The organism is Pseudomonas sp. LFM046 (assembly GCF_000949385.2).
Taxonomy (GTDB): domain Bacteria; phylum Pseudomonadota; class Gammaproteobacteria; order Pseudomonadales; family Pseudomonadaceae; genus Metapseudomonas.
On sequence record NZ_JYKO02000001.1, the window covers coordinates 54796 to 164427 of the forward strand.

Annotated in this window: 111 protein-coding genes (2 of these 111 cut by a window edge); 63 read left to right on the forward strand and 48 right to left on the reverse strand. The window is 65.8% G+C overall.

Annotation, left to right across the window (positions count from 1 at the left end; translation table 11 throughout):
• The 9 genes from TQ98_RS00270 to TQ98_RS00310 form a co-directional block, all read left to right on the forward strand.
• On the forward strand, positions 1-831 hold the 3' portion of the coding sequence (locus TQ98_RS00270) for a PLP-dependent aspartate aminotransferase family protein (RefSeq protein WP_103102825.1). 360 nt of this gene lie to the left of the window's left edge; the window shows 831 of its 1191 coding nt (coding positions 361-1191); its start codon lies off the left edge, out of view; its stop codon occupies positions 829-831.
• Between the two features lie 263 nt (positions 832-1094).
• On the forward strand, positions 1095-1844 hold the full coding sequence (locus TQ98_RS00275) for a GntR family transcriptional regulator (RefSeq protein ID WP_044870950.1): 750 nt from the start codon (positions 1095-1097) through the stop codon (positions 1842-1844).
• Positions 1841-3568 carry a fumarate reductase/succinate dehydrogenase flavoprotein subunit gene (locus TQ98_RS00280; RefSeq protein ID WP_044870951.1) on the forward strand — a complete coding sequence of 576 codons (1728 nt, stop codon included), beginning with the start codon at positions 1841-1843 and terminating at the stop codon, positions 3566-3568. Before TQ98_RS00275 ends, TQ98_RS00280 begins: the two co-directional genes overlap by 4 nt.
• Before the next feature lie 108 nt (positions 3569-3676).
• Entirely contained in the window at positions 3677-3922 is a 246-nt protein-coding gene (locus tag TQ98_RS00285) for a ferredoxin family protein (protein WP_044870952.1), read from the forward strand.
• 143 nt (positions 3923-4065) lie between these two features.
• Positions 4066-5472: an ABC transporter substrate-binding protein gene (locus tag TQ98_RS00290; protein WP_044870953.1), complete on the forward strand. Its 1407-nt coding sequence runs from the start codon at positions 4066-4068 to the stop codon at positions 5470-5472.
• A 51-nt stretch (positions 5473-5523) separates the two neighbouring features.
• Positions 5524-6303: an ABC transporter permease gene (locus TQ98_RS00295; RefSeq protein WP_044870954.1), complete on the forward strand. Its 780-nt coding sequence runs from the start codon at positions 5524-5526 to the stop codon at positions 6301-6303.
• Positions 6303-7157 (forward strand): ABC transporter ATP-binding protein, encoded by an 855-nt coding sequence (locus tag TQ98_RS00300; RefSeq protein ID WP_044870955.1) that lies wholly within the window; start codon positions 6303-6305, stop codon positions 7155-7157. The genes TQ98_RS00295 and TQ98_RS00300 overlap by 1 nt, the downstream gene beginning before the upstream one ends.
• Positions 7154-8119 (forward strand): HEAT repeat domain-containing protein, encoded by a 966-nt coding sequence (locus TQ98_RS00305; protein ID WP_044870956.1) that lies wholly within the window; start codon positions 7154-7156, stop codon positions 8117-8119. The genes TQ98_RS00300 and TQ98_RS00305 overlap by 4 nt, the downstream gene beginning before the upstream one ends.
• A complete protein-coding gene (locus TQ98_RS00310) occupies positions 8119-8415 on the forward strand; it encodes a gamma-butyrobetaine hydroxylase-like domain-containing protein (RefSeq protein WP_044870957.1) in 297 nt (98 codons plus the stop codon). Before TQ98_RS00305 ends, TQ98_RS00310 begins: the two co-directional genes overlap by 1 nt.
• 94 nt (positions 8416-8509) lie before the next feature.
• On the opposite strand, the gene tauD is transcribed toward TQ98_RS00310, so the two are convergent.
• Genes tauD through tauA form a run of 4 tightly spaced genes read right to left on the reverse strand, consistent with a single transcriptional unit; the run spans position 8510 to position 12018 of the window.
• Positions 8510-9343, reverse strand: coding sequence for a taurine dioxygenase (gene tauD / locus TQ98_RS00315; RefSeq protein WP_044870958.1), 834 nt, complete (start codon positions 9341-9343; stop codon positions 8510-8512).
• A gap of 30 nt (positions 9344-9373) precedes the next feature.
• A complete protein-coding gene (gene tauC, locus TQ98_RS00320; protein WP_103102826.1) occupies positions 9374-10207 on the reverse strand; it encodes a taurine ABC transporter permease TauC in 834 nt (277 codons plus the stop codon).
• On the reverse strand, positions 10204-10986 hold the full coding sequence (gene tauB, locus TQ98_RS00325; RefSeq protein WP_044870960.1) for a taurine ABC transporter ATP-binding subunit: 783 nt from the start codon (positions 10984-10986) through the stop codon (positions 10204-10206). The genes tauC and tauB overlap by 4 nt, the downstream gene beginning before the upstream one ends.
• Before the next feature lie 54 nt (positions 10987-11040).
• Positions 11041-12018 (reverse strand): taurine ABC transporter substrate-binding protein, encoded by a 978-nt coding sequence (tauA, locus tag TQ98_RS00330; protein ID WP_103103119.1) that lies wholly within the window; start codon positions 12016-12018, stop codon positions 11041-11043.
• Positions 12019-12415: 397 nt separating this feature from the next.
• Between tauA and TQ98_RS00335 the strand changes: the two genes are divergently transcribed.
• The 7 genes from TQ98_RS00335 to TQ98_RS00365 all read left to right on the forward strand — a co-directional run bounded on the left by TQ98_RS00335 (position 12416) and on the right by TQ98_RS00365 (position 18853).
• A complete protein-coding gene (locus tag TQ98_RS00335; protein WP_044870962.1) occupies positions 12416-13756 on the forward strand; it encodes an OprD family porin in 1341 nt (446 codons plus the stop codon).
• 275 nt (positions 13757-14031) lie between these two features.
• On the forward strand, positions 14032-14670 hold the full coding sequence (locus TQ98_RS00340) for a peroxiredoxin (protein WP_103102827.1): 639 nt from the start codon (positions 14032-14034) through the stop codon (positions 14668-14670).
• Positions 14671-14769: 99 nt separating this feature from the next.
• Positions 14770-15732 (forward strand): sulfonate ABC transporter substrate-binding protein, encoded by a 963-nt coding sequence (locus TQ98_RS00345; RefSeq protein WP_044870965.1) that lies wholly within the window; start codon positions 14770-14772, stop codon positions 15730-15732.
• Positions 15733-15832: 100 nt separating this feature from the next.
• Positions 15833-16996, forward strand: a complete 1164-nt coding sequence (ssuD, locus tag TQ98_RS00350; protein ID WP_044870966.1) for an FMNH2-dependent alkanesulfonate monooxygenase — start codon at positions 15833-15835, stop codon at positions 16994-16996.
• A 10-nt stretch (positions 16997-17006) separates the two neighbouring features.
• Positions 17007-17792: an aliphatic sulfonate ABC transporter permease SsuC gene (gene ssuC, locus TQ98_RS00355; RefSeq protein WP_044870967.1), complete on the forward strand. Its 786-nt coding sequence runs from the start codon at positions 17007-17009 to the stop codon at positions 17790-17792.
• Positions 17789-18601, forward strand: coding sequence for an aliphatic sulfonates ABC transporter ATP-binding protein (gene ssuB / locus TQ98_RS00360; protein ID WP_044870968.1), 813 nt, complete (start codon positions 17789-17791; stop codon positions 18599-18601). The genes ssuC and ssuB overlap by 4 nt, the downstream gene beginning before the upstream one ends.
• A 36-nt stretch (positions 18602-18637) precedes the next feature.
• Positions 18638-18853, forward strand: coding sequence for a TOBE domain-containing protein (locus TQ98_RS00365; RefSeq protein WP_016490167.1), 216 nt, complete (start codon positions 18638-18640; stop codon positions 18851-18853).
• Between the two features lie 93 nt (positions 18854-18946).
• Here the strand turns inward: TQ98_RS00365 and aguA are convergent, their stop codons facing one another.
• The 5 genes from aguA to TQ98_RS00390 all read right to left on the reverse strand — a co-directional run bounded on the left by aguA (position 18947) and on the right by TQ98_RS00390 (position 24589).
• The gene (gene aguA, locus TQ98_RS00370; protein ID WP_044870969.1) at positions 18947-20053 is read right to left on the reverse strand and encodes an agmatine deiminase; all 1107 of its coding nucleotides are present in this window, start codon (positions 20051-20053) and stop codon (positions 18947-18949) included.
• Between the two features lie 84 nt (positions 20054-20137).
• Positions 20138-21016, reverse strand: a complete 879-nt coding sequence (gene aguB, locus TQ98_RS00375) for an N-carbamoylputrescine amidase (protein ID WP_044870970.1) — start codon at positions 21014-21016, stop codon at positions 20138-20140.
• A gap of 198 nt (positions 21017-21214) precedes the next feature.
• Positions 21215-21859 carry a TetR/AcrR family transcriptional regulator gene (locus TQ98_RS00380; RefSeq protein WP_044870971.1) on the reverse strand — a complete coding sequence of 215 codons (645 nt, stop codon included), beginning with the start codon at positions 21857-21859 and terminating at the stop codon, positions 21215-21217.
• A gap of 135 nt (positions 21860-21994) precedes the next feature.
• Complete coding sequence (locus tag TQ98_RS00385) at positions 21995-23053, reverse strand: polyamine ABC transporter substrate-binding protein (RefSeq protein ID WP_044870972.1); 1059 nt, start codon at positions 23051-23053, stop codon at positions 21995-21997.
• Between the two features lie 150 nt (positions 23054-23203).
• Positions 23204-24589 (reverse strand): glutamine synthetase family protein, encoded by a 1386-nt coding sequence (locus TQ98_RS00390; RefSeq protein WP_044870973.1) that lies wholly within the window; start codon positions 24587-24589, stop codon positions 23204-23206.
• A 278-nt stretch (positions 24590-24867) separates the two neighbouring features.
• On the opposite strand from TQ98_RS00390, the gene TQ98_RS00395 reads away from it, so the two are divergent.
• The 8 genes from TQ98_RS00395 to TQ98_RS00430 all read left to right on the forward strand — a co-directional run bounded on the left by TQ98_RS00395 (position 24868) and on the right by TQ98_RS00430 (position 34128).
• Positions 24868-25620, forward strand: coding sequence for a gamma-glutamyl-gamma-aminobutyrate hydrolase family protein (locus tag TQ98_RS00395; protein ID WP_044870974.1), 753 nt, complete (start codon positions 24868-24870; stop codon positions 25618-25620).
• A gap of 144 nt (positions 25621-25764) precedes the next feature.
• Entirely contained in the window at positions 25765-27123 is a 1359-nt protein-coding gene (locus tag TQ98_RS00400; RefSeq protein ID WP_044870975.1) for a glutamine synthetase family protein, read from the forward strand.
• A gap of 62 nt (positions 27124-27185) precedes the next feature.
• Positions 27186-28553 carry an aspartate aminotransferase family protein gene (locus TQ98_RS00405; RefSeq protein ID WP_103102828.1) on the forward strand — a complete coding sequence of 456 codons (1368 nt, stop codon included), beginning with the start codon at positions 27186-27188 and terminating at the stop codon, positions 28551-28553.
• A 157-nt stretch (positions 28554-28710) separates the two neighbouring features.
• On the forward strand, positions 28711-29811 hold the full coding sequence (locus TQ98_RS00410; RefSeq protein ID WP_044870976.1) for a polyamine ABC transporter substrate-binding protein: 1101 nt from the start codon (positions 28711-28713) through the stop codon (positions 29809-29811).
• A gap of 160 nt (positions 29812-29971) precedes the next feature.
• Positions 29972-31045: a polyamine ABC transporter substrate-binding protein gene (locus TQ98_RS00415; protein WP_044871304.1), complete on the forward strand. Its 1074-nt coding sequence runs from the start codon at positions 29972-29974 to the stop codon at positions 31043-31045.
• Positions 31046-31184: 139 nt separating this feature from the next.
• Positions 31185-32327 carry a polyamine ABC transporter ATP-binding protein gene (potA, locus tag TQ98_RS00420; RefSeq protein WP_044870977.1) on the forward strand — a complete coding sequence of 381 codons (1143 nt, stop codon included), beginning with the start codon at positions 31185-31187 and terminating at the stop codon, positions 32325-32327.
• Positions 32328-32350: 23 nt separating this feature from the next.
• On the forward strand, positions 32351-33232 hold the full coding sequence (locus TQ98_RS00425) for an ABC transporter permease subunit (RefSeq protein ID WP_177410200.1): 882 nt from the start codon (positions 32351-32353) through the stop codon (positions 33230-33232).
• Positions 33229-34128 (forward strand): ABC transporter permease subunit, encoded by a 900-nt coding sequence (locus TQ98_RS00430; RefSeq protein ID WP_044870979.1) that lies wholly within the window; start codon positions 33229-33231, stop codon positions 34126-34128. Before TQ98_RS00425 ends, TQ98_RS00430 begins: the two co-directional genes overlap by 4 nt.
• Before the next feature lie 188 nt (positions 34129-34316).
• Here TQ98_RS00430 and TQ98_RS00435 read toward each other — a convergent pair whose 3' ends face one another.
• The gene (locus TQ98_RS00435; RefSeq protein ID WP_044870980.1) at positions 34317-35069 is read right to left on the reverse strand and encodes an NRDE family protein; all 753 of its coding nucleotides are present in this window, start codon (positions 35067-35069) and stop codon (positions 34317-34319) included.
• Between the two features lie 169 nt (positions 35070-35238).
• On the opposite strand from TQ98_RS00435, the gene TQ98_RS00440 reads away from it, so the two are divergent.
• Genes TQ98_RS00440 through TQ98_RS00455 form a run of 4 tightly spaced genes read left to right on the forward strand, consistent with a single transcriptional unit; the run spans position 35239 to position 38671 of the window.
• Positions 35239-36021: a sulfite exporter TauE/SafE family protein gene (locus TQ98_RS00440; RefSeq protein ID WP_044871305.1), complete on the forward strand. Its 783-nt coding sequence runs from the start codon at positions 35239-35241 to the stop codon at positions 36019-36021.
• Between the two features lie 9 nt (positions 36022-36030).
• Positions 36031-36831, forward strand: a complete 801-nt coding sequence (lgt, locus tag TQ98_RS00445; RefSeq protein ID WP_044870981.1) for a prolipoprotein diacylglyceryl transferase — start codon at positions 36031-36033, stop codon at positions 36829-36831.
• Positions 36831-37625, forward strand: coding sequence for a thymidylate synthase (locus TQ98_RS00450; protein ID WP_044870982.1), 795 nt, complete (start codon positions 36831-36833; stop codon positions 37623-37625). Before lgt ends, TQ98_RS00450 begins: the two co-directional genes overlap by 1 nt.
• A gap of 50 nt (positions 37626-37675) precedes the next feature.
• Positions 37676-38671 carry a ribonuclease T(2) gene (locus TQ98_RS00455; RefSeq protein ID WP_044870983.1) on the forward strand — a complete coding sequence of 332 codons (996 nt, stop codon included), beginning with the start codon at positions 37676-37678 and terminating at the stop codon, positions 38669-38671.
• 62 nt (positions 38672-38733) lie between these two features.
• On the opposite strand, the gene TQ98_RS00460 is transcribed toward TQ98_RS00455, so the two are convergent.
• The 4 genes from TQ98_RS00460 to TQ98_RS00475 form a co-directional block, all read right to left on the reverse strand.
• Positions 38734-39468, reverse strand: a complete 735-nt coding sequence (locus tag TQ98_RS00460; protein ID WP_044870984.1) for a hypothetical protein — start codon at positions 39466-39468, stop codon at positions 38734-38736.
• A gap of 156 nt (positions 39469-39624) precedes the next feature.
• Entirely contained in the window at positions 39625-40995 is a 1371-nt protein-coding gene (locus TQ98_RS00465; protein WP_044870985.1) for a GTPase/DUF3482 domain-containing protein, read from the reverse strand.
• Entirely contained in the window at positions 40988-42385 is a 1398-nt protein-coding gene (locus TQ98_RS00470; RefSeq protein ID WP_044870986.1) for a DUF2868 domain-containing protein, read from the reverse strand. Before TQ98_RS00470 ends, TQ98_RS00465 begins: the two co-directional genes overlap by 8 nt.
• 96 nt (positions 42386-42481) lie before the next feature.
• Positions 42482-44017, reverse strand: a complete 1536-nt coding sequence (locus TQ98_RS00475; RefSeq protein ID WP_044870987.1) for a nucleobase:cation symporter-2 family protein — start codon at positions 44015-44017, stop codon at positions 42482-42484.
• A gap of 294 nt (positions 44018-44311) precedes the next feature.
• Between TQ98_RS00475 and TQ98_RS00480 the strand changes: the two genes are divergently transcribed.
• Positions 44312-44824 carry a dihydrofolate reductase gene (locus TQ98_RS00480; protein ID WP_044870988.1) on the forward strand — a complete coding sequence of 171 codons (513 nt, stop codon included), beginning with the start codon at positions 44312-44314 and terminating at the stop codon, positions 44822-44824.
• A 50-nt stretch (positions 44825-44874) separates the two neighbouring features.
• Here TQ98_RS00480 and TQ98_RS00485 read toward each other — a convergent pair whose 3' ends face one another.
• From TQ98_RS00485 to TQ98_RS00500, 4 genes are all read right to left on the reverse strand, one after another.
• The gene (locus TQ98_RS00485) at positions 44875-45339 is read right to left on the reverse strand and encodes a metallophosphoesterase family protein (RefSeq protein WP_177410151.1); all 465 of its coding nucleotides are present in this window, start codon (positions 45337-45339) and stop codon (positions 44875-44877) included.
• Positions 45340-45378: 39 nt separating this feature from the next.
• Positions 45379-46758, reverse strand: coding sequence for a uracil-xanthine permease family protein (locus tag TQ98_RS00490; RefSeq protein ID WP_044870989.1), 1380 nt, complete (start codon positions 46756-46758; stop codon positions 45379-45381).
• Positions 46759-46973: 215 nt separating this feature from the next.
• On the reverse strand, positions 46974-48812 hold the full coding sequence (ilvD, locus tag TQ98_RS00495; RefSeq protein ID WP_103102830.1) for a dihydroxy-acid dehydratase: 1839 nt from the start codon (positions 48810-48812) through the stop codon (positions 46974-46976).
• A 241-nt stretch (positions 48813-49053) separates the two neighbouring features.
• The gene (locus TQ98_RS00500) at positions 49054-50079 is read right to left on the reverse strand and encodes an Ldh family oxidoreductase (protein WP_044870992.1); all 1026 of its coding nucleotides are present in this window, start codon (positions 50077-50079) and stop codon (positions 49054-49056) included.
• Positions 50080-50191: 112 nt separating this feature from the next.
• On the opposite strand from TQ98_RS00500, the gene TQ98_RS00505 reads away from it, so the two are divergent.
• The 6 genes from TQ98_RS00505 to TQ98_RS00530 are packed head-to-tail and all read left to right on the forward strand — an operon-like array spanning position 50192 to position 55460.
• The gene (locus TQ98_RS00505; protein ID WP_044870993.1) at positions 50192-51067 is read left to right on the forward strand and encodes a MurR/RpiR family transcriptional regulator; all 876 of its coding nucleotides are present in this window, start codon (positions 50192-50194) and stop codon (positions 51065-51067) included.
• A 30-nt stretch (positions 51068-51097) separates the two neighbouring features.
• On the forward strand, positions 51098-51856 hold the full coding sequence (locus TQ98_RS00510; RefSeq protein ID WP_044870994.1) for an ABC transporter substrate-binding protein: 759 nt from the start codon (positions 51098-51100) through the stop codon (positions 51854-51856).
• Between the two features lie 53 nt (positions 51857-51909).
• The gene (locus TQ98_RS00515) at positions 51910-52629 is read left to right on the forward strand and encodes an ABC transporter permease subunit (RefSeq protein WP_044870995.1); all 720 of its coding nucleotides are present in this window, start codon (positions 51910-51912) and stop codon (positions 52627-52629) included.
• On the forward strand, positions 52626-53330 hold the full coding sequence (locus TQ98_RS00520; RefSeq protein ID WP_044870996.1) for an ABC transporter permease subunit: 705 nt from the start codon (positions 52626-52628) through the stop codon (positions 53328-53330). The genes TQ98_RS00515 and TQ98_RS00520 overlap by 4 nt, the downstream gene beginning before the upstream one ends.
• Before the next feature lie 49 nt (positions 53331-53379).
• The gene (locus TQ98_RS00525) at positions 53380-54621 is read left to right on the forward strand and encodes an FAD-dependent oxidoreductase (RefSeq protein WP_044870997.1); all 1242 of its coding nucleotides are present in this window, start codon (positions 53380-53382) and stop codon (positions 54619-54621) included.
• A 59-nt stretch (positions 54622-54680) separates the two neighbouring features.
• On the forward strand, positions 54681-55460 hold the full coding sequence (locus tag TQ98_RS00530; protein ID WP_044870998.1) for an amino acid ABC transporter ATP-binding protein: 780 nt from the start codon (positions 54681-54683) through the stop codon (positions 55458-55460).
• A gap of 94 nt (positions 55461-55554) precedes the next feature.
• Here the strand turns inward: TQ98_RS00530 and TQ98_RS00535 are convergent, their stop codons facing one another.
• Entirely contained in the window at positions 55555-56751 is a 1197-nt protein-coding gene (locus TQ98_RS00535; protein WP_044870999.1) for a class I SAM-dependent rRNA methyltransferase, read from the reverse strand.
• Between the two features lie 217 nt (positions 56752-56968).
• On the opposite strand from TQ98_RS00535, the gene TQ98_RS00540 reads away from it, so the two are divergent.
• From TQ98_RS00540 to TQ98_RS00555, 4 genes are all read left to right on the forward strand, one after another.
• Complete coding sequence (locus TQ98_RS00540; RefSeq protein ID WP_177410201.1) at positions 56969-57781, forward strand: HDOD domain-containing protein; 813 nt, start codon at positions 56969-56971, stop codon at positions 57779-57781.
• A gap of 27 nt (positions 57782-57808) precedes the next feature.
• Positions 57809-58621 carry a bifunctional DNA-formamidopyrimidine glycosylase/DNA-(apurinic or apyrimidinic site) lyase gene (gene mutM, locus TQ98_RS00545; RefSeq protein WP_044871001.1) on the forward strand — a complete coding sequence of 271 codons (813 nt, stop codon included), beginning with the start codon at positions 57809-57811 and terminating at the stop codon, positions 58619-58621.
• A 75-nt stretch (positions 58622-58696) separates the two neighbouring features.
• On the forward strand, positions 58697-59275 hold the full coding sequence (locus TQ98_RS00550; RefSeq protein WP_044871002.1) for a lysophospholipid acyltransferase family protein: 579 nt from the start codon (positions 58697-58699) through the stop codon (positions 59273-59275).
• Between the two features lie 70 nt (positions 59276-59345).
• On the forward strand, positions 59346-59693 hold the full coding sequence (locus TQ98_RS00555; protein ID WP_044871003.1) for a hypothetical protein: 348 nt from the start codon (positions 59346-59348) through the stop codon (positions 59691-59693).
• Between the two features lie 111 nt (positions 59694-59804).
• On the opposite strand, the gene ggt is transcribed toward TQ98_RS00555, so the two are convergent.
• The 6 genes from ggt to TQ98_RS00585 form a co-directional block, all read right to left on the reverse strand.
• Positions 59805-61526: a gamma-glutamyltransferase gene (gene ggt, locus TQ98_RS00560; RefSeq protein WP_044871004.1), complete on the reverse strand. Its 1722-nt coding sequence runs from the start codon at positions 61524-61526 to the stop codon at positions 59805-59807.
• 3 nt (positions 61527-61529) lie between these two features.
• Positions 61530-61781: a YfhL family 4Fe-4S dicluster ferredoxin gene (locus TQ98_RS00565; protein WP_044871005.1), complete on the reverse strand. Its 252-nt coding sequence runs from the start codon at positions 61779-61781 to the stop codon at positions 61530-61532.
• Between the two features lie 108 nt (positions 61782-61889).
• Complete coding sequence (gene coaD, locus TQ98_RS00570; RefSeq protein ID WP_044871006.1) at positions 61890-62369, reverse strand: pantetheine-phosphate adenylyltransferase; 480 nt, start codon at positions 62367-62369, stop codon at positions 61890-61892.
• A 91-nt stretch (positions 62370-62460) separates the two neighbouring features.
• Positions 62461-64056 carry a GMC family oxidoreductase gene (locus tag TQ98_RS00575; protein ID WP_103102831.1) on the reverse strand — a complete coding sequence of 532 codons (1596 nt, stop codon included), beginning with the start codon at positions 64054-64056 and terminating at the stop codon, positions 62461-62463.
• Positions 64057-64120: 64 nt separating this feature from the next.
• Positions 64121-64666 carry a hypothetical protein gene (locus tag TQ98_RS00580; protein ID WP_044871009.1) on the reverse strand — a complete coding sequence of 182 codons (546 nt, stop codon included), beginning with the start codon at positions 64664-64666 and terminating at the stop codon, positions 64121-64123.
• 29 nt (positions 64667-64695) lie between these two features.
• On the reverse strand, positions 64696-66126 hold the full coding sequence (locus TQ98_RS00585) for a coniferyl aldehyde dehydrogenase (protein WP_044871010.1): 1431 nt from the start codon (positions 66124-66126) through the stop codon (positions 64696-64698).
• Positions 66127-66382: 256 nt separating this feature from the next.
• Between TQ98_RS00585 and TQ98_RS00590 the strand changes: the two genes are divergently transcribed.
• Positions 66383-67048: a TetR/AcrR family transcriptional regulator gene (locus tag TQ98_RS00590; protein ID WP_044871011.1), complete on the forward strand. Its 666-nt coding sequence runs from the start codon at positions 66383-66385 to the stop codon at positions 67046-67048.
• Here TQ98_RS00590 and TQ98_RS00595 read toward each other — a convergent pair.
• Genes TQ98_RS00595 through TQ98_RS00610 form a run of 4 tightly spaced genes read right to left on the reverse strand, consistent with a single transcriptional unit; the run spans position 67045 to position 71518 of the window.
• Positions 67045-68055, reverse strand: a complete 1011-nt coding sequence (locus TQ98_RS00595) for a hydrolase (RefSeq protein WP_044871012.1) — start codon at positions 68053-68055, stop codon at positions 67045-67047. The two genes, TQ98_RS00590 and TQ98_RS00595, sit on opposite strands and share 4 nt — an antisense overlap.
• A gap of 15 nt (positions 68056-68070) precedes the next feature.
• Positions 68071-68688: a 16S rRNA (guanine(966)-N(2))-methyltransferase RsmD gene (rsmD, locus tag TQ98_RS00600; protein WP_044871013.1), complete on the reverse strand. Its 618-nt coding sequence runs from the start codon at positions 68686-68688 to the stop codon at positions 68071-68073.
• Entirely contained in the window at positions 68688-70169 is a 1482-nt protein-coding gene (locus tag TQ98_RS00605; RefSeq protein ID WP_044871014.1) for a pitrilysin family protein, read from the reverse strand. The genes rsmD and TQ98_RS00605 overlap by 1 nt, the downstream gene beginning before the upstream one ends.
• Positions 70166-71518 carry a pitrilysin family protein gene (locus TQ98_RS00610; RefSeq protein WP_044871015.1) on the reverse strand — a complete coding sequence of 451 codons (1353 nt, stop codon included), beginning with the start codon at positions 71516-71518 and terminating at the stop codon, positions 70166-70168. Before TQ98_RS00610 ends, TQ98_RS00605 begins: the two co-directional genes overlap by 4 nt.
• Positions 71519-71661: 143 nt before the next feature.
• On the opposite strand from TQ98_RS00610, the gene ftsY reads away from it, so the two are divergent.
• The 5 genes from ftsY to TQ98_RS00635 all read left to right on the forward strand — a co-directional run bounded on the left by ftsY (position 71662) and on the right by TQ98_RS00635 (position 76384).
• Positions 71662-73068: a signal recognition particle-docking protein FtsY gene (gene ftsY / locus TQ98_RS00615; protein ID WP_044871016.1), complete on the forward strand. Its 1407-nt coding sequence runs from the start codon at positions 71662-71664 to the stop codon at positions 73066-73068.
• Complete coding sequence (gene ftsE, locus TQ98_RS00620) at positions 73065-73733, forward strand: cell division ATP-binding protein FtsE (protein WP_044871017.1); 669 nt, start codon at positions 73065-73067, stop codon at positions 73731-73733. The genes ftsY and ftsE overlap by 4 nt, the downstream gene beginning before the upstream one ends.
• On the forward strand, positions 73733-74752 hold the full coding sequence (gene ftsX, locus TQ98_RS00625; RefSeq protein WP_044871018.1) for a permease-like cell division protein FtsX: 1020 nt from the start codon (positions 73733-73735) through the stop codon (positions 74750-74752). The genes ftsE and ftsX overlap by 1 nt, the downstream gene beginning before the upstream one ends.
• Positions 74753-74866: 114 nt before the next feature.
• Positions 74867-75721, forward strand: coding sequence for an RNA polymerase sigma factor RpoH (gene rpoH / locus TQ98_RS00630; RefSeq protein ID WP_044871019.1), 855 nt, complete (start codon positions 74867-74869; stop codon positions 75719-75721).
• A 60-nt stretch (positions 75722-75781) separates the two neighbouring features.
• A complete protein-coding gene (locus TQ98_RS00635) occupies positions 75782-76384 on the forward strand; it encodes a hypothetical protein (RefSeq protein WP_052659153.1) in 603 nt (200 codons plus the stop codon).
• Positions 76385-76464: 80 nt separating this feature from the next.
• Here the strand turns inward: TQ98_RS00635 and mtgA are convergent, their stop codons facing one another.
• On the reverse strand, positions 76465-77157 hold the full coding sequence (mtgA, locus tag TQ98_RS00640) for a monofunctional biosynthetic peptidoglycan transglycosylase (protein WP_044871020.1): 693 nt from the start codon (positions 77155-77157) through the stop codon (positions 76465-76467).
• Between the two features lie 66 nt (positions 77158-77223).
• Between mtgA and TQ98_RS00645 the strand changes: the two genes are divergently transcribed.
• The 5 genes from TQ98_RS00645 (at position 77224) to TQ98_RS00665 (ending at position 81173) form a co-directional block, all read left to right on the forward strand.
• Positions 77224-77601 (forward strand): DUF423 domain-containing protein, encoded by a 378-nt coding sequence (locus TQ98_RS00645; RefSeq protein ID WP_044871021.1) that lies wholly within the window; start codon positions 77224-77226, stop codon positions 77599-77601.
• 107 nt (positions 77602-77708) lie between these two features.
• Positions 77709-77909: a sulfur carrier protein ThiS gene (gene thiS / locus TQ98_RS00650; RefSeq protein WP_044871022.1), complete on the forward strand. Its 201-nt coding sequence runs from the start codon at positions 77709-77711 to the stop codon at positions 77907-77909.
• A gap of 87 nt (positions 77910-77996) precedes the next feature.
• Complete coding sequence (locus tag TQ98_RS00655) at positions 77997-78791, forward strand: thiazole synthase (protein ID WP_044871023.1); 795 nt, start codon at positions 77997-77999, stop codon at positions 78789-78791.
• Between the two features lie 165 nt (positions 78792-78956).
• The gene (gene trmB / locus TQ98_RS00660; RefSeq protein WP_044871024.1) at positions 78957-79676 is read left to right on the forward strand and encodes a tRNA (guanosine(46)-N7)-methyltransferase TrmB; all 720 of its coding nucleotides are present in this window, start codon (positions 78957-78959) and stop codon (positions 79674-79676) included.
• 153 nt (positions 79677-79829) lie between these two features.
• The gene (locus TQ98_RS00665; protein WP_044871308.1) at positions 79830-81173 is read left to right on the forward strand and encodes a DUF1329 domain-containing protein; all 1344 of its coding nucleotides are present in this window, start codon (positions 79830-79832) and stop codon (positions 81171-81173) included.
• Between the two features lie 168 nt (positions 81174-81341).
• Here TQ98_RS00665 and TQ98_RS00670 read toward each other — a convergent pair whose 3' ends face one another.
• The 12 genes from TQ98_RS00670 to TQ98_RS00725 all read right to left on the reverse strand — a co-directional run bounded on the left by TQ98_RS00670 (position 81342) and on the right by TQ98_RS00725 (position 90737).
• Positions 81342-81596 (reverse strand): hypothetical protein, encoded by a 255-nt coding sequence (locus tag TQ98_RS00670; protein ID WP_044871025.1) that lies wholly within the window; start codon positions 81594-81596, stop codon positions 81342-81344.
• Positions 81597-81647: 51 nt separating this feature from the next.
• Positions 81648-81971, reverse strand: coding sequence for a DUF3392 domain-containing protein (locus tag TQ98_RS00675; protein ID WP_044871026.1), 324 nt, complete (start codon positions 81969-81971; stop codon positions 81648-81650).
• Positions 81972-82029: 58 nt separating this feature from the next.
• Positions 82030-83214 (reverse strand): radical SAM family heme chaperone HemW, encoded by a 1185-nt coding sequence (gene hemW / locus TQ98_RS00680; RefSeq protein WP_044871027.1) that lies wholly within the window; start codon positions 83212-83214, stop codon positions 82030-82032.
• Complete coding sequence (gene rdgB / locus TQ98_RS00685; RefSeq protein ID WP_044871028.1) at positions 83211-83804, reverse strand: RdgB/HAM1 family non-canonical purine NTP pyrophosphatase; 594 nt, start codon at positions 83802-83804, stop codon at positions 83211-83213. The genes hemW and rdgB overlap by 4 nt, the downstream gene beginning before the upstream one ends.
• Positions 83801-84220, reverse strand: coding sequence for a DUF4426 domain-containing protein (locus tag TQ98_RS00690; RefSeq protein ID WP_044871029.1), 420 nt, complete (start codon positions 84218-84220; stop codon positions 83801-83803). Before TQ98_RS00690 ends, rdgB begins: the two co-directional genes overlap by 4 nt.
• 17 nt (positions 84221-84237) lie before the next feature.
• Positions 84238-84858 carry a methionine biosynthesis protein MetW gene (gene metW / locus TQ98_RS00695; RefSeq protein ID WP_044871030.1) on the reverse strand — a complete coding sequence of 207 codons (621 nt, stop codon included), beginning with the start codon at positions 84856-84858 and terminating at the stop codon, positions 84238-84240.
• A gap of 3 nt (positions 84859-84861) precedes the next feature.
• On the reverse strand, positions 84862-86001 hold the full coding sequence (locus tag TQ98_RS00700) for a homoserine O-acetyltransferase (RefSeq protein WP_103102832.1): 1140 nt from the start codon (positions 85999-86001) through the stop codon (positions 84862-84864).
• Positions 86002-86111: 110 nt separating this feature from the next.
• The gene (locus tag TQ98_RS00705; RefSeq protein WP_044871033.1) at positions 86112-88100 is read right to left on the reverse strand and encodes a dynamin-like GTPase family protein; all 1989 of its coding nucleotides are present in this window, start codon (positions 88098-88100) and stop codon (positions 86112-86114) included.
• Positions 88101-88308: 208 nt separating this feature from the next.
• The gene (locus TQ98_RS00710) at positions 88309-88605 is read right to left on the reverse strand and encodes a DUF167 domain-containing protein (RefSeq protein ID WP_044871034.1); all 297 of its coding nucleotides are present in this window, start codon (positions 88603-88605) and stop codon (positions 88309-88311) included.
• Positions 88605-89198: a YggT family protein gene (locus TQ98_RS00715; protein ID WP_044871035.1), complete on the reverse strand. Its 594-nt coding sequence runs from the start codon at positions 89196-89198 to the stop codon at positions 88605-88607. The genes TQ98_RS00710 and TQ98_RS00715 overlap by 1 nt, the downstream gene beginning before the upstream one ends.
• A gap of 13 nt (positions 89199-89211) precedes the next feature.
• Complete coding sequence (proC, locus tag TQ98_RS00720) at positions 89212-90030, reverse strand: pyrroline-5-carboxylate reductase (RefSeq protein WP_044871036.1); 819 nt, start codon at positions 90028-90030, stop codon at positions 89212-89214.
• Between the two features lie 14 nt (positions 90031-90044).
• Positions 90045-90737 carry a YggS family pyridoxal phosphate-dependent enzyme gene (locus tag TQ98_RS00725; RefSeq protein ID WP_044871037.1) on the reverse strand — a complete coding sequence of 231 codons (693 nt, stop codon included), beginning with the start codon at positions 90735-90737 and terminating at the stop codon, positions 90045-90047.
• 73 nt (positions 90738-90810) lie between these two features.
• Here TQ98_RS00725 and pilT point away from each other — a divergent pair, with 73 nt between their 5' ends.
• The 5 genes from pilT (at position 90811) to TQ98_RS00750 (ending at position 96331) form a co-directional block, all read left to right on the forward strand.
• Positions 90811-91845, forward strand: coding sequence for a type IV pilus twitching motility protein PilT (gene pilT, locus TQ98_RS00730; protein WP_044871038.1), 1035 nt, complete (start codon positions 90811-90813; stop codon positions 91843-91845).
• A 39-nt stretch (positions 91846-91884) separates the two neighbouring features.
• On the forward strand, positions 91885-93030 hold the full coding sequence (locus tag TQ98_RS00735) for a PilT/PilU family type 4a pilus ATPase (protein WP_044871039.1): 1146 nt from the start codon (positions 91885-91887) through the stop codon (positions 93028-93030).
• An 89-nt stretch (positions 93031-93119) separates the two neighbouring features.
• Entirely contained in the window at positions 93120-93515 is a 396-nt protein-coding gene (locus TQ98_RS00740) for a TM2 domain-containing protein (RefSeq protein WP_044871040.1), read from the forward strand.
• Between the two features lie 255 nt (positions 93516-93770).
• Positions 93771-95150: a pyridoxal-phosphate dependent enzyme gene (locus tag TQ98_RS00745; RefSeq protein ID WP_044871041.1), complete on the forward strand. Its 1380-nt coding sequence runs from the start codon at positions 93771-93773 to the stop codon at positions 95148-95150.
• Positions 95147-96331, forward strand: coding sequence for a PLP-dependent aspartate aminotransferase family protein (locus tag TQ98_RS00750; RefSeq protein WP_044871042.1), 1185 nt, complete (start codon positions 95147-95149; stop codon positions 96329-96331). Before TQ98_RS00745 ends, TQ98_RS00750 begins: the two co-directional genes overlap by 4 nt.
• Before the next feature lie 105 nt (positions 96332-96436).
• On the opposite strand, the gene TQ98_RS00755 is transcribed toward TQ98_RS00750, so the two are convergent.
• Positions 96437-98818 (reverse strand): penicillin acylase family protein, encoded by a 2382-nt coding sequence (locus TQ98_RS00755; RefSeq protein WP_044871043.1) that lies wholly within the window; start codon positions 98816-98818, stop codon positions 96437-96439.
• Positions 98819-98927: 109 nt separating this feature from the next.
• Between TQ98_RS00755 and TQ98_RS00760 the strand changes: the two genes are divergently transcribed.
• The gene (locus TQ98_RS00760; protein ID WP_103102833.1) at positions 98928-99968 is read left to right on the forward strand and encodes an AraC family transcriptional regulator; all 1041 of its coding nucleotides are present in this window, start codon (positions 98928-98930) and stop codon (positions 99966-99968) included.
• Here TQ98_RS00760 and TQ98_RS00765 read toward each other — a convergent pair.
• On the reverse strand, positions 99965-100534 hold the full coding sequence (locus TQ98_RS00765; protein ID WP_044871046.1) for a DUF6436 domain-containing protein: 570 nt from the start codon (positions 100532-100534) through the stop codon (positions 99965-99967). The two genes, TQ98_RS00760 and TQ98_RS00765, sit on opposite strands and share 4 nt — an antisense overlap.
• 127 nt (positions 100535-100661) lie before the next feature.
• Between TQ98_RS00765 and TQ98_RS00770 the strand changes: the two genes are divergently transcribed.
• The gene (locus tag TQ98_RS00770) at positions 100662-101603 is read left to right on the forward strand and encodes an alpha/beta hydrolase (RefSeq protein ID WP_044871047.1); all 942 of its coding nucleotides are present in this window, start codon (positions 100662-100664) and stop codon (positions 101601-101603) included.
• A gap of 277 nt (positions 101604-101880) precedes the next feature.
• On the opposite strand, the gene TQ98_RS00775 is transcribed toward TQ98_RS00770, so the two are convergent.
• Positions 101881-102648: a DUF2059 domain-containing protein gene (locus TQ98_RS00775; protein ID WP_044871048.1), complete on the reverse strand. Its 768-nt coding sequence runs from the start codon at positions 102646-102648 to the stop codon at positions 101881-101883.
• Between the two features lie 205 nt (positions 102649-102853).
• On the opposite strand from TQ98_RS00775, the gene TQ98_RS00780 reads away from it, so the two are divergent.
• On the forward strand, positions 102854-103474 hold the full coding sequence (locus TQ98_RS00780) for a 2OG-Fe(II) oxygenase (protein ID WP_103102834.1): 621 nt from the start codon (positions 102854-102856) through the stop codon (positions 103472-103474).
• A 9-nt stretch (positions 103475-103483) separates the two neighbouring features.
• Here the strand turns inward: TQ98_RS00780 and TQ98_RS00785 are convergent, their stop codons facing one another.
• The gene (locus TQ98_RS00785; RefSeq protein ID WP_044871051.1) at positions 103484-104041 is read right to left on the reverse strand and encodes a DUF6160 family protein; all 558 of its coding nucleotides are present in this window, start codon (positions 104039-104041) and stop codon (positions 103484-103486) included.
• A gap of 225 nt (positions 104042-104266) precedes the next feature.
• On the opposite strand from TQ98_RS00785, the gene TQ98_RS00790 reads away from it, so the two are divergent.
• A complete protein-coding gene (locus tag TQ98_RS00790) occupies positions 104267-104758 on the forward strand; it encodes a DUF523 domain-containing protein (RefSeq protein ID WP_044871052.1) in 492 nt (163 codons plus the stop codon).
• A gap of 3 nt (positions 104759-104761) precedes the next feature.
• Here the strand turns inward: TQ98_RS00790 and TQ98_RS00795 are convergent, their stop codons facing one another.
• A complete protein-coding gene (locus TQ98_RS00795; protein ID WP_044871053.1) occupies positions 104762-105295 on the reverse strand; it encodes a transporter substrate-binding domain-containing protein in 534 nt (177 codons plus the stop codon).
• Between the two features lie 127 nt (positions 105296-105422).
• Between TQ98_RS00795 and TQ98_RS00800 the strand changes: the two genes are divergently transcribed.
• Positions 105423-105854: a DUF4399 domain-containing protein gene (locus TQ98_RS00800; protein ID WP_044871054.1), complete on the forward strand. Its 432-nt coding sequence runs from the start codon at positions 105423-105425 to the stop codon at positions 105852-105854.
• 76 nt (positions 105855-105930) lie between these two features.
• Here TQ98_RS00800 and serA read toward each other — a convergent pair whose 3' ends face one another.
• Positions 105931-107160, reverse strand: coding sequence for a phosphoglycerate dehydrogenase (gene serA, locus TQ98_RS00805; protein ID WP_044871055.1), 1230 nt, complete (start codon positions 107158-107160; stop codon positions 105931-105933).
• A 188-nt stretch (positions 107161-107348) separates the two neighbouring features.
• Between serA and TQ98_RS00810 the strand changes: the two genes are divergently transcribed.
• The 3 genes from TQ98_RS00810 to TQ98_RS00820 all read left to right on the forward strand — a co-directional run.
• On the forward strand, positions 107349-108740 hold the full coding sequence (locus TQ98_RS00810) for an FAD-binding oxidoreductase (RefSeq protein WP_044871056.1): 1392 nt from the start codon (positions 107349-107351) through the stop codon (positions 108738-108740).
• Between the two features lie 63 nt (positions 108741-108803).
• Complete coding sequence (locus tag TQ98_RS00815) at positions 108804-109469, forward strand: fumarylacetoacetate hydrolase family protein (protein WP_044871057.1); 666 nt, start codon at positions 108804-108806, stop codon at positions 109467-109469.
• Between the two features lie 130 nt (positions 109470-109599).
• Positions 109600-109632 carry the start of an SdiA-regulated domain-containing protein gene (locus TQ98_RS00820; RefSeq protein WP_242443180.1) on the forward strand. 876 nt of this gene lie beyond the right edge of the window, so 33 of the gene's 909 nt are visible here — the first part of the coding sequence; its start codon is at positions 109600-109602; the stop codon falls past the right edge of the window.

Here is a 109632-nt window from a genome sequence, read left to right on the forward strand (position 1 = left end):
ATCGAGAAGGAACTGGTGCGTTTCGGCATCACCGCGACCCTGGTGGAGATCAACGACCTGGCGGCGGTGGAAGCGGCCATCACCCCGGCGACCAAGCTCATCTACACCGAAACCGCCTCCAATCCGCTGGTGCGGGTCAGCGACGTGCCGGCCCTGGCGAAGCTGGCCAAGTCCCGTGGCCTGAAGCTGCTGGTGGACAACACCTTTCTCTCGCCGGCGCTCTACAACCCGCTGGCCGAAGGCGCAGACCTGGTGCTGCACAGCACCACCAAGTACCTCAACGGCCACAGCGACGCCACCGGCGGCATCCTGGTGGGCGAGGCGGAGTGGATCGGGGAGGCGCGGCGCTTCCAGATCAACGCCGGCGGCAGTGCCAGCCCGTTCGAGTCCTGGCTGACCTTCCGTGGCGCCAAGACCCTGGCCCTGCGCATGAAGGCCCATTCGGCCAACGCCCAGGCCCTGGCCGAAGCCCTCGAAGCCCACCCGAAGGTGGCGCGGGTGTTCTACCCCGGCCTGCCGTCCCATCCGGACCACGCCCTGGCCCAGCGGCTGTTCCCCAAAGGCGCTTCGGGGATGCTCAGCTTCACCCTGCACGGCGGCCTGGCCGAGGTGGACCGGCTGATGCGCGGCCTGAAGAACACCGCCTTCGCGCCGTCCCTGGCGGGGGTCGCCAGCAGCATCACCCACCCCGGCAAGACCTCCCATCGCGCCCTGTCGGCCGAGGCCCTGGCGGAGCTGGATATCCACGACGGCACCATCCGCGTGTCGGTGGGCATCGAGGATGCGGACGACATCGTCGCCGACTTCGTGCAGGCGCTGGATAGGCTCTGATCCAGGTTCGACCTGAGGCGGGTCTCATTTCTGTAGGGGCGAATTCATTCGCCAAGGGCAGCGCAGCTGCCCCTAGCGGGCCTTGCAGGGCAGACCTTCGGCCTGCTTGGCGAATGAATTCGCCCCTACAGGAAAAGCACCGCCCGACGCGGGCGCCCGCTTCTATTCTTATTCAATAACGGTATTTCACCAGTCATTCTTATATCCGTTAATCTCGCGCCATAACTTGTTATAACAAGTAAGGAATTCAAGCGAAGGACACTATGGCCGAACTGCTCCCCCTCTCCCCGGTACCGCTCTACAGCCAGCTCAAGGAGCTGCTGCGCGGGCGCATCCTCGACGGCACCTACCCGCCCCACAGCCGCATGCCTTCGGAAAGCGAGCTGGGCAAGGCCTTCAACGTCAGCCGCATCACCGTGCGCCAGGCGCTGGGCGATCTGCAGAAGGAAGGGCTGATCTTCAAGATCCACGGCAAGGGCACCTTCGTTGCCAAACCCAAGGCCTTCCAGAACGTCACCACCCTGCAGGGCCTGGCCGAGTCCATGACCCAGATGGGCTACGAAGTGCTCAACCGCCTGCGCAGTTTCCGCCATGTACCCGCCAGTCCGTTGGTGGCGGCGCGCCTGCAGGTGGGGGAAGGCAGCCCGGTGACCGAGATTCGCCGCGTGCGCCTGATCAACCGGGAGCCGGTGTCGCTGGAAATCACCTGGCTGCCCAAGGCCGTGGGCGAGAAGCTGGAAAAGGCAGACCTCGCCACCCGCGACATCTTCCTGATCCTGGAAAACGACTGCGGCATTCCCTTGGGCCACGCCGATCTGGCCATCGACGCCGTGCTCGCCGACGGCGACCTGACCCAGGCGCTGGAGGTGGAGGAGGGCGCGCCGATCATGCGCATCGAGCGCCTGACCCACACCGCCGATGGCACGCCGCTGGACTTCGAACACCTCTACTACCGTGGCGATGCCTTCCAGTACCGCCTGCGCATCGACCGTCAGAAGGGACCCCAGGCATGAGCACCCAGCACCAGGATTACGACATCGTTGTCATCGGCGGCGGCACCGCCGGCCCCATGGCCGCGATCAAGGCCAAGGAGCACAACCGCGAGTTGCGCGTGCTGCTGCTGGACAAGGCCAACGTCAAGCGCAGTGGCGCCATCAGCATGGGCATGGACGGCCTGAACAACGCCATCATTCCCGGCCACGCGACGCCCGAGCAGTACACCAAGGAAATCACCGTCGCCAACGACGGCATCGTCAACCAGGCCACCGTCTACGCCTACGCCACCCACAGCTTCGAGACTATCCAGCAGCTCGACCGCTGGGGCGTGAAGTTCGAGAAGGACGAAACCGGCGACTACGCGGTGAAGAAGGTCCACCACATGGGCGCCTACGTGTTGCCCATGCCCGAGGGGCACGACATCAAGAAGGTGCTCTACCGCCAGCTCAAGCGTGCGCGGGTGGAGATCAGCAACCGCGTGGTCTGCACCCGCCTGCTGCTGGACGGCGACGGGGCCGCGTGTGGCGTCATGGGCTTCGACTGCCGCAGCGGCGAGTTCCGGGTGATCCGCGCCAAGGCGGTGATCCTCGCCTGCGGCGCGGCCGGTCGCCTCGGCCTGCCATCTTCGGGCTACCTGATGGGCACCTACGAGAACCCGACCAACGCCGGCGACGGCTACGCCATGGCCTATCACGCCGGGGCGGAGCTGGCGAACCTGGAGTGCTTCCAGATCAACCCGCTGATCAAGGACTACAACGGCCCGGCCTGCGCCTACGTCACCGGACCGCTGGGCGGCTACACCGCCAACAGCAAGGGCGAGCGCTTCATCGAGTGTGACTACTGGAGCGGCCAGATGATGTGGGAGTTCCACCAGGAGCTGGAGGGCGGAAACGGTCCGGTGTTCCTCAAGCTGGACCACCTGGCCGAGGAAACCATCCAGACCATCGAGGACATCCTGCACAGCAACGAGCGCCCCAGCCGTGGCCAGTTCCACGCCAATCGCGGCACCGACTACCGCCAGCAGATGGTGGAAATGCACATCTCCGAAATCGGCTTCTGCTCCGGCCATTCGGCCTCGGGCGTGTGGGTCAACGAGAAGGCCGAGACCAGCGTGAAGGGCCTGTACGCGGCGGGCGACATGGCCGCCGTGCCACACAACTACATGCTCGGCGCCTTCACCTACGGCTGGTTCGCCGGGGTCAACGCGGCGGATTACGTCGCCGGGCGTGCCTTCGCCGACATCGATTCCGACCAGGTGGAGCGCGAGCGGGCACGGGTCTTCGCGCCGCTCAACCGGGAACACGGCCTGCCGCCGGCCCAGGTCGAGTACAAGCTGCGGCGCATGGTCAACGACTACCTGCAGCCGCCCAAGGTGACGAAGAAGATGGAGATCGGCCTCGCACGCTTCGCCGAGATCGAGCGGGACCTGGCGCAGATGAAGGCCAGCAACCCCCACGAGCTGATGCGCGCGATGGAAGTGGCGGTGATCCGCGACTGCGCCGAAATGGCTGCCCGCGCCTCCCTGTATCGCGCCGAAAGCCGCTGGGGCCTGTACCACCATCGCGTGGACTTCCCCGAGCGCAACGACGCCGACTGGTTCTGCCATTGCCACCTGAAGAAGGGCGAGGACGGCTGCATGACCAGCTTCACGAAGCCGGTGGAGCCCTACCTGATTCCGCTGGATGCGGAGGAGCAGCAGGCCTACGACCGGCTGCGTGTGAAGACCGAAGCCGCCGCGTGAACGGGGACGCCCCGTAGGTTGGGTAGAGCGGAGCGAAACCCGACATGGAGCGCAACGCGCTCCTCGCCAGACCCATAACGAGAGCCCCAGACTCCAAGGAATCGTGAAATGGCCCATCAGCCCCAGGAAATCTTCTTCCGCAGCAGCGCGCCGGTGACCATCGATGAAGACAAGTGCATCGCTCACAAGGGCTGCACCGTCTGCGTCGAGGTCTGCCCCATGGACCTGCTGGCCATCAACCCGGCCACCCAGAAGGCCTACATGGCCTTCGACGAGTGCTGGTACTGCATGCCCTGCGAGAAGGATTGCCCGACCGGCGCGGTGACGGTGGAGATTCCCTACCTCCTGCGCTGACGATACCCATCAAAGCCCGACATCAGAAAGCAAACAGCCATCCGGCCCACCCCCGGACGCCTCACCTGAAAGCCCCTCGTTTCCCACCACCCAGCCATGTGGCGGAGACGATTCCAATACTCATGATTCGAGGGGAATTACCCATGCGTCTTCGTGCAACCGTCGCCAGCCTCGCGCTGGCCGTTTCCAGTCTGTCCGCCTCCGCCGAGACTATCCGCATCGCCATCGGCACCCAGGACACCACCATCAACTGCGCCACCGGCGGCCTGCTCATCCGCGAGCTGGGTCTGCTGGACAAGTACCTGCCCCATGACGGCAAGTACAAGGACGCCGACTACCAGGTGGAGTGGAAGAACTTCACCAGCGGCGCGCCGCTGACCAATGAAATGGTCGCCGGCAAGCTGGACTTCGGCGCCATGGCCGACTTCCCCGGCTCCTTCAACGGCGTGGCGCACCTCGACGCCGGCAAGCGCAGCCTGTTCATCAGCGTGCTGTCGGGCAGCACCCGAGGCAGTGGCAACGGCATCGTGGTGCCGGCATCGTCCAGCGTGCAGTCCCTGGCCGAACTCAAGGGCAAGACCATCTCCGTGCCCTTCGCCTCCACCGCCCACGGCATGCTGCTGCGCGCTGTCGCCGCCCAGGGCTGGGACCCGGAGAAGGACGTGCGCATCATCGCCCAGCCGCCGGAGATCGCCGGCTCCGCCCTGCGCAGCAACCGCATCGAGGCCCACGCCGATTTCGTGCCCTTCGCCGAGCTGTTCCCCAACCGTGGCTTCGCACGGAAGATCTACGACGGTTCCCAGGCCCAGGCGCCGACCTTCCACGGTGCCCTGGTGGACGCGGCCTATGCGAAGAAGTACCCGGAGATCGTCACCGCCTACCTGCGCGCCAGCCTGGAGGCCGACCGCCTGTTCGCCGAGTCGCCCGAGAAGTACAGCGAGCTGATCGAGAAGGTCACCGGCATCGAGGCCGAAGTGAACTACCTGTTCCACGGCCCCCTCGGCCTGCAGACCCGCGACCTCACCTGGAAGCCCGAGTACCGCAAGGCAGTGGCCACCTCCATCGACACCCTCAAACTCTTGAAGAAGACCGATCGTGGCCTGGACACCGACCGGTTCATCGACGACCAGTACATCCGCGCGGCCTTCAAGGCGTCCGGGCAGGACTACGACCAGGCGCTGAAGAACTACGCCCCGTTGCCGCTCAAGGCCAACGACGCGCTGACCGGCAAGCCGATCACCGACTTCAAGCGCCTGGCGCAGATCTGGGTGCGCGGCGAAGACAAGGTCCGTCACTACGCCTCGCCGGAAGCCGCACTGACCGCGTTGGCCCAGCTGGAAAAGGAAGGCAAGGACATCCGCGCCATCTACGCCCAGGCTGCCGACAGCGGGATCAAGTTGCTGGCCAACCAGGCCTGGTTCGTGCGCAACGACCAGGGTGAGCTGAGCGCCTTCCTGCTCAAGGAGCAGGCCGAGCAATACGCTCAGCGCAACGGTGGCACCGCGCTGGATTTCGTCAGCGCCAACCAGAAGCAGGTGGCCCAGCGCTGACGGCCCTAGCCCTCTCCCCTCGGGGAGAGGGGGACAGCCAGGAGAAGATCGATGACGAACCTTTACCGCTGGCCCCTGCGCCTCGCCTCGCTGGCTGCCTGCCTGCTGTTCTGGCAGCTGGCCGCCACCGCGCGGCTGGACCTGGGCCTGTTCACCTTCACCTATGTGCCCACGCCCGCTGCCGTGCTGGAGGCCGCCTGGCAGCTGGCGCACTCGAGCAAGCTGCTGCCGCACCTCACCAGCAGCCTGGCGCGGGTGTTCGCTGGCTACCTGGCCGCCGCGCTGCTGGGCGTACTGCTGGGCCTGGCCATCGGCCGCTCGAAATGGGCCGAAGACAGCCTGTTGCCACCGCTGGAAGTGCTGCGGCCGATTCCCGCCGTGGCCTGGATTCCCCTGGCCATCCTGATGTTCCCCTCGTCGGAGCTGTCGATGGTGTTCATCACTTTTACCGGCGCGCTGTTTCCCATCCTGCTCAACACCGTGCACGGCGTCGAAGGCGTCGACCCGCGCCTGATCGCTTCGGCGCGCAGCCTCGGCGCCGGGCGCGTGGCGATCCTGCGGGAGGTGATCCTGCCGGGCGCGACGCCGAGCATCGTCACGGGGCTGGCCATCGGCATGGGCACGTCGTGGTTCTGCCTGGTCACCGCCGAAATGATCTCCGGCCAGTTCGGCATCGGTTACTACACCTGGGAGTCCTACGTCGTGCAGAACTACCCCGACATCGTGGTCGGCATGTTGCTGATCGGTCTGCTCGGCATGGGCAGCAGCGGCCTGGTGAAACGTTTTGGTGCCCTGGCCACGCCCTGGTACCGCGCGCGGAGGACTGCCTGATGAGCGCCCTCGAGCAATCCGTGGAGCCCGGCCGCATCGAGGCCCGTGGCATTTCCATCCGCCTGGGGCAGGGCAGCGATGCCTTCGAGGCGGTGCAGGCGCTGGACTTCGCCATCGCGCCGGGAGAGTTCGTCTGCATCCTCGGTCCGTCCGGTTGTGGCAAGTCCACCCTGCTCGGCGCGTTGGCCGGCCACCTGCGCCCCAGCGCCGGCAGGCTGGAAGTGGACGGCCGGCCAATCAGCGGGCCATCGCCCGAGCGCGGCATGGTGTTCCAGCACCATACGCTGCTGCCTTGGCGCAGCGTGCTGGACAACGTCGCCTTCGGCCTGAAGATGCAGGGCCTGGGCAAGTCCGAGCGCCGCCGCCAGGCCGCCGAGTTCCTGCGTCTGGTGGGCCTGGAAGATTTCGCCGGCCGCTGGCCGAGTCAGCTGTCCGGGGGCATGCAGCAGCGTGCTGAAATCGCCCGGGTGCTGATCAACCGTCCGCGCCTCTTGCTGATGGACGAACCGTTCGGGGCCCTCGACGCGCAGACCCGCTCGCGGATGCAGGAACTGCTGCTGGATATCTGGACGCGCATCCGCACCACCGTGGTGTTCGTCACCCATGACATCGACGAAGCGCTGTTCCTCGCCGACCGCATCCTGGTGATGAGCCCGCGTCCCGGCCGCTTCATCGAAAACCTGCGCCTGGACTTCCCACGTCCGCGCCGCGCCAGCCTGCTCACCAGTCCTGGCTTCTCCCACCTCAAGCGCCACTGCCTGGAACTGCTGCGCCATGAAGAAGGCCGCGAGTTGCCACGCCTGACCCCGCTGGGCCTGCCCACCGACCACCCGCCACTGCGAATTGCCCTATGACCGAGCGTACTAGCGACAACCCCGACATCCTCGACCTGCTGCCGCGTCTCACCGATGACGACGCCGGCGTACGTCGCATCGCCCTGATCGAACTGGCCGACCTGGAAGACCCCGAAGGCTTGCCCTGGCTCACCGACGCCCTGGTGGTGGACCCGGCGGCCGAGGTGCGCGCCGAAGCCGCCCGCCTGCTGGAAGCCTGGGAAGAACCCGACGTGGTGCAAGCGCTCTGCGCCGCCCTGGCGGATGCCGCCGAGCCTGTGCGCCTGGCCGCCGCCCAGAGCCTCAGCGAACTGAAGACCCTGGAGGCCGGACGCGTGATCCTGCCCTGGGTGGCCCATGCCGATGCCTTCGTGCGTAGCAGCGCCCTGCGTGCACTGCGTGAGCTGCGTCTGGAGGAGGCTGCCGGCCCGGCCCTGCTGGCGCTGGAGGATGCCGAAGCTGTGGTGCGCCGCGAGGCGGTGGGCATCCTCGGCTGGCTCAAGCATGACGCTGCGTTGCCGGAACTGGCGCGATTGGCCAGCGACGACGCCGATACCGAAGTACGCCGCGCCGCCACCGGCGCCCTCGGCCTGGCCCGCGACGCCAGCGTATTGGCCGCGCTGTATGCGGCCTTGCGCGATACCACCTGGCAGGTACGCGAGGAAGCCGCCACCACCCTGGGCAAGGTCGGCCTGGCAGAAGCCGGTCCCGCACTCGTGCAGGCCCTGAGCGACGATTACTGGCAGGTACGCCTGCGTGCCGCCCGTGCGCTGGGTCGCCTGCGTTATCGCGAGGCAGGTGTGCAGTTGGCCGCACTCCTCGGCCACGGCATCGCCAACCTGCGCAAGGAGGCGGCGCTGGCCCTCGGTGAGTTGGGCGACGCCGCCGCATTGCCGGCCCTGCGCCAGGCCGCCGCCGACGGCGATCCGGAAGTGCGCAAGGCGGTACGCATTGCCCTGGCGCAACTGCAAGGGGCGGCCTGATGGACGCCCCCAGCGCACTGCGCAATTCACGTAGCCAGACGTCGCTGATGCTGGAGTGGGCGGATGGCGAACGCCAGACGATCAGCCACGCCCGCCTGCGCGGCGCCTGCCCCTGCTCGCAATGCAAGGCGGCGCGGTTGCGCGGGGTGATTGCGCTGGTGGATGAGGACGTGCGCCTGGAGCGCATTGCGCTCCAGGGCTATGGCGTGCAACTGGTGTTCAGTGATGGGCACGAACGGGGGATTTATCCCTGGGGGTATTTGCGGGAGTTGGGCCACGCAGGATCAGCCCGGTAGGGTGCGCTGCGCGCACTGGAATCTCCGCGCGGGACTTCTGGTGCGCACGGCGCACCCTACGAGGCAGGCTGCGCCGACGCACGCTCTCGGTTCTTCAGAACGGCCTGTCCCCCAGAATGGTCGCCCGATGCATTACCCGCCGTTGCGGCCGGTAGTCGTCCACCGCGAAGTGCTGGGTGATGCGGTTGTCCCAGAAGGCCACGTCGTTTTCCTGCCAGCGCCAGCGGATGGTGAACTCGGGGCGGGTGGCGTGGGCGAAGAGGAAGCGCAGCAGCGCGTCGCTTTCCGCTGCCGTCAGTTCGTTGATGCGGGTGGTGAAGCCTTCATTGACGAACAGCCCCTTGCGCCCGGTGACCGGATGGGTGCGTACCACCGGGTGGCTGCGGGGCGGGTGCTTGCGCTTGGCGTCTTCCAGGCGCTCCTGTTCTTCGGGCGTGAGGCTGAAGCGTTCCTCGGGGAAGGAGCGGCTCAGGTCGTGGTTGGCGGTGAGGTCTTCCAACAGTTGCTGAATGGGTTTCGACAGCGCGTCGTAGGCGGCGCTGCTGCTGGCCCAGAGCGTGTCGCCGCCAAAGGGCGGCAGTTGCTTGGCGGCCAGCACCGCGCCCAATGCCGGGGTTTCCAGGAAGGTCACGTCGGTGTGCCAGAGGGCGTTGTCGCGCACATCGGTGACGGCGGTATCCAGCACCAGCACTTCCGGTTGTTCGGGGATGTTCGGGTAGATCGGATGGATATGCAGGTCGCCGAAGTGGCGGGCGAAGGCGGCTTGCTGTTGCGGGTTGAGCGGCTGGCCGCGAAAGAACAGCACCTGGTGGGTGAGCAGGGCGCGTTCCACCGCTTCGCGCTGCGTGGCGTCGAGGGGACGGTTGAGGTCGAGGCCTTCGACCACGGCGCCGAGGGCGGGGGAGAGCGGGGTGATGTGCAGAGGCATGGCGTTGTCTCGCGAGGCCCAACGAATGGGTCAGTGGTTCTGCCCATGCCAGGGCACGAGCTTGCGTTGCAGGGCGCGCAGGCCGAGTTCGAGGGCGAAGGCGATCAGGGCGATGACGAGGATGCCGAGGATCACCACATCGGTGACCAGGAACTGCGCCGCCGACTGCACCATGAAGCCCAAGCCGCGGGTGGCGGCCACCAGTTCGGCGGCCACCAGGGTGGACCAGCCGACGCCGAGGCCGATGCGTACGCCGGTGAGGATGTCCGGCAGGGCACTGGGCAGGATCACATGGCGGATCAGCTGCGCCTGGCTGGCGCCCAGGGACTGCGCCGCGCGCAGCTTCGCCGGGTCGACGTTGCGCACGCCGGTGGCGGTGGCGATGGCGATGGGGGCGAAGATCGCGAGGAAAATCAGCAATACCTTGGACAGCTCACCGATGCCGCACCAGATGACGATCAGCGGCAGGTAGGCCAGCGGCGGGATGGGCCGATAGAACTCGATCAGCGGGTCGAAGATGCCGCGTGCGATCCGATTGCGGCCGATGGCGACGCCCAGCGGAACGGCGGTCAGCACCGCCGCCAGCAGGGCCACGCCGATGCGCCCCAGGCTGGCGCCCAGGTGTTGCCAAAGGCTGGCGTCCATATAGCCCTGGTTCAGCAGTATCCAGCCCTTGCGCGCGATGGCCTGGGGGCTGGGCAGGAACAGCGGTTCGATCAGGCCGGCGGTGGTCACCGCCCACCACGCCAACACCAGGCTGGCCAGGGTGAGGATGCTGATGGACAGCGTGCTCAGTGGTCGGCGCTGGCGGGGATTCACGACCGGGGTGGCCTTGTCGGCCAGGGGCAGTTCGAGGCTGCTCATGCGCTTCTCCTCTGGCGTTCGGCGAAGACCTGGGCGAGCACGTGCTCGCGGGTCTCGATGAAGCGCGGGTCGGACTTGATCGCCCGCGCGCTTTCCCCGGCGGCGTAGCGCTGGCCGAAGTCCAGGCGCAGGCGCTCGCTGATGCGGCCCGGGTTGGGCGACAGCAGGATGAGTTCGGTGGCGAGGAACACGGCTTCCTCGATGTCGTGGGTAATCAGGAACACCGGCTTGGCGGTGCGACGCCAGACCTGCAACAGCAGCTCCTGCATCTGCTCGCGGGTGAAGGCGTCGAGGGCGCCGAAGGGTTCGTCCATCAGCAGCACGCGCGGGTCGGCGGCCAATGCGCGGGCGATGCCGACGCGCTGTTTCTGCCCGCCGGAAAGCTCCCAGATGCGGCGTTTGTCGAAGCCGGCCAGGTCCACCAGGGCAAGCATGTCGCGGGCGCGCGACTCGCGTTCGGTGCGGGGGATGCCGGCCAGCTCCAGGCCGAAGGCGACGTTGCCCAGCACGTCCTGCCAGGGCAGCAGGGCGTCGTCCTGGAACACCACGCCGCGCTCGGCACTTGGGCCGTTGACGGGGACGCCGTCGAGGCTGATGCGCCCGGCGCTGGGGGCGACGAAGCCGGCGATGAGGTTGAGCAGGGTGGTCTTGCCGCTGCCGGAGGGGCCGAGGGCCACCAGCAGTTCGCCGGGCCCGAGATTGAGGGAGATGTCGGTCAGTACCGGCTCGGCCGTGCCGGGGTACTGTGCGCTGATGCGCTCCAGTTGGAGTAGGGCCATTTTCTGCGAGTCTCTGGAGGGCCTGCCCGACAGCTCCGGGCAGGCGGCCGCCTGTCAGTTGGTGACGTATTTGGCGCTGACGTAGGGCGCGTAGTCGGGCAGCACGGCGTCGACCTTGCCCTGTTCCTTCAGGAAGGACGCGGTCTCGGTGAGCGCCTGGGTGGTGGGGGCACCGAGGGCGGTGGCCTGGTCGGCCGCCAGCGGGAATACGTTGCCCTGCAGCAGCAGCGGGATGTCCTCTGCCTTGGCGCCGGAGAGCTTCACCAGCTTGTCGATGTTGCCCTTGTCGGCCAGCCAGGCTTTCGGGTCCTTGCGGTAATCGGCGTAGGCGTCGAGGGTCACCTTGGCGAAGGCGCGGACGACTTCCGGGTGCTTCTCGGCGAAGTCCTTGCGCACGATCCAGGCATCGAAGGTGGGGGCGCCCAGCTTGCCCAGTTCGGCGGAGCTGATCAGCACCTTGCCGTTGGACTTGGCCACGCCCAGGGCCGGGTCCCAGACGTAGGTGGCGTCGATGTCGCCGCGCTGCCAGGCGGCGATGATGGCCGGCGGCGCGAGGTTGAGGATGGTCACCTTGGTGGGGTCGATCTGCCAGTGCTTGAGGGCCGCCAGCAGGCTGTAGTGGCCGGTGGAAACGAAGGGCACGGCGATCTTCTTGCCGATCAGATCCTCGGGCTTGGCGATGCCGGCGCCGTTGCGCGTCACCAGGGCTTCGGCGTCGCCGATCTGGGTGGCGATGAGGAAGGTCTGGATCGGCAACTGGCGTGTAGCGGCCGCCGCCAGGGGGCTGGAGCCGACATAGCCGATCTGCACGTCACCGGAGGCAACGGCGGTGATGACGTCGGCGCCGCTGTCGAACTTGCGCCAATCGATGCTGGACTTGCTCGCCTTCTCGTAGGCGCCGTCGGCCTGGGCCACCTTGGCCGGGTCGACGGTGGTCTGGTAGGCGACGGTGAAGTCCGCGGCGTGGGCGCTCAGGGCCAGGCCGCCAAGGGTCAGGGCCGCCAGCAGGCGACGGGGAAACAGGGACGGGATCATGGAGGTGCTCCTCAACGGGCTGGGGCCGGTCTTGGAGGCCGGGCCACGGGACAGGGGGATGCTGCGATCTGGGTGTCCGGTGGTCCGGTGAGCAGAATTTAGATGATCTAAAAAACTGCGAATAAATAATTTTTTGGAATGAGCTTAGAGATCGAGAAAGCTCAAGGGTTGGAATCTTTTATTCCATATAGCTATTTACATCTGAAAAATAATTCTTTTTTGAAATTAGCAGTCGCCCCCTAGAGTGGCGGCCTGCCGAAAGCGGACCGCCGCATCGCACTTGCACCGGAGCCTGTGAAAACGACAGTGGCTTCGAAGGTCACGCAGCGGCGTAACGCGTCTGCTCCTGCTCCGGGCATCCAACACCCTTAAAAGATCGCAATGGAGCATGAGCATGAACAAATCGTCCCTGACCCTGGCTGTCGCCCTTGGCGTGCTGGCCCAGCAGGCCGCCGCCGGCGGCTTCATCGAAGACAGCAAGGCCAACCTGGCGCTGCGCAACTTCTACATCAACCAGGACAACCGCGAAGGCGCGGCGGCGCCGTCGAAGCAGGAAGAGTGGGGCCAGGGCTTCCTCCTCAACTACAGCTCCGGCTTCACCGAGGGCACCGTCGGCGTCGGTGTCGACGCCCTCGGCCTGCTCGGCGTCCGGCTGGATTCCGGGCGCGGCACCCACTTCAACCCGACCAGCGCCAACTACGGCGGCATCGTCTTCCCCACCGACGAGGACGGCCGCGCGGTGGACGAGTTCAGTAGCCTGGGGCTGACCGGCAAGCTGCGCCTGTCGAAGACCGAGGCGCGCCTCGGCACCCTGCTGCCGAAGCTGCCGGTGGTGACCTACAACGACGGCCGCCTGCTGCCGCAGACCTTCGAGGGCGGGCAGGTGACCTCCAGCGAGATCGCTGGCCTGACCCTGGTCGGCGGCCAGCTGGAACACGCCAAGGGGCGCAACTCCAGCGACAGCCGCGGGCTGTCCATCGCCGGGGCGAACAACGCCCGCACCGGCCAGTTCGTCAACAAATTCTATTTCGCCGGCGGCGACTACAAGGTCAGCGACAACCTGCTGGCGCAGTACTACTACGGCAACCTGGAAGACTTCTATCAGCAGCACTTCCTCGGCCTGACCCACAACTGGGCTCTGCCGGTGGGCGCGCTGAAGTCCGACCTGCGCTACTTCGCCAGCGACTCCGACGGCCAGAACGCCAGCGCCGCCGGCCGCGCCGCGGGTTTCGTCAGCAGCGGCAACTGGGCGAAGAACGACCCGCACAAGGGCGAGGTGGACAACCGCACCTGGAGCGCCTTCTTCAGCTACACCCTGGGCGGCCACGTGGCCAGCCTGGGCTACCAGCAGGTGAGCGGCGACAGTGCCTTCCCCTACCTGAACCAGGGCGACGGCGCCACCGCCTACCTGATCACCGACCGCCAGATCGGCAAGTTCCTCAGTGCCGGCGAGCGCACCTGGGTGGCCGAGTACGGCTACGACTTCGCCAAGCTCGGCGTGCCGGGGCTGAAAGCGGTGGGGACCTACCTGAAGGGCTCGAACATCGAGACCCAGGGCAGTGACCAGGGCGAGTGGGAGCGTGACTTCCGTCTCGACTACGTGCTGCAGGACGGCCCGCTGAAGGGCCTGGGCCTGTCCTGGCGCAATGCGGCGTTCCGCAGCGACCTCGGCGGCACCACCCGCGACCAGGACGAGAACCGCCTGATTGTCAGCTACACCCTGACGCTGCTGTAAGCCGGGCCCGTCGTAGGGTGGATCACGCTTCACCGATCCACAGTCGGTGCCGAACCTGGCCTCGTTGGTGGATGTAAAAAGCGACATCCACCCTACGGCTTGCTCCCACACGAAACAGCCGGGAACCTCATTCCAGAGGCCTTCCCGGCTTTTTCACGACTGCAAACAAATAGGCTAAAAAGTAATAAATAAATCGTTATTTATTCTTTTTAATTTTCAAACGAGCTGCGCATAGTGAGCCCCACGGAATAACACCAGGACACAGGAGCAACACCATGAGCATCCGCCTTGGCGATCTCGCCCCCGACTTCGAACAGGACTCCAGCGAAGGCCGCATCCGCTTCCACGACTGGCTGGGCAGCAACTGGGGCGTGTTGTTCTCGCACCCCGCCGACTTCACGCCGGTGTGCACCACCGAGCTGGGGTTCACCGCCAAGCTGAAGGACGAATTCGCGGCCCGTGGCGTGAAGGTGATCGCCCTGTCCGTGGACCCGGTGGACTCTCACCATCGCTGGATCGACGACATCAACGACACCCAGGGCACCCTGGTGAATTTCCCGATCATCGCCGACGCCGATCGCAAGGTCTCCGACCTGTACGACCTGATTCACCCGAACGCCAACGACACCCTCACCGTGCGTTCGCTGTTCATCATCGACCCGAACAAGAAGGTGCGCCTGATCATCACCTACCCGGCCAGCACCGGGCGCAACTTCAACGAAATCCTGCGGGTGATCGACTCCCTGCAACTGACCGACCACCACAAGGTCGCCACCCCGGCCAACTGGCAGGACGGCGACGAGGTGGTGATCGTCCCCTCGCTCAAGGACGAGGATGAAATCCGCCGGCGCTTTCCGCGCGGCTACAAGGCGGTCCGGCCCTACCTGCGCCTGACCCCGCAACCCAACCGCTGATTCACATCGCGCATCCGCGCACGGAAAGACCCCGCCTTACTCACCCGCCAACGGGCCAGCAGGCAACGACACCCACAGCAAAGTCAGAAGGAGAGCGCCATGCGCACCATCACTTTGCGTCGGAGCCTGGCTGCCCTGTTCGCGGCTGCCCTGGCTTTCGGCGCCATCACAGAGGCACAGGCCGAGACCCTGCGAATCGGCTACCAGAAATACGGCACCCTGGTGCTGCTCAAGGCCAAGGGCTCGCTGGAGAAGCGCCTGGCCGAACAGGGCATCGACGTGAAATGGACCGAGTTCCCCGGTGGTCCGCAGCTGCTCGAAGGGCTGAACGTCGGCTCCATCGACTTCGGCGTGACCGGCGAAACGCCACCGGTATTCGCCCAGGCCGCCGGCGCCGACCTGCTCTACGTGGCCTACGAGCCGCCGGCACCGCAGAGCGAGGCGATCCTGGTGCCCAAGGGCTCGTCCATCCAGTCGGTCAAGGAACTGGCCGGCAAGAAGGTCGCGCTTAACAAGGGCTCCAACGTCCATTACCTGCTGGTCCGTGCCCTGGAAGAGGCCGGCCTGAAGTACAGCGATATCCAGCCCGTGTACCTGCCCCCGGCCGACGCCCGCGCCGCCTTCGAGCGCGGCGCCGTGGACGCCTGGGTGATCTGGGACCCCTTCCAGGCCGCCGCCGAGCAGCAGCTGGAAGCCCGCACCCTGCGCAACGGCCAAGGGCTTGTGGATAACCACCAGTTCTACCTGGCCAGCCGGACCTACGCCCAGAAGCACCCGCAGGTGATCGGCACCCTGATCGAGGAAGTGCGCACCGTGGGCGAGGAGTCCAGGGCGGACCCGGACAAGGTCACCGAACAGGTGGCGCCCCTGCTGGGCCTGTCGAAGGACATCACGGCCATCGCGGTGAAACGCCAGGGCTACGGTGCCCGAGCGCTGACGCCCGAGGTGATCGCCGCGCAGCAGAAGATCGCCGACACCTTCACCGGCCTGAAGCTGATCCCGAAGAAGCTCAGCATCGCCGACGTGATCTGGACACCGCCGGCCAAGGTCGCGCAGCAGTAATTCCGAAGCATTGGGGGAGGTCGGCGCCGTTTGGTGCTTCCCTCTCCCCCGGCCCCTCTCCCGCAAGCGGGAGAGGGGAGGATTTTAAGGAGACCACTCCATGAGCCTGAACATCTTCTGGTTCCTGCCGACCCACGGCGACGGCCACTACCTCGGCACATCCGAGGGCGCCCGCGCCGTCGATCACGGCTACCTGCAACAGATCGCCCAGGCCGCCGACCGCCTCGGCTTCGGCGGCGTGCTGATCCCCACCGGACGTTCCTGCGAGGACTCCTGGCTGGTGGCCGCCTCGTTGATTCCGGTGACTCAGCGCCTGAAGTTCCTCGTCGCGCTGCGCCCCGGGATCATTTCGCCGACCGTGGCCGCGCGTCAGGCCGCGACCCTGGATCGCCTGTCTGGCGGCCGCGCCCTGTACAACCTGGTGACCGGCGGTGATCCGGACGAGCTGGCCGCCGATGGTCTGCACCTGGACCACGCGGAGCGCTACGAAGCTTCGGTGGAATTCACCCGCATCTGGCGCCGCGTGCTGGAGGGCGAGACCGTCGACTACGACGGCAAGCACATCCAGGTGAAGGGCGCCAAGCTGTTCTACCCGCCGCTGCAGCAGCCGCGTCCGCCGCTGTACTTCGGTGGCTCCTCCGAGGCCGCCCAGGACCTCGCTGCCGAGCAGGTGGAGCTGTACCTGACCTGGGGCGAGCCGCCGGCTGCGGTGAAGGACAAGATCGAGCAGGTACGCGCCAAGGCTGCCAAGCAGGGTCGCACCGTGCGTTTCGGCATCCGCCTGCATGTGATCGTGCGGGAAACCAATGAAGCCGCCTGGGCCGCCGCCGACCGCCTGATCGAGAACCTTGACGATGCCACCATCGCCAAGGCCCAGGCCGCCTTCGCCCGTTTCGATTCCGTGGGCCAGCAGCGCATGGCCGCCTTGCACAACGGCAGGCGTGACCAACTGGAAGTCAGCCCCAACCTCTGGGCCGGTGTCGGCCTGGTGCGTGGCGGCGCGGGCACCGCCCTCGTGGGCGACGGCCCTACCGTGGCGGCGCGGGTGAAGGAGTACGCCGACCTCGGCATCGACACCTTCATTTTCTCCGGCTACCCGCACCTGGAAGAGTCTTACCGGGTCGCCGAGCTGCTGTTCCCGCATCTGGACGTGGCCCGGCCGCGCACCAACGACGGCCTGGGCTTTGTCAGCCCCTTCGGCGAGATGGTGGCCAACGAGGCGCTGCCGGAACCCAAGCTGCACACGCTGGCTTCGCAGAGCTGAGGGGGCGGGGATGAAACTCGATTCCATACTCCTGCGCCTGGCGCCCTGGGCCTTGCCCGTGGCGTTGCTGGCGATCTGGCAGGTCGCGGTGGAAGCCGGCCTGCTTTCCACCCGCATCCTGCCGGCGCCCAGCGCCGTGCTGGCGGCGGGCTGGGAGCTGCTGTCCAGCGGCGAGATCTGGACCCACCTGGCCATCAGCGGCTGGCGCGCCGGCATCGGCTTCGCCATCGGCGGCGGGCTGGGCCTCTTGCTGGGCTTCACCACCGGCCTGTCGAAGTGGGGCGAACGCCTGCTCGACAGCTCGGTGCAGATGATCCGCAACGTGCCGCACCTGGCGCTGATTCCGTTGGTGATCCTGTGGTTTGGCATCGACGAGTCGGCGAAGATCTTTCTGGTCGCCCTCGGCACCCTCTTCCCCATCTACCTGAACACCTACCACGGCATCCGTAATGTCGACCCGGCGCTGGTGGAGATGGCGCGCAGCTATGGCCTGTCGGGCTTCGCGCTGTTCCGTCAGGTGATCCTGCCCGGCGCGCTGCCCTCGATCCTGGTGGGCGTGCGCTTCGCCCTCGGCTTCATGTGGCTGACCCTGATCGTCGCGGAGACCATCTCCGCAAGCTCCGGCATCGGCTACCTGGCGATGAACGCCCGGGAGTTCCTGCAAACCGATGTAGTGGTGCTGGCGATCCTGCTCTACGCGGTGCTCGGCAAGCTGGCGGATGTCGCCGCCCGTGGGCTGGAGCGTGTCTGGCTGCGCTGGCACCCGGCCTACCAGGCCAAGGGAGGTGCCGCATGACCGCCGCCCTGCAATTGCTACCGCGCGTCCGGCAGGGCACTCCCCTCGTCCTGCGTGGCCTCGGCAAGTCCTTCGGTGGGCGCGAGGTGCTCAAGGGTATCGACCTGTCTATCCCGGCCGGCCAGTTCGTCGCCGTGGTGGGCCGCAGCGGCTGCGGCAAGAGCACCCTGCTGCGCCTGTTGGCCGGTCTGGACAAGCCAAGCCGTGGTGACCTGCTGGCCGGCTCGGCGCCCCTGGAAGAGGCCCGCGAGGACACCCGGCTGATGTTCCAGGATTCGCGCCTGCTGCCCTGGAAGCGGGTGATCGACAACGTTGGTCTGGGCCTGTCCGGCGACTGGCGTGTCCGTGCGCTGGAGGCTCTGGACGCGGTTGGCCTGGCCGACCGTGCCAACGAGTGGCCAGCGGCGCTGTCCGGCGGGCAGAAGCAACGCGTGGCCCTGGCCCGCGCGCTGATCCACCAGCCGCGCCTGTTGCTGCTGGACGAACCCCTGGGGGCCCTGGATGCCCTCACCCGTATCGAGATGCAGCAGTTGATCGAACGGCTCTGGCAGCAGCACGGCTTCACCGTGTTGCTGGTGACCCATGACGTGAACGAGGCGGTGGCCGTGGCCGATCGGGTGATCCTGATCGAGGACGGTGCCGTCGGCCTGGACCTGCCGGTGGGGCTGTCGCGGCCCCGTGCCCGCGCCTCGGCTCACCTGGCCGCCCTGGAGGCCGAAGTGCTGGATCGTGTGCTGGCGCTGCCAGCCGCGCCGCCACAACCCGAACCTGTTTCACCCCTGCCCACGCAGTTGCGCTGGGCGCTCTGAACCGCACCTCAATCCCCGAGCAAAGGAAGAACCACCATGACCATCAAAGCCATCAACGTCCGCAACCAGTTCAAAGGCACCATCAAGGAAATCATCGAGGGCCCGGTGCTCTCCGAGATCGACGTGCAGACCGCCGCCGGCGTCGTCACCTCTGTCATCACCACCCGCTCCGTGCGTGAGCTGGAGCTGGGCGTGGGGTCGGAGGTGATCGCCTTCGTGAAGTCCACGGAGGTGTCGATCGCGAAGCTGTGAGGCAGCGGATCCGTTGCTCCTACAAAATCGACAATGCCCACCCCAAAAAGCGAACCCCCGCACGTGCGGGGGTTCGTTTTATCCGGCGTTCGCTCAGCGCTTCTGCGGCGCCGGCTGCTGCTGGGTGATGCAGTGGATGTTGCCGCCGCCGAGAAGGATCTCGCGGCCCGGCACCATCACCACTTCATGCTGCGGGAAGACGCGCTTGAGGATGGCTTCGGCGGTGGCGTCCTTCGCGTCGTCGAACTTCGGCGCGACGATGCCGCCGTTGACGATCAGGAAGTTGACGTAGGAACCGGCCAGGCGGATCGAGGGATCGCGCTCCTGGGTGCCTTCCACCAGGTCCACACCCGCGCATTCTTCCTCGGTGGCGTAGATCGGGCCGGGGATCGGCATCTTGTGCACCACCAGCTGGCGGCCCTTGGCGTCACGGGCGCTTTCCAGCACCTTCATGGCCGCCTGGCAGCGCGGGAAGTTCGGGTCCTGCGGGTCGTCGGTCCAGGCCAGCAGCACTTCACCCGGGCGCACGTAGCAGCAGAAGTTATCCACATGGCCGTCGGTCTCGTCGTTGTAGAGGCCGTCCGGCAGCCAGATCACGGTTTCCACCGCCAGTTGCTCGCGCAGCATCTCTTCGATCTGCTCGCGGGTCAGGTGCGGGTTGCGATTGCGGTTGAGCAGGCATTCTTCGGTGGTGATCAGGGTGCCTTCGCCATCCACGTGGATGGAGCCGCCTTCCAGCACGAAGCCTTCGGTGCGGTAGCGCTTGTTGCCTTCGATCTCGAGGATCTTGCGGGCCACCTGGTCGTCACGGTTCCAGGGGAAGTAGAGGCCGCCGTCGAATCCGCCCCAGGCGTTGAAGGTCCAGTCCACGCCGCGCACGTCGCCCTGGTCGTTGATCACGAAGGTCGGGCCGGTGTCACGGACCCAGGCGTCGTCGTTGGAGATTTCCACCACACGGATGTTCGGCTCGTCGAGGCGCGCGCGGGCGTTCTCGTACTGGGCGGCGGAGACGCAGACGGTCACCGGCTCGAAGCGTGCGATGGCCTTGGCCACGGCGGTGAACGCAGCCTGTGCGGGCTTGCCACCCAGGCGCCAGTTGTCGGGACGCTCGGGCCAGACCATCCAGGTGCGGGTATGGGGTTCCCACTCGGCTGGCATGCGGAAGCCGTCGTCGCGGGGGAGGCTGTTCAGTGTGTTCATCGATCCACCATTGGTATGAAAGGCCAGGGGCCAGCCCGCTGGCGAACAGTGCATCGCCAACGGGCTGGCCCCTGTATTCGGGCATTACGACTCGAGGGAGCCGTCCAGGGTCTTGATCGGGGAGTATAGGTTCGGGCGGCGATCGCGGAACACACCCCAGGCGCTACGCACGTGCTCCAGGCGGTCCAGGTCGAAGCTGTGGACCAGGATGCCTTCCTCGGTTTCGTTCAGCTCTTCGACCTTGGCGCCGAACTGGTCGGCGATGAAGGAGGAGCCGTAGAAGGTGATGTCGTAGCCGTCCTGCTCTTCCTTGCCGATGCGGTTGGAGGCGACCAGCGGCATCAGGTTGGCGCCGGCATGGCCCTGCTGCACGCGCTGCCAATGGTCACGGGAGGTGATGTTGGCGTCATGCGGCTCGCTGCCGATGGCAGTCGGGTAGAAGAGGATCTCGGCACCCAGCAGGGCCATGCTGCGGGCGGCTTCCGGGAACCACTGGTCCCAGCAGATGCCCACGCCGATCTTGGCGTAGCGGGTGTTCCACACCTTGAAGCCGGTGTCGCCGGGGTTGAAGTAGTACTTCTCGTGGTAGCCGGGGCCGTCCGGGATGTGGCTCTTGCGGTAGACGCCCAGGTTGGAGCCGTCGGCGTCGATGATGGCGATGCTGTTGAAGCGCGCGCGGCCAGCCTGCTCGAAGAAGCTGATGGGCAGCACCACTTCCAGTTCCTTCGCGACGTTCTGGAAGTGCGCGATGGCTTCGTTGGTTTCGGTCGGGGTGGCCAGTTGCAGGTAGTTCGGGTTCGGCTTCTGGCAGAAGTAGGGGGTCTCGAACAGTTCCTGGATCAGGATGATCTGCGCGCCCTTGGCGGCAGCCTGACGGACCAGTTTTTCAGCGTTGGCGATATTCGCGCCGCGATTCCAGGAACAGGCCATCTGAGTGGCGGCGACGGTAACGATACGGGACATGAAGACACCTCGTCGGGACGTTTTTGGACCGGTTGCCGGATATCTATCGGCAACTGGGGCATTTCCGTGCCGGCGGGGTGTGGGCCGCCGTGCGGATGACGACTTTATAATCGATAAAAATCCGCTTTGGAAGCGTGATTTCTCTATCGGAGCGCGTTTGCTGATTTATTTGCCGATAAATATCGGATTTATATCGGCTCAGATTTCCCGGGCTGCGGCCCGTCTTGGCAGGAAGGGCGGCAGGTAGAGTCCGAGGTAGGCATCGAAGACGCGCATGCCTTCTTCGGCCAGGCGCGGGGTGATTTCGCCGTGGAGTTGTACCGAACGGGCGTAGACGCGGTCGCCCAGTTCCATGGCCAGGGCGAAGACGTCGACATCGTCGGGCAGCGTCGGCAGCTCGAAGTGGCGTTCGAAGAGCGCGTGCATCAGGCGGCCCAGTTCGATGTCGTGCTGGCGGTCGGCCTGGGTGACTTCGGTGAGGCCGTGCTGGGCGAGGATCAGCTGGCGCGCCGCGGCATCGCCGGCGTAGATCGAGAGCATGCGCTCTTCCACCACGCGCGAGAGGTCGTGCCAGTGGCGCAAGCTGTCGTGGGCGATGGGCTGTAGCAGGCAGGCGCGGAAGGCGGCGTGGACGTCGCTGGTCAGGGCTTCGAGGATCGCGGGGACGCTGGCGAAGAAGTGGTAGACGGAGGAGGGCGGCATCTCCGCGCGCTCGGCCACGCTGTAGATGGACAGGTTGGCCACGCCCTGTTCGGCCAGCAAGGCGCGGGCGGCATCGAGGATGCCGGCGATGCGCAGCTGGCTGCTGGCGCGCGGCTTTCGGGCAGTGGCGGGACGCGGCATGGGAGGCTCCTTTCCGTAGAGCCGCTATTGGAATCCAGGCGACCGGTCAGGAGCAAGGGATACGGCTCGTAGGGTGTGCCGTGCGCACCAGAACGCTTGCGCAGGAGTTCCGGTGCGCGCAGCGCACCCTACGGGTCATTTCCCTTCGCGAAATGCTTTCCAGACTTCATCACGGGTGGCGCTGAGCTTGTCTGGCACGGGCTCGACGGGGAACAGCCGGCGCTTGGTGTCCTTGTCCGGGTAGAGGCCGGGCTGGTTGCGCAGGGCGTCGTCCAGGTACTGGCGGGCGTCGGCATTGCCACTGGGGTAGAGGGTGGCGCTGGTGATCCTGGCCGCGACCTGGGGGCGCAGCATGAAGTCGATGAAGCGGTGGGCGAGGTCCGCTCGCTTGGCGCTGGTGGGAATCGTCAGGTTGTCGATGAAGACCACCGAGCCTTCGTCCGGGACCATGAAGGTGACTGGTTGGCCGGCCGCGGCGGCGTTCAGCGCGTCACCGACCCAGGCCATGGCGACGCAGAGCTTGCCGGCATTGAGGTCGCCAATGTAGCGCTCGCTGTCGACATAGCGCAGATGCGGGCGCAGGGCGCTGAGGGTTTCGGCGCTGCGCTTGAGGCGGCTCGGGGCGCTGCGGGCGAGGTTGCGGCCCTGGAAGTTGAGCAGCACGGCCAGGGTCTCGTCCGGGGCATCCAGCAGGCTGATGCCGCACTGGCCGAGGCGGGCGCTCTGATCGGCGTCGAACAGCAGGCTCCAGCTGTGGGGCAGGGGGCCGCCGAAGGCCTTTTCCGCCTGCGGGGTGTTCACCGCCAGGCCGACGGCGCCCCAGAGGTAGGGCACGGCGTGCTGGTTGTTCGGGTCCATCGCGGCGAGCTTGCTCAGCAACTGCTTGTCCAGGTGCTGGCGATTGGGCAACTGGGCGAAGTCCAGGGGCTGCAGGCGGCCTTCCTTGATCAGCCGGGGCAGGTCGTTGTGGGAGGGCACCGCGATGTCGATGGGCTCGCCGCTGGCGAGGGCTTTGTCCAGTTCATCGGCGCTTCTGAAAGTGTGGTACTCGACCTTGATGCCGGTTTCCTTCTGGAAATCCTCCAGCACCTGCGGGGCGATGTAGTCATTCCAGTTGTAGACACGGATCAGGTCTTCGGCCTGGGCCAGCGCGGGAAGCAATGCGAACAACAGCGGGGCGAGCAAGCGGGGCATGACGTCCTCCCTGATAGAGCATGCGGGTTCTGGTTGTTATGGCGTTCGGGTGCAGCAAGGCGCCGCCGGGCGGGGTACCCGCTGCGCCGGGGTGTTGCAAAGGGTTCAGATGCGACAACGCCGGCCCAGGGGCCGGCGTTGTGGACTCGCTTACACGGTATGCAGGTACCAGTTGTACTCGAGGTCGGAGATGGAGTGTTCGAACTCCTCCAGCTCGCTTTCCTTACAGGCGACGAAGATGTCGATGTAGTCCGGGCTGATGTACTTGTTCAGAACTTCGTTGTCGTCCAGCTCGCGCAGGGCATCGCGCAGGTTGTTCGGCAGGCTCTGTTCCAACTGTTCGTAGGCGTTGCCTTCGATGGGCGTACTCGGCTCGATCTTGTTGGTCAGGCCGTGGTGAATGCCCGCCAGGATCGCCGACATCATCAGGTAGGGGTTGGCATCGGCGCCGGCCACACGGTGCTCGATGCGCACGGCGTCCGGGCTGCCGGTGGGCACGCGAACGGCCACGGTGCGGTTGTCCAGGCCCCAGCTCGGTGCGTTCGGTACGTAGAACTGCGCGCCGAAACGGCGGTAGGAGTTCACGTTCGGGCAGAGGAAGCCCATGGACGCGGGCATGGTCTCGAGCACACCGCCGACCGCATGACGAAGGGCGGCGTTCTGCTCGGGATCATCGGCAGCGAAGATGTTCTTGCCTGTCTTCTTGTCGATCAGCGAGATGTGTACGTGCAGGCCGTTACCCGCCTGGCCCGGGTAGGGCTTGGCCATGAAGGTAGTGTCCATTTCATGGTCGTAGGCGATGTTCTTGATCAGCCGCTTGAGCAGGACCGCGTAGTCGCACGCCTTGAGGGCGTCTTCCACGTGGTGGAGGTTGACCTCGAACTGGGCCGGGGCGCTTTCCTTGACGATGGCGTCGGCCGGGATGCCCTGGACCTTGGCGCCTTCGAGGATGTCCTGCAGGCAGTCGGCATACTCGTCCAGGTCGTCGATCAGGTAGACCTGGGTGGATTGCGGACGCTTGCCGGAGATCGGGGAGCGCGGCGGCTGCGGACGGCCGTTAATGTTCTCCTGGTCGATCAGGTAGAACTCCAGTTCGAAGGCGGCGCAGATGGTCAGGCCGAGTTCGTCGAATTTCTCCACTACACGACGCAACACTTCACGCGGGTCGGCGAAGAAGGGTTCGCCTTCGCCTTCGACCTCGTGCATGGTCATCAGCAGCTGCGCGGTCGGGCGCTTCTGCCAGGGTTCGTCGCTCAGGGTGTCGGGGATGGGATAGCAGATGCGGTCTGCGTCGCCGATGTCCAGGCCGAGGCCGGTGCTTTCGACGGTGGAGCCGTTGATATCGAGCGCGAAGATCGAAGCGGGGAGGTTGATGCCTTTCTCGTAGACTTTGGTCAGGCTGGCGCGTTCGATCCGCTTGCCTCGAACCACTCCATTCATATCCGCAATCAACAGGTCGACGAACTGGACCTCAGGATGTTCCTTAAGGAATTCGTTCGCTTCTTGAAGCTGAACGGCACGCGGGGGTACCGACATGATGCAACACCTTTTTTGTTAAAAATATCAATCACGCTCTATCTAAGGTGTGAGTCAATCTGAATCACCCTTGGATGTCAAGCGAGCCCCATTTTGCCCCAAAATTGGTCTCGATGGCCAGTTTTGGGGCGTTTCAGGGCACCCGGACCACTCTGCAAACCATGCCAGGCGCGGTGCTCAGCGGGGCGTGTTCAATTTTTTACAGCCCTATTGTGTAATAAAATGAACAACGCTAAGCTCGGCCGAAACCCATAACAGACAAATAAAACGGGTGTCTCATGTCTCGCCTGCCGTTGATCGGCGTAACCGCTTGCACCAGAGAGCTTGGTCCTCAGACTTATCATATAGCGGGTGACAAGTATCTTCGTGCGGTGGCGGTCGGAGCTGGTGGTATTCCGCTGGTGATTCCGGCCCTGGCTGAACTGATGGATCAATCGACTCTCCTGGCTAGCCTGGACGGTCTCCTCTTTACCGGCTCCCCTTCCAATGTGGAGCCCCATCATTATCAAGGCCCCGCTTCCGCGCCCGGCACCCGCCACGATCCCCGGCGTGACCACACCACCTTGCCGCTGGTCCGCGCGGCCGTGGCCGCCGGCATCCCGGTCCTGGGTATCTGCCGCGGCTTTCAGGAAATGAACGTGGCCTTTGGCGGCACCCTGCACCAGCGCGTGCATGAGATAGAAGGATTCATGGACCACCGCGAGCCGGCCAACGAGCCCCTCGAGGTGCAATACGCGCCCCGCCACCTGCTGAAGGTGCAGCCGGGCGGCGTGCTCGACGGCATCGGCTTGCCGTCCGAGATTCAAGTCAACTCCATTCATGGCCAGGGCGTTGAACGTCTGGCGCCGGGCCTGCGTGTAGAGGCTCTGGCGCCCGATGGGTTGGTCGAGGCCGTTTCGGTCGAAGGCGCCAAGAGCTTTGCCTTAGGTGTGCAATGGCACCCCGAGTGGCAAGTGCAGACCAACCCAAACTATCTCGCCATCTTCCAGGCCTTTGGTGAGGCTTGCAGGGAGAAGGCGGGGCAACGCTGAGCGGGAGACCTTTCTTCAGGAAACCAACGAAGTTGCTGCGACGCGGAGTTCGGACTGTACTTTCCGCGGGCGGCTGGCTCGTAGTACGTGATGGGTACAAACCTGCAGAAGCCTCCTCGTGAAGCTCTAAACCCTGAGGTCTTTATGACTACCAAGCTCGACCAGCTCACCAGCTGGCTGAAAGAACGCAAAATCACCGAAGTTGAATGCATGATCAGCGACCTTACCGGCATTGCGCGCGGTAAGATTTCGCCCACCAACAAGTTCCTGGACGAGAAGGGCATGCGCCTCCCCGAGAGCGTGCTGCTGCAGACCGTGACCGGTGACTATGTTGAAGACGACATCTATTACGAGCTGCTGGACCCGGCGGACATCGACATGTTCTGCCGCCCGGACCAGAGCGCCGTCTACCTGGTGCCTTGGGCCATCGAGCCCACCGCCATGGTGATCCACGACACCTTCGACAAGCAGGGCAACCCCATCGAGCTGTCGCCCCGCAACCTCCTGAAGAAGGTGCTCAAGCTGTACGCCGACAAGGGCTGGAAGCCGATCGTCGCGCCGGAGATGGAGTTCTACCTGACCAAGCGCTGCGATGACCCGGACTTCCCCCTGCAGGCCCCGCTGGGTCGCTCGGGCCGCCCGGAAACCGGTCGCCAGTCCTTCTCCATCGATGCGGCGAACGAGTTCGATCCGCTGTTCGAGGACATGTACGACTGGTGCGAAATGCAGGACCTGGACCTGGATACCCTGATCCACGAGGAAGGTCCGGCGCAGATGGAAATCAACTTCCGTCACGGCGACGCCCTGGACCTGGCCGACCAGATTCTGGTGTTCAAACGCACCATGCGCGAGGCCGCGCTCAAGCACAACGTGGCGGCGACCTTCATGGCCAAGCCGATCACCGACGAGCCGGGCAGTGCCATGCACCTGCACCAGAGCGTGATCGACATCAAGACCGGGAAGAACATCTTCTCCAACGATGACGGTTCCATGAGCGAGCTGTTCCTGAACCACATCGGCGGCCTGCAGAAGTACATCCCTGAAGTGCTGCCGCTGTTCGCGCCCAACGTGAACTCCTTCCGCCGTTTCCTGCCGGACACCTCCGCGCCGGTGAACGTGGAATGGGGCGAGGAAAACCGCACCGTGGGCTTGCGCGTGCCGGATGCCGGCCCGGAGAACCGCCGCGTGGAGAACCGCCTGGCCGGCGCCGACGCCAACCCCTACCTGGCCATCGCCGCCAGTCTGCTCTGTGGCTACATCGGCATGGTCGAGGGTGTGAGGCCCAGTGCGCCGGTGAAGGGCCGCGGCTACGAGCGCCGCAACCTGCGCCTGCCGATCACGATCGAGGCGGCGCTGGAGCGCATGGAAGCCTGCCGGGACATCGAGAAGTACCTGGGCAGCAAGTTCGTGACCGGCTATGTGGCGGTCAAGCGCGCCGAACACGAGAACTTCAAACGGGTGATCAGTTCCTGGGAGCGCGAGTTCCTGCTGCTCTCTGTCTGATCCTGAACGGATGCCGGCCGCCTCGGCCGGCCCTCCAGATGTGTGTTTACTGAGGTAATGAAATGAATAGCCAAGTGACCAACCCCCAGACCCTTGAATGGCAAGCGCTCGGTCGTGACCACCACCTGCCGCCGTTCACCGACTACAAGGCGCTGAACGCCAAGGGTGCGCGGATCATCACCAAGGCCGAAGGCGTTTACGTCTGGGACAGCGAGGGCAACAAGATCCTCGATGGCATGGCCGGCCTGTGGTGCGTCAACGTCGGCTACGGCCGTGAGGAGCTGGTCCAGGCGGCAACCCGCCAGATGCGCGAGCTGCCCTTCTACAACCTGTTCTTCCAGACCGCGCACCCGCCGGCAGTCGAGCTCTCCAAGGCCATCGCCGATATCGCGCCGGAAGGCATGAACCACGTGTTCTTCACAGGCTCCGGCTCGGAAGCCAACGACACCGTGCTGCGCATGGTCCGCCACTACTGGGCGATCAAGGGCCAGCCGCAGAAGAAAGTCATCATCGGCCGCTGGAACGGCTACCACGGCTCCACCGTGGCCGGCGTCAGCCTCGGCGGCATGAAGGCGCTGCATGGGCAGGGCGACCTGCCGATCCCCGGCATCGAGCACATCGCCCAGCCTTACTGGTTCGGTGAGGGCGGCGACATGGCGCCGGCCGAATTCGGCGTCTGGGCGGCCGAGCAGCTGGAGAAGAAGATTCTCGAAGTGGGCGAAGACAAGATCGCGGCCTTCATCGCCGAGCCGATCCAGGGCGCGGGCGGCGTGATCGTCCCGCCGGAAACCTACTGGCCGAAGATCCGCGAGATCCTCGCCAAGTACGACATCCTGTTCATCGCCGACGAAGTGATCTGCGGCTTCGGCCGTACCGGCGAGTGGTTCGGCAGCCAGTACTACGGCAACGCCCCGGACCTGATGCCGATCGCCAAGGGCCTGACCTCGGGCTACATCCCCATGGGCGGCGTGATCGTGCGTGACGAGATCGTCCATACCCTGAATGAGGGTGGGGAGTTCTACCACGGCTTCACCTACTCTGGTCACCCGGTGGCCGCGGCGGTGGCGCTGGAAAACATCCGCATCCTGCGTGAAGAGAAGATCGTCGAGAAGGTGAAGGCTGAAACGGCACCTTATTTGCAGCAACGCTGGCAGGAGCTGGCCGACCACCCGTTGGTGGGCGAAGCGCGTGGGGTCGGCATGGTTGCGGCCCTGGAACTGGTCAAGAACAAGCAGACCCGTGAGCGTTACGCCGGTGGCGTAGGTATGCAGTGCCGCGAGCACTGCTTCCGTAACGGCCTGATCATGCGGGCGGTGGGTGACACTATGATCATTTCGCCGCCGCTGGTGATCAGCAAGGATGAAGTCGACGAGTTGGTGACCAAGGCGCGCAAGTGCCTGGATCTCACCCTGGCGGACGTCAAAGGCTGAGAAAAAGGGGCTGGCTTGCGGCATTTCGCCATGGCGACTGTTGTAAGCAAGCCCTCGACCTTGCCAGACTTCGCCGGTGCGTTGGCCAGGCTCACCGAGTGGTGACGTATTCGGTACGACGCCACTCGGACACTTCAACAAAAATGGAGCTACCCGCATGATCAAAACCTTCGGCAAGACCCTGCTCGCCATGACCCTGGCGGGTGCCGTGGCCGGTATGGCCCAGGCTGACGACAAAGTGCTGCACATCTACAACTGGTCGGACTACATCGCTCCGGATACCGTCGAGAAGTTCACCAAGGAAACCGGCATCAAGGTCGTCTACGACGTCTTCGACTCCAACGAGACCCTTGAAGCCAAGCTCCTGGCCGGCAAGTCCGGTTACGACATCGTTGTTCCGTCCAACAACTTCCTGGCCAAGCAAATCAAGGCCAAGGTTTACCAGCCCCTGGACAAGTCCAAGCTGCCGAACTGGAAGAACCTGGACCCGAACCTGCTGAAGACCGTCGAAGTTTCCGACCCGGGCAACAAATACGCGTTCCCCTACATGTGGGGCTCCATCGGCATCGGTTACAACCCGGACAAGGTCAAGGCCGTACTGGGCGACAACGCCCCGGTGGATTCCTGGGACCTGCTGTTCAAGCCGGAAAACATCGAGAAGCTGAAGTCCTGCGGCGTGTCCTTCCTCGACTCGCCCACCGAGATCCTGCCGATCGCCCTGAAGTACCTGGGCCACGATCCGCTGAGCCAGGACCCCAAGCAGCTGAAGGAAGCCGAGGCGCTGTTCCTCAAGATCCGTCCTTACATCACCTATTTCCACTCCTCCAAGTACATCTCCGACCTGGCCAACGGCAACCTCTGCGTGGCCGTGGGTTACTCGGGTGACGTGTACCAGGCCAAGTCCCGCGCTGAAGAAGCCAAGGGTGGTGTGAAGGTCGCCTACAACATTCCGAAAGAAGGCGCCGGTACCTTCTTCGACATGGTCGCCATGCCGGCCGATGCCGCCAACCCGGAAGCCGCCTATGCGTTCATGAATTTCCTGATGAAGCCGGAAATCATGGCCGAGATCACCAACGAGGTGCAGTTCCCCAACGGCAACGCCGCTGCCACCCCGCTGGTTAACGAGGAGATCCGCAAGGACCCGGGCATCTACCCGACCCAGGAGACCATGGCCAAGCTCTACGCCTTCCCGGACCTGCCGCCGAAGGTGCAGCGCGCAATGACCCGCACTTGGACCACCATCAAGTCGGGCAAGTAAGTACGGCTACCGTGCCCGGCGGGGGCTCCTCCGCCGGTGCTCGGGTCGCGAAGCAGAGAACCGTGAGTTCACTGGCCCGGGTTGCGGGAAAGACCCGGGCTCCTTCCGGCGATGCCGGATACCACAAGAGGACGAACCTGTGCATTTCCAGATCCGCAAGATGATGATCACTGCTGTGGCCACCCTGACCCTGGTTTCCCAGGTCCAGGCTGACCAGACTGTGCATATCTATAACTGGTCGGACTACATCGGCGAGACCACTCTGGCGGATTTCCAGAAGGAAACCGGCATCAAGCCGGTGTACGACGTCTTCGACTCCAACGAAACCCTCGAAGGCAAGCTGCTGGCCGGCCATACCGGCTACGACGTGGTGGTGCCGTCCAACCACTTCCTCGGCAAGCAGATCAAGGCGGGCGCGTTCCAGAAACTCGACCGCAGCCAACTGCCCAACTGGCAGAACCTGGACCCGAACCTGCTCAAGCAGCTCCAGCGCAACGATCCGGGCAACGAGTACGCCGTTCCCTACCTGTGGGGCACCAACGGCATCGGCTACAACGTGGAGAAGGTCAAGGCTGCGCTCGGCGTCGACAGCATCGACTCCTGGGCCGTGATCTTCGAGCCGGAAAACATCAAGAAGTTGAGCCAGTGCGGCGTGGCTTTCCTCGACTCGGCGGATGAAATGATTCCCGCCGTGCTCAACTACATGGGCCTGAACCCCAACAGCACCAACCCCGAGGACTACAAGAAGGCCGAGGCGAAGCTGCTGGCGGTACGCCCCTACGTCACCTATTTCCACTCTTCCAAGTACATCGGCGACCTGGCCAATGGCGACATCTGCGTCGCCGCCGGCTTCTCCGGTGACATCTTCCAGGCCGCGTCCCGTGCCGAAGAAGCTGGCAAGGGTATCAAGATCGCCTACTCGATCCCGAAAGAAGGCGGCAACCTCTGGTTCGACATGCTGGCCGTCCCCGTGGACGCCGCAAACGCCAAGCAAGCCCATGCCTTCATCAACTATCTGCTCAAGCCCGAGGTGATCGCCAAAGTCAGCGATTACGTCGGCTACGCGAACCCCAACCTCAAGGCTGGGGAATTCATGAATCAGGAAGTACGCACCGACGAGTCCGTCTACCCGCCACAAGCGGTGCTGGACAAGCTCTACGTTTCGGCGGAATTGCCGCCGAAGGTCCAGCGGCTGATGACCCGCAGCTGGACGAAGGTCAAGTCGGGCAAGTAATGCAACGCCGGTGCGCCCGTGGTGTGGCGGGATCACCGGGAACGATCTGGCGGGGCGGGGCAGGGAGCCTGGTTCACGCCCATGCTGTATAAACGCCCCCGGCCGCGGTGGTCGGGTAGCAATTTCTGGGAGTGTGGTAATGGCAATAGCCTCCGGTGCCTACAAGAAAGCCCTCGAGGGCAGCCAGCAACCTAAAGAGGTGCTGGTCAAGATCGACCGGGTAACCAAGAAGTTCGACGAGACGGTGGCGGTGGACGATGTATCCCTGACCATCAACAAGGGTGAAATCTTCGCCCTGCTCGGCGGTTCCGGTTCGGGTAAATCAACCCTGCTGCGCATGCTCGCTGGCTTCGAGCGGCCCACAGACGGACGCATCATGCTGGACGGCGTGGACATCACCGACATGCCACCCTACGAGCGCCCGATCAACATGATGTTCCAGTCCTATGCGCTCTTCCCGCATATGACTGTTGCGCAGAACATCGCCTTCGGACTTAAACAGGACAGGCTCCCGGCTGCCGAAATCGACGATCGGGTCAACGAGATGCTCAAGCTCGTGCAGATGACCCAGTACGCCAAGCGCAAGCCGCACCAGCTGTCCGGTGGCCAGCGCCAGCGCGTCGCCCTGGCCCGTTCCCTGGCCAAGCGTCCGAAGCTGCTGCTGCTCGACGAACCCATGGGTGCCCTGGACAAGAAGCTGCGTTCGCAGATGCAGCTGGAACTGGTGGAGATCATCGAGCGCGTGGGTGTGACCTGCGTGATGGTGACCCACGACCAGGAAGAGGCCATGACCATGGCGCAGCGCATCGCCATCATGCACCTGGGCTGCATCGAGCAGATCGGCAGCCCTGTGGATATCTACGAGACCCCCATCAGCCGCCTGGTGTGCGAGTTCATCGGCAACGTCAACCTCTTCGACGGTGAAGTGGTGGAGGACGCCGAGGCCCACGCGCTGATCGCCTGCCCGCAGCTGGATCGCCCGATCTATGTTGGCCACGGCGTGACCACCTCGGTGCAGGACAAGCGCATCACCTACGCCCTGCGCCCGGAGAAGTTGCTGGTCACCACCGAGCAGCCCAACTGCGAGTACAACTGGTCCCGTGGTCGAATTCACGACATCGCCTACCTGGGCGGTCACTCGGTCTTCTACGTCAAACTGCCAAACGGCACCGTCGTCCAGTCCTTCGTCGCCAACGCCGAGCGCCGTGGCGCCCGTCCGACCTGGGATGACGAAGTGTTCGTATGGTGGGAAGACGACAGCGGCGTGGTACTGCGGTCATGAGAATTCCTAACCTGAAAAGCCTGATGCCGAACGGCCGGCACCTCGTCATCGGGGTACCGTTCTTCTGGCTGTTCCTGTTCTTCATGCTGCCCTTCGCCATCGTGCTGAAGATCAGTTTCGCCGAAGCCGACGTGGCGATCCCGCCGTATACGGAGATCTACACCTGGGCGGACAACCAACTGCAGATCATCCTCAACCTGGGCAACTACCTGATGCTCAACGAGGACGAACTGTACCTGGCGGCCTATCTGGGCTCGTTGAAGATCGCCTTCTTCAGCACCCTGATGTGCCTGCTGATCGGCTACCCGATGGCCTACGCCATCGCCCGTGCCAGCAAGGAAGCCCAGACCGTGCTTCTGCTGCTGATCATGATGCCGACCTGGACCGCGATTCTGATCCGCGTCTACGCCTGGATGGGCATCCTCAGCAACAACGGCCTGCTCAATGCGTTCCTGATGGGCATCGGGCTGATCGACGAGCCGCTGCAGATCCTCAACACCAACCTGGCGGTGTACATCGGCGTCGTCTATTCGTACCTGCCGTTCATGGTGCTGCCGCTGTACGCCAACCTGGTCAAGCACGATCCCAGCCTGCTGGAGGCCGCTTCGGACCTCGGTTCGAGCACCTTCAACAGCTTCTGGAAGATCACCGTGCCGCTGTCCAAGAACGGCATCATCGCCGGCTCCATGCTGGTGTTCATTCCGGTGGTGGGTGAGTTCGTGATCCCGGAACTGCTCGGTGGTCCGGAGACCCTGATGATCGGCAAGGTGTTGTGGCAGGAATTCTTCAACAACCGTGACTGGCCGGTGGCGTCCGCCCTGGCGGTGGTGATGCTGGCGATCCTGATCGTCCCGATCATCCTGTTCAACCGTAACCAGGCCAAAGAACTGGAGGGCAAGGTATGAAGCGCTTCAGTTTCTCCAACCTGATGCTGTGGGTGGGTCTGCTGTTCATCTACCTGCCGATGGTCATCCTGGTCATCTACTCGTTCAACGCCTCCAAGCTGGTAACGGTGTGGGGCGGCTGGTCGGTGAAGTGGTACGTCGGCCTGCTGGACAACACCCAGCTGATGAACTCGGTGTTCCGCTCCCTGGAGATCGCCCTCTATACCGCAGTCTCCGCGGTGGCCCTGGGCACCCTGGCTGCCTTCGTGCTGACCCGCATCCCGCGTTTCCGTGGCCGCACCATGTTTGGCGGCATGGTTACCGCGCCGCTGGTCATGCCCGAGGTGATCACCGGTCTGTCGCTGCTGCTGCTCTTCGTGGCCATGGCGCAATTGATCGGCTGGCCTCAGGAGCGTGGCATCGTCACCATCTGGATCGCCCACACCACCTTCTGCTCGGCCTATGTGGCCATCGTGGTGTCGGCACGCCTGCGTGAGCTGGACCTGTCCATCGAAGAGGCGGCCATGGACCTGGGCGCGCGGCCGTGGAAGGTGTTCCTGCTGATCACCATCCCGATGATCGCGCCGTCCCTGGCGGCGGGCGGCATGATGTCCTTCGCCCTGTCCCTCGACGACCTGGTGCTGGCCAGCTTCGTGTCCGGCCCCGGTTCCACCACCCTGCCGATGGAGGTCTTCTCCGCCGTGCGCCTGGGCGTGAAGCCGGAGATCAACGCCGTGGCCAGCCTGATCCTGCTGACCGTCTCGCTGTTCACCTTCTTCGCCTGGTTCTTCTCTCGCCAGGCCGAGGAGCGTCGCAAGCGGGCCATCCAGCAGGCGATGGAAACCATGGCCGAGGAAGCCGCGTCGTCCAGCTGGAAGCCGGGAACCGCAACTCAGGCCACCAGCCAGGCTGCCTGATCCCGCGCCGCAAAACACAAAGGCCACCTTCGGGTGGCCTTTGTCGTTTCGTCTTGTAGGAGCGTGAACCAGTCGTAGGGTGGATAACGCCCTTTTTATCCACCAGCGAGGCCAGGCAGGAGGCCGGATGGTGGACAGAGAAGCGCTCTTCACCCTACGTCGGGCCTTTGTCGCTTCAGGGCAACGCGTCAGTCCCGCAGTTCGACCCGCACATCTCCCAACTTGGCGCCGTACGGCCCGTAGCTGCGTTCCACCAGCTCGCGGGAGCCATCGGCACGGACGATCAGCGCCGAGCTGGCGCGGGTGCCGTAGGTGCGGGTGGCGATGAACACGCTGGACAACATGCGTTCGGTGTTCAGCCCTACGCCCGTCTCCGGGAGGATATGGTCCTGGGCCTGCTCCGGATCATGCAGCAGGTTCAGCAGGGCGTCCGCGGAGGGCGGGTTCAGGCATTCGGCCAGGGCCGCCTTGCCGCGCTCCACCTTGGGCCAGGGGGTGTCCAGGTCCGCGTTGGACACGCCGTAGATGCCCGGTTTGAGGTTGATCGGCCCACCGGTCCGGGGATTGAGGAACCAGAGTTCGCGATCGTCCCCCACCAGCAGGTTGAACCCCGAATAGTCACCGGCCCGGCGCAGGGCGTCCTCCAGGAATTCACCCGGCCCCATGGTTCCGCGCAGGAATTGCACGCAGAGCTCGCCACGGGTCCGGCCAACCGGCGGTGTTCGTGGGTCGCGGATATTGGTCAGGGCGGCGAAGCGGCCATTCGGGGCCGCCCCTAGCCAGGTTCCACCGGCTTCCAGGTCGCGGCCGGCGATGACACCGGGAGCATCTTCCCATTTGGCGAGGGGGAGGGTGGGGCGGGCGTAGAATTCGTCCCGGTTTGCTGCGAGCACCAGCGGGACTTCGTGTCCAGGGCGCCATGCGAATACGATCAGGCACATGGAGTCGTCTCCTTTTTATGAGCCGGAGTGTAGCAGTCGGAAGGAGAACTAACCCAGTGGCTCTGCGTTTTCCCAAGGGTTATCGGCAGCTTCCGGCTGGCGTCCATCGCGCCAGTTGGAGCGCGAAACGGCCTTCCGTTAACATGCCGCTTTGTTTTCGGGGGTGTCCATGGAATTCCTGCTCTACCTGGTGCTCGGCGCCTGTGCCGGCGTGCTGGCCGGGTTATTCGGCGTCGGCGGCGGCATGATCATCGTGCCGGTGCTGGTATTCAGCTTCACGGCGCAGGGGTTCGATCCGGGCATTCTCACTCACCTGGCCGTGGGCACGTCCCTGGCCACCATCATCTTCACCTCGATCAACTCGGTGCGCGAGCATCACCGCAAGGGCGCGGTGCGCTGGCCGATCTTCGCCTGGATGACCCTCGGCATCCTGCTCGGCTCCGGCCTCGGCTCCCTGACCGCCGCCGCCATCCAGGGGCCGATGCTGCAGAAGATCATCGGTGTGTTCGCCATACTGATATCGATCCAGATGGCCCTGGACCTGAAACCCAAGGCCAGCGGCACGGTCCCAGGCAAGCCGGGACTGACCCTGGCGGGCGGCGTGATCGGCTGGGCTTCGGCCATCTTTGGCATCGGCGGCGGCTCGCTGACGGTGCCCTTCCTGACCTGGCGCAGCGTGCCCATCCAGCAGGCAGTGGCCACGTCATCGGCCTGCGGCCTGCCCATCGCCTTGGCCAGCGCGCTGTCCTTCATGGTCCTGGGCTGGAATGAAACTCACCTGCCGCCCTACAGCGTGGGCTTCGTCTACCTTCCGGCGCTGGTGGGCATTGCCTTCACCAGCATGTTTTTCGCCCGCTTCGGCGCGCGCCTGGCTCACCGATTGTCGCCGCGCCTGCTGAAGCGCCTGTTCGCCCTGCTGCTGCTGTCAGTGGGCCTGAACTTCCTGATCTAAGGAGTTGTGATGCTGGCTTATCCCCAGATCGACCCGGTGGCCATCGCCCTCGGGCCGCTGAAAATCCACTGGTACGGCCTGATGTACCTCATTGGCATCGGTGGGGCCTGGTGGCTGGCCTCGCGCCGCCTCAAGGATTTCGACCCCACCTGGACCAGGGAAAAACTTTCCGACCTGGTGTTCTGGGTCGCCCTCGGCGTGATCGCCGGCGGCCGCCTTGGCTACGTGCTGTTCTACGACCTGTCTGCCTACCTCGCCAACCCGCTGCTGATCTTCGAAGTCTGGAAGGGCGGCATGTCCTTCCACGGCGGGCTGATCGGCGTGATGCTGGCGACCCTCTGGTTTGGCAAGCGCAACAACAAGAGCTTCTTCCAGCTCATGGACTTCATCGCGCCCCTGGTGCCCATCGGCCTGGGCGCCGGCCGCATCGGCAACTTCATCAACGCCGAACTCTGGGGCAAGGCCACGGACCTGCCCTGGGCGATGATCTTCCCGACCGACCCGGCCCAGCTGCCCCGCCATCCGTCGCAGCTCTACCAGTTCGCCCTGGAAGGCGTGGCACTCTTCGCCATTCTCTGGTTCTACTCGCGCAAACCTCGCCCGACCATGGCCGTCTCCGGCATGTTCGCGCTCTTTTACGGCATTTTCCGCTTTACGGTGGAGTTCGTCCGCGTCCCTGACGCCCAGCTCGGTTACCTGGCCTTCGGCTGGCTGACCATGGGCCAGGTTCTCTGCCTGCCGATGATTATCGGCGGCATCGCCCTGATCATCTGGGCCCATCGCCGCCACGCCACCCAAGGAGTCGTCTGATGAAACAGTATCTCGACCTGATGCGCCGGGTGCGCGAATCTGGCACCTTCAAGAGCGACCGCACCGGCACCGGCACTTACAGCGTGTTCGGCCACCAGATGCGCTTCGACCTGGCTGAGGGCTTCCCCCTGGTGACCACCAAGAAGTGCCACTTGAAGTCCATCGTCCACGAACTGCTGTGGTTCCTGCAGGGCGACACCAACATCAAGTACCTGAAGGACAACGGCGTCTCCATCTGGGACGAATGGGCCGACGAAGAGGGCAACCTCGGTCCGGTCTACGGCTACCAGTGGCGCTCCTGGCCGGCCCCCAACGGCGAGTCCATCGACCAGATCACCAAGGTGGTCGAGATGATCAAGAAGAACCCGGACTCGCGCCGGCTGATCGTCTCCGCCTGGAACCCGGCCCTGGTGGACGAGATGGCCCTGCCGCCCTGCCACGCCTTGTTCCAGTTCTACGTGGCCAACGGCAAGCTGAGTTGCCAGCTCTACCAGCGCTCGGCCGACATCTTCCTCGGCGTGCCCTTCAACATCGCCAGCTACGCCCTGCTGACGCTGATGGTGGCGCAGGTCTGCGACCTGGAGCCGGGCGAGTTCATCTGGACCGGCGGCGACTGCCACCTCTACGCCAACCACATCGAGCAGACCGACCTGCAGCTCACCCGTGAGCCGCTGCCGCTGCCCACCATGAAGCTCAATCCTGCCGTGAAGGACCTGTTCGCCTTCACCTTCGAGGACTTCGAGCTGGTGGGCTACCAGTCCCACCCGCACATCAAGGCCCCGGTCGCCGTCTGACCCGCTGCGCCGGGGCCCCGCGCCCCGGCCGCCCGCTGACAGGAGTCACCATGAAAGCCCCCCTCGCGGCCCTGTTCGCGGGCCTTGTCGGCCTCTCGCCTTTGTTCGCCACCGCCGAGTCCGCCCAGGGCAGCTTCGTCGCCAGCCAGCGCTGCGAGGCCTTCCAGTCCATCCGCAAGCAGACCAACCCGGACGACCTCGAAGTCCAGCCGGGCCAGCGCTACGCAGTGGTGGAGGTGAACAAGCGCGACTACGACTGGCTGCGCATCCGCGTGCCGGACAGCGCTACGCCGCTGCGCTGGGTGTCCGCTTCCTGCGGGACGGTCGAAGGGCTGGCATTCAATTCGGGCCAGGCGGCCAAGCCAGTGGGCGGTGGGAATGTCTGCAGCCGGCCGGACCAGCACGATGGCTACGTGCTGGCCGCCACCTGGCAGCCGGGTTTCTGCGAGCACACGTCCTACAAGGGCAGTAAGCCCGAATGCGAGGGCCTGGAGTCCGGCGAGTTGCAGATCTCCCACCTGACGCTGCACGGCCTCTGGCCCAATCGCCAGTCCTGCGGCAAGAGTTATGGCCATTGCGTCGGGCCCGATCTGAAACTCAGCGCCGATACCCTGGCCTACGTCCGCCCCTGGATGCCGAACTTCCGTTACGGCACCAGCTTCGGCCGCTACCAGTGGGACAAGCACGGGGTCTGCCAGACGCAGATGGACGACGATGTCTACTTCCGCCGCGCGGTGGACCTGGTGCGGCAGCTGGACGCGTCGGCGGCGGGGCAGTACATCGTGGCCAATATCGGCGGCGCCATTTCCCGGCGCGCCTTTTACCAGAAGGTGGAGCAGGAGTTCGGCAATGCTTCGGCCGCCAACAACTTCCTGCTCATCTGCAGCGGCAAGTACCTCCAGGAAATCCGTGTTTCCCTGCCCCGCGAATTGAAGCAGGCGGACAGCCTGGTGGGCGTGGTGGACGGTCAGTTCGCCGCCAGCCGCTCGCAGGATCGCAGCGAGTGCAGCGCCGATCGCATCCTGATCGAAGCGGGCGGCCGCTGATCCCGAGGGGCTGAGCTGCTCCGGGGACGCCCCGTCGCAGCCCGGTTGGTGCAGGTCCCTGGCTAGTTCAGGCTGACGGCCAACTCGTCGAGATCGACGACCGCACGGCTCAGGTAGAACTCGGCGCCACCGTGGGTGCGACCGCCGCCTTGCTGGAGCTGGGCACGAACGAAGCGGTAATTGGTCCTGGCTTTGCCCAGCACGTCTGCGTGATCCGGATGGTCAGCAAGCAACTGGTCGAAACGTTGCTCGATGTCGGCATCCAGGCGCGCTGCCTGCGCTTCGGGCAGGGCGAAGTCCAGCTTGTTCGGCAGGGGGTAGGCGCGCAGCTGATAGTCCAGCAGCAGGCTGGCCAGCGCCTGGCTCTGGGCGTTGAACGGCGCGCCCGGGTCGCCGGCCGGGTCCTGCTTCAGGCCTGCGGAGAGAGCCTGGGCGGCGTGCTCCAGTCTCCGCTCCTGCTCCAGCAACTGGCCGACCAGCTCCGGAAAGCGGGACGCCTGATCGCGTGGCAGGCCGTCGAGTGTCTTGAACAGCTTTTCCATGGCCTGCACCGGACTCTGCAGCGCTTCAGGATTGCCGAGCTGGACGACGAGGCGGCTCAGGGTGTTGAGGTGGTAGAAGGTGGCGCTCAGGGCGCGCGGGTCGGGTTCGCGCTCCTGAGGATTGAAGTAGACCATGGCGCTGGCGCAGAGCAGCCGGCTATGGCTACTCAGCTCGCCCAGATTCCGGGCATCCTGCTCACTACCCCAGGTCAGCGGGCTCAGCAGGCAGAACAGCAACAACCACTTGCGCATCATCCATCTCTCCCTGTTCTTGTTTTTGTGTCGGGCGCTGGGGGCGGGGCAACGGGCCCCTTGCTGGCGCCCTGCATTCAGAGGTCAGCCCTGTTGGAGCGGCGGGCCAATCCTACGGGAGCCGAAGGCGTTCGGTAAGTCCTCGCGGCGGGCGCTTCGTCAGGGCATCAGGCCCGTGGCCAGCGTTGCCACGTGCCCCTGGCGTTCGGCCTGTTCCAGTTCCGCTTCGGCGTTCAGCGACGACCACTCCGGGTGAGCTCGGGCCTTGGCCAGCACGGTTGGCAGCTTGCCTTCCCGCCACTGCTTCTCTTCCGGGGTATCGATGCGAACCGCCTCGAAGGCCGCGTGGCCACGGGCGTCCAGTGCCTGGAGCAGTTGCCGCTGACGCAGGGCCAGCAGGCGCAGGATGGCGTCGTCCACGGTCAGTTCCCGCTGCCCCTTGAGTTTGCCCAGCAGGCGTTCGCCGTAATGGCCGAAGGTCTGCCAGGCGCCGCCGGCGATGGCGCCGAGCGCCGCCGCGGCGCCCAGGGTCAGGCCGCCCACCAGCAGGTCGACGCCGGCGCCGGCGGCTGCGCCCGCCGCCATGCCGCCACCCAGCCGTACTCCCAGTTGTTTCAGGGTCTCCGGGTTGAACAGGTCATCCCCCCAGCGGCCGCCCAGCAGAGGCAGATCGCTGGCGGTAGCATCCTCCCGGCTGAAGGCGTAGAGGCGCAGCAAGGCCTCCACACAGCGCTGCTCACGCTCCCGCACCTGCTGGCGCAGGGTTCCCGTGGCGGCTTGCAGGGCAGCGTCCTGGGCGGGTACGAGGCGGCGGCAAGCAGACACATCCAGCAGGAGTTCGGCGATCAACCGGCTGCCGGCTTCCAGACGCAGGCGCCGCTGTGCCTGGTGGTCCTCCGCCAGCCGCTGCAATTGCGGCCGGGCCCGTTCCAGCAGCAGGGCCAGGCTGTCGTAGAGGCGCTGTTCGCCGTCCAGCGGCGGTGCCACGCTGTCGAAGCGCACCAGGGCGTGCAATCCAAGACGGGCCAGGGCTTCGCGCCAGTCCGCTTCGCGGTGGCCTTCGCTGGCGACGAAGTTCAGCACCGGCAGGAGCGGACGGCCGCACATCGCCAGCACCGCCAACTCGTCCCGGTACTTGGCCAGCACCGGCTCGCGGGCGTCGATCACATAGAGTCCGGCGTCCGACACCAGCAGTTGGCGCAGCACCTTGGCTTCCTGTTCGAAACGCTGGCGCGCCTCGCTGCCATCGAGGAAGCGGGCCAGGCGGGCCGGGCCGTCCAGGCGTTCGCCGGGGCGGTCCAGACGCTCCAGGTGATCCAGCAGGGCGATGGCGTCTTCCAGGCCGGGGGTGTCGTAAAGCTCCAGCAGCGGCTGACCCTCCACCGAGAGCCGCGCGCCCTCCACATGGCGGGTGGTGCTGGGGCGGTGGGATATCTCGCCAAAGTCGCGATCCCGCAGCAGGGTACGCAGCAGGGAGGTCTTGCCCACATTGGTGTGGCCAACCACGGCCAGCTTCAGCGGCTTAGTCATGACCGGTCTCCAGCCAGTTCATGGGGGCGCCTTGGGCGTGGGGCAGGTCCAGGCGTGCCAGGGCCTGATGCCAGTCGTCCAGGCGCTGGCTGTCCAGGGCTTCGCCGGTCGGCGCGGGCAGCAGCCAGACACGGGTTTGGGCAGCGCTGCGGGCCAGCTCGCCAATCAGCGCCAGGGTGCCGCGGTCCGGCGAGCGGCGTGGGTCGCAGGCGACCGCCAGGCGGGCCGGCGGAAAGCGGCTGAGCTGGTCCAGCAGGCGCTGGCGCTGTTCACGGCTGTCCAGTACCCCGGCATCGCCCACGCCCTTGGGCAGGGCCGGAGGCCAGGGGCGGCGGTCGTCCAGTTCGATGGCCACCAGCAGGGCGCCGTGGCTTTCGCCAAGGAGGTTGCCGCCCTGAGGCTGGGTCAATTCGGCGGGTGCGGCATCGCAGACCCCCAGGCGCTCGCTGGTCGGCTGCAGGCGTTCCCGCAGCAGGCTGTAGCCGGGCAGGCCGAGGTCCAGGCCAAGGCGCGACTGCCCTTGCAGCCAGCGCCAGAGGCAGAACAGACCTAGCAGCAGGCGCGGCAGCAGGCCATAGGTGAAGGTGACTCCCAGCAGCCAGCCGGACCAGGCCTGCCGCGCGGACTCCTCTGTCAGCGCGCTGCTGCTGGCGCGGATGGTTTCCGCATCCGGCAGGCTGAAACCGAGCAGGGCGGGCAGGGCGCCCAGGGCCTGGGTCAGGAAGACGAAGGTGTCGCTGCCGAGGATGGTGGTTTCCCAGACGAAGCCGTAGCGGCGGGTGGCGAGCAGCAGGAGCAGAACCACCAGGGCACTGCCCAGGGCCAGCAACCAGGCGCCGTGGACCAGGGCGCCCAGGCCCCAGCGGGTCAGACGCTGGCGTTGCAGCATCAGGAGCAGCGCGGGCGCCAGGTGCGCGGCCTGGGCGTCGCGGGCGAGCTTGCCGCTGAGCCAGAGCCACAGGCGCCCAACCGCACTGGCGCTGCCGCCTAGGCTGAATGACAGGGCCCAGCCCAGCAGCGTCAGCAGGTGCAGGCCGAGCAGGCTGCCGAGGGCCCAGAACAGATTGACCGGACGCTGGCCGTCGCCGAGGGCGGCCAGGGCAAGACCGGCACCGCTGACCAGCGCCAGCACCACCAGCAACAGGCCGGCGAGCCGCGCGCCTTGGCGCCAATGCTGCAGGGCCTGGACCTGGCCGTCGCGCTGGGCCAGCCAGAGGGCGCGGACCTGGATGCGTTGCGCCAGGTCGCCACCGGCGGCATTGGCCCGCCGGTTGGCTTCGGTGTCGTCCAGAGGGCCTGCGTGTTCTTCGCGCAGTCGGATGGCCTCGGTCAGCCAGAGCTGGTCGAGGGGGGAGAGGGGGGAGAGGGGATCAGGATTGGCTTCGCTCACGAAGGGCCTCTTGGCCAAGGGTGAGCTCAGAGAATAACCGCTGCGGCGAGGCCCATCATCAGCAGAAGGCCGGCGCAATGCGCCGGCCTTTTCTGGTCAGTGGCTGTGGGAACTGGCCGCCACCTTGACCCGTGGCGCCGTGGCTTCGTGGTGGTGGTCGTCCTGGTCGGTCACCTTCACTTCCTTGCCGTCGCAGTCATACAGCTTGCCGTCGCGGAAGTAGTCACCCTCGTTCAGGGCGGCGATGTCCTGGTAGCGCAGAGTGCGCTCGCTGGCGGCGACGAACACCGACTGCTGGTCCGAGTTACCGGCCTTCAGGTGGTTGAAGATGAGGTTCAGCAGGATGGCCATGATGGCGGCCGAGCTGATGCCGGAGTGGAAGATGGTTTCGAACCAGGCGGGGAAGTGGTGGTAGAAGGTCGGCGCCGCGATCGGGATCATGCCGAAGCCGATGGAGGTGGCGACGATGATCAGGTTCATGTTGTTGCGGTAATCCACCTGCGCCAGGGTGCGGATACCCGAGGCGGCCACGGTGCCGAACAGCACGATACCGGCGCCACCGAGTACCGAGGTGGGGACGGCGGCGATCAGGCGGCCCATCACCGGCAGCAGGCCGAGGGTCACCAGGATCAGGCCGGCGGTGGCCACCACGTAGCGGCTCTTCACGCCGGTCACGGCGACCAGGCCGACGTTCTGGGCGAACGCGCTCTGGGTGAAGGAACCGAACAGCGGGGCCAGGGAGCTGGAGATCATGTCAGCGCGCAGGCCGTTGCCCAGACGCTTGGAGTCGACCTTGGTGCCGATGATTTCACCCACCGCGAGAATGTCTGCCGAGGTTTCCACCAGGGTGACGACGATCACGATCAGCATCGACAGGATCGCCGCCACATGGAACTCCGGCATGCCGAAGTGCAGCGGTTGCGGCAGGGCAACCAGCGGGCCATCCAGCACCTTGGAGAAATCGGCCATGCCGGTGAACACCGCGACCAGGGTGCCGATCACCATCGCCAGCAGGATCGACAGGCGCGAGATGCTGGCGCTGCCCAGCTTGCTCAGCAGCAACACGGTGCCCAGGGTGAAGGCGGCCAGGCCGATGTTGGCCACGCTGCCGAACTCCGGCGACTGGCTGTTGCCGCCCATCGCCCAGCGGGCTGCTACCGGCATCAGGGTGAGGCCGATGGTGGTGATGACGATGCCGGTCACCAGAGGCGGGAAGAACTTGGTGATCCGCGAGAACACCGGGGTGATCAGCAGGCCAATCAGCGAGGCCGCGATCACCGCGCCCAGTACGGCGGGGATGCCGCCGGCGCCGTCGCTGCCAATGATGGCGATCATGGTCGCCACGCCGGCGAAGGAAACGCCCTGAACCAGCGGCAGTTGGCAGCCGAAGAACGGCAGGCCGATGGTTTGCAGCAGGGTGGCCAGGCCACCGGCAAACAGTGAAGCGGCGATCAGCAGGCCGATGTCGGCGGGCGACAGCCCGGCAGCCTGGCCGATGATCAGGGGCACGGCGACGATGCCGCCGTACATGGTCAGTACATGTTGCAAACCGTAGGCAAGGTTTGCACCGATGCCGAGGTTTTCATCTTCCGGACGTTGTGTCTGAGCTGGACTTGCGGATGGAACTGTCATGGTTGCCTCTCGCTTTTGTTCTTGTGCTGGCAACTGTAGACAATGAGGTGCCCCATTGACTAGTGTTTTGTATACAATTTTTCATCTGGCGTTTTTCGCCAAACTCCTGCGTAAAGCTGTTCAATTTCTGCAAATGCTTCGGTATTTGATATTGACTGATTGGTCAAATAAAAGCATTGCGACGAACGGTACATGTGTCACAAAGATCCTCAATCCAGGAACCGGCGGCCGTGCCGCGATCACCCGACGTCCGTTGGCTTTCTCTCGGGAGCGGCAGTCGGTATCCTCGCCGCCATGAACAAGACCCTGCCCCTCTGCCTGATTGCCGCCCTCGCGCAGAACCGCGTGATCGGCCGCGACAACCAACTGCCCTGGCACCTGCCGGCGGACCTCAAGCATTTCAAGGCCATGACCCTCGGCAAGCCGATCATCATGGGCCGCAAGACCTGGGATTCCCTGGGGCGCCCGCTGCCCGGCCGCCTCAATCTGGTGGTCAGCCGCCAGGAAGGCTTGCAGCTGGAAGGCGCCGAAGTCTTCCCGAGCCTGGAGGCCGCCATCGAGCGCGCGCAAGTCTGGGCCCGCGAAGAGGACGCCGAGGAGGTCATGCTGATCGGCGGCGCCCAGCTCTATACCCAGGGCCTGGCCCAGGCCGATCGCCTTTACCTGACACGCGTGGAGCTGGCACCGGAAGGCGACGCGCACTTCCCTGAAGTGTCGCAGCAGGATTGGCGCCTGGCCTCCAGCATCGAGCACGAGGCGACGACGGACACGCCCGCCTATGCCTTCGAGGTGTGGGAGAAGCGTTGAGGCTTTGCCTGGCGCGTGCCGAAACCTTGTAGGGGCGAATGAATTCGCCCCTACAAGTCCAGCTCCCGCAGCTCCGCTTGCACCTCATCCCCTATCACGAGAAACCCTACCGACACCGGCAGCTTGAAACGGCGTGGCCCGGCGCTGCCTGGATTCACGTGCAGCAGCCCGGCGCGCTCGGTGATCAGCGGCTTGTGGGAATGGCCGGTGACCACCGCTCGGAAGCCGCGCTCGGCCAGGTCATCCGGGATATCCGCCTGGTCGTGAACCAGGTAGATGCCCACGTCGTCCAGCCACAGTTCTTCGACTTCCTGCACGGCGTCCGCCCAGGCATCGCGGTCGTTGTTGCCGCGCACGGCGGTGAGAGGCGCCAGTTCGGCCAGGGCGTCGAGGATTTCGGGTTTGCCGATGTCGCCGGCATGGAGGATGTGGTCGCAGCCTTGCAGCGCGGCCAGGGCCTGGGGACGGAGGAGTCCGTGGGTGTCGGAGATCAGGCCGATGCGCAGGGAGGTCATGGAGTGGGCCTCGTCAGGTGACGAGGCCCATTCTGCCACTTAGCGGGATTCCGCCGGAGCTTCCGGCAGGAACCAGTTCAGCAGCAGGGCGCAGAGGCCGCCGGTGGCGACGCCGGATTCGAGGATGTTGCGCAGGGCGGCCGGCATGTGGGCGAGGAACTCCGGCACCTGGGACACGCCCAGGCCCAAGGCCAGGGACACGGCGATGATCAGCAGGGCGCGGCGATCCAGGGTGGTGCCGGCGAGGATATTGATGCCCGAGGCGGCCACGGCACCGAACATCACCATGGCCGCGCCGCCCAGCACCGGCTCTGGAATGGCCTGGAGCACGCCGGCCACCGCCGGGAACAGGCCCAGCAGCACCAGCATCAGGGCGATCCACAGGCCGATATGGCGGCTGGCGATGCCGGTCAGCTGAATCACCCCGTTGTTCTGTGCGAAGACCGAGCTGGGGAAGGTGTTGAACAGGCCGGCCAGCAGCGAGTTGGCGCCGTTCACCAGCACGCCGCCCTTGATCCGCTGCATCCACAGCGGGCCTTCCACCGGCTGGCGCGAGACCTTGCTGGTGGCGGTGACGTCGCCGATGGCTTCCAGGGAGGTGACCAGGTAGATCACCAGCATCGGCACGAACAGCGACCAGGAGAAGCCCAGGCCGAAGTGCAGCGGCATCGGCACCTGCACCAGCGGCGCATCGTGCAGGCCGCTGAAGTTCAGGCGGCCGAGCCAGGCGGCCAGGGCGTAGCCCACCAGCAGGGCGATGACGATGGCGCAGCTGCGCATCCAGACCACCGGGATGCGGTTGAGCAGCAGGATCACCGCCAGCACCGTGCCGGACAGCAGCAGGTTCTCACCGTTGGCGAAAGTGCCGTTGGCCATGGCGCCGAAGCCGCCGCCCATGCTGATCAGGCCCACCTTGATCAGGGTCAGGCCGATCATCAGCACCACGATGCCGGTCACCAGCGGGTTGATCAGCCGCTTGATGAAGGGCAGTACGCGGGAAATGCCCATCTCGACGAAAGCACCGGCCATCACCACGCCGAAGATCGCCGCCATCACCCCCTCCACGGGAGTGCCCTGCTTGACCATCAGCGCGCCGCCGGCGATCAGCGGGCCAACGAAGTTGAAGCTGGTGCCCTGGACGATCAACAGCCCGGCGCCGAATGGCCCGAAGCGCTTGCACTGCACATAAGTGGCGATGCCGGACACCACGAGGGACATGGAGACGATCAGGTTGGTGTCCCGCGCAGAGACGCCCAGCGCCTGGCAGATGAGCAGGCCGGGGGTGACGATCGGAACGATGATGGCCAGCAGGTGCTGCAGCGCGGCGAGCACGGCGGCCAGCGGGCGCGGCTTGTCGTCCAGGCCGTAGAGCAGCTCGTTGCGAGCCTCGATGACAGGGGGCTTTTCCAGTGAAGTCATGGCGATCGACCGCGAAAAAAAGCGGCGATTCTACCTGAGCGGCACGCGGGGCGGGTGGTGCAGGATTTGTACGGGCGAATTCATTCGCCAAGGGCGGCACAGCTGCCCCACAGGACTCCGCACGGCAGGCCTTCGGCCTGCTTGGCGATTGAAATCGCCCCTACGGAAAGGCAAAAAGCCCGGCGCAGGGCCGGGCTTTCTGGTCAGGGCGGCGATCAGTCTTCCAGCATTGCCTTGTTGCGCACCGCGCCCTTGTCGGCGCTGGTGGCCAGCAGGGCGTAGGCCTTGAGGGCGGTGGTCACACGGCGGGCGCGGGGTGCGGCGGGCTTCCAGCCTTTCTTGTCCTGCGCGTGGCGGCGGTGGGACAGTTCCTCATCGCTGACCAGCAACTGGATGCTGCGGTTGTGGATGTCGATGTGGATCTTGTCGCCGTCTTCCACCAGCCCGATGGCGCCGCCGGCAGCGGCTTCCGGCGAGGCGTGGCCGATGGACAGGCCCGAGGTGCCACCGGAGAAGCGACCGTCGGTGAGCAGGGCGCATTGCTTGCCCAGGCCCTTGGACTTCAGGTAGCTGGTGGGGTAGAGCATTTCCTGCATGCCCGGGCCGCCCTTCGGGCCTTCGTAGCGGATGATCACCACGTCGCCGGCCTTCACTTCGTCGGCGAGGATGCCCTTCACCGCGGCGTCCTGGCTCTCGAAGATCTTCGCGGTGCCTTCGAACACATGGATGGATTCATCCACGCCGGCGGTCTTCACCACGCAACCGTCCAGGGCGATGTTGCCGTAGAGCACGGCCAGGCCGCCTTCCTGGGAATAGGCGTGCTCGACGCTGCGGATGCAGCCTTCGGCGCGGTCCAGGTCCAGGGTCGGCCAGCGGGTGGACTGGCTGAAGGCGACCTGGGTGGGGATGCCGGCCGGGCCCGCCTTGAAGAAGGTGTGCACGGCTTCGTCGTTGGTCTGGGTGATGTCCCACTGGGCAATGGCGTCGGCCATGCTCGGGCTGTGCACGGTGGCGACATCGGTGTGCAGCAGGCCGCCGCGAGCCAGCTCGCCGAGGATGCTGAAGATGCCGCCGGCGCGGTGCACGTCTTCCATGTGGTACTTCTGGATGTTCGGCGCCACCTTGCACAGCTGCGGCACGCGACGCGACAGGCGATCGATGTCGCGCAGGTCGAAGTCGATTTCCGCCTCCTGGGCGGCGGCCAGCAGGTGCAGGATGGTGTTGGTGGAACCGCCCATGGCGATGTCCAGGGTCATGGCGTTCTCGAACGCCTTGAAGTTGGCGACGTTGCGCGGCAGCACGCTGTCGTCGCCTTCGCCGTAGTAGCGCTGGCACAGCTCGACGGCCAGCCGGCCGGCGCGCAGGAACAGCTGTTCGCGGTCGGCGTGGGTGGCCAGGGTGGAGCCATTGCCCGGCAGGGACAGGCCCAGGGCCTCGGTCAGGCAGTTCATCGAGTTGGCGGTGAACATGCCGGAGCAGGACCCGCAGGTGGGGCAGGCGCTGCGCTCGTACTCGGCGACTTTCTCGTCGGAGCAGGAGTCGTCGGCGGCGGCGACCATGGCGTCCACCAGGTCCAGGCCGTGGTTGGCCAGCTTGGTCTTGCCGGCTTCCATCGGGCCGCCGGAAACGAAGACCACCGGGATGTTCAGGCGCAGGGCGGCCATCAGCATGCCGGGGGTGATCTTGTCGCAGTTGGAAATGCAGACGATGGCGTCGGCGCAGTGGGCGTTGACCATGTATTCCACGGAGTCGGCGATGATCTCCCGGCTCGGCAGGGAATAGAGCATGCCGTCGTGGCCCATGGCGATGCCGTCGTCCACGGCGATGGTGTTGAACTCCTTGGCCACACCGCCGTGCTTCTCGATCTCGCGGGCGACCAGTTGGCCCAGGTCTTTCAGGTGCACGTGGCCGGGCACGAACTGGGTGAAGGAGTTGGCGATGGCGATGATCGGTTTCTTGAAGTCTTCGTCCTTCATCCCGGTGGCGCGCCAGAGGGCGCGGGCGCCGGCCATGTTGCGGCCGTGGGTGGAGGTTTTCGAGCGATAGTCGGGCATGGGGATTCCTGCGGCTGATACGGTTGCGAGTCCTGCACGACCCGCTGGTAAGAGTCATGTGCGTATTGGAGCCCTGTGCGCGTGCAGGCGTGGTGATGGTCGCGTCTGCAGGATTGCCGGGGGAGCGGGGTCTCCGCGTCCCCGGCAGGGGGCTCGTTCGGCCTGCCGAAGGGTAGCTGGCGAGGGATGCCCGATTCTAACCCCGGCCGCTCGGCACTGGAAAGGCGCCGGGCCGCGCCGCTCAGCGGTCGGCGAGGGCGCGCAGGCGGGCCAGTTCGGCGGCGTCCAGGACGATGCCCTCGCGCTCGGCGCGTTCGCGCTGGCGGTAGCGGCGATCGCCTGGCTGGCGTTCCTGGCCGACTTCCACCATGCGGCTGATCAGGGCTTCGCAACGTTCGGCGAAGGGCCGGGTGGCGCCACGATCCGGGTCGATGAGAATCAGCAGCTGGCCGGTCCAGGGTGTCTGCGCGCCGGGGTGGCCGGACCAGTCGAACTCGAAGGAGAAGTTGCCGCCGGTCAGCGCCGCCGCCAGCAGCTCCACCATCATCGACAGGGCCGAGCCCTTGTAGCCGCCGAAGGAGAGCAGGGCGCCGCCGTCGAGAATCGCCTTCGGATCGCGGGTCGGCTGGCCCTGGGCATCCACGCCGTAGCCTTCCGGCAGCGTCTTGCCTTCACGGGCGGCGATCTGCACGTCGCCATGGGCGATGGCGCTGGTGGCCAGGTCGAACACCAGCGGGTCGCCACCGCTGCGGGGTGCGGCGAAGGCGATGGGATTGGTGCCGAACAGGGCGCTGTGGCCGCCGTGGGGCACCACGCAGGTCATGCTGTTGACGAAGCTCAGGGCCACCAGCCCCTCGCGGGCGAAGGGTTCCACATCCGGCCAGAGCGCGGCGAAGTGGTGGGAGTTGCGGGTCGCCAGCAGCGCCATGCCGCTCGTCCGTACCTTCTCCATCACCAGCCCGCGAGCCGCTTCCAGCGCCGGCTGGGCGAAGCCGCCACCCGCGTCCACCCGCACGAAGGACGGTCCCACGTCTTCCACGTCGGGTTCGGCCTGGCCATTCACCCAGCCGCTGCCAAGTGACGACAGGTAGCCGGGAATGCGGAACACGCCGTGGCTGTCCGAGCCGTCGCGCTGGGCCGAAGCGCAGTTGTCGGCGAGGATGGCGGCGACCCGCGGCGAGGTGCCGTGGCGCTCGAAGATGCTGGCGAGCAGGTCGCGCAGCTCATTGAAGGACACCTGGACCTTGTCGCTGGAGTGGCTCTGCATGGGCGGGCTCTCGTGAATGGGCAATGGTTCCGCATCATAGGTTTTGCAAGTTATCTGTCAAATATTGACTTGATGACAGAAAACAATCATTTTCCTCGCCACCGGAGGTCCCATGAATCGATCACTCAAAGAACGCCTGGAAGCCAGCCTGTCCGCCCGCACCGCGTCGTCGCGGGCCATCGCCAATTACATGCTGGCCAACCTGCAGGAACTGCCGTTCGAGACCTCCGCCGCCATCGCCGGCAAGCTCGGTATCAGCGAGTCCACCGTCGGGCGCTTCTGTCGCGCCCTCGGCTACGGGCACTTCAAGGCATTGAAGGCCGATCTCAAGGACGACCTGGGGGACAGCCCCTGGCTGATCGGCGATCGCCTCAAGGAATTCCGCCAGCAGGAAGTGGCCGGTGAGGATGCCCTGTCGGTCAGCCTGCAGCGCGAGATGGCGGCCCTGGTGCGGGTCTACGAGCACAACCGCACGCCCCAGTGGCGCACCGTCTGCGAACGACTGGCGAGCGTCCCGCGCGTCTACGCCGCCGGATTCCAGACCGAGCGCGGCATCTCCGTGTCCTTCGTCCACCTGCTGCAGTACCTGCGTGACGGCGTGCAACTGGTGGATGGCTCGTCCGGCTACTTCGGGGACGTGCTGCTGTCCGCCCCCGGTCAGGCCGCGCTGGTGGTCTTCGAGGCGCGCCGCTATTCGCGTCATGCCCTGAGCCTCTGCCGCCATGCGCGGGAGGCGGGCATCCCGGTGACGCTCATCACCGACGATTACTGTGACTGGGCGGAGCAGCATGCCGACGAAGTCTTCCGCGTCCCCACGGACCTCGGCCTGTTCTGGGAGTCCACCGGCCCGATGCTCTCCCTGGTCAATCTCTTGCTCAACGACGTGTTCAAGTGCCTCGGCCCAGATGTCGAGCAGCGTCTGGAGTCCGTCGCTGCCCTGCACAACGAGTTTGTTGGCTACACCTCCTCACCCGGTTCACCCCGCTAGAACAACCCTAATAAGAAAGAGGCAGCACCGATGAAACGACTCACCCGCTTGGCATTGGCATCCCTGGCTCTCTGCGGCATCGTCGCGACCGCTCAGGCCGAGACGATTCGCATCGCGACCGAAGGGGCCTACCCGCCCTTCAACTATGTGGATTCGAACAACCAGCTGCACGGTTTCGACGTGGACATCGCCAACGCCCTGTGCGCGAAGATGCAGGCGGAGTGCACGCTGGTGGCCCAGGACTGGGACGGCATCATCCCCGCGCTGCTGGCCAAGAAATACGACGCCGTGGTCGCCTCCATGGTGATCACCGAAGAGCGCCAGAAGAAGGTAGCGTTCACCGACCGCTATTACCGCACCCGCCTCGCCGTGGCCGTGGCCAAGGGCTCGACGGTGAAGGACACCAATCCGGAAAGCTTCAAGGGCCTGGTGGTGGGCGCCCAGTCCTCCACCACCCAGGGCATGTACGCCGAGGACATCTACGGCGCCGCCGGGGCCGAGGTGAAGCTCTACCCCTCCCAGGACGAGGCCAATGCCGACCTCAACACCGGCCGCCTGGATGCCCTGGTGCACGACAAATTCCCCCTGCTCGACTGGCTGGCGAAGGACGGCAAGGACTGCTGCACCCTGCTCGGCGACATCCAGGGCACCGATGACGAAGTGGCCATCGCCGTGCGCCAGGAAGACAACGCCCTGCGCGAGCGGCTGAACAAGGCCCTGGCCGAGATCATTGCCGACGGCACCTACAAGCAGATCGCCAGCCGTTACTTCCCCTTCGACATCTACTGATCAATCGCCGCGTGCCCGGCGCCAGCCGGGCACCTCGATGCGAGGCCTGAAACATGTTCGAGCAGTTGGCTCTCCTTTCCCTGGGGGAAGGCGGCTGGGGCATGGCCCTGCTTGCCGGCGCCCTGGTCACCTTGTCCCTGGCGCTGGCCTGCGTGCCGCCGGGACTGGCGCTGGGGCTGGCCGTCGCCCTCGGCGCCCGTTCGCCGAGCCCCTGGCGGCGTGCGCTGGCTTCGGCCTTCGCCACGGTGTTCCGTGGCCTGCCGGAGCTGTTGACGCTGTTGATCGTCTATTACGGTTGCCAGATCGGGGCGCAGAAGGTGCTGGCCCACTTCGGTTACCACGCCGAAGTCACCATCAATGCGTTCCTCGCTGCCATGGTCGCGTTCAGCCTGGTGTTCGCCGCCTTCTCCAGCCAGGTCTGGCTGGGGGCGTTCAAGGTGGTGGGCAAGGGTCAGTACGAGGCCGCCCAGGTGCTGGGCCTGTCCCGTGCCACCGCCTTCTTCAAGGTCATCCTGCCGCAGCTGACCCGTGTCGCCCTGCCAGGCCTGTCGAATAACTGGCTGAGCCTGCTCAAGGACACGTCGCTGGTTTCCACCATTTCCCTGGTGGACGTGATGCGCCAGACCAACCTGGCGGTCAGCGCCACCAAGGAGCCGATGCTGTTCTACGGCTGCGCCTGCCTGATCTACCTGTTCTTCTCCGCCCTGTCCGGTCGCGTGTTCAGCTACGCCGAGAAACGCTACAGCCTCGGCCACAGGAGTCAGCGCGCATGAGCGAGTTCCTGCATTTCTTCGTCGATCCCGAGCTGTTCGAGCGCTACGGCCTTCGCCTGCTGGAAGGCCTGCTGGTGACCGGCAAGCTGGTGGCCATCTCCTTCAGCCTCGGCATGCTGTTGGGGCTGTTGCTGGCGCTGGCACGCAACTCCGGCAACCGTTTCCTGCGCGGCTTCAGTGGCAGCTACGTCTACCTGTTCCGGGGCTCACCGCTGCTGGCCCAGTTGTTCCTGCTCTACTACGGCGTGGGCTCCTTCCGCGAGTTCTGGCAGGACGCCGGGCTCTGGTGGTTCTTCCGCGACGCCTGGAGCTGCGCGCTGCTGGCCTTCACCCTGAACACCGCCGCCTACCAGGCGGAGATCTTTCGCGGCAGCCTGCTGGCCATCGCCCCCGGCCAGTACGAAGCCAGCTCGGCCCTGGGCCTGTCCCGCGCCACGACCTTCTTCAAGGTGGTGCTGCCGCAGGCGCTGCTGGTGGCCATCCCGCCGCTGGGCAATGAACTGATCCTGATGATCAAGGCCAGCGCCATTGCCTCCCTGGTGACCATCCACGACCTGATGGGCGTGGCCAAGGCCGGTTTTTCCCGCACCTTCGACTTCCAGCTCTACCTCTGGGCGGCGGTCCTCTACCTGGTGCTGGTGGAGCTGATCCGGCGCGGCCTGCTGCTGGTCGAAGGACGTCTGGGCCGCCACCTGCGCTAACCCTCTCGAAATCGAAGCACTACCAGAGTGCCCACCGAAGGACCTTTCCATGGACTGCGACATCCTTGTCCTGGGCGCCGGCATTGTCGGCGTCTCCACTGCCCTCCACCTCCAGGCGCGCGGCCGTGACGTGTGCCTGGTGGACCGCGCCGAGCCCGGCACCGGCACCAGTCACGGCAATGCCGGCCTGATCGAGCGTTCCAGCGTGGTGCCCTACGCCTTTCCCCGCAGTTTCGCGGCGCTGCTGCGCTATGGCCTGAACCAGCAGCCGGACGTGCGTTACAGCCCGACCTACCTGCCGAAGCTCGCGCCCTGGCTGGCGTCGTACTGGCACCATTCCTCGGCACGCCGGCTGGAGGAGGCCTCCCGCGCCATGTTGCCGCTGGTGGAGCGTTGTGTGGAGGAGCATGACCGGCTGGTGGAGGAAGCGGGTCTTGGGCACCTGATCCGCGCCCGGGGCTGGATGGACGTCTACCGCAGCCGCGAAGCCCTCGACCAGGCCGTCGCCGAGGCGCGCGCCCTCGGCCGCTTCGGCCTGCGCTTCGAGGTAATGGACGGGGCGACCCTGCGCCAGTGCGAACCTCACCTGGGTGCCGTCGCCGCTGGCGGCATCCACTGGCAAGACCCGAAGACGGTGCTCGACCCCGGCGCCCTGGTGCGCGGTTACGCCGACCTCTTCGTGCGCCGTGGCGGCCGTCTGCTCAAGGGCGACGCCAAGGGTCTGCGCCCGCTTAACGGCAGCTGGAGCCTCAGTGTGGACGGCGTTGAGCTGCACGCTCCCGAGGTGGTGGTGGCCATGGGGCCGCAATCGGGCGACCTGTTCCGCAACCTGGGCTACCGCATTCCGCTGGCCATCAAGCGCGGCTATCACATGCACTACGCCCCGGCCGAAGGTGCCGAGCTGGGCCATTCCGTCTGTGATGCCCAGAGCGGCTACGTGCTGGCGCCCATGGCGCGGGGTATCCGCCTGACCACCGGCATCGAGTTCGCCGACCCCGAAGACCCGATCAACGAAATCCAGCTGCGCCGCGCCGAACGCCTCGCCCGCGAGCTGTTCCCTCTGGGCCGGCGCCTGGATGCCGAGCCCTGGCTGGGACGCCGCCCGTGCCTGCCGGACATGCGCCCGGTGATTGGCGCCGCGCCGGACCACGCGGGCCTCTGGTTCAACTTCGGTCATGCCCATCACGGCCTGACCCTGGGCCCGGTCAGTGGCCGCCTGCTGGCGGAGATGATGACCGGCGACCGGCCCTTCACCGACCCCACGCCCTACAGCGCCCAGCGCTTTCGCTGAGCCGCCGGGCCCCCGACTTGCCGATACGGAACAATGAGGACAAGAAAATGTTATCGAGCATGAAAGCCGCCCCCCAGCAGACCCCCCACCTGGCCGCCGTGCCCCAGACGCCGGCGGTGGTGATCGAGGGCCTGGAAAAGCACTACGGCGATTTCGCCGTGCTCAAGGGCATCGACCTGGTGGTACGGCCCGGGGAGCGCATCGTGCTCTGCGGGCCCTCGGGCTCCGGCAAGTCGACGCTGATCCGCTGCATCAACCGCCTGGAAGGCGCCAGCAGCGGACGCATCCAGATCAACGGCTGCGACCTGATGGCCGATCCGCGCCGGGGTGCGGAAGTGCTGCGGGACGTGGGCATGGTGTTCCAGCACTTCAACCTGTTCCCCCACATGAGCGTGCTGGACAACTGCATCCTGGCGCCCATGTCGGTGCGCGGCCTCACCCGTGCCCAGGCCGAAGAGCGGGCTCGCGAGTACCTGCGCAAGGTGGGCATCGAAAGCCACGCCCACAAGTACCCGAGCCAGCTCTCCGGCGGCCAGCAGCAGCGCGTGGCCATCGCCCGGGCACTGTGCATGGAGCCGAAGATCATGCTCTTCGACGAGCCCACGTCGGCGCTGGACCCGGAGATGGTGGGCGAGGTGCTGGACGTGATGGTGAAGCTGGCCGGCAGTGGCATGACCATGCTCTGCGTGACCCACGAGATGGGCTTCGCGCGGCAGGTGGCGGAACGGGTGCTGTTCCTGGAGGGCGGGTGCATCGTCGAAGACAGCCCGCCGGAAACCTTCTTCAACGCGCCGAAGAGCGAGCGGGCGAAGGCGTTCCTGTCGCAGATCCTGCATTGAATCCTGTGGGGGCGAATTGATTTGCCCCCACACAGGCCTGGCCGTCAGCTCGTAGGGTGGGCTTCAGCCCACCCTACGAGACTTCGACCAGTTCTCAGCTGTTGGGCAGCAGGCGGCAGGTCAGGCTCTTGATGTAGCGGGTTTCGGCGATGGCCGGGTGCACCGGATGGTCCGGGCCCTGGCCGCCGCGTTCCAGCAGGAGGATGTTGCGGTCCAGGTGGCGAGCGCTGCTCAGCAGGATGTTCTGCAGGTCGTCTTCCGGCAGGTGCATGGAGCAGGACGCGCTGACCAGGATGCCGTCCTTGTTCAGCAGGCGCATGGCCTGTTCGTTGAGGCGGCGGTAGGCAGCCTCACCGTTCTTCAGGTCCTTCTTGCGCTTGATGAAGGCGGGCGGGTCGGCGACCACCACGTCGAAGCGTTCTTCGGCAGCCTTGAGCTCCTTCAGGGCTTCGAACACGTCGCCTTCCACGCAGGTGACCTGCTCAGCCACGCCGTTGAGGGTGGCGTTGCGCTCCACGCCGTCGAGGGCGAAGCCGGAGGCATCGACGCAGAACACTTCGCTGGCGCCGAAGGCGGCAGCCTGCACACCCCAGCCACCGATGTAGCTGAACAGGTCGAGCACACGCTTGCCTTTCACGTAGGGCGCCAGGCGCGCGCGGTTCATGCGGTGGTCGTAGAACCAGCCGGTCTTCTGGCCTTCCAGCACCGGGGCTTCGAATTTCACACCGTTCTCTTCCAGGGCGACCCACTCGGGCACCACGCCGAAGGCGGTGTCCACGTAACGCTCCAGGCCTTCCGCTTCGCGGGCGCTGGAGTCGTTCTTCCAGAGCACACCACGGGGTTTCAGCACTTGCACCAGGGCATCGAGCACGGCGGCCTTGTTGCGTTCCATGGCGGCGGAGGCGAGCTGCACCACGAGGATGTCGCCGAAGCGGTCCACCACCAGGCCGGGGAGCAGGTCGGAGTCGCCGTAGACCAGGCGGTAGAACGGCTTGTCGAATAGACGTTCACGCAGGCTCAGGGCGACGTTGATACGGTGTACCAGCAGGGACTTGTCCAGCACGTGCTTGACGTCGCGGGACACGAGGCGGGCGCAGATCAGGTTGTTCGGGGAGAGGGCGACCACGCCCAGGGGCTTGCCGCCAGCGGCTTCGAGGATGGCCTGATCGCCCGGCTGGAAGAGGTTCAGGGGAGTGGCGACCACGTCCACTTCGTTGCTGTAGACCCACAGGTGGCCGGCGCGCAGGCGTCGATCGGCATTGGCTTTGAGGCGCAGGCTGGGCAGGGACATGTGTCACTCTCCGGAAAAAAGGCGGGGATTATACCTTAGGCAAGGCCCGCTCCGGGGGCCGCCCGGCGGGGTCCGGGGCGGGCCGGAAATCACCCGAAAGGCCGCGCAACCGTCCGGTCCAACGGGTAGACTGTCGCCTCGGTCAGACTCTTCCTCATCCCCCATGGCTCAAGAACTTTCCGCAGATCAGATTCGCCAGGTCCTGCAGGGCATCAGTGTGCCGCCGCAGCCACAGATCATGGTCGACCTGCAAATCGAGCAGGTCATGCCCAGCCCGGACCTGAAGTCCATCGCCCGCCTCATCAGCCAGGACCCGGGCCTGTCCGGCGCGCTGCTGAAGATCGTCAACTCGCCGTTCTTCGGGTTGACCAACCGGATCGCATCGATTCAGCAGGCGGTGAACCTGCTGGGCTGCAACACGGTGATCAACCTGATCAACGCGCAGTCCATCAAGGGCGAGATGAGCGATGAAACCATCGTCACCCTGAATCGTTTCTGGGACACCGCCCAGGACGTGGCCATGACCTGCCTGACCCTGGCCAAGCGCATCGGCTACCAGTCCGCCGACGAGGCCTACGCCCTCGGGCTGTTCCACAACTGCGGCATCCCGCTGATGCTCAAGCGTTTCCCGGACTACATGACGGTGCTGGAGGAGGCCTATGCCAGCGCCGGCCCCGAGCGCCGCGTGGTGGATACCGAGAACCGTCTGCTGAACACCAACCACGCCGTGGTGGGCTATTTCACCGCGCGTTCCTGGCGCCTGCCGGAGCACCTCTGCGAGGCCATCGCCAACCATCACAACGCGTTGTCCATCTTCTCCGACGACTCCGTCCGCGACGCCCAGCTGAAGACCCTCCTGGCGATCCTCAAGATGGCGGAGCACGTCTGCGCCTCCCATCTGGTGCTGGGCAACCAGGCCGAGGACTACGAGTGGATGAGCATTCGTGCGCAGGTGCTGGACTACGTGGGACTCTCGGAGTACGACTTCGAGAACCTCAAGGAAAGCATTCGCGAGCTTGGCGTAAGCTGAGCCGCCTTCCCGAATACCGAGTTCCAGATGCCTGAACTACCCGAAGTCGAAACCACCCGCCGGGGCATCGCGCCCTTCCTCGAAGGCCAGCGCGTCAGTCGCGTGATCGTGCGCGAGCGCCGCCTGCGCTGGCCGATCCCCGAGGATCTGGATGTGCGCCTCTCCGGCCAGCGCATCCTGCGGGTGGAGCGCCGCGCCAAGTACCTGCTGCTGGAAGCCGAGGCCGGCACCCTGATCAGCCACCTGGGCATGTCCGGCAGCCTGCGCCTTGTGGAAGCCGGCCTGCCCGCCGCCAAGCACGAGCACGTGGATATCGAGCTGGAGTCGGGCATGGCCCTGCGCTACACCGACCCGCGCCGCTTCGGCGCCCTGCTCTGGAGCGACGACCCGCTGAACCATGAGCTGCTGCGCCACCTGGGTCCCGAGCCCCTGACCGACCTGTTCGACGGCGAGCGTCTCTACCAGCTGTCCCGCAGTCGCAGCATGGCGGTCAAGCCATTCATCATGGACAACGCGGTCGTGGTGGGGGTGGGCAACATCTACGCCAGCGAGGCGCTGTTCGCCGCTGGCATCGACCCGCGCCGCGAGGCGGGCTCCATTTCCCGGGCGCGCTACGTGAAGCTGGCCGAGGAGATCAAACGCATCCTCGCCCAGGCCATCGAATGCGGCGGCACCACCCTGCGGGACTTTGTGGGCGGCGACGGCAAACCGGGATATTTCCAGCAGGAATTGTTCGTCTACGGCCGTGGCGGCGAGTTCTGCAAGCAGTGTGGTTCCACCCTGCGGGAAATCCGCCTCGGCCAGCGCGCCAGCGTCTACTGCCCGCGCTGCCAACGCTGAATGCGCGCCGGGTTGTCAGACTCGGCGCCCGCCTTCCATCCTTTGCCTGACGATTACAAGAAAGAAGACGTTTCCATGCACGGTAATTACCTGCCCCGCAATCCGTTTGCCGAGGCAGTCGGACACGGCGTCCTGCGCCTGATGGGCTGGCGCATCGAGGGAAGCCTGCCGGCCCTCGACAAGTTCGTGGTGATCGGCGCCCACCACACCTCCAATTGGGATTTCGTGATCTTCCTCGCGGTGAAGTTCATCCTGCGCCTGAATGGTCATTGGTTCGCCAAGCACACCCTGTTCCGCCGGCCCTTCGGCGGTCTTCTGAAGCGTTGGGGCGGGGTGCCGATCCATCGCCACCTCAAGCTGAACATGGTGGAGCAGGCGGTGGAGCAATTCCGCCAGAGCCGCGAGTTCATGCTGATCATCTCGCCGGAAGGCACCCGCAAGCGGGTGGAGCGCTGGAAGATGGGCTTCTACCACATCGCTCGTGGCGCCAACGTGCCCATCGTCCCGGCGGCCCTGGACTACGCCAACCGCCGGGTGGTGTTCGGCCAGCCTTTCTACCCCACTGGCGACGAGTCGGCCGACCTGCATCAATTGCTGGCCTTCTACCGCCCCTACGTGCCGAAAAAACCCGACTACGCTTTTAATGGCGATTGAAGGCCGTCACGCTGTCAATCGGCCACTCGCTGTATAGTTTTCGCACTCACCTTGCTGAAGGATCGCCCGCATGAACCTGTTCCGCACCACCGCTGCTGTCCTGGCGCTGACCACTGGCCTGCTGGCGCTGCCGGCCTGCGCGGAAGTGGTCGAGCAGCAAAATACCAGCGGCGACCCCATGTACACCGCCAACGCCCCGAGCGGCTACAGCATGGCTGGCGACATCCTGATCGCCCGCCCGCTGCTCATCGGTGCCACGGTGATTGGCGCCGGCCTGTTCGTCATCAGCCTGCCGTTCTCGGCCATGGGCGGTAACGTCAAGGAAGCGGCCAACGCGCTGGTGGTAGAGCCGGGCCGAGAAGCCTTCGTCCGTTGCCTGGGCTGCACCATCAGCGGCTACGACGAAGAAGGCTACTGAGCCGCAGTCAGGTCTTCTCATCGACGGCCCCATTCGGGGCCGTCGGCGTTTTTGTCCCCGGCCGTGCCTGCGTCTGGACTTGGATGGTGGACCGATGAAGCGTGGTCCACCCTACGGGGCCGCTGATTTCATCTTCTCGACTTCGAGCACTTCGGACAGGCCCACGCCGCGTGGGTCGCTGGCGGCTTCAAGGCTGCCCTTGGCCTTGTTCCAGTAGAGCACCTGCTGGTTGCCGTAGTTGCGCTCCAGGGGCTTGAGGCTGTAGCCGCGGGCACGCAGTTCGGCGCTGTCGGCGCTGCTGAATGCGCCCGGTTCGTGCTCGATCTGGTCCGGCAGGTACTGATGGTGATAGCGCGCCACCGAGGGCCAGCGGTTCACGGGCTGACCGTCCAGATACTCCAGGATCGAGAGCAGCACCATGCTGGGAATCCGGCTGCCACCGGGGGTGCCGAAGGCGGCGAATTCCTGGTCGCTCTCGATGAAGGTGGGGCTCATCGACGACAGCGGGCGCTTGCCCGACGCCACGGCATTGGCCTGGCTGGCGGTCAGCCCGTAGGCATTGGAGCCCGTCGGGTTGGCGGCGAAGTCGTCCATCTCGTCGTTCAGCAGCACGCCGGTGCCGGGCACGGTGAAGGCGGCGCCGAAGGGCAGGTTGATGGACAGGGTGGCCGCCACGGCATTGCCGTCCTTGTCGATCACCGCGAAGTGAGTGGTGTGGTCGCCTTCACGCCAGGGCGGCGAGGGCGGCAGGCTGCTGCTGGGGGTGGCGCGGCGGGCGTCGATGCCGGCGGCGAGCTGTTTCAGATAGCCAGGGTCCAGCAGCTTGGCCTGGGGCACGGCGACGAAGTCCGGGTCGCCCAGCAGGCCCCGGTCGCGATAGGCGCGGCGCAGGACTTCCACCACGTAATGGGTGCGCTGAATGCGGTCGGCCTTGCGCCAGGGCAGCTCCTGCAGCATGGCCAGGCTCTGGGCCAGGGCGATGCCGCCGGCCGAGGGTGGCGGCGCGCTGATCAGTTCGCGGCCTTCGGCCAGGCGGAAGCGGATCGGCTGGCGTTCCACAGTGCGGTAGTCGGCCAGGTCCCGCAGGCTCCAGATGCCGCCAGCGGCGTTCACGCCCTCCACCAGCCGCTCGGCAGTGGGGCCGTTGTAGAAACCCGCCTTGCCGTAGCGGGCGATGCGTTCCAGGGTGTCGGCCAGCTCCGGCTGGCGCAGCAGGCTGAACTCTTCCGGGATCTCGCCCTTGGCGTCGAGGAACAGCCGCGCCGTTTCGCGATCGTCGCGCATGGCCGCCAGGCGCCAGCTGGCACGCTCGCGGTAGATGCGGTCCACGGAGATGCCGTCGCGCGCCAGGCGGATGGCGGGGACCAGGCTGTCGGCCAGGGGCAGTCGGCCGTAGTGGCCGGAGAGGTCCGCCAAGGCCGCCGGCAGGCCGGGGATGGCGGCGGCGAGGGGGCCGTCCAGGGAAAGGCCGGGGTCGGCCTTGCCGTCTCGCACGTACAGGCGTGGGTGGGCGGCCAGCGGCGCGCGCTCGCGGGCATCGAGGAAGCGGTAGACCGGCTTGTCGCCGCCCTGGCGCAACAGGAAGAAACCGCCACCGCCCAGGCCCGAGCCATAGGGCTCGGCGACCGCCAGAGCGGCGCTGATGGCCACCGCGGCGTCGAAGGCGTTACCGCCCTGGGCGAGGGTTTCCAGCCCGGCTACGGTGGCTGACGGATGAGGCGTGGCGACCGCCGCGCGGCCCGGCTCTGCCGCCTGCAGGGCACTCGCGCAGAGCAGGAGCAGCGTCGCGAGCAGCGCGCCACGGTGAAACGAGCCGCGTACCGGGCGGCCCATGGATCAGGCCTTGCCGGTGAGCTTCAGGTACTTCTGCATCAGCTCATCCTTGCTTTCGACATTGTTCTCGTCGAGCGGAATGCAATCGACGGGGCAGACTTGCTGGCACTGGGGCTCGTCGTAGTGGCCGACGCACTCGGTGCACAGGTTGGGGTCGATCACGTAGATCTCTTCGCCCTGGGAAATCGCGCCGTTCGGGCACTCGGGTTCGCAGACGTCGCAATTGATGCAGTCGTCGGTGATCTTGAGGGACATGGGAACAACTCCTACCGTCGCCAGGCAGCGGCGGCCTTCAACAGAAATTAGCGGAATTGTGCCGGATTGCCGCGATCGACGCACGTGTCGATCGCGGCGGGACGGTCGTTAGCGCTTGAAGCGCTCAGCCAGGGCGGCGGCTACGGCGGGATGCACGAACTTGCTGATATCACCGCCCAGGGCCGCGATTTCGCGTACCAGGGTGGACGAGATGAAGGAGTACTTTTCCGACGGCGTGAGGAACATGCTCTCCACGTCCGGCGCCAGTTGGCGGTTCATGTTGGCCAGTTGGAATTCGTACTCGAAGTCGGACACCGCGCGCAGTCCACGCAGGAACACATTGGCGTTCTGCTCCTTGACGAAGTGCGCCAGCAGGCCGGAGAAGCCCACCACTTCCACGTTGGGCAGGTGCTTGGTGACCTCGCGGGCCAGCTCGACGCGCTGCTCCAGGCTGAACAGCGGATTCTTCTTCGGGCTGGCGGCTACGGCGATGATCACGGTATCGAACAGGCGCGCGGCGCGCTCGATCAGATCGCCGTGACCCTTGGTGATGGGGTCGAAGGTGCCCGGATACAACACTCGGTTCATCGCGACGTCCTGGCAGGGGGCCGAAAGGGAATCGGATGGTAGCGCAGCAGGCCCCTGCGGCCAAGATTTGTACGCCGGGGCCTACAGCCGTTCACGCCTTGCCCAGCCGCTCGGCCAGGGCGCTAGCCAGTTTAGCCGTCAGGCCGTAGACCGACAGCTGGGGGTTGGCGCCGATGCTGGTGGGGAACAGCGAGCCGTCGTGGATCGACAGGTTGGCCAACTGGTGATGCTGGCCGAGGCTGTCGGTCACCGCCTGCTTCGGGTCCTCGCCCATGGCGCAGCCGCCCATGACGTGGGCGCTGCCCAGGCGGGCGCGGTAGAGCTCAAGGGGCAGGCCGTCGATCAGCTTGCGAGCGTCGTCCAGCGTCTTCACGTAGTCGGCGTCGCTGTGCAGCGGCAACACGGCGCGGGCGCCGGCGGCGAACTGGATCTCGGCCATGACGTGGAAGGCCCGGCGAATGCCGTCCCAGGTGTAGTCGGTCATGCGGTAGTCGAGAACCGGACTGCCATCGCCGCGCAGTTCCACGCTGCCTTCGGCGCTGTCGGGGTGGAAGCCGTCGCGCATCAGCGCCAGCATCACGTTGGTGTGGGGCAGCTGTTCCATGCGCAGGGCGTTGTCGACGCCGAAGCGGCCCAGCAGGGTGGTGGTGAGAGACGGCTGCAGGGGCGGCACTTCCAGCTTGTAGGACATGCGCCCGGTGGCGCCGTCGTCCCACTGGAAGTGATCGGAATAGATGGACTGGGGCGCCCCGTAGAAGGGGTTGATCACCCGGTCGAACTGGGCGGCGGAGAAGTTCACCACATGCAGGAAGGTGCGCTTGCCAGTGCGCCCGTGCGGGTCGGGTGCTCCTGAACGCAGGAGCAGGCCGGGGGTGTTGATGCCACCGCCGGACAGCACGTAGTGGCGGGCCTTGACGGTGATCTTGCGGCCATTGGGCGCCACGCAGCGTTCGTCCAGGCCCAGGCATTCGATGCCGGTGACCTTGTCGCCCTCGATCAGCAGCTTCTCGGCGCGGGCCAGGTAAAGCAGCTCGCCGCCCTTCTCGAGGGTGGCGGGGATGGTGGTGACCAGCATCGACTGCTTGGCGTTGGTGGGGCAGCCCATGCCGCAGTAACCGAGGTTCCAGCAACCGCGCACGTTGCGCGGGATGACTTTCCAGTGAAGGCCGAGCTTCTCGCAGCCCAGGCGGATCACGTCGTTGTTCGGGTTCGGCGGAATGGCCCAGGGCGCGACGCCCAGACGTTGTTCCATCTTCTCGAACCAGGGGGCCATCTCGGCCACCGACAGGCCCTTCACGCCGTGCTCGCGGGCCCAGTGTTCAAGCGTGGGGTCCGGGGTCCGGAAGCTGGAGGTCCAGTTCACCAGGGTGGTGCCGCCCACGGCGCGGCCCTGGAGGATGGTGATGGCACCGTCCTTGGTCATCCGGCCGATGCCTTCCTGATAGAGGCTGGGATAGGCCTCGGCTTCCTGCATCTTGAAGTCGGAGCTGGTCTTCAGCGGGCCTTCCTCGATCAGCAGCACCTTGAGGCCGGCGGTGCTGAGGATTTCCGCGGTGGTGCCACCGCCGGCGCCGCTGCCGACGATGGCGACGTCCGCTTCCAGGGTCAGGTCGTGGTCCAGGCGCGAGCCATTGTGGGTCTTCCAGCCGCGGGCCAGGCCTTCGGCGAACAGATCGGGTACAGGCATGTCGGTGTCTCGGGCGAGTTCTTGTTGTTTTCCACGGCTATGTCCGGACGGGCCGAACACTGCATCAAACGGTGGGCGGGCCGGGGTAGCCGCAGTGGGCCCAGGACTCCGGCCGTCCGTACCAGGCCATCATCACCAGCTGCAGCAGGGAGGCGTGGCCCATCTTCAGCAGGCCGATGGAGCTGTTCTGCCAGCGCGCGAGGAATTCGCGGATGTCCTGGGCACTGGCCTTCTCCCAGCTACCCCAGATACCCGTCAGCGGGCCACGGGTGATCGGCAGGGCGAGCACGTCGAACAGCTGCAGCGTCAGCTTGAGCATCTCCGGGGACAGACGGTGCAGGGCGTAGTCGAGGCTCTGCAGGGTGCCGTCCACCGCTTGGGCCATCTTCCCGGCGGGCACGGCGGCTTCCAGCATCACCGGCACCAGGGCTCGGAGGAAGGGCATGTCGGAGTCACGCAGTACCGCGAAGCCGCCGGCCGGCACGCTGGCCGAGCAGCCGGTGAGGCTGGCGGTGACCCCGGCGGTGGCGAGGAAGGCCGAGCCGAACAGGCCGACCTTGAGCAGGTTGCGCCGGGAAAGCCCCGGCGCGTCGAGGGTGGTTTCGCTCATTCTTGTTATCTGCCTGCGAAACGCCCGCTTCAGCGGACGAAGAATTTGTAGATCAGCTTCTGGATGGCCTTGCCGTAGGGCGGGTAGATCATCTTCGCGGCATTGAAACGCTGCTTGATGAACACGCCCTTGGCCTTGCTGAAGGTGAGGAACCCTTCGTGGCCATGGTAGTGCCCCATGCCGGAGGGGCCGATGCCGCCGAAGGGCATGTCGTCCTGGGCCACGTGCAGGAGGGTGTCGTTCAGGCACACGCCGCCGGAATGGGTCTCGTGGAGCACGCGCTGCTGCTCGGCCTTGCCATAGCCGAAGTAGTAGAGGGCCAGTGGGCGCGGGCGGTCATTGATGTAGGCGAAGGCGTCGTCGATGCGGCGATAGGGCACCACGGGCAGCAGGGGGCCGAAGATTTCATCCTGCATCAGCTTCATGTCGTCGGTGGCGTCCAGCACCAGGGTGTGGGGCAGGCGGCGACCCTGGGCCTCGGGGAACAGCGGCACCACGCGTGCGCCCTTGGCTTCGGCGTCGGTCAGGTAGCCCTTGAGGCGGCCCAGTTGGCGCTCGTTGATGATGGCGGTGTAGTCGGGGTTGTTGGCCAGCTGTGGGAAGAAGCCCTGCACCGCCTGGCGATAGGCCTCGACGAAGCCTTCGACACGGTTTTCCGGCACCAGCACATAGTCCGGCGCCACGCAGGTCTGGCCGGCGTTGAGGGTCTTGCCGAAGGCGATGCGCTCGGCAGCGTCGGCCAGGGGGACGTCGGCGGAAACGATGGCCGGCGACTTGCCACCCAGCTCCAGGGTCACGGGGGTCAGGTTCTCGGCGGCGGCGCGCATCACGTGCTTGCCGATGCTGGTGGCGCCGGTGAACAGCAAGTGGTCGAAGGGCAGGCGGGAAAAGGCCACGCCAACGTCCGCCTCGCCCAGGGCCACGGCCACCAGATCTTCGGGGAAGATGCGCGCCAACAGGTCCTTCACCAACTGGGAGGTCGCCGGGGTGGATTCGCTCATCTTGATCATCACCCGGTTGCCGGCAGCCAGGGCGCCCACCAGCGGGCCGATGGCGAGGAACAGCGGGTAGTTCCAGGGCACGATCACGCCTACTACGCCCAAGGGCTGGTAGACCACCTTGGCCGAGGCTGGCTGGAAGGCCATGCCGACGCCACGCCGGGAGGGCTTCATCCACTTGCGCACACGCTTGGTGGCGTAATGGATGCCGTGGAGGCTGGGCATGATCTCGGCCAGCAGGGTCTCGTCGGCGGAGCGGTTGCTGAAGTCCTGGGAAATGGCGGCGACCAGGGCGTCCTGCTCGGCGAACAGCAGCTCGCGCAGGGACTTGAGCCATTGGATGCGTTGTTCCGCGCTGGGCATGGGGTTGGCGCGAGAGGCGTCGCGCTGGCGCTGGAAGAGGGACTCCAGCTGGCTGATCTGCTGCTGGCTCTGTTGCAGGTAGGCGACGTCGGCGACCATGGCGCGGTTCCTCGAAGGCTCCGGGAGCGTTGTCCGTATCCGTGAAGGATGCGGAAGGGCTCTGTTGTTGTGGTGTCGCTGGATTTTTAGAGCAATTGCTCTAATCTGTCAAATAGCTTGCCTGCCGGTCCGTCGGATGGCAGCCCATCGAAAAGCTGGAGGGACCGGCTCCGGGTAACACCGGGTGTTTCCCGAGGCTCGCGCGGTGTACCTTTGGCGCACGCAGCGTCCCACCGATTGCAGGAAGTACCGCCCGATGTCCCCACGACCCAAGACCCGCGACCGCATCGTTCTGGAGAGCCTCGGGCTGTTCAACACCCAGGGCGAGCGCAACGTGACCACCAACCACATCGCCGCGCACCTGGGCATGTCACCGGGCAACCTCTATTACCACTTCCGCAACAAGCAGGAGATCATCGCCGAGCTGTTCGGCCACTACGAACAGCGGGTGGACAGCTTCCTGCGCCTGCCGGAAGGGCGCGAGGTGACGGTGGAGGACAAGACCTACTACCTGGAGTCCCTGCTGGCGGCCATGTGGGACTTCCGCTTCCTGCACCGTGACCTGGAGCACCTGCTGGAGTCGGATGCCGATCTCGCCGCGCGCTACCGCCTGTTCGCCCAGCGTTGCCTGGACCACGCCCAGGCGATCTATAGGGGCTTCGTCAACGTCGGCATCCTGCGCATGAACGCCGCCCAGGTGGAGGCGCTGACCCTCAACAGCTGGATCATCGTCACCTCCTGGGTGCGCTTCCTCTGCACTACCCGCGGCGACGCCGGAGATCTCAGCCAGGAGTTGCTGCGCCGCGGCATCTATCAGGTGCTGGCGCTGGAAAGCGGCTACCTGGCCCCCGAGGTGCAGCCGGCAGTCAAGGCGCTGTACGAGAAACTGTACGTGCCGCTGGAGCAGGTGGTCTCGGCCTAGCGGCAGCTGTCCAGCCAGTCGGGAATCCGCCGTTCCAGGTAGTAGGCGGGTTTCTGCGGCGAACCCTCGATGAAGCCCACGTGGCCGCCGTTCGCATGCAGCTCCATCCGGGTGCTCACCGAGAGTTCGTGGGCTTCCGGCAGGCTATGGCGGAAGACGAAAGGATCGTCGGCGGACTGGATCAACAGGGTGGGAACGCGGATGCCGCCCAGGTAATACCGGCTGGAGGCGCGGCGGTAGTAATCATGGGCGTCACTGAATCCGTGCAGCGGGGCGGTGATGCGGCCGTCGAAGTCCCAGAAGGTGCGCAGCCCTTCGAGGGAGCCGAGGCGTTCCAGGGTGGACAGGTGATCTGCCTGGCCCTGGTGGGCGAACAAGCGTTGCTTGCTCTTCACATAGGCCACCATCTCGCGCATGAAGTGCGCCTGGTAGACCCGCGAGAAGCCCAGGGCGATGCGATCGGCGCACTGGTCCAGGCGATAGGGCACCGACACCGCCACCGCGCCTTCCAGGCCGCAGTCGTCGCCGGTTTCCCCCAGGTACTTGAGCAGCACGTTGCCCCCCAGGGAATAGCCCACCGCATAGAGCGGGGCCAGGGGGCGGGCGGCGCGCAGGTGACGGATCACGGTCGCCAGGTCTTCGCTCACCCCTGAGTGGTAGCCGCGAGGCAACAGGTTCGGCTCGCCGGAGCAGCCGCGCCAGTTGATGGCCACGCTGGACCAGCCTCGCGCCGCCGTTTCCTTCTGCAGGCCGAGCACATAGAGGGAGCTGGAGGAGCCGGTCAGCCCATGGAGAACCAGCACCAGCGGGGCCTTGGCTTCATGGGGACCGTGCCAGTCGAGGTCGAGAAAGTCCCCATCATCCATCCACAGCCGCTCGCGCTGGCGTTCCAGGTGCGGCGGCGTGCGGCAGAAGGGCGACCAGAGGGTCTGCAGGTGCGGGCCGGGCAGCCACCACGCGGGCTGGAAGCTGGCAGGGGCGGTGCCCGGAGAGTGGAACGGGATCATCGGTGTTGCCGTTGCTCAAGCGTCTAGGTGCTCTCCGACCGAGCGTTGCCACAGGGCGTAGTACACCTGTCCGGCTTTCTTCTCCCGGTGCAGGCGCCAGTTGCCCGGCAGGCCCAGCGTGGAGGGCGGGGTCTCGCTTTCGGTATAGACCCAGGCGCGGGGAGCTAGCCAGCCCCGTTGTTCCAGCAGGCCGCAAACGGGTGACAGCAGGCCCTGGTTGAACGGCGGATCGAGGAAGACCAGATCGAAGGCGCTGGGCGCCTGGGTTTCCAGGTAGCGCAGGGCGTCGCTCTGCAGCAGCAGGCCCCGGCTGCAACGCAGCACGTCCAGGTGGCTGCGCAAGGCAGCCACCGAGTCGGGGTTGAGGTCCAGGGCCAGGCCTTCGGCGGCGCCGCGGGACAGCGCCTCCAGGTAGAGCGCGCCGCTGCCGGCAAAGGGGTCCAGTACCCGTGCGCCTTCGACATACGGTGCCAGCCAGTTGAACAGCGTCTCCCGCACCCGGTCCGGCGTGGGGCGCAGGCCGGGGCCGTCGGGGAAGGCGAAGCGCCGCGAGCGCCATTCGCCGCCGATGATGCGGAGCTGGCCCTGGCCGCCGTGGTTGGGCTTGGCGGGTTTGGCGTTTGGCTTGCGCATCAGTGCTCCGGTACGCCGGTGGGCATTTCGGCGGGTTTGTCGGTGGGAGGCGGCAGGTCCTTCTGGGCAACGGTCGGACCGGCGGTGACGATGACGAACTGATCGGGGGAGAGGTGTTTGGCCATGGCGGCCTTCACCTGCGACACGTCCAGGGCCTGGACCTTGGCCATGAAGTCTTCCAGGTAGGTCATCGACAGGTCGTAGAAGCCGATGGCACCCAGCTGGCCGACGATGTCGGCATTGCTCGCGGTGGACAGCGGGAAGCTGCCGGCGATTTCGCGCTTGGCATCGTCCAGCTCCTTCTGGGTCGGGCCGTCGGCGAGGTACTGGCGGACGATGTCCTGGATCAGCTTGAGGGTGCCCTGGCTCATCTCGGCGCGGGTCTGCAGGCCGATCATGAACGGGCCCTTGACCTGCATGGCGGTGAAGCCGGAGCTGACGCCGTAGGTCAGGCCGCGCTTTTCTCGCACTTCGTCCATCAGACGGGTGCCGAAGCCACCGCCACCGAGGATCTGGTTGCCCAGATAAAGGGCAGCGTAATCCGGATCGTTACGGTCGACGCCCAGTTGGGCCAGCATCAGGTGGGTCTGCTTGGACGGGAACTCGATGTGGCTGATGCCGGGCTTGGGTGTTTCGGGTTCAGGCAGCTTGGGCAGCGCCGGGCCTTGCGGCAGGGCCTTCGATACCTGGTTGGCAATGGCCTCGGCCTCGGCGCGGGACAGGTTGCCCACCAGGGCGATCACCACGTTGCCGGCGGCGTAGGCCTTCTGGTGGAAGGCGCGCAGCTGGGCCACGGTGATCGCGGGAATGGACTTCTCGTCACCGTCGCTGGGGTGGGCGTAGGGGTGCTTGCCGTAGAGCTTGTCGAAGAGTTCCAGGCCGGCCAGTTTGCCGGGGTTCTGCTTCTGGTACTCGAAGCCGGCGAGCATCTGGTTCTTGATCCGCGCCAGGGAGTCCTCGGGGAAGGTCGGGGCGCCGATCACCTGGGTGAACAGCTGCAGGGCCGGCTCGCGCTGCTCGGGGGCGGTGAGGCTGCGCAGGCTGGCGATGGCCATGTCGCGGTAGGCGCCATTGCCGAACTCGGCGCCCAGGCCCTCGAAGCCTTCCGCGATGGCGGTGACATCCTTGCCGGCCACGCCTTCGTTGAGCATGGCGTTGGTCAGGGTGGCGAGACCGGGGGCGTCGCCATCCTGGCTGCTGCCGGCGGCGAAGGTCAGGCGCAGGTCGAACATCGGCAGCTCAGGCGCGGCGACGAACAATACCTTGGCGCCTTCGGCGGTCTTCCAGCTCTGGATTTCCAGACTGCGGCGGCTGGGCGCCTTGCCGTCCAGTTCAGCCAGGGACTGAAGACCCTGGGCAGGGGCGGCGGTTTCGGCGGTGGCGGTGCTGTCAGGATGGTTGACGATGAAACCGAGCACGCCGAGCAGGGCGATCAGGGCCAGGCCGAGCAGGCCGTAACGCAGGCCGTTGCGCTCACTCATTGCGGGGCCTCCTCGGGCAGGATGTGGGCGACGCTCAGGCGATCGCGGGTGAAGAAGGTCTTGGCGGCAGCCTGGATATCGGCGGGGGTCACGGCTTCCAGGGCGGCGAGGTCCTGGTCCATCAGTTTCCAGGACAGGCCGACAGTTTCCAGCTGGCCGATGGTGGTGGCCTGGCTGGTGATGGAGTCGCGCTCATAGACCAGGTTGGCGATGACCTGGGCGCGCACGCGCTTGAGTTCCTCGGCACTGGGCGGCGTCTTCTGCAGGTCCTCCAGTTGGCGCCAGATACCGGCTTCGGTCTGGTCGAGGGTCTTGCCCTTCTGCACGTTGGGGGTGGCGCTGATGACGAACAGGCTGTCGCCTCGGGGGAAACCGTCGTACCAGGCGGACGCGCCGCTGACCAGTTCCTCGCCGCGCTCCAGGCGGCTCGGCAGGCGGGCGCTGTAGCCGCCGTCGAGCAGGGTGGCGAGCAGGCGCAGGGCGTGGACCTGGCGGGCGTCCTTGGCGGTCGCGAGGCCCGGCACGTTGAAGCCCATCAGCAGGCTCGGCAATTGCGTGCGAACGTGCAGGGTCAGGCGGCGCTCACCCGGCGTGGTCAGTTCCAGGGGCTTCTTCGTGGGCGGCACGTCGCGACGCGGGATGCCGGCGAAGTAGCGTTCGGCCAGGCCCTTGACCTCGTCCGGGGTGACGTCGCCCACCACCACCAGCGTGGCGTTGTTCGGCACGTACCAGGACTCGTACCAGTGACGCAGTTCCTCCACCTTCATGCGATTGAGGTCGGCCATCCAGCCAATGGTGGGGATGTGGTAACCGCTGGCCGGGTAGGCCATGGCCTTGAAGCGTTCGAAGGCCTTGGCCGTCGGCTTGTCGTCGGTGCGCAGGCGGCGTTCTTCCTTGATCACCTCGATCTCGCGCTTGAACTCCTCGGGGGGCAACTTGAGGCTTTCCAGGCGGTCGGCTTCCAGCTCGAAGGCGACGCCCAGGCGGTCGCGGGCCAGCACCTGGTAATAGGCGGTGTAGTCGTCGCTGGTGAACGCGTTTTCCTCTGCGCCCAGCTCCCGCAGGATGCGCGAGGCTTCACCGGGGCCGAGCTTGCGGCTGCCCTTGAACATCATGTGCTCCAGGGCGTGGGAGAGGCCGGTCTGGCCGGACGTCTCATAGCTGGAGCCGACCTTGTACCAGAGCTGGGACACCACCACGGGCGCGCGATGGTCTTCACGGACCACGACCTTCAGGCCGTTGTCCAGGGTGAACTCGTGGGTGGGCTGGTTGTCTGCAGCGAGGGCCAAAGCGGGCAGACAGAGAGCGCAATACAGCAAGCCGGCGGCTTGTCGGGCAATGGCTTTCATTGATGTTCTTGACCTGTCGGACGGCCCCGGCGGTCGTACCGCCTGCGGGCGAAGAGGTGCTAGGATACCCCATCCTTTCCCGGGGCGGCGAAGCTGGCCGGCATAGAGCCAGCACTGCAGCTCCCTTGAGATGCAATCGACTCATGTTTGGTTCCAACGACGACAAGAAGGCTCCGGCGCAGGCCGGGGAAAAGAAATCCTTGTTCGGCTGGCTGCGCAAGAAGCCCCAGGAAACCGCTCCCGTCGCTCCGACGGAACCGGTGGCCCCTGTCGAGGCTGAAGCGCCGGCCGCGCCTGCGCCCGCACCCGAAACTGCCCCGGTTGCTGCCACCGTTGCTCCTGTTGCCGAGCGCGCAGTCGAGCCGGTTTCGACCCCCGCTCCAGCGCCTGTGATCGCGCCTGTTCCGGCTCCTGAGCCCGTCGTGGCGCCGGTTGTGGTCGAAGCCGCCGCTCCCGTGGTTGAAGCGCCAGCGCCTGCGCCCACCCCGGCTCCGGTGATTGCCGAGACTCCCGCAGCGGTCGAGCCTGCTGCACCTGCACCAGTCGTGGATCAGAGTGTTCCGACAGCTGCGCCGACTCCGGTCGCACAGGCCGTTGCGGCTGCGGCCGAGCCCGCCAAGGCCGGTTTCTTCGCCCGTCTCAAGCAGGGCCTGTCGAAAACCAGCGCAAGTATCGGCGAAGGCATGGCCAGCCTGTTCCTCGGGCGCAAGGCCATCGACGACGACCTGCTGGACGAAATCGAAACCCGTCTGCTCACCGCCGACGTCGGCGTGGAAGCCACCAGTGCCATCGTCCAGAGCCTGACCCAGAAGGTCGCACGCAAGCAGCTGGCCGACAGTGGCGCGCTCTATCAGGCCCTTCAGGAAGAACTGGCCGCCCTGCTGCGTCCGGTGGAGCAGCCGCTGAAGATCGACGGCGGCCGCGCGCCTTACGTGATCCTCGTGGTCGGCGTGAACGGCGTCGGCAAGACCACCACCATCGGCAAGCTGGCCAAGAAGCTGCAGCTGGAAGGCAAGAAGGTGATGCTGGCCGCTGGCGATACCTTCCGCGCCGCTGCCGTGGAGCAGCTGCAGGTCTGGGGCGAGCGCAACAATATTGCGGTGATCGCCCAGCACACCGGCGCCGATTCCGCCTCCGTGATCTTCGACGCCGTGCAGGCCGCCAAGGCCCGTGGCATTGATGTGCTGATCGCCGACACCGCCGGCCGCCTGCACACCAAGGACAACCTGATGGAAGAGCTGAAGAAGGTGCGCCGCGTGATCGGCAAGCTGGACGAGTCGGCTCCCCACGAAGTGCTGCTGGTGCTGGATGCCGGCACCGGGCAGAACGCCATCAACCAGGCCAAGCAGTTCCACCAGGCGGTCAGCCTGTCCGGCCTGGCGCTGACCAAACTGGACGGCACCGCCAAGGGCGGGGTGATCTTCGCCCTGGCCAAGCAGTTCAGTCTGCCGATCCGCTACATCGGCGTTGGCGAAGGCATCGACGACCTGCGCACCTTCGAAGCCGACGCCTTCGTCAAGGCCCTCTTCGCTGAGCGGGAGTCTGCATGATTCGATTCGAGCAGGTCGGCAAGCGCTATCCCAATGGTCACGTTGGCCTGCACGAACTGAGCTTCCGCGTTCGCCGCGGCGAGTTCCTCTTCGTTACTGGCCACTCCGGCGCCGGCAAGAGCACGCTGCTGCGCCTGCTGCTGGCGATGGAGCGCCCCACCAGCGGAAAGCTGCTGCTGGCCGGGCAGGACCTGTCGACCATCACCAATTCGCAGATCCCCTTCCTGCGCCGCCAGATCGGCGTCGTCTTCCAGAATCACCAGCTGCTGTTCGACCGAAGCGTGTTCGACAACGTCGCCCTGCCGCTGCAGATCCATGGCCTGTCCAAGGCGGAAATCGCCAAGCGGGTCAGCGTGGCCCTGGAGCGCGTCTCCCTGGCGGACAAGGCAGAGCTGTACCCGGCCGACCTGTCCACCGGTCAGCAGCAGCGTGTCGGCATTGCCCGCGCTGTGGTCCACCGCCCGGCCCTGCTGCTGGCGGACGAACCCACCGGTAACCTGGACCCGCGCCTGGCCGCCGAGATCATGGGCGTATTCGAGGACATCAATCGCTTGGGCACCACAGTGCTGATCGCCAGTCACGACCTGGCGCTTATCGCGCGCATGCGTCACCGCCTGCTCACCCTGCAACGCGGTCGTCTGATCGGTGACGGGGAGGCTGTCTGATGAGCGCCAAGCAGATGCCGCCGCCAAAGCCGGCCGAACGTGTCGGTGCCTCGCCGCGTCATGTCGAGAACCCGGAGAAGGGCGACGAAGGCCCGGATTTTCGCACTCTGCTGCACGCCTGGCTGGAGAGCCACCGCACCAGCCTGGTGGACAGCCTGCGTCGCCTGGGTCGCCAGCCCATCGGCAGCTTCTTCACCTGCCTGGTGATGGCCATCGCCCTCAGCCTGCCCATGGGCCTGTCGCTGCTGCTCAGCAACGTCGAGCGCCTGGGCGGTTCCTGGCAGCGCGCGGCGCAGATTTCCCTGTTCATGAAGATGGACGCCAGCGAAGCCCAGGGGCAGAAGCTGCGGGACGAGATCGCCGGCATGCCGGACGTGGCCGAGGCCGAGTGGATCAGCCGCGAACAGGCCCTGGCCGAACTGCAGCAACAATCCGGCCTCGGCGAAGCCCTCAAGGAACTCCCGCAGAACCCGCTGCCGGGCGTGGTCCTGGTGACGCCGAAGGAAATCGACAAGGCCGGCCTGGAAGCCCTGCGCCAGCGCCTTGCCGAACAGTCGGGCGTCGAGCAGGCGCAGCTGGACCTGGTCTGGGTCGAGCGCCTGTCCGCGATCCTCAAGCTGGGCGAGCGGTTCGTCTTCGGCCTGGCTGTGTTGCTGATCCTGGCGTTGCTGCTGGTGATCGGTAATACCATTCGTCTGCATATCGAGAACCGCCGCACCGAGATCGAGGTGATCAAACTGGTGGGCGGGACCGACAGCTACGTGCGGCGTCCCTTCCTCTATATGGGCGCACTCTATGGCACTGGTGCGGGCCTGCTGGCCTGGCTGGTGCTGGCCTATGGCCTGAATTGGCTGAACGACGCGGTGGTGCGGCTGGCCGGTCTGTATGGCAGCGATTTCGCCCTGGCGGGCGTGCCGCTGGCCGACGGACTGTCACTGCTCGTGGGGGCGGTGCTGCTGGGCTACATTGGCGCCTGGCTGGCCGTTGCCCGCCATCTGAGCGAGCTGGCGCCCCGCTAGAAATCTCCGGTTGTCGCAGTCTGTGCAACGGGGTGTAAGGAAACTTTTACACCCCCTTGCAGTCAGATAGGCCAGTGCTACACTGCGCGAGCTTTAGTGAATCGGAGGATTCGCATGACCACTTCCCTGCAACCTGTCTATGCCCTGGCCCCCGGTGCGAACCTGGAGGCGTACGTGCATGCGGTCAACGGCATCCCGCTGTTGTCCGTCGAGCAGGAGCGCGAACTGGCCGAACGCCTCTTCTACGAACAAGATCTGGAAGCGGCACGGCAAATGGTATTGGCGCACCTGCGCTTCGTCGTGCATATCGCCAAGAGTTATTCCGGCTACGGCCTGGCCCAGGCCGACCTCATCCAGGAAGGCAACGTGGGCCTGATGAAGGCCGTCAAGCGCTTCAACCCCGAGATGGGTGTACGCCTGGTGTCCTTCGCGGTGCACTGGATCAAGGCCGAGATCCACGAGTTCATCCTGCGCAACTGGCGTATCGTCAAAGTCGCCACCACCAAGGCGCAGCGCAAGCTGTTCTTCAACCTGCGCAGCCAGAAGAAGCGTCTGACCTGGCTGAACAACGATGAAGTCCACGCGGTGGCCGACACCCTTGGCGTCGAGCCCCATGAAGTGCGCGAGATGGAAAGCCGGCTAACCGGCCAGGACATGGCCTTCGACCCGGCGGCCGATGCCGACGACGACACGGCTTTCCAGGCTCCGGCCCATTACCTGGAAGACCATCGCTACGACCCGGCGCGCCAGTTGGAAGAAGCGGACTGGAGCGACAGCTCCACCGCCAACCTGCACGAAGCGCTGGACGGCCTGGACGAACGCAGCCGCGACATCCTCTACCAGCGTTGGCTGGCCGAGGAGAAGGCGACGCTGCACGACCTGGCGGCCAAGTACAACGTCTCCGCCGAGCGCATCCGCCAGCTGGAGAAGAACGCCATGAACAAGCTCAAGGGCTTCATTCAGGCGTAATGCTGAAACCCAGAAAAGCCGCACTTCGGTGCGGCTTTTTTCTGTCCGGAGAAAATCACCATGCCCATGCCGCCCTTGCGCTCCGGTCACTGGTTGCTATTCGGCGCGGTCGCCGTGCTGTTCTTTTCCATGGCGTTGTGGATGAGTCGGCAGCCTGACCATGCCGCACCGTTGCCCTGGCTGGTGGACTGGCAGGAGGCGGTAATCGAACCGCTTTCCGAGGAAGACCTGACCCTGGAACAGCTGGCCGAACTGGCGCCGGGCGAACTCTGGCTGCAGCCACGGCCCGAGGGGCCGCGCCTGGTCTATCGCTCCGAGCAGGACCGGGAGGAGGGCTCCTGGCGCCTGGAAGCGGAACTGCAGCTCAGCGACAGCGAGCACACCAGCCTGGGCAAGGCGCTGGGCAAGGGTGCCGACGAGCAGCCCCTCAGCGCGGACATGCTGGAGCAACTGGGCGGACACCGGGTGGCCGTGTTGAACATGGTGCCCATGGCCGAAGTCTCGGCGGCGCGCCTGGCCGCCAGCATCGGGCCGCCGCGACTGCGCGTGCGCACGGGCGACGGCGAGGCCTGGGTCTATCCCCAGCAGGGGCTGAGCGCTCACCTGGTGGACGGCAAGCTGCAGCTGCTGCATCTGGTGCCGCGCGAGTCGATAACTCACTGAATCCCAGGGCGTGTCCATTGGCGGGTGGGCTTCAGCCCTGCTTTCGAGGCTTGGCCTACTGAGACACGAGCCCCGATGCGTCAGAGTTGTTGCACGTAATTGGCGCCGCCCAGCTGGTTCATCTGCCGACGGATCCAGCCGGCGCGACGAGCAACGTAGGCGCCGGGGCGAGTAGGGCTCCACTCCCGGGGGTTGGGCAGCACCGCCGCCAGCAGTGCCGCCTGCTGGCGCGACAAACGCTTGGCGGGTACGCCGAAGTGATGGCGCGCCGCAGCTTCGGCGCCGAAGACGCCGTTGCCCCATTCCACGCTGTTCAGGTAGACCTCGAGGATCCGTTGCTTGGGCCAGAACAGCTCCATCAGGCCGGTGAACCAGACCTCCAGCCCCTTGCGCAACCAGTTGCGCCCGGACCAGAGGAAGAGGTTCTTCGCCACCTGCTGGCTGAGGGTGCTGGCGCCTCGGATGGAACCGCCGCGCTCGTTGTGGGCCAGGGCCTTGCGGATGGCGGGGACGTCGAAGCCCCAGTGCTCGGCGAATTTCTGGTCTTCCGCAGCGACCACTGCGATCTTCAGGTCGTCGGGCAGCTCGTCCCACGACACCCAGTCGCGCTCGATGTCGATGGGTTTGCCGTCGATCCAGGATTCGATCTTGCGCTCCACCATCAGCATGGTGCCCGGTGGCGGGACCCAGCGGAACAGGATCACCAGCAGCACGGACGCCGCCGCGAACCAGAGCAGCAGTGTGAACAATCGGCGGCGGATGGTGCGGAGCATGCTGGCTTGGCCCGGGGAAATTTGCGCGCCATTATAGCGGCCGTCCGTCCCGAGTCTGGAGTCCCCATGGCGCGCCTGTACCTGCTGCTTTCCGCATTCACCGGATTTACCGGGGTGGCCCTTGGCGCCTTCGCCGCCCATGGCCTCAAGAGCAGGCTGACTCCCGAGCACCTGGCGGTGTTCCAGACCGGCACCCACTACCAGTTGATCCACGCCCTGGCCCTGTTCGGCGTCGCCCTGCTGGCGCTGCACGCGCCGAGCCGTCTGCTGACCCTGGCCGGGGGGTTCTTCGCCCTCGGTATCCTGCTGTTCTCCGGCAGTCTCTACCTGCTGACCCTGTCGGGCATCGGCAAGCTCGGCATCATCACACCCTTCGGCGGCCTGGCCTTCCTCGCCGGGTGGTTGTGCCTGGGGCTGGCGGCCTGGAATCTGAGTAGTCGCTAACTTGACCATGGCGTCAAATTGCGGGACGAATGGCGTCCTTTTGCCTTGGTGCCGCGCGGCTATCGGGCTAGAATGCCGTCCCCTTTTCCAGTTGTGACCGACCCGTCATGCGCATTCAGTTGAACGGCGAACCCTTCGAGCTGCCTGAGGGCCAGACTGTCGCGGACCTCATTGCCCGCCTGGACCTGGCAGGTCGCCGCGTCGCAGTCGAGCTCAACCTCGACATCGTGCCGCGCAGCCAGCACGCCGCCACTGCCCTGCGCGAAGGCGATCGCATCGAGGTGGTCCACGCCATAGGCGGCGGCTAGTCGCGGGCCTCGCGCCCACTCAGCCGCATCCACCTGCAGTCCCCGTTTCGCGCTTCGCGCCTTCCCTCTGCCCGCCAGGAGTCCAGCATGAGCCACACGCCGATCGACAAGCCCTTCACCCTCGCGGGCCGTACCTATCAGTCGCGTCTGCTGGTGGGCACCGGCAAGTACAAGGACCTCGAGGAAACCCGTGTCGCCATCGAGGCTTCCGGCGCCGAGATCGTCACCGTGGCCGTGCGCCGGACCAACATCGGCCAGAACCCGGGCGAGCCCAATCTGCTGGACGTGATTTCCCCGGACAAGTACACCATCCTGCCGAACACCGCCGGCTGCTATAACGCCGAAGAAGCGGTGCGCACCTGCCGCCTGGCCCGCGAGCTGCTGGATGGCCACAAGCTGGTCAAGCTGGAAGTCCTGGCTGACCAGAAGACCCTCTTCCCCAACGTCGTCGAGACCATCAAGGCCGCTGAACAGCTGGTCAAGGACGGCTTCGACGTCATGGTTTACACCAGCGACGACCCCATCATCGCCCGCCAGCTGGCTGAGATCGGCTGCATCGCCGTAATGCCGCTGGCCGGCCTGATCGGCTCGGGCATGGGCATCTGCAACCCCTGGAACCTGCGCATCATCCTCGAAGAAGCCAAGGTTCCGGTGCTGGTGGATGCCGGCGTGGGCACCGCCTCTGACGCCACCATCGCCATGGAGCTGGGCTGCGAGGCCGTGCTGATGAACACCGCCATCGCCCACGCGCAGAACCCCGTGATGATGGCCGAGGCCATGAAGCACGCCATCGTCGCCGGCCGCCTCGCCTACCTGGCCGGGCGTATGCCGCGCAAGCTCTACGCCAGTGCTTCGTCGCCGCTGGACGGACTGATTCGCTGAGAACCGGTCACGATCAGCTGCGCGTTGGCCCTGCGGCGTTAAAAACAGGTTCGGATGCTCATTTACCGCTCGTAAACTCCGCGTCCTCACCTGTTTTTGCCTTGCATGGCTCTAGCTCGCAAGATCGTGAGCAGGTTCTGAATTCCACTGACAGGTTTCGCAAGCATGATTGAAGAACAGGGCTCGCCGGCCGCCGCCGACGAAACGCGCCATCACCGCACCATCAAAAGCTTCGTGATGCGTGCCGGGCGCATGACCGAAGGCCAGCAGCGCGGCCTCGACCAGGGCTGGCCGAAGTTCGGCCTGGAGCTGGCCGATGGCCTGCAGGACTTCGACGCCCTGTTCGGCCGTACTGCACCGCGCACCTTCGAGATCGGCTTCGGCATGGGCCACGCCACCCTGGAGATGGCCGCCGCCGCGCCGGAGCAGGACTTCATCGGCGTCGAGGTGCACCGTCCCGGCGTCGGCGCCCTGTTGAACGGCGCCATGACCCAGGGCCTGAGCAACATCCGCGTCTACAGCTGCGACGCCCTGGAAGTGCTGCGCGACTGCGTGGCCGACGCCAGCCTGGACCGCGTCCTGCTGTTCTTCCCCGATCCCTGGCACAAGTCCCGCCACCACAAGCGTCGCATCGTCCAGGCGTCCTTCGCCGAGCTGGTGCGCCAGAAGCTCAAGGTCGGTGGCGTGCTGCACATGGCCACCGATTGGGAGCATTACGCCGAGCACATGCTGGAAGTGATGAACGTGGCGCCGGGCTACCGCAACCTGGCGGAAGACGGTCGCTACGTCCCGCGCCCGGACGAACGTCCGGTGACCAAGTTCGAACGCCGCGGCGAACGCCTCGGCCACGGCGTCTGGGACCTCAAGTTCCAGCGCATCGATTGACCGGCCGGCGCCCTGCGGCGCCCCGGTAGACCTGACTAGACCGGGACCACCCGGCACCTCACCTGATCCGACGATAGCAACGCCTGCCCGACGGCAGGCGGAATAAGAATAAGAGCGACGCGGCGCCACCTGCGTCGCGAGGAGAAGGCTGTGTTGTTGAAAACTTTCGGATATCTGCTCCTGGCCGGCTGCGCCCTGCAGGCCCAGGCCAAGGTCGACGTTACCCAGGCTGCCCGTCTTGGGCAGGACCTCACCCCGCTCGGCGGCGAGCGTGCCGGCAATGCCGACGGCACCATTCCGGCCTGGGATGGTGGCCTCGCCACGCCGCCCGCCGGCTACCAGCCAGGCATGCACCACCCCGATCCCTATGCGGCAGACGGCCTGCGCTTCGTCGTCGACAGCCGCAACATCAGCCAGTACGACAAGCTGCTGACGCCGGGCTACAAGGCGCTCCTGCAGCAGTATCCGGACTACAAGCTGCGGGTCTTCCCGACCCACCGCAGTGCCGCGGCGCCGCAGCGCATCTACGACGCCACCCGCTTCAATGCGCAGAACGGCGAGCTGATCGCGGGTGGCAACGGTGTCCAGGGTGTGGCTGCGGGCGTTCCCTTCCCCATCCCGGCCAGCGGCCTGGAAGCCATCTGGAACCACATCCTGCGCTATCGCGGCGAACAGGTTCACTTCACCACCAACCAGGCCGCGGTGCTCGCCAACGGCAGCTACAACCTGCTGAAGCTGGAGCGGGACATCTACTTCGTCTACGGTCGCGACGGCATGACCCCGGCGAACCTGGAGAACACCCTGTTCTTCTACAAGTACCGCGTGGTGGCGCCGTCCAAGCTGTCCGGCTCGGCGCTGGTGGTCCAGGAAACCCTCGACCAGGTGCTGTCGATCCGCAAAGCCTGGCGCTTCAACCGTGGCGAGCGCCGTGTCCGTCGCCTGCCCATGCTGGCCTACGACACCCTGCAGCCCGACACCAACGGCCTGGCCACCGCCGATGTGGTGGACTCCTACAACGGTGCGCCGGACCGCTACGAGTGGCAGTTGCTGGGCAAGCAGGAAATGCTGGTGCCCTACAACAGCTATGCCGTCCACCAGAAGGGCATCCCCTACGAGCAGATCCTCAAGGCGAACTTCGTGAATCCCGACCTGCTGCGCTACGAGCAGCACCGCGTCTGGGTGGTGGAAGCGACCCTGCGCAAGGGCTTCAGCCATCCTTACGCCAAGCGCCGCTTCTACCTGGATGAGGACAGCTGGCAGATCCTGGCCGTCGACCTCTACGACAAGGACGGCAACCTGAGCGGCATGCAGGAAAGCCACCCGATCAGCTACTACGACGCACCGATGTTCGGCAGCACGCTGGAAACCATCTACGATTTCGTGGGTAGCCGATACTTCGTGGATGGCCTGGACAACAACGAGCCCATGTACGATTTCAACGCATCGCTCTATCCGAGGGACTTCACGCCTCAGGCACTGCGACGCGAAGGCAACTGATTCCGGCCTGCCTGGCCAACCCAGCCGCCCCCAGGGGCGGCTTTTTAATGGGCCGCGTTCTATGGCAGGCGGCAATCCGTAGGGTGCGCCATGTGCACCGGAAAATCTGCGCGAGCCAACTGGTGCGCACGGCGCACCCTACCGCCGAGCCCTTTTGGGTCATGCCGTTCAGTTGATCAGCTCTGCCCCCGTCAGCGTCGATTCCGGCAGCGCCGGTGGTGCGGGGCTGATCTGCAGGTACTTGATGCTTTCGCGGGGGATCAGCAGCAAGTCGCCGTCTACCTCGATGCTGAGAAAGGGCGATTCCATCTGGCGGCGCAGACCGTGGGCAATCTCCACGGGATTGGAGGACTGCTGGGGGAAGCGCAAGGCCAGGCGCTGGCCGTCCTGGAAATGCAGGTAGAGGTGCTTGATCGGCTTCATGGGCGTGCTCCCTGGATTGGCGGCCAATGGCCGCCGGGGAAGCCGTCGGCCTCAGTTGCGATCGGCGATCACGCCGATCACGAAGAAGACTAGTAGCAGGACGGGCGCCAGGGTGTAGTTGTTGAAGTAGCCGAGCCCCTTGGCCAGCCAGGGCGTGAGATAGATCATCGCCAGGCCGTAGCCCAGCGCGCAGAGCAGCACGAAGAGCAGGGTGCGGAAGAGGAAGTTGAGGCTGCCGATACGTTGTTGCAGCCAGGCATTGAGGGCGGGCCCGAAGAGCACCAGTACGGTGGCCATGATGGCCAGGGCGATATCGTGCAGGTGGCCGCGGCTCCAGCGCGACAGGGTGGCGATCAGGTCCAGTACGACTTCCATCCAGGGGTCCTTGGCGTAGGGTTCGGGGGCAGACGATTCCAAATCCGCAGCCCGCCCGTCAAGGCAGGAAGTGCTGCAGCAGGTCATTGAGGAACAGCTGGCCTTCGGTGGTGGCCACCAGGCGTTGCGGGTCCTTCAGTAGCAGGCCACGGGTCTCGGCCTCGAGGCGTGCTGCCGCCAGGCTCTCCAGCGGCAGGCCGGTGCGCTGAGTGAACAATGCTGCGGGCACGCCGTCCGTGAGGCGCAGCACGTTCATGAGGAATTCGAAGGGCAGCTCGTCGTGTTCCAGGTGGCGCTCGCCGGCCTGGAAGCGCTTGGCCGGGTCCATGTAGTCCTTGGGCAGGCGGGTTTTCCAGCTGCGGATGATGCGACCGTCCGGGCTGCTCAGCTTGGCATGGGCGCCGGCGCCGATGCCGAGGAAGTCGCCGAAGCTCCAGTAATTGAGGTTGTGCCGCGCGCGCAGGCCGTTGCGGGCGTAGGCGGACACCTCGTACTGCGCATAGCCCTGCTCGGCCAGCAGTGCCTGGCCGGCTTCCTGGATGTCCCAGAGGATGTCGTCCTCCGGCAGTTCCGGCGGCTGGCTCCAAAACACCGTGTTCGGCTCCATGGTCAGCTGGTACCAGGACAGGTGCGTCGGTGCCTGGGCGATGGCGGTGTGCAGGTCTTCCAGGGCGTCCTCGATGGATTGCTCCGGAAGTCCGTGCATCAGGTCGAGGTTGAAGTTGTCGAAGCCGGCCTTGCGCGCCATGTCGGCGGCGCGGATGGCTTCGTCGCCATTGTGGATGCGCCCGAGCGCCTTGAGCTTGGCTTCCTGGAAGCTCTGCACGCCGATCGACAGGCGATTGATGCCGAGCTGACGGTAGGCGGCGAACTTGGCCTGCTCGAAGGTGCCGGGGTTGGCTTCGAGGGTGATCTCGATGTCGCGGGAGAACGGCACCCGCTGTTCCACGCCATCCAGCAGGCGGCCGATGGCATTGGCGCTGAACAGGCTGGGCGTGCCGCCGCCGAAGAAGATCGACGTCAGTTCGCGGCCGTGGACATGGCCGAGGTCCTGGTCGAGGTCGTCCAGCAGGGCGTCGATGTAGGCCTCTTCAGGCAGCTCGGCGCCCGCGGCGTGGGAGTTGAAGTCGCAGTAGGGGCACTTGCGCACGCACCAGGGGATATGGACGTAGAGCGCCAGGGGTGGGAGCTGGAAGCCGAGAGTTTCGCTTCCAGCCTCCGGGTGCGTGCCTGTGGTTTTCATATCCCCAGCCGCTGCTTGAGCAGGGCCATGGCGCGGGCGCGGTGGCTGAGCTGGTTCTTGTCGATGGGGGAGAGTTCGGCGCTGGAGCATTCGCATTCGGGGACCCAGAACAGCGGGTCGTAGCCGAAGCCGTGCTCGCCACGGGCCTCGAACAGGATGTGGCCGCGCCAGATGCCTTCGCAGAGGATCGGCAGCGGATCTTCGGCGTGCCGCAGCAGCGCCAGGCTGCAGATGAACTGTGCGCCGCGCTCGGCTTCGGGCACGTCGCGCAGGACGTCCAGCAGCTTGGCGTTGTTCGCCGCGTCACCCTTGCCATCGGCGTAGCGCGCCGAATAGATGCCGGGAGCGCCGCCGAGGAAATCCACCGCGAGCCCGGAGTCGTCGGCGAGTGCCGGCAGGCCGGATACCCGAGCCGCATTGCGGGCCTTGAGGATGGCGTTTTCGACGAAGGACAGGCCGGTCTCTTCCGGCTCGACTTCGCTGAACTCGGCGATGGAGCGCACTTTCACGCTGTCGCCGAGCATGGCCTGGAGTTCCTTGAGTTTGCCGGCGTTGTGGCTGGCCAGCACCAGTTCTTTGAAGGGCATCATTGGTCGGGGAAGAATTCCTGGTCGAAGCTGAAGCTATGGGCCGCTTCGTCTCCGCGTTGGACGTTGAGGGTGAAGTTCAACACTTCACGCTCGTTGAAGGGGAACTGCGCTAGGTAGTAGATGGCCTCGCCTTCGTTGATCTGCTTGAACTGCAGCGGGGTGACCTGGCCGAGCAGGTTCTTCACCTGGCCGCTGACGTTGGCGGTGCTGGCCTTGCCGGCCTTGAGCACGGCGACGTTGACCACGCCCTGGGTCTTGCTGCGGGTCAGGCCGACGGCCGCCGCGATGTCCGGCTGCAGGAAGCTGGAATTGAAGGCGTTGTAGTGGACATCCATATCGCCGAAGGTCTGCTTGCGCTCGGCGGCTGCCGGCAGGGCCAGGCAGAGGGCGAAAAGGAACAGGGCTAGACGACGCATGCTGGGTCTCCTTGGGTTCAGACTGCGACGCGGTGGTCGGCGAGGCCGGGGCCGCTGACGCGATAGATGCCGATCTCACCCAACAGATTAGGCCAAACCCGGCTGGGCAGGTTGTGCCTGTGCTCGTTGTCCACGGCCAGACGGTCGAGCACCTTCACCTGCATTTCGCGGCACAGCGCCTCGAAGTCCTTGAAGGTGCAGAAGTGGATGTTTGGCGTGTTGTACCAGGTGTAGGGCAGGAACTCCGACACCGGCATGCGCCCATAGCGCGCCAGGTACCAGCGGCAGCGCCAGTGGCCGAAGTTGGGGAAGGTGATGATGCACTCGCGGCCCACCCGCAGCATTTCCTTGAGGATGCGGTCCGGGTAGTGCACGGCCTGCAGCGCCTGGGTCATCACCACCACATCGAAGCTGTTGCTGGCGAAGTTGCCCAGGCCCTTGTCGAGGTCCTGTTCGATCACGTTCACCCCGCGATCGATGCAATGGGCAATGTTTTCCGGGTCGATTTCCAGGCCGTAGCCGCTGACCTGCTTGGTGTCGCGCAGCGAGGCGAGCAGTTCGCCGCGGCCGCAACCGAGGTCGAGTACCCGGCTGCCGGCGGGAATCCAGTCCTGGATGATTTCGAGGTCGGCACGCATGGGTTACACCGCAATCCTGTTCATGTAGCTGCTGAAGGCGTGGAGGTAGCGCGGGATCGGCATGAGGAAGGCGTCGTGGCCCTGGGGCGCATCGATCTCCAGGTAGCTGACGTTCTTGCGCGCCGCTGTCAGGGCGTCGACGATCTCGCGGGACCGGGCCGGGGAGAAGCGCCAGTCGGTGGTGAAGGACATGACGCAGAAGTCCGCCTTGGCCACCGCCAGGGTGCGCGACAGGTCGCCGTCATGGGCGGCCGCCGGATCGAAGTAGTCCAGCGCCTTGGTCATCAGCAGGTAGGTGTTGGCATCGAAGCGACCGGAGAATTCCTCGCCCTGGTAGCGCAGGTAGCTTTCCACCTGGAACTCCACGCTGTGGAAGTCGTAGTTGAGCTTCTCGGTCTTCAGGCCGCGGCCGAATTTCTCGCCCATGGCGTCGTCCGACAGGTAGGTGATGTGGCCCACCATGCGCGCCAGCATCAGTCCGCGCTTGGGGATCACGCCCTGTTCCTGGAAATGCCCGCCGTGGAATTCCGGGTCGGTGAGGATGGCCTGGCGGGCCACCTCGTTGAAGGCGATGTTCTGCGCCGAGAGCTTGGGCGCCGAGGCAATGGCCAGGCAGTGCCGCACACGCTCGGGGTAGCTGATGGTCCACTGCAGGGCCTGCATGCCGCCGAGGCTGCCCCCCACCACCGCGGCCCACTGCTGGATACCGAGGGTGTCGGCCAGACGTGCCTGGCTGTTGACCCAGTCTTCCACCGTCATCACCGGGAAATCGGCACCGAAGGGGGCGCCGGTGGCCGGGTTGATGCTGGAGGGACCGGTGGAGCCGTTGCAGCCGCCGAGGTTGTTCAGGCTGACGACGAAGAATCGGTTGGTATCGATGGCCTTGCCCGGGCCGATGCAGCTGTCCCACCAGCCCGGCTTGCGGTCTTCCATGCTGTGGTAGCCGGCGGCATGGTGGTGGCCGGACAGTGCATGGCAGATCAGCACCGCATTGCTGCGGGCGCCGTTCAGTTCGCCATAGGTTTCATAGACCAGTTCGTAGTCGGCCAGGCTGCGGCCGCAGGCCAGCGCCAGCGGCTCGCTGAAGCGCTGCACCTGGGGACTGACCAGTCCGACGGAATCTGCGGGAATGGCGGTGGGCATCGCGACCCTGCTCTTGATTTGGGAAGGGCGCCAGTCTAAAGAGCGCCGCCCCCAGCGGCAAGCGCGTGGGGCGGCGGCTAAGGCGTTGAATAATCAGGCTCGGGGCCGGTTCAGGCGGACTCGCCGCCACGGTGGCGGCGGGGCGCCAGCGGCAGGTTGACGACCTTGCCCATGCGCTGCATGGGGGAGGGCAGGCGGAAGGTGCGGAGCATCTCGTTGGCCTGGGCGATCTGCTGCTCCAGTTCCTCGGTGTAGCGCCCCAGTTGCTGGCCGCGCTGGCGGGTGAGCTGGGTTTCCTGGGCCAGCGCCTTCAGCCGCAGCATGTGGGTTTCCAGCAGCTGCTTGTGCTCCAGGGTGTGCTGCATCAGCGGCATCAGCGCGTCGCTGGCCCATTGGGCGACGTCCTGGCGCAGGCGCTGGTGCATACGGATGACTTCCTGCACCAGGGTCTCGAAGAAGCGCTTGCCGAGCTGACGCTGCTCGGTGAGCAGGGTCTTGGGATGCCGGCGGAACTGATCGGCCTTGGCACGTAGCTGGGAGAGTTCACGCAGGTAGCGCTGCACATGGAACAGCGGTGCATCGACCCCGTGCAGCGGGTTCTCGTCGTTGTGCCGGCGGTAGATGGCCGAGACCATCTTGTTGGCCATCTCGGCCTCGTGTTCGAGGCTGTGCAGGTCGAATTCCACTGCACGGAAGAAATGCAGGATGCCCTGGTTGATGCCCAGGGTGGTCCAGCTGCCGGTGAGCTCGCGGCGCAGGCGCGCCAGGTGTTCGTCCAGGCGTTCCGCTCGCGAGGCGCTGCGCAGCATGTCGCCCTGGCGCTTGAGCAGACGCTGGTTGGTTTTCAGGCTGAGCAGGCGACGGTGATGCCGGGCGTGGTCTTCCTTCGTTCGGGCGGTCAGCTCGAAGAGCATCTGGCCGTTGTCCTGATGGTGGTTGTCGAGCATCGACTGCTGCTCGCGGACCTTTTCCAGGCGCAGGTTGAGCACGTGCAGGCTGTTCTGCAGCAGGGCCATCATCTGGTTGGCCACGTTGTCTTCGATCAGCCGCTCCTTCTGGGTGACGATGCGCTCGCAGAGCAGCGCTTCGAGGGTGCCGATCTGGCTGCGGGCGAGCAGGTCGCCGTCCTTGCGCACCTTGGCCAGCAGCGCTTGCTTGGCCGAAAGCGGCAGCACTTCATCGCTGCGGATGCCGAGCTGGCGGGCGGTGGTTTCCTGGATGCGGCGAATGGCGTTCTGCACGAAGGTGTCGCCGGCCAGGTCGTCCCAGAGTACGTCGATCTTGTTCAGCACGGCGAAGAGATGGGCCTGGGTGTCCTCGTCCAGCTGACGGATGTGCTGCTGCCACACGCTCATGTCGCTGGCGGTGACGCCGGTATCGGCGGAGAGCAGGAAGACGATGGCCTGGGCGCTGGGCAGCATCGACAGGGTCAGCTCCGGTTCACTGCCCAGCGCGTTCAGACCGGGGGTGTCGAGGATCCGCAGGCCCTGGCGCAGCAGCGGGTGGTCGAAGTTGACCATGGCATGGCGCCAGGCCGGCACCAGCACTTCGCCGGGGCGGCCGGTGGGGTCCAGCATGTCGGGGTGGAAGCCCAGCTGGATGGCCTGCTCGACGGGCATGGGCTTGGTCCGCGCCACCTGGGCGAAGGCCTGGATCATGTTGTCCGGGTCACTCGGGTCCAGGGGAATGTTCACCCAGTGCCGCGGCGCACGCTTGAACTGCGCCACGCTGGCGGAGGCGGTGCGCGACTCGATGGGCAGCAGGCGGATGTAGGAGCGCTCGGAGCGGGGGTCGTAGAACAGCTCGGTGGGGCACATGGTGGTGCGCCCGGCCTGGGACGGCAGCATGCGCTGGCCGAATTCGGAGAAGAACAGGCTGTTGATCAGTTCGGTCTTGCCGCGGGAGAACTCGCCGACGAAGGCCAGGGTGATGTGGTCGGTGCGGAGCAGGCGCTGGACCCGTTCCAGCTTGGCGGAGAGCGCGTCGGAGTTGAGCCGGTTGTGTTCCAACCAGCTTCTGTAGCGGGTGATCTCCCGCAAAAGCTCCCGCTTCCAGGCTACGTAGGCGTCGACTTGCTGACTGAGACGCTCCATGCTCATTCAGGCTCTCCTCGGGATCACGCTTCCTGCGTACGGGGATGGACGAAGATCGATTCGGGTTGTCGACGACGCTGGCGGTCGCACCACAATATCCAGAGACTTGCTCCGGGCGGGTAAAGGCAGAGTGCCAGCCTGTCATTGCTCGGCATTATGCGCCTCGGGTATCGGGCGTCAATCGCCCTGGAGGCAACGCCCGCCTTAAGGTAGGTCAGGACTGCCGAGCGGTTAGTCCGGGCAGGTCGGGAAGGATGCGCGGGCGCTGGATTCGCACCCGCTTCTGGCGGTTCAGTTCGCCGCTTTCCAGGCTCACCTGGGACTTGGCGACGCCGAAGGCCGCCGCCAGGAACGCCATGAGATGGGCATTCGCCTTGCCTTCCACCGGCGGCGCGGTGAGGCGGATCTTCAGCCGCTCGCCGTGCAGCCCGGCGAACTCGTCACGGCTCGCCTTGGGCTGCAGATGGCAGTCGAGGATCAGGTCCTCGCCCGCCCAGCGGTACCAGCTCATCAGAGGAAGGGACTGAGGATCTGCGGCATGCCGGTCATGGCGGCGAGGTTGCCGATCACCAGCATGTCCAGCAGTTTCAGTGCAATGAAGGCGAAGATCGGCGAAATATCCAGACCGCCGAGGTTCGGCAGCAGCTTGCGGAAGGGCATCAGCAAGGGTTCGCAGATCTGGTTCACCAACTGGGCGCCGGGGTTGTAGCTGCCCGGAGCGACCCAGGAGAGGATCACGCTGATGATCAGGGCGAAGAAGAACACCTTCAGGAACAGCGACGTCACGCCGATGATCGACCAGATCAGCAGTTGCAGCAGGTAGCCGCCGACGCCGTAGCCCATCAGGGTCAGGGTGACGATCATCAGCAGCAGCTGCACCAGGATGGCCAGCACCAGGGAGGCGAGGTCCAGTCCGCCGAAGCCGGGGATGATCTTGCGCAGCGGGTTGAGCAGCGGCTTGGTGGCGCGCACCACGAACTGGCTGAGCGGGTTGTAGAAGTCCGCGCGCACCAGTTGCAGGATGAAGCGCAGCAGGACGATCAGCAGGTACAGGCTGCCGAGGGTCTGGATCACATAGATGGCGGCGGTGTTGAGTCCGGTCATCGAGAAAGGCTCCTTATTGGCCCAGTTGTTCGGCCAGTTCGGCCGAGCGCCGGTCGGCGGCGCTCAGGGCCTGTTGCACCAGGGCTTCGAAGCCGCCGGCCTGGAAGGTTTTGATCGCCGCTTCGGTGGTGCCGTTGGGCGAGGTTACGCGACGACGCAGTTCAGCGGCGTCCACATCACTGGAAACCGCCATGCGCGCGGCGCCCAGGGCGGTCTGCAGGGTCAGCTGCTCGGCGGTGGCGCGGGGCAGGCCGAGCTTCTCGCCAGCGGCGGTCATGGCTTCCATGAGAAGGAAGAAGTAGGCCGGGCCGCTACCGGACACGGCGGTCACGGCGTCGATCAGTTTTTCCTCATCCAGCCACAGGGCGATACCCACGGCGGACAGCAGCTGCTCCGCCTGCTCGCGCTGGGCAGTGCTGACCTCGGCGTTGGCATAAAGACCGCTCGCGCCCTGGCCGACCAGCGCCGGGGTGTTGGGCATGCAGCGCACGATGGGGCGCGGGCCGAGCCAGGCGGCAAGGCTGGCGCAGGTGATGCCGGCGGCGATGGACACCACCAGCTGGCCGTCTTTCAGGCTGGGGGCCAGGGCCTGGCAGACGCTCTTCATGACCTGGGGCTTGATGGCCAGGACCACCACGTCGGCGCCCTGCACGGCCTCGGCGTTGCTTTCCACCACCTCGATGCCGTGCCCGGCGGCGATCTTGGCGCGCTGCTCGGCGCCCGGGTCGCTGGCACGGATGTGGTCAGCGGCGACGCCCTGGGCGCGCAGGCCGCCGATCAGGCTGGCGGCCATGTTGCCGGCGCCGATGAATGCGATGCGGGGAGTGCTCATGAATGCTTCCTTTATTAATGCGAGGGCTGGCCGTAGTCGCGGGCGCCAAACAGCGCGGTGCCGATACGCACCCAGGTGGCGCCTTCGGCGATGGCCGCTTCGAGGTCATGGCTCATGCCCATGGACAGGGTGTCCAGGGAGGGGTTCAGTGCTTCCTGCAACTGGCGCAGGCGAGCGAAGGCGGCGTGCTGGGCCGTGAGGTCTTCAGTCGGTTCGGGAATGGCCATCAGGCCGCGCAGGCGCAGGTTCGGCAGCTCGGCCACGGCGGCGGCCAGTGCCGGCAGCTCCTCGGGGGCACAGCCGGACTTGCTCGCCTCGCCGCTGACATTCACCTGCAGGCAGATGTTCAGCGGCGGGAGGTGCGCCGGACGCTGGGCGGAGAGGCGCTCGGCGATCTTCAGGCGGTCCACCGAGTGCACCCAGTGGAAATGTTCTGCAATGGGTTTGGTCTTGTTCGACTGGATGGGGCCGATGAAATGCCAGGTCAGCGCCAGGTCGGTGAGCTCGGCCTGCTTGGTCAGGGCTTCCTGAAGGTAGTTTTCGCCGAAATCGGCCACACCGCTGGCGAAGGCTTCACGGATCGCTTCGGCGGGTTTCGTCTTGCTCACGGCCAGCAGGCCGATGCTCGAAAATTCTCGTCCAGAGGCTTGCGCCGCCTCACGGATACGCGCGCGAACCTTTGCAATATTGTCTGCTATCGTGGACATTACCTGCGCTCTACAGCCCGGCCTGAGTGGGGTCTGCGGCATTCTAACCGCTTGATGTGAATTGGGGAGTCCCATGGACATTACTGAGCTGCTTGCCTTCAGCGCCAAGCAGGGCGCTTCGGACCTGCATCTCTCTGCCGGCCTGCCACCCATGATCCGTGTCGACGGCGATGTACGCCGGATCAACTTGCCGCCCCTGGATCACAAGCAGGTGCACGCGCTGATCTACGACATCATGAACGACAAGCAGCGCAAGGATTATGAAGAGTTCCTCGAGACCGACTTCTCCTTCGAAGTGCCAGGTGTCGCGCGCTTCCGGGTCAACGCCTTCAACCAGAACCGCGGCGCCGGCGCCGTGTTCCGGACCATTCCCTCCAAGGTGCTGACCATGGAAGACCTGGGGATGGGCGAGATCTTCAAGAAGATCTCCGACGTACCCCGCGGCCTGGTGCTGGTCACCGGCCCGACCGGCTCGGGCAAGTCCACCACCCTGGCGGCCATGCTCGACTACCTGAACAGCACCAAGTACCACCACATCCTCACCGTGGAAGACCCGATCGAATTCGTCCACGAGTCGAAGAAGTGCCTGATCAACCAGCGGGAAGTGCACCGCGACACCCTGGGCTTCAACGAGGCCCTGCGCTCGGCCCTTCGTGAAGACCCGGACATCATCCTGGTGGGCGAGATGCGGGACCTGGAAACCATCCGCCTGGCGCTGACCGCCGCGGAAACCGGCCACCTGGTATTCGGCACCCTGCACACCACCTCCGCCGCCAAGACCATCGACCGCGTGGTGGACGTGTTCCCCGCCGAAGAGAAGTCCATGGTCCGTTCCATGCTTTCCGAATCGCTCCAGTCGGTGATTTCCCAGACCCTGCTGAAGAAGATCGGCGGCGGCCGCGTGGCGGCCCACGAGATCATGATCGGCACCCCGGCCATTCGTAACCTGATCCGCGAGGACAAGGTGGCGCAGATGTATTCCGCCATCCAGACCGGCGGCTCCCTCGGCATGCAGACCCTGGACATGTGCCTCAAGGGCCTGGTGGCCAGGGGCCTGGTGAGCCGCGAGAGCGCCCGGGAAAAGGCCAAGAGCCCGGAAAACTTCTGACCCGCCTGACCGGCGCCGGACCTTCACTGCGAGAACGTCATGGAATTCGAGAAACTGCTGCGTCTGATGGTGGAAAAAGGCGGTTCCGACCTCTTCATCACGGCGGGTGTGCCGCCGTCGATGAAGGTCAACGGCAAGATCATGCCGGTGACCAAGAACGCCATGTCCCCGGAAATGACCCGGGAAACCGTGATCGGCGTGATGAACGAGCAGCAGCGCCGCGAGTTCGCCGAAAACCACGAATGCAACTTCGCCATCAGCGCGCGGGGCGTCGGCCGCTTCCGCGTCAGCGCCTTCTACCAGCGCAACCTGATTGGCATGGTGCTGCGCCGGATCGAGACCAACATCCCGACCATCGACGAACTCAAGCTGCCGGAAATCCTCAAGAAGCTGTCGCTGACCAAGCGCGGCCTGGTGCTCTTCGTCGGCGCCACCGGTACCGGTAAGTCCACCTCCCTGGCGGCGATGATCGGCCACCGCAACAAGAACAGCAGCGGCCATATCATCTCCATCGAAGACCCCATCGAATTCATCCACCAGCACCAGAACTGCATCGTCACCCAACGTGAAGTGGGCATCGACACCGAGTCCTTCGAGGTGGCCCTGAAGAACACCCTGCGCCAGGCGCCCGACGTGATCCTGATCGGCGAGGTGCGGACCCGCGAGACCATGGACCACGCCGTCGCGTTCGCCGAAACCGGCCACCTGTGCCTGGCCACCCTGCACGCCAACAACGCCAACCAGGCGCTGGACCGCATCATCAACTTCTTCCCCGCCGACCGGCAGCAACAGGTCTGGATGGACCTGTCGCTGAACCTCAAGGCCATCGTCGCCCAGCAACTGGTGCCGACTCCGGACGGCAAGGGCCGCCGCGCGGTGATCGAAGTGATGATCAACACGCCGCTGGCCGCCGATCTGATCCGCAAGGGCGAGGTGCATGAGCTCAAGGCCCTGATGAAGCGTTCAACCGAGCACGGCATGCAGACCTTCGACCAGGCCCTGTTCAATCTTTACTCCCAGGGTGAGATCACCTACGAAGATGCGCTGCTCTACGCCGACTCGGCCAACGACCTTCGCCTGATGATCAAGCTGGGCTCGGAGACCGATGGTGAGCACCTCCAGCACATGAGCGACGGCCTGTCCCTGCAGGTTTCCGAAGAAAACCCGGGGCGCCGCTTCCGTTAAGCGCCGCGCCCATGAAGAAGCCCGCCTAGGCGGGCTTCTTCATGTAAGTTGCAAGGCCGACCCATCATCCACAGCCTGCAGGAGGCAGCATGAACACCCGTCAGGACACCCACAGCAAGGTCATCGGCTATCTGCTGTGGATCTTCGGATTCCTCGGTTCCCACCGCTTCTACTACGGCAAGCCGGTGACCGGCACCATTTGGTTCTTCACCCTGGGCCTGTTCTTCATCGGCTGGATCATCGACCTGTTCCTGATCCCCTCCATGGACCGCGAGGCTTCCCTGCGCTTCAACCCCGGCCAGTACGACTACAACGTCGCCTGGATCCTGCTGACCTTCCTCGGCGTCTTCGGCGTGCACCGCATGTACCAGGGCAAGTGGATCAGCGGCATCCTCTACCTGCTCACCGGCGGCTTCTTCCTGCTCGGCGTGCTCTACGACTTCTGGACGCTGAACACCCAGGTGTCGGTGCTGAACGCCCGCTGAGCCCACTCCCCCTCGTGGGCCGCTGAACACCTGTGGGGGCGAATTCATTCGCTAATCGGACCGACAGGTCCGACCTGCGATGTCCGGCGGGGGCGCTGCGCACCCCTTGGCGAATGAATTCGCCCCCACAGCCTCATCTCACCTGATGCACTGACCCCTTCGTCGGAACCCATGGCGGTCACCCGCCGCGCGGCCTATGTTCCAGCGTGGGGCGCTCGCTTTGCCCCGTGCCTGGTCGCGCAAGGAGGTGACGCCATGAACAGGGTCAAAGATGTCCGCCCCGCGGTGCTCGACCTGATTGGCAACACTCCATTGGTGAGGGTCACCCGCTTCGACACCGGTCGCTGCACCCTCTTCCTCAAGCTTGAATCCCAGAACCCCGGCGGTTCCATCAAGGACCGCATCGGCGTTGCCATGATCAACAGTGCCGAGCGCGATGGTCGCCTCAAGCCCGGCGGAACCATTGTCGAAGCCACCGCCGGCAATACCGGCCTGGGCCTGGCCCTGGTGGGGCGCGCGAAGGGCTACCGGGTGGTGCTGGTGGTGCCGGACAAGATGTCCACCGAGAAGGTGCTGCACCTGAAGGCCATGGGCGCCGAAGTGCACATCACCCGCTCCGACGTGGGCAAGGGCCACCCGGATTACTACCAGGACCTGGCCGGACGCCTCGCGGCGCAGATTCCCGGCGCCTTCTTCGCCGATCAGTTCAACAACCCGGCCAACCCCCTGGCCCATGAAAGCACCACCGGCCCGGAGATCTGGCAGCAGACCGGGCAGGACGTGGACGCCATCGTGGTCGGCGTCGGCTCCGCCGGCACCCTCACAGGTCTGACCCGCTACTTCCGTCGGGTGCAGCCCGATCTGGAAATGGTCCTGGCCGACCCGGTGGGTTCGGTGATGGCCGAGTACGTGCGCAGCGGCACCCTGGGCACCGTCGGCTCCTGGGCGGTGGAAGGCATTGGCGAAGACTTCATTCCCGGCATTGCCGACCTGTCCAGCGTGCGCCAGGCGTACTCCATCAGCGACGAGGAGAGCTTCGCCCACGCCCGCGAACTGTTGCGCGCCGAGGGCATCCCCGGCGGCTCCTCCACCGGCACCCTGCTGGCGGCGGCGCTGCGTTACTGCCGTGAGCAGAAGACCCCCAAGCGCGTGGTCAGTTTCGTCTGCGATACCGGCACCCGCTACCTGTCCAAGGTCTACAACGACCAGTGGATGACCGACCAGGGCCTGCTGGCGCGCAAGCGCTACGGCGACCTGCGCGACATCGTCGCGCGGCGTTACGAGGACGGCCGGGTGATCAGCGTGGGGCCGGACGACACCCTGCTCACCGCCTTCCAGCGCATGCGCCTGGCGGACGTCTCGCAACTGCCGGTGCTCCGGGATGGGCAACTGGTGGGGGTGGTGGACGAGTCCGACATCCTGCTCGGTGTATACGCCGACGCCACACACTTCCGTCAGCCGGTGGCGAGCGTCATGACCACGCGCCTGGAGACCCTGGCGCCGGGCGCCAGCCTGGCCGAGCTGCAGGAAGAACTCGACCGCGGCCTGGTGGCGATCATCGCCGATGCATCCGGCTTCCACGGCCTGATCACCCGCTCCGACCTGCTCAACCACCTGCGGAGGACCCTTGCATGAGCCAGCAGGACGACACGCCCCAACGAGCCTTCGCCACGCGCGTGATTCACGCCGGGCAGACTCCCGACCCGTCCACCGGCGCCATCATGCCGCCGATCTACGCCAACTCCACCTATGCCCAGTCCAGCCCCGGCGTGCACAAGGGCCTGGATTACGGCCGCTCCCACAACCCCACCCGCTGGGCCCTGGAGCGCTGCGTCGCGGACCTGGAGGGCGGCAGCCAGGCCTTCGCCTTCGCCTCCGGACTGGCTGCCATCGGCACCGTGCTGGAGCTGCTGGAAAGCGGCTCCCACATTCTTTCCAGCAACGATCTCTACGGCGGGACCTTCCGCCTCTTCGACAAGGTGCGCCAGCGTAGCGCCGGGCACCGCTTCAGCTTCGTCGACTTCAGTGACATCGCCGCCATCGAGGCGGCCATCCAGGACGACACGCGGATGCTCTGGGTGGAGACCCCGAGCAACCCGTTGCTGCGCCTGGCCGACCTGGAGGCCATCGCGGAGCTCTGCCAGGGGAGCGGCATCATCCTGGTGGCCGACAACACCTTCGCCAGTCCCTGGACCCAGCGCCCGCTGGAGCTGGGCTTCGATGTGGTGGTGCATTCCTCGACCAAGTACCTCAATGGCCACTCCGACGTGATCGGCGGCATCGCCGTCGTCTCGGCCGACAGCCGTTGCGACCTGCTGCGCGAGCGCCTGGGGTTCCTGCAGAACGCGGTGGGCGCCATCGCCGGTCCGTTCGACGCCTTCCTCACCCTGCGCGGCGTGAAGACCCTGGCCCTGCGCATGGAGCGGCACTGCAGCAATGCGCTGGAGCTGGCCTACTGGCTCGAACACCAGCCGCAAGTGGCGCGCGTCTACTACCCTGGCCTGCAGTCCCACCCGCAGCACGCCTTGGCCCGACGGCAGATGCATGGCTACGGCGGCATGATCTCCCTTGACCTGCGCAGCGACCTGGCCGGCACCAAGCGCTTCCTCGAAGCCGTGCGTGTCTTCACCCTGGCGGAGAGCCTGGGCGGCGTGGAGAGCCTGATCGAGCACCCGGCGATCATGACCCACGCCAGCATCCCGGCAGAAACGCGCGCCGAGATCGGTATCGGGGACTCGCTGGTGCGGTTGTCGGTGGGGGTGGAGGACGTCGACGACCTGCGCGCGGATTTGGCGCAGGCGTTGGAGCGGGTTTGAGGTGATTCAGGGCAGGCACAGCGGCGCCTGATGTATTCCCCCCTCTCCCTCCGGGAGAGGGGTGGTGCAGTTCGTAGGATGCCTGAGGATGGTCTACCGCGCGCCTCAGTTCCCAGGCACCAGCTTCAACACCTCCCGGCTATTGGCCTCCACCTCATCCTCGGCGAAGTGCATCGGCACGTACTCGCCACGCATGTACGCCTCAGCCTGGTCCTTGTAATGACCGTCGAACGGTACGCCGCTCTGGCCGACCGGGTTGATGCCCAGGGCGTGTTCGGCGTCGGCCATGTCCACCAGGCGCCGGGTGGAGGGGCCGTGGAACACTTCCCAGGGCGCCGGGCCGACGCGGTGGGACAGATTGTTGGGGATCTCGTGGCCACCGGGAGCGGCGAAGGGACCGACGTTGAACAGCAGGTTCAGCGGCTTCTGCTGGCCCAGGGGATGACCGTGGGTCAGGGTGTGGGCGCTGCCCCAGAGCCATTTCGAGCTGTCTTCACCCAGGGTTTTCTTCAGGTGCGCGAGGCTGGCCTGCCAGGCGGCCTTGATCCCTTCCGCGCGGCTCTCCTTCTGCGGGGTGTCGCGCTTGTCCCACCAGGGCGAGGTGGCATCGGCGGTCAGGCGGGGCAGTGCGGCATCCAGCACGCGGGTCTGCAGCAGGCTGTCGAAGAAAGCGTCGCCGAGTTCGTCGTGCATCGCTGCCTTGGCCAGTTCGAAGGTGAGCTGGTTGAGCAGGGTGGCAGCTGTCGAGTCCAGTCGGTGGTCACCGTCCCAGTTGGCCAGCTGTTCCACCAGGGCACGTTCCTGTTCGTTGCCTGCCGCCGCGCGCAGCTCATCGAGAATGGGCGCCAGCAGCTTTGCCGGATAGCCGCTGCCGGTGTCCAGTTGCAGCGCCTGGCTGTTCTGCACATCCCACTTCACCCCGGGCTGGGCCAGCTTGCGGTCCAGGCGCTGGCCGCGCTCCGGCAGGTTGTAATAGCCAGGAATGGCCACGCCCGTGGGCGACAAGGGCTGGTAGTTGGCCGAGACGATGTAACCGCGCTCGGGATTCTCTTCATGCGGATTGGCGCTGAAGGGCAGGAAGCCCGGCTTGTCCGCCTCTCCCTTGCTGCCGTCGAGGATGAAGGTGGGGTTCACGCCGTCCGGGCGCTGCGGCAGCTTGGCCGAGGCCCACCAGCCGATGTCCCCGCTGGCGCCGGCCCAGACCACGTTCAGGCCCGGGGCGTGGATTTTTCCGGCGGCGGCGCGGGCCTTGTCCAGGCTGTCGGCGCGGTTGAGTTCGTAGAAGGCGTCGAGGATGGGGTTCTCGGTTTCGAGGAAGGCCCACCACATGGCGATCGGCGTCTTGCCACCGGCCACGCCCAGCGCATCGTTGATGATCGGACCGTGGGGCGAGCGGCGCAGGGTCAGCTTCACCGCATCGCCGTCCTTGACCCGGATGGTCTCCTCGCGGCTTTCCATGTCCACCCAGTTGCCCTGGTACCAGACCTGGTTCGGGTTGTTCGGATTGGTCTTTTCGGCGATCAGGTCCAGGTCGTCGTTCTGGAACATGGTCAGGCTCCAGGCGAACTGGCGGTTGTGGCCGAGCGAGGCAACCGGGTTCAGCGCCTGGTGGTGGCCATAGAGCTCGAAGCCCGGATAGGCCAGTTGCGCTTCGTACCAGACCGCCGGTACGGCGAAGCGGATATGGGGGTCGCCTGCCAGCAGCGGTTTGCCGCTGGCGGTGCGGCTGCCCGACACCGCCCAGGCGTTGCTGCCCTCGAACTGCGGCAGGCCGGCTTCCATCAGAGCCTGCTGGCTGAGGTAGGCGAGGCGGTTGAGCCCTTGCCAGTCGGCGCTGGCCAGGGGCTGGCGGATCACGCCTTCGGGATGCCAGTCGATATCGAAGACCGTCAGGTAATCGGCGCCCAGCTCGTCGCGCACGTAGGTCATCACCGGTTCGGTGCGGAAGGCGGCGGCGAAGCTGTAGGCCATGTAGCCGGCCACGGAGAGGGTGTCTTCGACGGTGAAGGGGCGCTTCTCGATGCCCAGCAGGTCGAACTCCACCGGCGCCGGGCGGCGGTCCTGGTATTGGTTGACGCCATCGAGGTACGCCGCCAGTGCTTTGTAGGCGGGGCTGCTTTTGTCCATCTTGCGGGCGTATTCGTCAGCGTGGGCGCGAATCCCCAGGGTGCGGAACAGGCGGTCGGTGTCCACCAGGCGCGCGCCGAGGACTTCGGCCAGTTCGCCGCGCGCCAGGCGGCGCAGCATTTCCATCTGGAACAGGCGGTCCTGGGCGTGGACGAAGCCGAGAGCGCGGTACAGGTCGGCTTCGTTGCCGGCCTGGATATGAGGCACGCCGCGCTCGTCGTAGCGCACCGTCACGGGGGCTTGCAGGTGGGCCAGGGCCAGCTCGCCGTCGCGCAGCGGCTTCTTGCTTTCGCTGTACCAGGCGGCGCCAGCGGCAGCCGCGGCGACGATGACGGCCAGGGCTGTCAGGGTGCGTTTCATGGACGGTTCTCCTTGTTATGGTCGCCGCATTCTCCTCAAGCCCCGTCTCGCGGGCATTGACCGGCGACTTTTGAGCTGAAAGTCTTCGGTCAATTGCCTGGAGCCCTCCATGTCCGCCGTCGAGACCGATTTCACCGCCACTGCGCCCCTGACCCACTCTGCCACCCTGCGCCGCCTGCTCTACGAAGCCATGGCCGACCTCGGGCTGGACCCGGGGAAGGTCTATCAGGGCGTCAACCAGCACCGCCGCCGGGGGCCGCCTCCGGCGGACGGCCGTTTGCGCCACGACGATGCCCCGCAGTTCTGGACCTCCGCCGACACGCTGTGCGGCGACCCCGATATCGGCCTGCACCTGGGGGAAGCCATGAAACCGCGCTTGCTGGATGTGGTGGGCTACCTGCTGCTGGCCAGCCGGGACCTGGGGGAGGCGCTGGCGAGTTTCCTGCGCTTCCAGCACATCCTTTCCGGTGGATTCGTCGCCCAGTTGCAGGAGCAGGGTGGGCAGGCGCGGCTGGTGCTCGATCTCAACTACCTGGGCTATTCGTCCTTGCGTCAGCAGATGGAATGCCTGGCGCTGCTGTTCACCAAGCTGCTGGGCTTCATCACCGACGGCGAGTTCCGCCTCCACGGCGTGCAGTTCCGGCATCCCCGGCCCGCTCGGGTGAGCGAACACCAGCGGCTGTTCGGACTGCTCCCCGAGTTCGGTCGCGAGCACGATGTGCTGTTGTTCCCGGCGGCGCTGCTGAAGCGCCCGTCGCGCACCGCCAACCCGGAGATGCATGCGCTGCTCTGGCAGCACGCCGAGTCGCAGTTGGAGGCCTTGAAGGGCAACGATCTGCTCAACCGTCTGCGTTACCTGCTGGGCGTGCGGCTGGGGAGTGCGGATTGCTCGCTGGAGGCCTGCGCCGCCGAGCTGGGCCTTTCGGCTGGCGCCCTGCAGCGGGCATTGACGGAGCAGGGCAGCAACCTGCGACGGCTGCGCGAGTCGGTGCAGCGGACCCGGGCCGTGGACCTGCTGCAGGAGGGCAAGGCCTTGCGGGAGGTGGCCAGGGCTTGCGGTTTTTCCGAGCTGTCACCCTTCTACCGGGCCTTTCGCCGTTGGTACGGCGTGCCGCCAGAGGCATACCGGGCGCGTCTTGGGGCGGCTTAGGACGGCGCTCGCCAGGCGCAGAAACAGCCCGAGGCCAGGGTACTGCTGGCATTCACCGGGCGGTTGTCGAGCAGCGCCTCGAGGATGGGCTCGATGAAGCTGTTGGCCGAGTTGCACACCGCCCCTTCGCTGTAGGGACCGAAGTAGGCCAGGCGGCCATCACGATCCCAGATGCCCACCGCAGGCACCGCCGGCAACTGCTCGGCGCCGGGCATGCCCGCCAGCGGCTTCAGGGCTTCCAGGCCGGGGGGCAGTTGGCCCTTGCTACCGGGCTTTTGCAGGGCATGGAAGGTCACACCCTGGGGCGCGAAACGCTGGATCAGTTCGGCCAGATGCTGCTGATTGCCGGCGTTGCAGGGGCAGGCCGGGTCCCAGAAGTGCACCACCCGGATCGGCCCCGGTCCGGCGAGTTCGGCCGGCAGGCGCAGTTGCTCGCCGGAGAACACCGTGGGCTGGGTGTTGAACGGGCGGATATAGCGGGACTCGTACCAGCGGTAGCCGAGGGCCAGGGCGGCCGCGCAGGCGAGGACGAACAGGCTGGTCAGCAGGGTTCTGGGCTTTGGCATGCGCGTGGGGACAGGGCTTGAAGAGGGCGCGTAGCTTGCCACGTTGCGCCGGGCAGCAGAATATCGGCAGCCGGCCAGGGACCCAGGCGGTCCTGTGGATCTCTTCGCTTCATCCAGGGAAAGCCCGATGTCAGACCACTTCCAGCCCGATCTCCTGCGCTCGCTGTTGCGACCCTTGGCCGCAGGCGCCGCCGATCTGCGCCAGGCCCAGAGCTATCGCGCGTTCTACGGGCTGGACTTCTCCGCGCGCTATCCGGGACTGTCCACGCGCCTGGGCTGCGTCGAGGCCGCCGGGCACAACCTGGTCACCCAGCTCTGGCTGCCGCCCGAACCTCGCGCCAGCCTGGTGATGCTGCACGGCTATTACGATCACATGGGCCTTTACGGGCATCTGGTGGACTGGGCGCTGAGCATGGGCTTCGCGGTGATTGCCTGCGACCTGCCGGGACACGGGCTGTCCAGCGGCGCGCGGGCGAGCATCGGCGACTTCTCCGAGTACCAGGCCACCCTCCAGGCGCTGCTGGGCGAGGCTGCGGCCCTGAACCTGCCGCAACCCTGGCACCTGGCTGGTCAGAGCACTGGCGGCGCCATCCTGCTGGATTATCTGCTGACCGGCTCGCCACGCCCGGAGCTGGGCGAAACCCTGCTCTTCGCACCGCTGGTGCGACCACGCGCGTGGGGTTGGTCGAAGTTCAGCTACCAGCTGCTGCGCCATTTCGTTGAAGGCATCCCGCGCCGCTTCAGCGTCAATTCCAGCGATGCCGAGTTCATCGAATTCGTCCAGCACAAGGACCCGCTGCAGCCCCAGACCCTGCCCACCGCCTGGGTTGGCGCCCTGGCACGCTGGGTGCCGCGTATCGAGAAGGCACCGCGCAGCCGCCACCGGCCCTTGGTCATCCAGGGCGATGGCGACATGACGGTGGACTGGAAGCACAACCTCGGGGTGCTGGCGGAGAAGTTCGACCAGCCCGAGGTGCTGATGCTGGAAGGAGCCGGGCACCACCTGGTGAACGAATCACCGGCCTATCGGGAGCGGTATTTCGGGTTTCTGCGGGAGCGGTTGGAATAACGCCGCGGACCTGTTGGATGGGGCGGGCGGCGTTTCGCGAGCGGAGCGATAGCCATGCGGACAAGGCTGATGGGTATCGCAAGCTCCACCCATCCTACGAACCTCACCCAGCAAGCAACGTAGCCCGGATTTCGTCCGTACAAGAACGGCGGGAAAGTTCGGGGTAATGCCAGGGGGCGCAGGACCCGTAGGATGGGTGGAGCGGAGCGAAACCCATGCGGACTGGACTGATGGGTACCGCAAGCGCCACCCGGCCTACGAAGTGTAGAGCCGCCCCTCAGATGCCCTTCTGTGCCGGGGCGAGGCTGGAGGCGTCCTGGCCTACGGCGAGGCCGGCGCGTACGGCGGCCAGGGCGGCCTGGTAGTAGGCCTTGCCTTCGGCGGATTCGGCGAAGGTGACGAACTCTTCCAGCTCCGGATCGGACAGGTCGCGATAGACATAGAGCAGGGTGTTGTCCAGGTCGTTGCCGATCTGCTGCATCAGGCGCTGGCGCTGGCCGTCGATCATGCCCTGGGCCTGGCCGCCGCCCAGCAGGCCGGGAAGCATCTGGCTCAGGCTGTCGGCGGCGACACCGGCCAGGGCCAGGCTGACTTCGGCGCCGGCTTCGCGAGCCGGGATGGCATCGGCCAGATGGCGGATCAGCAGCCGGCGGGTGGCGCTGGCGTCCATGCGCGGCAGACCGTTGGCGGTCTTTGCCAGTTGGTCGCGGCGGGTGGCCAGGGTTTCAGCGGCGATGATCTTGCGCCCCAGCGGCGACTGGAAGAAGGCCAGGGCCGGACGCGGATCGTTCAGTTGGCCGCGCAGGGCCGCTTGAGCGCGCTGGTCGATGGCCTGGGGCTGGAACCGACGATTGCTGTTGTCCACCAGTGCCTGGTAGACCGCCGGCGGCAGGGTCTTCTGGTAGCGCTGCTGGGCCGCCGTGAGGGCGTCGTTGAAATGTGCGCGCTGGTCCGGCCAGCCGGCTGCCTGGTAGAGGCTGGCGTGATCGTCAGCCAACGCGGGCAGGCCGAGGAGCAGGAGGGTGACGGCGAAAAGCAGGCGCATGGATTCTCCTAGATGACGCAGTCCGCTGTTCGTATCGGACCCACTCGTACGGCATCGGTTCGGCGGGGGAAGGCGGTGGCGGGTGGGCAGAGCGGGGGTTGAGCGTGCGGCTATTCTCTGCGGACTCGGGCTTTATTGTCGAGGTGTCGGAAACTGCCCCAGGTCATGTAGGAGAAATCCTTCTCGCTGGTAGAATCCCGCCATCATGACGACACCTGCCGAATCCTCCCTGCTCGAACCCATCATCGACGACCTGGCCAGCCAGGGCTGGTCCCACCAGCGCCTCGTCCTGTCCGCCGAACTCACCGCCGCCCTGGCGGCTGAGTGTCGTGCTCGCGCCGCTGCCGGAAGCCTGGCTGCGGCGTCCGTGGGGCGTGGCGAGGGCCAGCAGGTCCGCGAAGGCATTCGCGGCGACCGCATTCACTGGCTGGAGCCTGGCCAGTCGGCGGCCAGCGATGCCTACCTGGCGCTGATGGACGCGCTGCGTCAGCAGCTCAATCGAGAGCTCTACCTGGGGCTGGAGGATTTCGAATGCCACTTCGCCCTCTATCCGCCCGGCGCCTTCTACCAGAAACACCTGGATCGCTTCCGCGACAATGACCGCCGCGCGGTATCGGTGGTGGCTTACCTGAATGCCGACTGGCAGCCGGAGCAGGGGGGCGCCCTGCGCCTGCACCTCGCCGATGGCGAGCATGACGTGCAGCCCGAGGGCGGCAGCCTGGTGGTCTTCCTCTCCGCGGAATTGCCCCACGAGGTGCTGCCCGCCAGCCGCGAGCGCCTGTCCCTGGCCGGGTGGTTCCGTCGTCGCGGCAGCGGTTCGATCTGATCCAGGGGCCTAGTGGCCCCAGACGCGGAATTGCCCACGCAGATCGGTGATATCCCGGATCTCAAGGCTGCCGATGCGGCGCTCGCCGATATGCATGTCGGCGGCGACCCGCACGCGGATGCGCTGTGCCGGGATGAAGCTGGCCTGAAGCTGTTCGTTGATGGTGGTGAGGTCGGGCAACTCCAGGCGGAGCTGCTGGGTGCCCGAGGCATTCTTCACCACGTCGAGCTTGAGGGTCGGTTGGTCGGCGCCCAGCGCCGGAACGGTCAGGCCCAATTGCGCCGGGCCGAGGGCGAAGCTGCCGCCGACGCCGTTGGGGCAGTCGCCGGGTTTGACGCAGCCGTTGTCGATGCGGATGTTGCGCAGGGAGAGGCTGCCGCCGTCGTCGGTCCAGGTGAGGCTGTCGATGCGCGTCATCAGGTCCAGGCGAAGGTTGATCCCGGCCTGGCCGCTGATCTGGCTGAGGGCCTGGTTGTCCAGGGATTCCAGGGCGGCCTGACCGGCACCGCTGAGCAGGGCGGTGCCGCAGGCGAGGACGAGGCGTAGGCTGTGGGTCGTTCTGGGCATGGCACGCTCCTGTGCGGTTGGCGCGCAGAGTCTGGGGTGCGGTGCGGGAGGCGGCCAGTGGCGTCCGGCGTTTCCCGCCTAAGGATCGGGAAGTTCATCGCCTTCCACCGTGACCAGCTTGGCAGTTGACCGCTCGCGGCCCTACCTTCGATCTGGGCCCGGCTCGCGCTGGCGCCACAGCTGTTACCTGGGGTGACCGTAAGTGGCGCCCCTTTGGAGATGAAGATGCAGAAGATTCTGGTCAGCCGTTGCCTGCTCGGGCAGCCGGTGCGTTATGACGGCGGTGCCCACGGGCCATTCGACGTGCTGGCTCGCTGGCAGGAGGAGGGCCGCATCGTGCCGCTCTGCCCGGAGGTGGCAGGCGGCCTGCCGACGCCGCGGGCGCCGGCGGAGATTCCCGGCGGCCGTGGGGCTGGGGTGCTGGACGGCGAGTTGCCCGTGCTCACCGACGACGGCCAGGACGTGACCGCCGAGTTCGTCGCCGGGGCGCGTATCGCCCTGGAACTGGTGGCCGCCCACGGTATCCGCATCGCCCTGCTCAAGGCGCGCAGCCCGTCCTGCGGCAACCGCGAGAACTACGACGGCAGCTTCAGCGGCACCCGTGTCGCCGGCGAGGGGGTGACTGCCGCAGCCCTGCGCCGCGCCGGCGTGGAGGTGTTCAGCGAGGAAGAATTGGCCGAAGCGGCGGCGCGCCTGGCTGAGTTGGAGGCAGGCTGAGGCTCAGCGGGCGGTCGCGGCCGGCTGGCTGAGGTCCTTGCCCAGCCACTGCTGCGACAGTTCTCCCAGCCGCCCTTCGGACTTCAGCTTGTCGAGGGCGCGGTTAAGGGTGTCGCGGAAAGCCGGATTGCCCTTCTGAAAGGGGATCGCCATGGGCTGCACCACGCCGTTGTCGCCTTCGGCCTCGGCCAGGGGGAACGCGTAAGGCTCGCTGAACTCCAGGGCGCCCTGGCCTTGGGGCGCGGCTCCCAGTTGGTCCAGGGCGATGTCGTAGCGGCCGGCCTGGAGGCCCTCCAGCAGCTTGCCATCTTCTGCTACCACGAAGTCCGCATCGACATTCAGCTCCGCCGCCAGGGCACGGCCCAACTCCACTTCGAAACCGGTCAGTTTGCCGTCCTCACGGTAGCTATAGGGCGGGCTGTTTTCGTCCAGGGCGATGCGCAGGCTGCCGCGTTCCCAGATGTCGTCGAGCAGTTCGGCCTGGGCCAGGGGGCTCAGCAGGGCGAACAGGGCGGGCAGGCAATACAGCAGACGCATGGGGGACTTCCTCGATTTTTAATGGTTTTTCGGCCGGCGCGGGTGGAGCGCCTTGCTCGGACAGCAAGTGAACCTAACTGGTTGCATGGGGTCTGGTGTCTCGCTCACAAAAACATGGAGATGTGTCATGAGGAATCTGTATTGCCTGAGCCTGGGCGCCCTGCTGCTTGGCGCTACCACCGCTTCCCAGGCGGCCATGCCGCTGACCCCCGCGCCCGAAGGCGCGCAGGTGTACGTCATCGAGCCGGCTGATGGCGCCACCGTCGGCCAGACCTTCACCGTCAAGTTCGGCCTCAAGGGCATGGGCGTCGCGCCGGCGGGTGTCGATGCGCCCGCCACCGGCCACCACCATCTGCTGATCAACCTGGATGAGCAACCGGCGATGGATATGCCGCTGCCGATGACCGACAACATCCGCCACTTCGGCAAGGGCCAGACGGAAACCGAGGTCACCCTGCCACCAGGCAAGCACACCCTGCAATTGCTGGTGGGGGACAGGAACCACGTACCGCTGAGCCCGCCGGTGATTTCGGACCAGATCACCATCACGGTGAAGTGACCCGACACCTGCCCGGCTGAATCCGGGCCATGAAAAAGGGAGGCCCAGGCCTCCCTTTTTCATGAGCACGCGAACCTTAGAACAGGACGCGGCTGCGGATGGTGCCGTTGACCTGCTGCAGCTTCTCGAGGGCGAGGTCCGAGTAGTCGGCATCGACGTCGATCACCACGTAGCCGACCTTCTCGTCGGTCTGCAGGTACTGGCCGGAGATGTTGATGCCGTTGTCGGCGAACACCTTGTTGATCTCGCTCATCACGCCCGGCACGTTCTGGTGGATGTGCAGCAGGCGGTGCTTGCCCGGGTGCGACGGCAGGGCCACTTCGGGGAAGTTCACGGAGGACACCGAGGTACCGTTGTCGCTGTACTTGACCAGCTTCTCGGCCACTTCCAGACCGATGTTGGCCTGGGCCTCGGCGGTGGAGCCGCCGATGTGCGGGGTCAGGATCACGCGGTCCAGGCCACGCAGCGGGCTTTCGAACTCTTCGTCGTTGGACTTGGGCTCGACCGGGAACACGTCGATGGCGGCGCCGATCAGGTGCTCGTCCTTGATGGCGTCGGCCAGGGCGTCCAGCTTCACCACGGTGCCGCGCGCGGCGTTGATCAGGATGCCGCCCTTCTTGATGGCGCGGATTTCCTGCTCACCGATCATCCACTGGGTGGACGGCAGCTCGGGCACGTGCAGGGAAACGATGTCGGACATGCCCAGCAGCTCGTGCAGGTTGCCGACCTGGGTGGCGTTGCCCAGCGGCAGCTTGGTCACGGTGTCATAGAAGAACACCTGCATGCCCAGGGCTTCGGCCAGCACGGAAAGCTGGGTGCCGATGGAGCCGTAGCCGACGATACCCAGCTTCTTGCCGCGGATTTCGAAGGAGTTGGCTGCGGACTTGATCCAGCCGCCACGGTGGCAGGAGGCGTTCTTCTCCGGGATTCCGCGCAGCAACAGGATGGCTTCGGCCAGAACCAGTTCGGCGACCGAACGGGTGTTGGAATAGGGGGCGTTGAACACGGCGATACCGCGTTCGCGGGCGGCGTTCAGGTTGACCTGGTTGGTGCCGATGCAGAAGCAGCCGACGGCGATGAGCTTCTTGGCGCAGTCGAACACCTCTTCGGTGAGCTGGGTGCGCGAGCGGATGCCGATGAAGTGTGCGTCGGCGATCTTCTCTTTCAGTTCGTCATCCGAGAGGGCGCCCTTGAGGTACTCGATGTTGGTGTAACCGGCGGCCTTCAGGGTGTCCACGGCGTTCTGGTGGACGCCTTCGAGGAGAAGGAACTTGATCTTGCTCTTTTCGAGAGAGGTCTTGCTCATCTGCGTACCTATGTATCCCGGTAAAAAATGACAGAAGCGGGCCGTGGGAGAAGTTGGCTGCTACCCGGAAGATCGGCTGGAGCGCACGATTCACGGGGTGCGTATGCTAGCATGATCTCCTTTTCCCTTGCTCGGTTGCGACCTGAATCGTTCTCAGGGCGACCATGAATGATTTGAGAGTTCCGCTGATGACCAACGCTGCCCTGATCGAAGAGCTGAAGACCCTGGTTGAGCCCGGCAAGGTCCTGACCGACGCCGCGTCCCTGGATGCCTATGGCAAGGACTGGACCAAGCATTTCGCCCCGGCGCCCAGCGCCATCGTCTTCCCCAAGACCATCGAGCAGGTGCAGGCCATCGTCCGCTGGGCCAATCAGCACAAGGTCGCGCTGGTACCGTCCGGTGGCCGTACCGGCCTGTCCGCTGCCGCCGTGGCGGCCAGCGGCGAGGTGGTGGTCGCCTTCGACTACATGAACCAGATCCTCGACTTCAACGAGTACGACCGCACCGTGGTCTGCCAGCCGGGCGTGGTCACCGAGCAGCTGCAGAACTTCGCCGAGGACAAGGGCCTGTACTACCCGGTGGACTTCGCGTCTGCCGGCTCCAGCCAGATTGGCGGCAACATCGGCACCAATGCCGGCGGGATCAAGGTGATTCGCTACGGCATGACCCGTAACTGGGTGGCTGGCCTCAAGGTGGTCACCGGCGCTGGCGATGTGCTGGAGCTGAACAAGGACCTGATCAAGAACGCCACTGGCTACGACCTGCGCCAGCTGTTCATCGGCGCCGAGGGCACCCTGGGCTTCGTGGTCGAGGCCACCATGCGCCTGGATCGCGCGCCGAAGAACCTCACCGCCATGGTGCTGGGTTCGCCGGACCTGGATTCCATCATGCCGGTGCTGCATGCCTTCCAGAGCAAGCTGGACCTGACCGCTTTCGAATTCTTCTCCGACAAGGCCATGGCCAAGGTCCTGGCCCGTGGCGACGTGCCGGCGCCCTTCGAAACCGAGTGCCCCTTCTACGCCCTGCTGGAGTTCGAAGCGGCCTCGGAAGAGATCGCCAACGACGCCCTGGCCACCTTCGAGCACTGCGTCGAGCAGGGCTGGGTGCTGGACGGCGTGATGAGCCAGAGCGAGCAGCAGTTGCAGAACCTGTGGAAGCTGCGCGAGTACATCTCCGAGACCATCTCTCACTGGACCCCGTACAAGAACGACATTTCCGTCACCGTCTCCAAGGTGCCGGCGTTCCTGCACGACATCGACGCCATCGTCGAAGCCAACTACCCGGACTTCGAAGTGGTCTGGTTCGGCCACATCGGTGACGGCAACCTGCACCTGAACATCCTCAAGCCGGACAACCTGTCCAAGGACGAGTTCTTCGCCAAGTGCGCCACCGTGAACAAGTGGGTGTTCGAGACCGTCGAGAAGTACAACGGCTCCATCTCCGCCGAACACGGCGTGGGCATGACCAAGCGGGACTACCTCGGCTACAGCCGCTCGGAGCCGGAGATCGCGGTGATGAAGGCGATCAAGGCGGTGTTCGATCCGAACGGGATCATGAACCCCGGCAAGATCTTCAATTGAGCAGACAGGCGGTGGAGCGATCCACCGCCTGTTTTGCATGGATAGCGTTTCAGGAGTCGGTCAATGAGCTACCAGCATCAGTACGTCGATGGCACCCCGATCCACTTTTCCCTGGGCAAGGTGGTCTGTGTCGGCCGCAACTACGCCGAGCATGCCAAGGAACTGAACAACCCCGTGCCGACCGAGCCGCTGCTGTTCATCAAGCCGGGCTCCTGCGTGGTGCCGCTGGTTGGCGGCTTCGGCATTCCGCAGGACCGCGGCGCGGTGCATTACGAGGCGGAAATCGCCGTGCTGATCGGCAAGCCGCTGTCCCGTCGTCCTGACGAGGAAGAAGTGCGCGACGCCATTTCCGGCTTCGCCCCGGCCCTGGACCTGACCCTGCGCGACGTGCAGGCCAGGCTCAAGGAGAAAGGCCTGCCCTGGGAAATCTCCAAGTCCTTCGACGGTGCCTGCGTGCTGGCGCCCTTCGTGCCGGGCGATGCCCCGGAGCGCCTGGACGAGATCGGCATCCGCCTGACCATCAATGGCCAGGTCTGCCAGGACGGCAACAGCCGCGACATGCTCAACCCGATCCTGCCGCTGATCCAGCACATGGCCGGCCACTTCAGCCTGCAGCCGGGCGACGTCATCCTCACCGGTACGCCGGTGGGCGTCGGCCCGTTGAATCCGGGCGACCAACTGGTGCTGGAGCTGGTGGGCCACAGCGCCTTCGAAAGCCGGGTCCTCTGATCCGGCCGACCGGCGGCGGCAAGCATTTCACGGAACTTTCACTGGCATCTGGCTATCTGTACCCGACCCCATCGACGAGTCGTACCCAATGTCACTCCGCTTCCCGAAGTGCATTCACCGCCCCCGGCTGATGCTGGGACTGGTCGCTGCCCTCGCCGGTGCC

Excerpts from the sequence above, each read along its gene's own strand:
- rdgB (WP_044871028.1), bottom strand. The coding sequence starts at position 83,804 with ATGATGCCCTTCAAAGAACTGGTGCTGGCCAGCCACAACGCCGGCAAA.
- TQ98_RS00435 (WP_044870980.1), bottom strand. The coding sequence starts at position 35,069 with ATGTGCCTGATCGTATTCGCATGGCGCCCTGGACACGAAGTCCCGCTG.
- TQ98_RS00700 (WP_103102832.1), bottom strand. The coding sequence starts at position 86,001 with ATGCCCACCGCCATTCCCGCAGATTCCGTCGGACTGGTCAGTCCCCAG.
- TQ98_RS00670 (WP_044871025.1), bottom strand. The coding sequence starts at position 81,596 with ATGAAGCCGATCAAGCACCTCTACCTGCATTTCCAGGACGGCCAGCGC.
- TQ98_RS00505 (WP_044870993.1), top strand. The coding sequence starts at position 50,192 with ATGAATCGATCACTCAAAGAACGCCTGGAAGCCAGCCTGTCCGCCCGC.
- TQ98_RS00475 (WP_044870987.1), bottom strand. The coding sequence starts at position 44,017 with ATGACAGTTCCATCCGCAAGTCCAGCTCAGACACAACGTCCGGAAGAT.
- ftsY (WP_044871016.1), top strand. The coding sequence starts at position 71,662 with ATGTTTGGTTCCAACGACGACAAGAAGGCTCCGGCGCAGGCCGGGGAA.
- TQ98_RS00780 (WP_103102834.1), top strand. The coding sequence starts at position 102,854 with ATGACGACACCTGCCGAATCCTCCCTGCTCGAACCCATCATCGACGAC.
- ssuD (WP_044870966.1), top strand. The coding sequence starts at position 15,833 with ATGAGCCTGAACATCTTCTGGTTCCTGCCGACCCACGGCGACGGCCAC.
- ftsX (WP_044871018.1), top strand. The coding sequence starts at position 73,733 with ATGAGCGCCAAGCAGATGCCGCCGCCAAAGCCGGCCGAACGTGTCGGT.
- metW (WP_044871030.1), bottom strand. The coding sequence starts at position 84,858 with ATGCGTGCCGACCTCGAAATCATCCAGGACTGGATTCCCGCCGGCAGC.
- ilvD (WP_103102830.1), bottom strand. The coding sequence starts at position 48,812 with ATGCCCGACTATCGCTCGAAAACCTCCACCCACGGCCGCAACATGGCC.
- TQ98_RS00530 (WP_044870998.1), top strand. The coding sequence starts at position 54,681 with ATGAAAGCCGCCCCCCAGCAGACCCCCCACCTGGCCGCCGTGCCCCAG.
- TQ98_RS00425 (WP_177410200.1), top strand. The coding sequence starts at position 32,351 with ATGCCGAACGGCCGGCACCTCGTCATCGGGGTACCGTTCTTCTGGCTG.
- pilT (WP_044871038.1), top strand. The coding sequence starts at position 90,811 with ATGGACATTACTGAGCTGCTTGCCTTCAGCGCCAAGCAGGGCGCTTCG.
- thiS (WP_044871022.1), top strand. The coding sequence starts at position 77,709 with ATGCGCATTCAGTTGAACGGCGAACCCTTCGAGCTGCCTGAGGGCCAG.
- TQ98_RS00460 (WP_044870984.1), bottom strand. The coding sequence starts at position 39,468 with ATGATGCGCAAGTGGTTGTTGCTGTTCTGCCTGCTGAGCCCGCTGACC.
- TQ98_RS00550 (WP_044871002.1), top strand. The coding sequence starts at position 58,697 with ATGCACGGTAATTACCTGCCCCGCAATCCGTTTGCCGAGGCAGTCGGA.
- TQ98_RS00795 (WP_044871053.1), bottom strand. The coding sequence starts at position 105,295 with ATGCGTCTGCTGTATTGCCTGCCCGCCCTGTTCGCCCTGCTGAGCCCC.
- TQ98_RS00740 (WP_044871040.1), top strand. The coding sequence starts at position 93,120 with ATGAACACCCGTCAGGACACCCACAGCAAGGTCATCGGCTATCTGCTG.
- TQ98_RS00775 (WP_044871048.1), bottom strand. The coding sequence starts at position 102,648 with ATGCGCCTGCTTTTCGCCGTCACCCTCCTGCTCCTCGGCCTGCCCGCG.
- TQ98_RS00465 (WP_044870985.1), bottom strand. The coding sequence starts at position 40,995 with ATGACTAAGCCGCTGAAGCTGGCCGTGGTTGGCCACACCAATGTGGGC.
- TQ98_RS00340 (WP_103102827.1), top strand. The coding sequence starts at position 14,032 with ATGAGCATCCGCCTTGGCGATCTCGCCCCCGACTTCGAACAGGACTCC.
- TQ98_RS00555 (WP_044871003.1), top strand. The coding sequence starts at position 59,346 with ATGAACCTGTTCCGCACCACCGCTGCTGTCCTGGCGCTGACCACTGGC.
- TQ98_RS00395 (WP_044870974.1), top strand. The coding sequence starts at position 24,868 with ATGTCTCGCCTGCCGTTGATCGGCGTAACCGCTTGCACCAGAGAGCTT.
- TQ98_RS00535 (WP_044870999.1), bottom strand. The coding sequence starts at position 56,751 with ATGTCCCTGCCCAGCCTGCGCCTCAAAGCCAATGCCGATCGACGCCTG.
- TQ98_RS00335 (WP_044870962.1), top strand. The coding sequence starts at position 12,416 with ATGAACAAATCGTCCCTGACCCTGGCTGTCGCCCTTGGCGTGCTGGCC.
- aguB (WP_044870970.1), bottom strand. The coding sequence starts at position 21,016 with ATGTCCCGTATCGTTACCGTCGCCGCCACTCAGATGGCCTGTTCCTGG.
- TQ98_RS00400 (WP_044870975.1), top strand. The coding sequence starts at position 25,765 with ATGACTACCAAGCTCGACCAGCTCACCAGCTGGCTGAAAGAACGCAAA.
- tauB (WP_044870960.1), bottom strand. The coding sequence starts at position 10,986 with ATGGCCCTACTCCAACTGGAGCGCATCAGCGCACAGTACCCCGGCACG.
- TQ98_RS00790 (WP_044871052.1), top strand. The coding sequence starts at position 104,267 with ATGCAGAAGATTCTGGTCAGCCGTTGCCTGCTCGGGCAGCCGGTGCGT.
- TQ98_RS00610 (WP_044871015.1), bottom strand. The coding sequence starts at position 71,518 with ATGAAAGCCATTGCCCGACAAGCCGCCGGCTTGCTGTATTGCGCTCTC.
- TQ98_RS00440 (WP_044871305.1), top strand. The coding sequence starts at position 35,239 with ATGGAATTCCTGCTCTACCTGGTGCTCGGCGCCTGTGCCGGCGTGCTG.
- TQ98_RS00285 (WP_044870952.1), top strand. The coding sequence starts at position 3,677 with ATGGCCCATCAGCCCCAGGAAATCTTCTTCCGCAGCAGCGCGCCGGTG.
- TQ98_RS00710 (WP_044871034.1), bottom strand. The coding sequence starts at position 88,605 with ATGAGCTGGTACCGCTGGGCGGGCGAGGACCTGATCCTCGACTGCCAT.
- TQ98_RS00410 (WP_044870976.1), top strand. The coding sequence starts at position 28,711 with ATGATCAAAACCTTCGGCAAGACCCTGCTCGCCATGACCCTGGCGGGT.
- TQ98_RS00605 (WP_044871014.1), bottom strand. The coding sequence starts at position 70,169 with ATGAGTGAGCGCAACGGCCTGCGTTACGGCCTGCTCGGCCTGGCCCTG.
- TQ98_RS00595 (WP_044871012.1), bottom strand. The coding sequence starts at position 68,055 with ATGATCCCGTTCCACTCTCCGGGCACCGCCCCTGCCAGCTTCCAGCCC.
- rsmD (WP_044871013.1), bottom strand. The coding sequence starts at position 68,688 with ATGCGCAAGCCAAACGCCAAACCCGCCAAGCCCAACCACGGCGGCCAG.
- TQ98_RS00310 (WP_044870957.1), top strand. The coding sequence starts at position 8,119 with ATGGACGCCCCCAGCGCACTGCGCAATTCACGTAGCCAGACGTCGCTG.
- TQ98_RS00800 (WP_044871054.1), top strand. The coding sequence starts at position 105,423 with ATGAGGAATCTGTATTGCCTGAGCCTGGGCGCCCTGCTGCTTGGCGCT.
- TQ98_RS00365 (WP_016490167.1), top strand. The coding sequence starts at position 18,638 with ATGACCATCAAAGCCATCAACGTCCGCAACCAGTTCAAAGGCACCATC.
- TQ98_RS00385 (WP_044870972.1), bottom strand. The coding sequence starts at position 23,053 with ATGCCCCGCTTGCTCGCCCCGCTGTTGTTCGCATTGCTTCCCGCGCTG.
- TQ98_RS00490 (WP_044870989.1), bottom strand. The coding sequence starts at position 46,758 with ATGACTTCACTGGAAAAGCCCCCTGTCATCGAGGCTCGCAACGAGCTG.
- tauD (WP_044870958.1), bottom strand. The coding sequence starts at position 9,343 with ATGCCTCTGCACATCACCCCGCTCTCCCCCGCCCTCGGCGCCGTGGTC.
- coaD (WP_044871006.1), bottom strand. The coding sequence starts at position 62,369 with ATGAACCGAGTGTTGTATCCGGGCACCTTCGACCCCATCACCAAGGGT.
- TQ98_RS00290 (WP_044870953.1), top strand. The coding sequence starts at position 4,066 with ATGCGTCTTCGTGCAACCGTCGCCAGCCTCGCGCTGGCCGTTTCCAGT.
- TQ98_RS00510 (WP_044870994.1), top strand. The coding sequence starts at position 51,098 with ATGAAACGACTCACCCGCTTGGCATTGGCATCCCTGGCTCTCTGCGGC.
- TQ98_RS00765 (WP_044871046.1), bottom strand. The coding sequence starts at position 100,534 with ATGCCAAAGCCCAGAACCCTGCTGACCAGCCTGTTCGTCCTCGCCTGC.
- TQ98_RS00645 (WP_044871021.1), top strand. The coding sequence starts at position 77,224 with ATGGCGCGCCTGTACCTGCTGCTTTCCGCATTCACCGGATTTACCGGG.
- proC (WP_044871036.1), bottom strand. The coding sequence starts at position 90,030 with ATGAGCACTCCCCGCATCGCATTCATCGGCGCCGGCAACATGGCCGCC.
- ftsE (WP_044871017.1), top strand. The coding sequence starts at position 73,065 with ATGATTCGATTCGAGCAGGTCGGCAAGCGCTATCCCAATGGTCACGTT.
- TQ98_RS00715 (WP_044871035.1), bottom strand. The coding sequence starts at position 89,198 with ATGACCGGACTCAACACCGCCGCCATCTATGTGATCCAGACCCTCGGC.
- TQ98_RS00655 (WP_044871023.1), top strand. The coding sequence starts at position 77,997 with ATGAGCCACACGCCGATCGACAAGCCCTTCACCCTCGCGGGCCGTACC.
- serA (WP_044871055.1), bottom strand. The coding sequence starts at position 107,160 with ATGAGCAAGACCTCTCTCGAAAAGAGCAAGATCAAGTTCCTTCTCCTC.
- TQ98_RS00735 (WP_044871039.1), top strand. The coding sequence starts at position 91,885 with ATGGAATTCGAGAAACTGCTGCGTCTGATGGTGGAAAAAGGCGGTTCC.
- TQ98_RS00390 (WP_044870973.1), bottom strand. The coding sequence starts at position 24,589 with ATGTCGGTACCCCCGCGTGCCGTTCAGCTTCAAGAAGCGAACGAATTC.
- TQ98_RS00745 (WP_044871041.1), top strand. The coding sequence starts at position 93,771 with ATGAACAGGGTCAAAGATGTCCGCCCCGCGGTGCTCGACCTGATTGGC.
- TQ98_RS00450 (WP_044870982.1), top strand. The coding sequence starts at position 36,831 with ATGAAACAGTATCTCGACCTGATGCGCCGGGTGCGCGAATCTGGCACC.
- TQ98_RS00725 (WP_044871037.1), bottom strand. The coding sequence starts at position 90,737 with ATGTCCACGATAGCAGACAATATTGCAAAGGTTCGCGCGCGTATCCGT.
- TQ98_RS00635 (WP_052659153.1), top strand. The coding sequence starts at position 75,782 with ATGCCCATGCCGCCCTTGCGCTCCGGTCACTGGTTGCTATTCGGCGCG.
- hemW (WP_044871027.1), bottom strand. The coding sequence starts at position 83,214 with ATGAAAACCACAGGCACGCACCCGGAGGCTGGAAGCGAAACTCTCGGC.
- TQ98_RS00690 (WP_044871029.1), bottom strand. The coding sequence starts at position 84,220 with ATGCGTCGTCTAGCCCTGTTCCTTTTCGCCCTCTGCCTGGCCCTGCCG.
- TQ98_RS00275 (WP_044870950.1), top strand. The coding sequence starts at position 1,095 with ATGGCCGAACTGCTCCCCCTCTCCCCGGTACCGCTCTACAGCCAGCTC.
- TQ98_RS00675 (WP_044871026.1), bottom strand. The coding sequence starts at position 81,971 with ATGGAAGTCGTACTGGACCTGATCGCCACCCTGTCGCGCTGGAGCCGC.
- TQ98_RS00770 (WP_044871047.1), top strand. The coding sequence starts at position 100,662 with ATGTCAGACCACTTCCAGCCCGATCTCCTGCGCTCGCTGTTGCGACCC.
- TQ98_RS00380 (WP_044870971.1), bottom strand. The coding sequence starts at position 21,859 with ATGCCGCGTCCCGCCACTGCCCGAAAGCCGCGCGCCAGCAGCCAGCTG.
- TQ98_RS00755 (WP_044871043.1), bottom strand. The coding sequence starts at position 98,818 with ATGAAACGCACCCTGACAGCCCTGGCCGTCATCGTCGCCGCGGCTGCC.
- TQ98_RS00415 (WP_044871304.1), top strand. The coding sequence starts at position 29,972 with ATGATGATCACTGCTGTGGCCACCCTGACCCTGGTTTCCCAGGTCCAG.
- ssuB (WP_044870968.1), top strand. The coding sequence starts at position 17,789 with ATGACCGCCGCCCTGCAATTGCTACCGCGCGTCCGGCAGGGCACTCCC.
- aguA (WP_044870969.1), bottom strand. The coding sequence starts at position 20,053 with ATGAACACACTGAACAGCCTCCCCCGCGACGACGGCTTCCGCATGCCA.
- TQ98_RS00480 (WP_044870988.1), top strand. The coding sequence starts at position 44,312 with ATGAACAAGACCCTGCCCCTCTGCCTGATTGCCGCCCTCGCGCAGAAC.
- TQ98_RS00760 (WP_103102833.1), top strand. The coding sequence starts at position 98,928 with ATGTCCGCCGTCGAGACCGATTTCACCGCCACTGCGCCCCTGACCCAC.
- TQ98_RS00705 (WP_044871033.1), bottom strand. The coding sequence starts at position 88,100 with ATGAGCATGGAGCGTCTCAGTCAGCAAGTCGACGCCTACGTAGCCTGG.
- TQ98_RS00500 (WP_044870992.1), bottom strand. The coding sequence starts at position 50,079 with ATGCAGAGCCACTCCAGCGACAAGGTCCAGGTGTCCTTCAATGAGCTG.
- lgt (WP_044870981.1), top strand. The coding sequence starts at position 36,031 with ATGCTGGCTTATCCCCAGATCGACCCGGTGGCCATCGCCCTCGGGCCG.
- mtgA (WP_044871020.1), bottom strand. The coding sequence starts at position 77,157 with ATGCTCCGCACCATCCGCCGCCGATTGTTCACACTGCTGCTCTGGTTC.
- TQ98_RS00280 (WP_044870951.1), top strand. The coding sequence starts at position 1,841 with ATGAGCACCCAGCACCAGGATTACGACATCGTTGTCATCGGCGGCGGC.
- TQ98_RS00295 (WP_044870954.1), top strand. The coding sequence starts at position 5,524 with ATGACGAACCTTTACCGCTGGCCCCTGCGCCTCGCCTCGCTGGCTGCC.
- TQ98_RS00785 (WP_044871051.1), bottom strand. The coding sequence starts at position 104,041 with ATGCCCAGAACGACCCACAGCCTACGCCTCGTCCTCGCCTGCGGCACC.
- TQ98_RS00455 (WP_044870983.1), top strand. The coding sequence starts at position 37,676 with ATGAAAGCCCCCCTCGCGGCCCTGTTCGCGGGCCTTGTCGGCCTCTCG.
- potA (WP_044870977.1), top strand. The coding sequence starts at position 31,185 with ATGGCAATAGCCTCCGGTGCCTACAAGAAAGCCCTCGAGGGCAGCCAG.
- TQ98_RS00565 (WP_044871005.1), bottom strand. The coding sequence starts at position 61,781 with ATGTCCCTCAAGATCACCGACGACTGCATCAATTGCGACGTCTGCGAA.
- tauC (WP_103102826.1), bottom strand. The coding sequence starts at position 10,207 with ATGAGCAGCCTCGAACTGCCCCTGGCCGACAAGGCCACCCCGGTCGTG.
- trmB (WP_044871024.1), top strand. The coding sequence starts at position 78,957 with ATGATTGAAGAACAGGGCTCGCCGGCCGCCGCCGACGAAACGCGCCAT.
- TQ98_RS00520 (WP_044870996.1), top strand. The coding sequence starts at position 52,626 with ATGAGCGAGTTCCTGCATTTCTTCGTCGATCCCGAGCTGTTCGAGCGC.
- TQ98_RS00515 (WP_044870995.1), top strand. The coding sequence starts at position 51,910 with ATGTTCGAGCAGTTGGCTCTCCTTTCCCTGGGGGAAGGCGGCTGGGGC.
- TQ98_RS00580 (WP_044871009.1), bottom strand. The coding sequence starts at position 64,666 with ATGAGCGAAACCACCCTCGACGCGCCGGGGCTTTCCCGGCGCAACCTG.
- TQ98_RS00590 (WP_044871011.1), top strand. The coding sequence starts at position 66,383 with ATGTCCCCACGACCCAAGACCCGCGACCGCATCGTTCTGGAGAGCCTC.
- TQ98_RS00585 (WP_044871010.1), bottom strand. The coding sequence starts at position 66,126 with ATGGTCGCCGACGTCGCCTACCTGCAACAGAGCCAGCAGCAGATCAGC.
- ggt (WP_044871004.1), bottom strand. The coding sequence starts at position 61,526 with ATGGGCCGCCCGGTACGCGGCTCGTTTCACCGTGGCGCGCTGCTCGCG.
- TQ98_RS00405 (WP_103102828.1), top strand. The coding sequence starts at position 27,186 with ATGAATAGCCAAGTGACCAACCCCCAGACCCTTGAATGGCAAGCGCTC.
- TQ98_RS00485 (WP_177410151.1), bottom strand. The coding sequence starts at position 45,339 with ATGACCTCCCTGCGCATCGGCCTGATCTCCGACACCCACGGACTCCTC.
- TQ98_RS00815 (WP_044871057.1), top strand. The coding sequence starts at position 108,804 with ATGAGCTACCAGCATCAGTACGTCGATGGCACCCCGATCCACTTTTCC.
- TQ98_RS00345 (WP_044870965.1), top strand. The coding sequence starts at position 14,770 with ATGCGCACCATCACTTTGCGTCGGAGCCTGGCTGCCCTGTTCGCGGCT.
- TQ98_RS00300 (WP_044870955.1), top strand. The coding sequence starts at position 6,303 with ATGAGCGCCCTCGAGCAATCCGTGGAGCCCGGCCGCATCGAGGCCCGT.
- TQ98_RS00750 (WP_044871042.1), top strand. The coding sequence starts at position 95,147 with ATGAGCCAGCAGGACGACACGCCCCAACGAGCCTTCGCCACGCGCGTG.
- TQ98_RS00525 (WP_044870997.1), top strand. The coding sequence starts at position 53,380 with ATGGACTGCGACATCCTTGTCCTGGGCGCCGGCATTGTCGGCGTCTCC.
- rpoH (WP_044871019.1), top strand. The coding sequence starts at position 74,867 with ATGACCACTTCCCTGCAACCTGTCTATGCCCTGGCCCCCGGTGCGAAC.
- TQ98_RS00810 (WP_044871056.1), top strand. The coding sequence starts at position 107,349 with ATGACCAACGCTGCCCTGATCGAAGAGCTGAAGACCCTGGTTGAGCCC.
- TQ98_RS00575 (WP_103102831.1), bottom strand. The coding sequence starts at position 64,056 with ATGCCTGTACCCGATCTGTTCGCCGAAGGCCTGGCCCGCGGCTGGAAG.
- mutM (WP_044871001.1), top strand. The coding sequence starts at position 57,809 with ATGCCTGAACTACCCGAAGTCGAAACCACCCGCCGGGGCATCGCGCCC.
- TQ98_RS00430 (WP_044870979.1), top strand. The coding sequence starts at position 33,229 with ATGAAGCGCTTCAGTTTCTCCAACCTGATGCTGTGGGTGGGTCTGCTG.
- TQ98_RS00305 (WP_044870956.1), top strand. The coding sequence starts at position 7,154 with ATGACCGAGCGTACTAGCGACAACCCCGACATCCTCGACCTGCTGCCG.
- ssuC (WP_044870967.1), top strand. The coding sequence starts at position 17,007 with ATGAAACTCGATTCCATACTCCTGCGCCTGGCGCCCTGGGCCTTGCCC.